Source organism: Bifidobacterium catenulatum PV20-2 (assembly GCF_000800455.1).
Classification (GTDB): domain Bacteria; phylum Actinomycetota; class Actinomycetes; order Actinomycetales; family Bifidobacteriaceae; genus Bifidobacterium; species Bifidobacterium kashiwanohense_A.
The window spans coordinates 575,184-690,526 of sequence record NZ_CP007456.1; the positions used below are offsets into that span (position 1 = coordinate 575,184).

97 protein-coding genes and 4 tRNA genes (2 of these 101 cut by a window edge) are annotated in these 115,343 nt (G+C 55.7%); 90 read left to right on the forward strand and 11 right to left on the reverse strand.

The genetic code is table 11. From position 1 onward, the window contains the following. From AH68_RS02430 to AH68_RS02465, 8 genes are all read left to right on the forward strand, one after another. Positions 1 to 600: the 3' portion of an L-threonylcarbamoyladenylate synthase gene (locus tag AH68_RS02430; RefSeq protein WP_039197336.1), read on the forward strand. 63 nt of this gene lie to the left of the window's left edge; only the last 600 of its 663 coding nucleotides appear in the window; its start codon lies beyond the left edge, outside the window; the stop codon is at positions 598 to 600. Further along, positions 597 to 1,757, forward strand: a complete 1,161-nt coding sequence (locus tag AH68_RS02435; protein WP_039197338.1) for an MraY family glycosyltransferase — start codon at positions 597 to 599, stop codon at positions 1,755 to 1,757. The genes AH68_RS02430 and AH68_RS02435 overlap by 4 nt, the downstream gene beginning before the upstream one ends. A 104-nt stretch (positions 1,758 to 1,861) precedes the next feature. Further along, the gene (gene guaB / locus AH68_RS02440) at positions 1,862 to 3,406 is read left to right on the forward strand and encodes an IMP dehydrogenase (protein WP_003835694.1); all 1,545 of its coding nucleotides are present in this window, start codon (positions 1,862 to 1,864) and stop codon (positions 3,404 to 3,406) included. A 273-nt stretch (positions 3,407 to 3,679) separates the two neighbouring features. Further along, on the forward strand, positions 3,680 to 4,330 hold the full coding sequence (gene orn, locus AH68_RS02445) for an oligoribonuclease (protein WP_039197341.1): 651 nt from the start codon (positions 3,680 to 3,682) through the stop codon (positions 4,328 to 4,330). A gap of 48 nt (positions 4,331 to 4,378) precedes the next feature. After that, entirely contained in the window at positions 4,379 to 5,278 is a 900-nt protein-coding gene (locus AH68_RS02450) for a Cof-type HAD-IIB family hydrolase (protein ID WP_052189126.1), read from the forward strand. A gap of 53 nt (positions 5,279 to 5,331) precedes the next feature. Beyond that, complete coding sequence (locus tag AH68_RS02455) at positions 5,332 to 6,738, forward strand: PIF1 family DEAD/DEAH box helicase (protein ID WP_039197344.1); 1,407 nt, start codon at positions 5,332 to 5,334, stop codon at positions 6,736 to 6,738. 145 nt (positions 6,739 to 6,883) lie between these two features. Next, the gene (locus tag AH68_RS02460) at positions 6,884 to 8,719 is read left to right on the forward strand and encodes a proline--tRNA ligase (RefSeq protein ID WP_039197346.1); all 1,836 of its coding nucleotides are present in this window, start codon (positions 6,884 to 6,886) and stop codon (positions 8,717 to 8,719) included. Positions 8,720 to 9,138: 419 nt separating this feature from the next. Continuing rightward, the gene (locus AH68_RS02465; protein WP_039197348.1) at positions 9,139 to 9,675 is read left to right on the forward strand and encodes a single-stranded DNA-binding protein; all 537 of its coding nucleotides are present in this window, start codon (positions 9,139 to 9,141) and stop codon (positions 9,673 to 9,675) included. Positions 9,676 to 9,730: 55 nt separating this feature from the next. Here the strand turns inward: AH68_RS02465 and AH68_RS02470 are convergent, their stop codons facing one another. Then, positions 9,731 to 11,812, reverse strand: a complete 2,082-nt coding sequence (locus AH68_RS02470; RefSeq protein WP_039197352.1) for a M13 family metallopeptidase — start codon at positions 11,810 to 11,812, stop codon at positions 9,731 to 9,733. 141 nt (positions 11,813 to 11,953) lie between these two features. On the opposite strand from AH68_RS02470, the gene map reads away from it, so the two are divergent. The 25 genes from map to AH68_RS02590 all read left to right on the forward strand — a co-directional run bounded on the left by map (position 11,954) and on the right by AH68_RS02590 (position 42,242). Beyond that, on the forward strand, positions 11,954 to 12,733 hold the full coding sequence (gene map / locus AH68_RS02475; RefSeq protein WP_033500930.1) for a type I methionyl aminopeptidase: 780 nt from the start codon (positions 11,954 to 11,956) through the stop codon (positions 12,731 to 12,733). A 265-nt stretch (positions 12,734 to 12,998) separates the two neighbouring features. Further along, complete coding sequence (locus AH68_RS02480) at positions 12,999 to 14,291, forward strand: citrate synthase (protein ID WP_039197355.1); 1,293 nt, start codon at positions 12,999 to 13,001, stop codon at positions 14,289 to 14,291. A gap of 110 nt (positions 14,292 to 14,401) precedes the next feature. After that, complete coding sequence (dapD, locus tag AH68_RS02485) at positions 14,402 to 15,391, forward strand: 2,3,4,5-tetrahydropyridine-2,6-dicarboxylate N-succinyltransferase (protein ID WP_039197357.1); 990 nt, start codon at positions 14,402 to 14,404, stop codon at positions 15,389 to 15,391. A gap of 10 nt (positions 15,392 to 15,401) precedes the next feature. Beyond that, positions 15,402 to 15,881, forward strand: a complete 480-nt coding sequence (rlmH, locus tag AH68_RS02490; RefSeq protein ID WP_039197359.1) for a 23S rRNA (pseudouridine(1915)-N(3))-methyltransferase RlmH — start codon at positions 15,402 to 15,404, stop codon at positions 15,879 to 15,881. 111 nt (positions 15,882 to 15,992) lie between these two features. Then, positions 15,993 to 16,124: a hypothetical protein gene (locus tag AH68_RS11145; RefSeq protein WP_003835721.1), complete on the forward strand. Its 132-nt coding sequence runs from the start codon at positions 15,993 to 15,995 to the stop codon at positions 16,122 to 16,124. A 182-nt stretch (positions 16,125 to 16,306) separates the two neighbouring features. Then, positions 16,307 to 17,437, forward strand: a complete 1,131-nt coding sequence (gene prfB, locus AH68_RS02495; RefSeq protein ID WP_039197361.1) for a peptide chain release factor 2 — start codon at positions 16,307 to 16,309, stop codon at positions 17,435 to 17,437. Between the two features lie 49 nt (positions 17,438 to 17,486). Continuing rightward, the gene (ftsE, locus tag AH68_RS02500; RefSeq protein WP_039197363.1) at positions 17,487 to 18,800 is read left to right on the forward strand and encodes a cell division ATP-binding protein FtsE; all 1,314 of its coding nucleotides are present in this window, start codon (positions 17,487 to 17,489) and stop codon (positions 18,798 to 18,800) included. Then, the gene (ftsX, locus tag AH68_RS02505; protein WP_039197366.1) at positions 18,800 to 19,723 is read left to right on the forward strand and encodes a permease-like cell division protein FtsX; all 924 of its coding nucleotides are present in this window, start codon (positions 18,800 to 18,802) and stop codon (positions 19,721 to 19,723) included. Before ftsE ends, ftsX begins: the two co-directional genes overlap by 1 nt. Positions 19,724 to 19,816: 93 nt before the next feature. Continuing rightward, the gene (locus AH68_RS02510; protein ID WP_039197368.1) at positions 19,817 to 21,205 is read left to right on the forward strand and encodes a CHAP domain-containing protein; all 1,389 of its coding nucleotides are present in this window, start codon (positions 19,817 to 19,819) and stop codon (positions 21,203 to 21,205) included. 143 nt (positions 21,206 to 21,348) lie between these two features. Continuing rightward, positions 21,349 to 21,828 (forward strand): SsrA-binding protein SmpB, encoded by a 480-nt coding sequence (gene smpB / locus AH68_RS02515; RefSeq protein ID WP_004219704.1) that lies wholly within the window; start codon positions 21,349 to 21,351, stop codon positions 21,826 to 21,828. Positions 21,829 to 21,960: 132 nt separating this feature from the next. Further along, entirely contained in the window at positions 21,961 to 22,908 is a 948-nt protein-coding gene (locus AH68_RS02520) for an ABC transporter substrate-binding protein (RefSeq protein ID WP_039197371.1), read from the forward strand. A 242-nt stretch (positions 22,909 to 23,150) separates the two neighbouring features. Next, a complete protein-coding gene (locus tag AH68_RS02525) occupies positions 23,151 to 24,092 on the forward strand; it encodes an ABC transporter substrate-binding protein (protein ID WP_039197373.1) in 942 nt (313 codons plus the stop codon). A gap of 290 nt (positions 24,093 to 24,382) precedes the next feature. Then, entirely contained in the window at positions 24,383 to 25,312 is a 930-nt protein-coding gene (locus tag AH68_RS02530; protein WP_039199701.1) for an ABC transporter substrate-binding protein, read from the forward strand. A 45-nt stretch (positions 25,313 to 25,357) separates the two neighbouring features. Continuing rightward, entirely contained in the window at positions 25,358 to 26,341 is a 984-nt protein-coding gene (locus tag AH68_RS02535) for an amino acid ABC transporter permease (protein WP_039197375.1), read from the forward strand. A gap of 12 nt (positions 26,342 to 26,353) precedes the next feature. Then, positions 26,354 to 27,148: an amino acid ABC transporter ATP-binding protein gene (locus AH68_RS02540; protein ID WP_039197377.1), complete on the forward strand. Its 795-nt coding sequence runs from the start codon at positions 26,354 to 26,356 to the stop codon at positions 27,146 to 27,148. 192 nt (positions 27,149 to 27,340) lie between these two features. Then, positions 27,341 to 29,233 (forward strand): glutamine--fructose-6-phosphate transaminase (isomerizing), encoded by a 1,893-nt coding sequence (gene glmS, locus AH68_RS02545; protein ID WP_039197382.1) that lies wholly within the window; start codon positions 27,341 to 27,343, stop codon positions 29,231 to 29,233. Positions 29,234 to 29,244: 11 nt separating this feature from the next. Then, entirely contained in the window at positions 29,245 to 29,997 is a 753-nt protein-coding gene (locus tag AH68_RS02550; RefSeq protein ID WP_039197384.1) for a pseudouridine synthase, read from the forward strand. Between the two features lie 214 nt (positions 29,998 to 30,211). Next, positions 30,212 to 31,504: a serine/threonine transporter SstT gene (gene sstT, locus AH68_RS02555; protein ID WP_039197385.1), complete on the forward strand. Its 1,293-nt coding sequence runs from the start codon at positions 30,212 to 30,214 to the stop codon at positions 31,502 to 31,504. Between the two features lie 225 nt (positions 31,505 to 31,729). Next, positions 31,730 to 32,746: a LacI family DNA-binding transcriptional regulator gene (locus tag AH68_RS02560; RefSeq protein ID WP_052189127.1), complete on the forward strand. Its 1,017-nt coding sequence runs from the start codon at positions 31,730 to 31,732 to the stop codon at positions 32,744 to 32,746. Positions 32,747 to 33,085: 339 nt separating this feature from the next. Next, positions 33,086 to 34,342 (forward strand): ABC transporter substrate-binding protein, encoded by a 1,257-nt coding sequence (locus AH68_RS02565; protein ID WP_039197387.1) that lies wholly within the window; start codon positions 33,086 to 33,088, stop codon positions 34,340 to 34,342. 181 nt (positions 34,343 to 34,523) lie between these two features. Then, positions 34,524 to 35,375, forward strand: coding sequence for a carbohydrate ABC transporter permease (locus AH68_RS02570; protein ID WP_395947834.1), 852 nt, complete (start codon positions 34,524 to 34,526; stop codon positions 35,373 to 35,375). Then, a complete protein-coding gene (locus AH68_RS02575; protein ID WP_039197391.1) occupies positions 35,372 to 36,205 on the forward strand; it encodes a carbohydrate ABC transporter permease in 834 nt (277 codons plus the stop codon). Before AH68_RS02570 ends, AH68_RS02575 begins: the two co-directional genes overlap by 4 nt. Positions 36,206 to 36,218: 13 nt before the next feature. Beyond that, positions 36,219 to 38,357, forward strand: a complete 2,139-nt coding sequence (locus AH68_RS02580) for a hypothetical protein (RefSeq protein WP_039197393.1) — start codon at positions 36,219 to 36,221, stop codon at positions 38,355 to 38,357. A gap of 180 nt (positions 38,358 to 38,537) precedes the next feature. After that, complete coding sequence (locus tag AH68_RS02585) at positions 38,538 to 40,607, forward strand: beta-galactosidase (protein ID WP_039197395.1); 2,070 nt, start codon at positions 38,538 to 38,540, stop codon at positions 40,605 to 40,607. Between the two features lie 267 nt (positions 40,608 to 40,874). Then, complete coding sequence (locus AH68_RS02590) at positions 40,875 to 42,242, forward strand: ABC transporter substrate-binding protein (RefSeq protein ID WP_173405870.1); 1,368 nt, start codon at positions 40,875 to 40,877, stop codon at positions 42,240 to 42,242. A gap of 117 nt (positions 42,243 to 42,359) precedes the next feature. On the opposite strand, the gene AH68_RS02595 is transcribed toward AH68_RS02590, so the two are convergent. Continuing rightward, complete coding sequence (locus AH68_RS02595; protein WP_039197398.1) at positions 42,360 to 43,130, reverse strand: type III pantothenate kinase; 771 nt, start codon at positions 43,128 to 43,130, stop codon at positions 42,360 to 42,362. A gap of 67 nt (positions 43,131 to 43,197) precedes the next feature. Next, positions 43,198 to 44,481 (reverse strand): bifunctional phosphopantothenoylcysteine decarboxylase/phosphopantothenate--cysteine ligase CoaBC, encoded by a 1,284-nt coding sequence (gene coaBC, locus AH68_RS02600; protein ID WP_039197399.1) that lies wholly within the window; start codon positions 44,479 to 44,481, stop codon positions 43,198 to 43,200. 215 nt (positions 44,482 to 44,696) lie between these two features. Between coaBC and AH68_RS02605 the strand changes: the two genes are divergently transcribed. From AH68_RS02605 to AH68_RS02625, 5 genes are all read left to right on the forward strand, one after another. After that, the gene (locus tag AH68_RS02605) at positions 44,697 to 46,352 is read left to right on the forward strand and encodes an ABC transporter substrate-binding protein (protein ID WP_039197401.1); all 1,656 of its coding nucleotides are present in this window, start codon (positions 44,697 to 44,699) and stop codon (positions 46,350 to 46,352) included. A gap of 10 nt (positions 46,353 to 46,362) precedes the next feature. Then, positions 46,363 to 47,343 carry an ABC transporter permease gene (locus AH68_RS02610; protein WP_039197403.1) on the forward strand — a complete coding sequence of 327 codons (981 nt, stop codon included), beginning with the start codon at positions 46,363 to 46,365 and terminating at the stop codon, positions 47,341 to 47,343. 143 nt (positions 47,344 to 47,486) lie between these two features. After that, entirely contained in the window at positions 47,487 to 48,284 is a 798-nt protein-coding gene (locus tag AH68_RS02615) for an ABC transporter permease (RefSeq protein ID WP_173405871.1), read from the forward strand. Then, positions 48,281 to 49,063, forward strand: coding sequence for an ATP-binding cassette domain-containing protein (locus AH68_RS02620; protein ID WP_039197405.1), 783 nt, complete (start codon positions 48,281 to 48,283; stop codon positions 49,061 to 49,063). The genes AH68_RS02615 and AH68_RS02620 overlap by 4 nt, the downstream gene beginning before the upstream one ends. Next, positions 49,060 to 49,833, forward strand: a complete 774-nt coding sequence (locus AH68_RS02625) for an ATP-binding cassette domain-containing protein (protein ID WP_039197407.1) — start codon at positions 49,060 to 49,062, stop codon at positions 49,831 to 49,833. Before AH68_RS02620 ends, AH68_RS02625 begins: the two co-directional genes overlap by 4 nt. Positions 49,834 to 49,921: 88 nt before the next feature. Here AH68_RS02625 and AH68_RS10705 read toward each other — a convergent pair whose 3' ends face one another. Then, positions 49,922 to 50,248: a hypothetical protein gene (locus AH68_RS10705; RefSeq protein ID WP_158332976.1), complete on the reverse strand. Its 327-nt coding sequence runs from the start codon at positions 50,246 to 50,248 to the stop codon at positions 49,922 to 49,924. Here AH68_RS10705 and AH68_RS02630 point away from each other — a divergent pair. From AH68_RS02630 to AH68_RS02650, 6 genes are all read left to right on the forward strand, one after another. Continuing rightward, positions 50,237 to 51,247: a cystathionine beta-synthase gene (locus AH68_RS02630; RefSeq protein WP_039199708.1), complete on the forward strand. Its 1,011-nt coding sequence runs from the start codon at positions 50,237 to 50,239 to the stop codon at positions 51,245 to 51,247. The two genes, AH68_RS10705 and AH68_RS02630, sit on opposite strands and share 12 nt — an antisense overlap. A 79-nt stretch (positions 51,248 to 51,326) precedes the next feature. After that, positions 51,327 to 52,508, forward strand: a complete 1,182-nt coding sequence (locus tag AH68_RS02635; RefSeq protein WP_144245681.1) for a cystathionine gamma-synthase — start codon at positions 51,327 to 51,329, stop codon at positions 52,506 to 52,508. A gap of 150 nt (positions 52,509 to 52,658) precedes the next feature. Next, entirely contained in the window at positions 52,659 to 52,787 is a 129-nt protein-coding gene (locus AH68_RS11335; RefSeq protein ID WP_268871201.1) for a hypothetical protein, read from the forward strand. A gap of 27 nt (positions 52,788 to 52,814) precedes the next feature. Beyond that, positions 52,815 to 54,740 carry a DNA helicase RecQ gene (recQ, locus tag AH68_RS02640; protein ID WP_039197411.1) on the forward strand — a complete coding sequence of 642 codons (1,926 nt, stop codon included), beginning with the start codon at positions 52,815 to 52,817 and terminating at the stop codon, positions 54,738 to 54,740. A 166-nt stretch (positions 54,741 to 54,906) separates the two neighbouring features. Then, entirely contained in the window at positions 54,907 to 55,392 is a 486-nt protein-coding gene (locus tag AH68_RS02645; RefSeq protein ID WP_022245363.1) for an S-ribosylhomocysteine lyase, read from the forward strand. A 107-nt stretch (positions 55,393 to 55,499) separates the two neighbouring features. Next, positions 55,500 to 56,036 (forward strand): GNAT family N-acetyltransferase, encoded by a 537-nt coding sequence (locus tag AH68_RS02650; protein WP_039197413.1) that lies wholly within the window; start codon positions 55,500 to 55,502, stop codon positions 56,034 to 56,036. 196 nt (positions 56,037 to 56,232) lie between these two features. Here AH68_RS02650 and AH68_RS02655 read toward each other — a convergent pair whose 3' ends face one another. Continuing rightward, positions 56,233 to 57,660 carry an amino acid permease gene (locus AH68_RS02655; RefSeq protein WP_039197415.1) on the reverse strand — a complete coding sequence of 476 codons (1,428 nt, stop codon included), beginning with the start codon at positions 57,658 to 57,660 and terminating at the stop codon, positions 56,233 to 56,235. A gap of 243 nt (positions 57,661 to 57,903) precedes the next feature. Between AH68_RS02655 and alr the strand changes: the two genes are divergently transcribed. The 5 genes from alr (at position 57,904) to AH68_RS02680 (ending at position 65,360) form a co-directional block, all read left to right on the forward strand. After that, complete coding sequence (gene alr / locus AH68_RS02660; RefSeq protein WP_039199711.1) at positions 57,904 to 59,262, forward strand: alanine racemase; 1,359 nt, start codon at positions 57,904 to 57,906, stop codon at positions 59,260 to 59,262. Between the two features lie 105 nt (positions 59,263 to 59,367). Then, positions 59,368 to 61,452, forward strand: coding sequence for a DNA primase (gene dnaG / locus AH68_RS02665; protein ID WP_039197416.1), 2,085 nt, complete (start codon positions 59,368 to 59,370; stop codon positions 61,450 to 61,452). 384 nt (positions 61,453 to 61,836) lie between these two features. Then, a complete protein-coding gene (locus AH68_RS02670) occupies positions 61,837 to 63,033 on the forward strand; it encodes an anion transporter (protein WP_039197418.1) in 1,197 nt (398 codons plus the stop codon). 147 nt (positions 63,034 to 63,180) lie between these two features. Continuing rightward, a tRNA-Arg gene (locus AH68_RS02675) sits at positions 63,181 to 63,257 on the forward strand. A gap of 87 nt (positions 63,258 to 63,344) precedes the next feature. Next, positions 63,345 to 65,360 carry an elongation factor G gene (locus AH68_RS02680; protein WP_039197420.1) on the forward strand — a complete coding sequence of 672 codons (2,016 nt, stop codon included), beginning with the start codon at positions 63,345 to 63,347 and terminating at the stop codon, positions 65,358 to 65,360. A 64-nt stretch (positions 65,361 to 65,424) separates the two neighbouring features. Here AH68_RS02680 and AH68_RS02685 read toward each other — a convergent pair. The 4 genes from AH68_RS02685 to AH68_RS02700 form a co-directional block, all read right to left on the reverse strand. Continuing rightward, positions 65,425 to 65,500: transfer RNA gene (locus AH68_RS02685), tRNA-Gly, on the reverse strand. 33 nt (positions 65,501 to 65,533) lie between these two features. Further along, positions 65,534 to 65,606, reverse strand: a tRNA-Val gene (locus AH68_RS02690). A gap of 45 nt (positions 65,607 to 65,651) precedes the next feature. Next, positions 65,652 to 65,723: transfer RNA gene (locus tag AH68_RS02695), tRNA-Val, on the reverse strand. Positions 65,724 to 65,808: 85 nt separating this feature from the next. Continuing rightward, positions 65,809 to 66,417, reverse strand: coding sequence for a GNAT family N-acetyltransferase (locus AH68_RS02700; RefSeq protein WP_236682435.1), 609 nt, complete (start codon positions 66,415 to 66,417; stop codon positions 65,809 to 65,811). A gap of 273 nt (positions 66,418 to 66,690) precedes the next feature. Between AH68_RS02700 and AH68_RS02705 the strand changes: the two genes are divergently transcribed. The 21 genes from AH68_RS02705 to AH68_RS02805 all read left to right on the forward strand — a co-directional run bounded on the left by AH68_RS02705 (position 66,691) and on the right by AH68_RS02805 (position 90,140). Beyond that, positions 66,691 to 67,347: an amino acid ABC transporter permease gene (locus AH68_RS02705; protein WP_039197423.1), complete on the forward strand. Its 657-nt coding sequence runs from the start codon at positions 66,691 to 66,693 to the stop codon at positions 67,345 to 67,347. Next, the gene (locus AH68_RS02710) at positions 67,334 to 68,008 is read left to right on the forward strand and encodes an amino acid ABC transporter permease (RefSeq protein ID WP_033501376.1); all 675 of its coding nucleotides are present in this window, start codon (positions 67,334 to 67,336) and stop codon (positions 68,006 to 68,008) included. Before AH68_RS02705 ends, AH68_RS02710 begins: the two co-directional genes overlap by 14 nt. Beyond that, positions 68,001 to 68,837 (forward strand): amino acid ABC transporter ATP-binding protein, encoded by an 837-nt coding sequence (locus tag AH68_RS02715; protein WP_052189128.1) that lies wholly within the window; start codon positions 68,001 to 68,003, stop codon positions 68,835 to 68,837. The genes AH68_RS02710 and AH68_RS02715 overlap by 8 nt, the downstream gene beginning before the upstream one ends. 72 nt (positions 68,838 to 68,909) lie before the next feature. After that, positions 68,910 to 69,815, forward strand: coding sequence for a cysteine ABC transporter substrate-binding protein (locus AH68_RS02720; protein ID WP_039197426.1), 906 nt, complete (start codon positions 68,910 to 68,912; stop codon positions 69,813 to 69,815). 243 nt (positions 69,816 to 70,058) lie between these two features. Beyond that, a complete protein-coding gene (locus tag AH68_RS02725; protein WP_039197428.1) occupies positions 70,059 to 71,069 on the forward strand; it encodes a ketopantoate reductase family protein in 1,011 nt (336 codons plus the stop codon). 88 nt (positions 71,070 to 71,157) lie between these two features. Further along, positions 71,158 to 72,030, forward strand: a complete 873-nt coding sequence (locus AH68_RS02730; RefSeq protein WP_039197429.1) for a MetQ/NlpA family ABC transporter substrate-binding protein — start codon at positions 71,158 to 71,160, stop codon at positions 72,028 to 72,030. A 101-nt stretch (positions 72,031 to 72,131) separates the two neighbouring features. Further along, on the forward strand, positions 72,132 to 73,193 hold the full coding sequence (locus AH68_RS02735; RefSeq protein ID WP_039197431.1) for a methionine ABC transporter ATP-binding protein: 1,062 nt from the start codon (positions 72,132 to 72,134) through the stop codon (positions 73,191 to 73,193). A 5-nt stretch (positions 73,194 to 73,198) separates the two neighbouring features. After that, positions 73,199 to 73,858, forward strand: coding sequence for a methionine ABC transporter permease (locus AH68_RS02740; protein WP_039197434.1), 660 nt, complete (start codon positions 73,199 to 73,201; stop codon positions 73,856 to 73,858). Positions 73,859 to 73,920: 62 nt separating this feature from the next. Next, positions 73,921 to 75,096, forward strand: a complete 1,176-nt coding sequence (locus tag AH68_RS02745; RefSeq protein WP_039197436.1) for a pyridoxal phosphate-dependent aminotransferase — start codon at positions 73,921 to 73,923, stop codon at positions 75,094 to 75,096. Between the two features lie 340 nt (positions 75,097 to 75,436). Then, complete coding sequence (locus AH68_RS02750; protein WP_039197438.1) at positions 75,437 to 76,483, forward strand: uroporphyrinogen decarboxylase family protein; 1,047 nt, start codon at positions 75,437 to 75,439, stop codon at positions 76,481 to 76,483. A 47-nt stretch (positions 76,484 to 76,530) separates the two neighbouring features. After that, complete coding sequence (locus tag AH68_RS02755; protein WP_039197440.1) at positions 76,531 to 77,709, forward strand: ABC transporter substrate-binding protein; 1,179 nt, start codon at positions 76,531 to 76,533, stop codon at positions 77,707 to 77,709. Positions 77,710 to 77,823: 114 nt separating this feature from the next. Then, positions 77,824 to 79,638, forward strand: a complete 1,815-nt coding sequence (locus AH68_RS02760) for an ABC transporter permease (RefSeq protein ID WP_039197442.1) — start codon at positions 77,824 to 77,826, stop codon at positions 79,636 to 79,638. Between the two features lie 3 nt (positions 79,639 to 79,641). Continuing rightward, the gene (locus AH68_RS02765) at positions 79,642 to 81,465 is read left to right on the forward strand and encodes an ATP-binding cassette domain-containing protein (RefSeq protein ID WP_039197444.1); all 1,824 of its coding nucleotides are present in this window, start codon (positions 79,642 to 79,644) and stop codon (positions 81,463 to 81,465) included. A 48-nt stretch (positions 81,466 to 81,513) separates the two neighbouring features. Further along, positions 81,514 to 81,693 carry a hypothetical protein gene (locus tag AH68_RS02770; RefSeq protein ID WP_039197446.1) on the forward strand — a complete coding sequence of 60 codons (180 nt, stop codon included), beginning with the start codon at positions 81,514 to 81,516 and terminating at the stop codon, positions 81,691 to 81,693. A gap of 212 nt (positions 81,694 to 81,905) precedes the next feature. Continuing rightward, positions 81,906 to 83,144: a trans-sulfuration enzyme family protein gene (locus AH68_RS02775; protein WP_039197448.1), complete on the forward strand. Its 1,239-nt coding sequence runs from the start codon at positions 81,906 to 81,908 to the stop codon at positions 83,142 to 83,144. A 96-nt stretch (positions 83,145 to 83,240) separates the two neighbouring features. Then, complete coding sequence (locus tag AH68_RS02780) at positions 83,241 to 84,551, forward strand: O-acetylhomoserine aminocarboxypropyltransferase/cysteine synthase family protein (RefSeq protein ID WP_039197451.1); 1,311 nt, start codon at positions 83,241 to 83,243, stop codon at positions 84,549 to 84,551. Between the two features lie 383 nt (positions 84,552 to 84,934). Next, complete coding sequence (locus tag AH68_RS02785) at positions 84,935 to 85,195, forward strand: mycoredoxin (protein WP_039197453.1); 261 nt, start codon at positions 84,935 to 84,937, stop codon at positions 85,193 to 85,195. 232 nt (positions 85,196 to 85,427) lie between these two features. Further along, entirely contained in the window at positions 85,428 to 86,327 is a 900-nt protein-coding gene (locus AH68_RS02790; protein WP_033501366.1) for an SPFH domain-containing protein, read from the forward strand. Between the two features lie 431 nt (positions 86,328 to 86,758). Beyond that, entirely contained in the window at positions 86,759 to 87,493 is a 735-nt protein-coding gene (locus tag AH68_RS02795) for an ABC transporter ATP-binding protein (protein WP_173405838.1), read from the forward strand. 23 nt (positions 87,494 to 87,516) lie between these two features. After that, positions 87,517 to 88,665, forward strand: coding sequence for a COG1361 S-layer family protein (locus AH68_RS02800; RefSeq protein WP_039197455.1), 1,149 nt, complete (start codon positions 87,517 to 87,519; stop codon positions 88,663 to 88,665). A gap of 2 nt (positions 88,666 to 88,667) precedes the next feature. Beyond that, the gene (locus AH68_RS02805) at positions 88,668 to 90,140 is read left to right on the forward strand and encodes an ABC transporter permease (protein ID WP_039197457.1); all 1,473 of its coding nucleotides are present in this window, start codon (positions 88,668 to 88,670) and stop codon (positions 90,138 to 90,140) included. A gap of 101 nt (positions 90,141 to 90,241) precedes the next feature. Here the strand turns inward: AH68_RS02805 and AH68_RS02810 are convergent, their stop codons facing one another. Next, complete coding sequence (locus AH68_RS02810) at positions 90,242 to 92,158, reverse strand: 1-deoxy-D-xylulose-5-phosphate synthase (RefSeq protein WP_039197460.1); 1,917 nt, start codon at positions 92,156 to 92,158, stop codon at positions 90,242 to 90,244. A 171-nt stretch (positions 92,159 to 92,329) separates the two neighbouring features. Here AH68_RS02810 and AH68_RS02815 point away from each other — a divergent pair, with 171 nt between their 5' ends. The 20 genes from AH68_RS02815 to uriT all read left to right on the forward strand — a co-directional run bounded on the left by AH68_RS02815 (position 92,330) and on the right by uriT (position 114,623). Then, positions 92,330 to 93,319 carry a zinc-binding dehydrogenase gene (locus tag AH68_RS02815; protein ID WP_039197462.1) on the forward strand — a complete coding sequence of 330 codons (990 nt, stop codon included), beginning with the start codon at positions 92,330 to 92,332 and terminating at the stop codon, positions 93,317 to 93,319. Positions 93,320 to 93,382: 63 nt separating this feature from the next. Further along, the gene (gene purE, locus AH68_RS02820) at positions 93,383 to 93,880 is read left to right on the forward strand and encodes a 5-(carboxyamino)imidazole ribonucleotide mutase (protein WP_003836415.1); all 498 of its coding nucleotides are present in this window, start codon (positions 93,383 to 93,385) and stop codon (positions 93,878 to 93,880) included. Beyond that, entirely contained in the window at positions 93,864 to 95,033 is a 1,170-nt protein-coding gene (purK, locus tag AH68_RS02825; protein WP_039197465.1) for a 5-(carboxyamino)imidazole ribonucleotide synthase, read from the forward strand. The genes purE and purK overlap by 17 nt, the downstream gene beginning before the upstream one ends. Before the next feature lie 79 nt (positions 95,034 to 95,112). Further along, on the forward strand, positions 95,113 to 95,514 hold the full coding sequence (locus AH68_RS02830; RefSeq protein WP_039197467.1) for a Fur family transcriptional regulator: 402 nt from the start codon (positions 95,113 to 95,115) through the stop codon (positions 95,512 to 95,514). A gap of 258 nt (positions 95,515 to 95,772) precedes the next feature. Continuing rightward, complete coding sequence (locus AH68_RS02835; RefSeq protein WP_039197469.1) at positions 95,773 to 97,848, forward strand: LTA synthase family protein; 2,076 nt, start codon at positions 95,773 to 95,775, stop codon at positions 97,846 to 97,848. A 151-nt stretch (positions 97,849 to 97,999) separates the two neighbouring features. Next, a complete protein-coding gene (locus AH68_RS10710) occupies positions 98,000 to 98,191 on the forward strand; it encodes a hypothetical protein (protein ID WP_039197471.1) in 192 nt (63 codons plus the stop codon). 181 nt (positions 98,192 to 98,372) lie between these two features. Then, positions 98,373 to 99,047, forward strand: coding sequence for a deoxyribose-phosphate aldolase (gene deoC, locus AH68_RS02845; protein WP_039197473.1), 675 nt, complete (start codon positions 98,373 to 98,375; stop codon positions 99,045 to 99,047). Positions 99,048 to 99,100: 53 nt separating this feature from the next. After that, positions 99,101 to 100,309, forward strand: a complete 1,209-nt coding sequence (locus AH68_RS02850) for a phosphopentomutase (RefSeq protein ID WP_039197475.1) — start codon at positions 99,101 to 99,103, stop codon at positions 100,307 to 100,309. 125 nt (positions 100,310 to 100,434) lie between these two features. Further along, positions 100,435 to 101,148, forward strand: a complete 714-nt coding sequence (gene deoD / locus AH68_RS02855) for a purine-nucleoside phosphorylase (protein ID WP_039197477.1) — start codon at positions 100,435 to 100,437, stop codon at positions 101,146 to 101,148. A gap of 29 nt (positions 101,149 to 101,177) precedes the next feature. Beyond that, on the forward strand, positions 101,178 to 102,128 hold the full coding sequence (locus AH68_RS02860; protein WP_039197481.1) for a sugar-binding transcriptional regulator: 951 nt from the start codon (positions 101,178 to 101,180) through the stop codon (positions 102,126 to 102,128). A gap of 150 nt (positions 102,129 to 102,278) precedes the next feature. Then, positions 102,279 to 103,577, forward strand: a complete 1,299-nt coding sequence (locus tag AH68_RS02865; RefSeq protein ID WP_039197483.1) for a pyrimidine-nucleoside phosphorylase — start codon at positions 102,279 to 102,281, stop codon at positions 103,575 to 103,577. A 66-nt stretch (positions 103,578 to 103,643) separates the two neighbouring features. Beyond that, the gene (locus tag AH68_RS02870) at positions 103,644 to 104,972 is read left to right on the forward strand and encodes a NupC/NupG family nucleoside CNT transporter (protein WP_039197485.1); all 1,329 of its coding nucleotides are present in this window, start codon (positions 103,644 to 103,646) and stop codon (positions 104,970 to 104,972) included. A gap of 176 nt (positions 104,973 to 105,148) precedes the next feature. Next, entirely contained in the window at positions 105,149 to 106,534 is a 1,386-nt protein-coding gene (locus tag AH68_RS02875) for an MFS transporter (protein WP_081995854.1), read from the forward strand. A 118-nt stretch (positions 106,535 to 106,652) separates the two neighbouring features. Beyond that, positions 106,653 to 107,591 carry a nucleoside hydrolase gene (locus AH68_RS10045; RefSeq protein ID WP_052189129.1) on the forward strand — a complete coding sequence of 313 codons (939 nt, stop codon included), beginning with the start codon at positions 106,653 to 106,655 and terminating at the stop codon, positions 107,589 to 107,591. A gap of 308 nt (positions 107,592 to 107,899) precedes the next feature. Next, positions 107,900 to 109,012 carry a PfkB family carbohydrate kinase gene (locus AH68_RS02885; protein ID WP_039197487.1) on the forward strand — a complete coding sequence of 371 codons (1,113 nt, stop codon included), beginning with the start codon at positions 107,900 to 107,902 and terminating at the stop codon, positions 109,010 to 109,012. 194 nt (positions 109,013 to 109,206) lie between these two features. Continuing rightward, positions 109,207 to 110,202 (forward strand): carbohydrate kinase family protein, encoded by a 996-nt coding sequence (locus AH68_RS02890; RefSeq protein ID WP_039197489.1) that lies wholly within the window; start codon positions 109,207 to 109,209, stop codon positions 110,200 to 110,202. A gap of 53 nt (positions 110,203 to 110,255) precedes the next feature. Further along, the gene (locus AH68_RS02895) at positions 110,256 to 110,951 is read left to right on the forward strand and encodes a phosphoribosylanthranilate isomerase (protein ID WP_039197491.1); all 696 of its coding nucleotides are present in this window, start codon (positions 110,256 to 110,258) and stop codon (positions 110,949 to 110,951) included. Between the two features lie 3 nt (positions 110,952 to 110,954). Beyond that, positions 110,955 to 112,118, forward strand: coding sequence for an iron-containing alcohol dehydrogenase (locus AH68_RS02900; protein ID WP_081995855.1), 1,164 nt, complete (start codon positions 110,955 to 110,957; stop codon positions 112,116 to 112,118). 115 nt (positions 112,119 to 112,233) lie between these two features. Next, complete coding sequence (gene uriH / locus AH68_RS02905) at positions 112,234 to 113,175, forward strand: uridine-preferring nucleoside hydrolase UriH (RefSeq protein WP_039197495.1); 942 nt, start codon at positions 112,234 to 112,236, stop codon at positions 113,173 to 113,175. Between the two features lie 32 nt (positions 113,176 to 113,207). Further along, the gene (gene uriT, locus AH68_RS02910) at positions 113,208 to 114,623 is read left to right on the forward strand and encodes a uridine transporter UriT (protein WP_039197497.1); all 1,416 of its coding nucleotides are present in this window, start codon (positions 113,208 to 113,210) and stop codon (positions 114,621 to 114,623) included. 158 nt (positions 114,624 to 114,781) lie between these two features. Here the strand turns inward: uriT and purD are convergent, their stop codons facing one another. Continuing rightward, positions 114,782 to 115,343, reverse strand: partial view of a phosphoribosylamine--glycine ligase gene (gene purD, locus AH68_RS02915; RefSeq protein WP_039197499.1) — the 3' portion only. 701 nt of this gene lie beyond the right edge of the window; 562 of the gene's 1,263 nt are visible here — the last part of the coding sequence; the start codon falls outside the window, past its right edge; it ends in the stop codon at positions 114,782 to 114,784.

Genomic DNA, 115,343 nt, shown 5'->3' on the forward strand with positions numbered 1-115,343 from the left:
GGCGGATTGATTGTGATTCCTACGGACACGGTCTACGGCGTTGCGTGCGATCCGCGCAACATTGAGGCGATCCGCAAGGTGTTCGCGGCAAAGCAACGCCCGAAATATAAGGCGTTGCAAGTGTTGTTGCCGTCTATTGAAAGCCTGGAGAAGCTGCATTTGGATTTGCCGGTGCCGCTGAACCGCCTGTCCGCCATGTTCATGCCGGGTGCGTTTTCTCCGATTGCTGTGGCGGGCGACAACTGTACGCTTGCCACGGTGCGTACGGATCCCGCCACAGGAAAGGCCACGCAAGGCGTCCGTATTCCGAATTCTGCGGCCGCATTGCGTGTTTTGCGTGCGACCGGTCCGTTGGCCGCCACCAGCGCCAACCGTTCCGGCGATGAAAGCGCGCAAACCGTTGACGAGGCCGTTCAGGCGCTCGGTGATGCGGTGGATCTGTATTTGGATGGGGGAGCGACCCCTGGCCATGTGGCTTCCACAGTGGTGGCGGCCGACCCGCATGGGCGTGACGGCATTGCGATTCTTCGAGAGGGAGTGATTCGCGAACCGGTTATCCGAAAGGCCTTGACGTTGAATGGCGGTGCTTTGGGCGTATGAGAATCTATCTGTTCATTGCTGCGATTGCCGGTGGTGTCACCTATCTGATTACGCCGCTGATTCGTCATATCGCCATTGAGATTGGTGCGGTCGGCGAAGTGCGCGCACGTGACGTGCACACCATTCCGACCCCGCGACTGGGCGGTTTGGGCATGTTGATCGGCTTCACTGTGTCGATGCTGTTCGCATCCCGCATTCCGTTCATTCAGGGATTGTTCGCGCAATCGCAGCAGGCGTGGGTGATTCTCTCCGGTGCCGTTATGATCAGTCTGCTGGGCATGGCCGATGATTTGTGGGATCTTGATTGGATGCTCAAGCTTGCCGGCCAGCTGCTGATTTCCGTGTTTGTGGCATGGGGCGGCTTGCAGATCATTTCGCTTCCGCTTGGTTCGTTGGTGACGGCATCGCCGAGCCTGTCGATGGCCATCACCGCGTTTTTGGTTGTCGCGTCCATTAACGCGGTCAATTTCGTGGACGGTCTGGATGGCTTGTCGTCGGGCATTGTGGCGATTGGCGGTATCGCGTTCGCCATTTATTCGTATATCATCGCCCGCAATTCGCCTTCATACGCTTCGATGGCAACGCTAATCGACATTGCCATGGTTGGCATGTGCGTGGGCTTTCTGCTGCATAACTGGCATCCGGCGAAACTGTTCATGGGGGACTCCGGTTCCATGCTGCTTGGTTATCTGATCACCTGCGCTTCGATTGTGATGACCGGTCGCCTTGATCCCGCCAGCATTCATGCCAGCATCTATCTGCCGGTGTTCATGCCAATTCTGCTGCCGATTCTGGTATTGTTCCTGCCGATTCTCGACATGTGTCTTGCGATTGTGCGGCGATTGCGTAAGGGGCAGTCGCCAATGCATCCGGACCGTATGCACCTGCATCATCGCATGTTGCGTATCGGGCATTCCGTGCAGGGTGCTGTGCTGATTCTGTGGGGGTGGGCCGCGCTGATCGCCTTCGGCTCGATTATGACGCTATTTTTCAAGGCACAGTATGTGCTTATCGGATTTCTGATTGCGGCTGTGGCATTGACCGTTGCCACCATGCATCCGTATTTAAAGCATAGAATTCCTGAGATACTGGAAGAGGATGCTGCGGACGGCAGCAGGCACGCCGCGTTGCGGTCATCGAAGTACGGCAAAAAATGATTAAACGCTTTGCCTAGCGGCATTGGTTGACTTTCATGACACTCTTGTTTACCGCTGATTTTGCCGTGTCGCGTTAAGTCAGCCCGCGTTCATATAGTGAGTCTATGGCTACAATTCCTGATATGAATGCAGATTCCACGTACGCTCCGCTTCCTCCGATTTTCGCACAGCTTGGCCTCGCATATGACGATGTGCTGCTGCTGCCGAACGAGACGGATGTCATTCCGTCCGAAGTGGACACGACCACCCATCTGACTCGCAACATCACGATGAAGGTCCCGGCGATTTCCGCCGCAATGGACACCGTCACCGAGTCCGATATGGCCATCGCCATGGCTCGTAATGGCGGCATTGGCGTGCTGCACCGCAATCTTTCCATCGACGACCAGGCCGCTCAGGTCGACATCGTCAAGCGTTCCGAATCCGGTATGATCAACGATCCGTTGACCGTCAGCCCGGATGTGACGCTGGCTGATCTCGACAAGCTGTGCGGTCGTTTCCATATCTCCGGCCTGCCGGTCGTTGACAACGACAACAAGCTCGTCGGCATCATCACCAACCGTGACATGCGTTTCATCGCATCCGAGGATTACGACCGCCTCAAGGTTTCCGAGGTCATGACCCGCGAAAACCTCATCACCGGTCCGTCCAACATCTCCAAGGAAGACGCCCACGACCTGCTGGCCAAGTACAAGGTCGAGAAGCTGCCGCTAGTTGACGATGAAGGCCACCTCACCGGCTTGATCACCGTGAAGGACTTCGTGAAGACCGAGCAGTATCCGGACGCCACCAAGGACGAACAGGGTCGTCTGCGCGTTGCCGCCGGCATCGGCTTCCTGGGTGACGCCTACAACCGTGCTTCCGCTCTGATGGAAGCCGGCGTGGACGTGCTCGTGGTCGACACCGCCAACGGTGAGGCCAAGCTGGCTCTCGACATGATTCGCCGCCTGAAGTCCGATTCCGCGTTCAAGGGTGTTGACATCATCGGCGGTAACGTGGCCACCCGTCAGGGCGCTCAGGCCATGATCGACGCCGGTGTTGACGCAGTCAAGGTCGGCGTTGGCCCAGGCTCCATCTGCACCACCCGCGTGGTGGCCGGTGTCGGTGTGCCGCAGCTCACCGCAGTGTACGAGGCCGCTCAGGCCTGCCGTGCCGCTGGCGTGCCGTGCATCGCCGACGGTGGCATTCACTACTCCGGCGACATCGCCAAGGCTCTGGTTGCCGGTGCCTCCACCGTCATGCTCGGCGGCACCCTCGCAGGCTGCGAGGAAGCTCCGGGCGAGAAGGTGCTGCTGCACGGCAAGCAGTACAAGCTGTACCGTGGCATGGGCTCCCTCGGCGCCATGGCTCCGCGTGGCAAGAAGTCCTACTCCAAGGATCGTTACTTCCAAGCCGACGTCACCTCCAATGACAAGGTCGTTCCGGAAGGCGTTGAAGGCGAAGTGCCGTACCGCGGACCGCTGAACGCAGTGCTGTACCAGATGATCGGCGGCCTGCACCAGTCCATGTTCTACATCGGTGCTCACAACATCGCCGAAATGCCGGAACGTGGCCGTTTCATCCGTATCACCGACGCTGGCTTGCGTGAATCCCATCCGCACGACATCGTCATGACCGCCGAAGCTCCGAACTACTCCGGCCGCCAGTGATTGCTGAATCCCAGTAATCAATAATCGGTAAAAGCCTCTTACTTCTCGGAAAAGACCGAAAGTAAGAGGCTTTACTCATATCTGCAACGTGAATATTTATAACCGAACGTCGTCCTATCGCCAAGTAGCGGCATTGATTACGAAGCAAATCGCGAAAAACAAACGTGACTTCCCAGTGCGTGGGCCTTCCAATCTCCCTACCTCGCGGTATCTTCGAATGTTCAGCTGAAGCGTACCAAGCGGTACGCGCACACGCAAAGGAAACGAGGCAAGATGGTTGACGCACATGACGGTGAAACATACACGGCGAAGGATTCACGCCTGATCTGGATCGACTGCGAAATGACTGGTCTTGACATCTTCCATGACGAACTGTGCGAGATTTCCGTAGTGCCGACGGACTTCGACCTCAACGTGCTTGACGAAGGCATCGATTTCGTGATCAAGCCTTCCGATGCGGCCGTGGCTAATATGAACGATTTCGTGCGCGCCATGCACACCCGTTCCGGACTCATCAACGAATGGGAGAACGGCCTGAGCGTCGAAGAGGCCGAGCGGAAAGTCACCGAATACGTGGCCCGCTTCACCCCGGACGGCGTCAAGCCGCTGCTCGCAGGCAACTCCATCGGATCAGACAAAAAATTCCTCGACCGTTACATGCCGAACCTCATGGAACACCTGCACTACCGTGTAATCGACGTGAGCACGTTCAAAGAGCTTGCCCGCCGCTGGTATCCGGCCGTATACAACAACCGTCCGCCGAAGAACGGCGGACATCGCGCGCTCGCCGACATCATCGAATCCCTGGACGAACTGCGTTACTACCGTAAGGCGTTCATGGCAGCGGCGCCCGGTCCTGACGCAGCCGAAGCCAAGGCGATCGCCGATCAGATCGTGGCAACCAGCATTTTAAACAACAACTGATTCCGCATATCGCACAATCGTTGGAAAATCTGATATTCCAACGAAAACATGGAAAGGACTCCAGTGAGCGCAGCCGATTGGATCAGCATCGAAATCCCGCAAGATATTCGCTTGGTAGTTGCCGATATGGACGGCACCCTGCTTGATGAGCATAGCGAGATTCCGCAAGGTTTCTGGCCGATGCTTGCCCGGCTGCGCTCGCGAGGCGTTGAATTCGTGCCGGCGTCCGGACGCCAGTACGCTACCTTGCGTGCCATGTTCGCCGATAAGGCGGCGCAGGTGCTTGACGGCGGCGAACTTTCGTATATCGCGGAAAACGGCAATGTCGTGGCCATTGACGGTAATATCGTTGAAGTGCACGGCGTCGATACCGATGTGACCCGCTGGACCATCGACACGGTGAACGCTTCTGCCGCAGCTGGCGAATACGATATGGGATTGGTGCTTTGTGGTCTGCGCACGGCATACGTGCAGCGCACGGACAAGCCGTTCCTTGACGAAGTCGGCAAATATTATGCGGCACTGGAGATTGTGGACGATCTGCATAGCGTGCTTGAAGATGTAATCGCATCAAACGGCGAAAGCGACACCATACTCAAACTGGCGATTCTCGATTTCGACGATGCCGAAACAATGGCCGCGGAAAAGTTGACGCCACTGAAAAACGATTATCAGGTGGTGGTTTCCGGCAAACTGTGGGTCGACATCATGAATGCTACAACCAATAAGAAACAGGGCGTCGAAGCGTTGCAGCGCGTGCTTGGCGTCACTGTGGCCCAAACGGCGGTATTTGGCGATTATCTTAACGATTTGCAGATGCTCTCGGCAGGGCAGTGGTCGTTCGCCATGGGCAATGCGCACCCCGCGTTGAAGCAAGCCGCGCATTTCGTGGCTCCCAGCAATGCCGATCACGGGGTGCTTCAGGTTGTCGACAAGCTGATTGCGTAAGGAAGCCGTTTTTTCGAAATTGATGGTCGATTGAACAGGAAAGGCGGTGCGGCATGCGGCAGGCTGAGGCATTGGCGATTCTGCAAAGTGGCGCGAGCGTCTTTCTGACGGGTGCGCCGGGTGCTGGCAAGACTTACGTGCTTAACGAGTTCGTGCGTCAGGCCCGTGCCGAAGGTGCGGCGGTGTCGGTGACGGCGTCCACCGGTATCGCGGCCACGCATATCAACGGGCAGACCATTCATTCATGGAGCGGTGTCGGACTTGCCAACGCGCTCACCGACAATCTGATCAAAACCATACGTACCCGACGCAAACGTAAGCTGCAGGGCGCTGACATTCTCATCATCGACGAGGTTTCCATGCTGCATGCGTGGCTGTTCGACATGGTCGATCAGGTGTGCCGCATCATTCGACGTGACCAACGCCCGTTCGGCGGGCTTCAAGTGGTTCTGTCCGGCGATTTCTTCCAGCTTCCGCCAGTGAGTGTGGGTGGGCGCAACCACGATCTGGTCACACCAAGCCCGGAATTCGTGGCTTCCCGCGAACGATATGCGAAAGCGGGCCTCAATCCAGATGGTTTCGTCACCGAATCATTGGTATGGCGGGAATTGAATCCCGCAATCTGTTACCTGACCGAACAGCATCGTCAGGATGACGGCAGTCTGCTCACCGTTTTGACCGATATTCGCAACGGTTGTGTGAACGACGACGACCGCAATGTGCTACTCACCAGACTGGGCGCAATCCCCGAACCTGGTCAGCAGGCCGTCAATCTGTTTCCCGTCAACAAGCAGGCGGACACGCTCAACGACATGCGCCTGTTCGAAATCAACGAGGAACCGCACGAATATTTCGCCGAGGCCGCAGGACCAGTCAATCTGGTGGAACGTTTGAAGAAGAACATGCTTGCCCCCGAACGCTTGCAGCTCAAAACCGGGGCTGCGGTGATGGCCGTACGCAACGACACTGACCACCAATTCGTGAACGGATCATTGGGTACCGTGCGCGGATTTGCCGCCGAAAACAAGGGCGGATGGCCGATCGTTGAATTTGAAAACGGCAATATCGTTACCATGAAGCCGAATTGCTGGGAAATGATGGACGGTGACACAGTGCTCGCCAGTGTCAACCAAGTGCCGTTGCGCTGCGCGTGGGCGATCACCATCCATAAATCGCAAGGTATGACGCTCGACCGTGCGGTGATGGATTTGCGGCGTACCTTCGCACCCGGCATGGGGTATGTGGCGCTGTCTCGTGTGGAAGGTCTGCAAGGCCTGTATTTGAACGGTGTGAACGAACGCATGTTTTTGGTTTCGCCCGATGCGGTGCGATTGGATGGTGAGTTGCGTCTCGCCTCGGCACAGGCATCCGATATGTTGGCTCATGATGGCATCGCCGCGTTCCAGCAGAACATCGCTGTTCCCGACGGTGACGAGTTCGCTCAGGACGCGCTGTTCTAGTATGGCGATTGCCTTGTTCGACATTTACGATGATTTTCGGGATTCGACGGATATGACTGTTGTGTTCCGTCCGTGCGTTGCCATACGTCGGTGAACGGGTGGTTGAATTAGGCTTACGTCCCCTTGCCTGAGTAGTTTTGGGCGTATGACTAAAGCACTTCGTATGTCCACCATGTTCCTGCGCACTCTGCGTGAGGATCCCGCCGATGCAGATGTCGTATCGGATAAGCTTCTGCAGCGCGCCTGCTACCTGCGCAAGGCCGCTCCGGGTATTTGGACCTGGCTGCCGCTGGGCCTGAATGTTCTGAACAAGATCGAAAACATCATTCGTGAGGAAATGGCTTCGATCGACGCCCAGGAAGTTCACTTCTCCGGTCTGCTGCCGCGTGAACCGTATGAGGCCACCCACCGTTGGGAAGAGTATGGCGATAACATCTTCCGTTTGAAGGATCGCCATGAGGCCGACTACCTGCTGGCGCCGACCCATGAGGAAATGTTCACCCTGCTGGTCAAGGACCTGTACTCCTCCTACAAGGATCTGCCGGTTACCCTCTACCAGATTCAGACCAAGTATCGTGACGAATTCCGTCCGCGTGCAGGCCTGATTCGTGGCCGTGAATTCATCATGAAGGACGCCTACTCCTTCACGCTTGACAAGGAAGGCCTCGTCAAGGCGTATATGGACGAGCGTGGCGCCTACGAGCGTATTTTCAACCGTCTAGATTTGAAGTATGTGCCGGTGCATGCCATGGCCGGCCCGATGGGCGGCTTCGAATCCGAAGAGTTCCTTGCCCCGATGGAAATCGGCGAAGACACCTTCGCACAGTCGCCGAGCGGCAAGGCTTGGAATGTTGAGGCTCTGACCACTCCGGAACCGGAAGCCATCGACTTCAGCAACACTCCGGCCGCTGAAAAGCGTCCGACGCCGAATGCTGAAACCATCGATCAGATGGTTGAATTCGCCAATGCCAACCATCCGCGTTCCGACGGCCGCGCGTGGGAGGCTTCCGACATTCTGAAGAACGTGGTGATCGCCGTGATGCATCCGCAGGATGACGATCATGACGAGCCGTGGCGCGAACTGGTGGTTGTCGGCGTGCCTGGCGATCGTACCGTTGACATGAAGCGTCTTGAAGCGCAGTTCACTCCGGCTGAAATCGAAGAGGCCACCGACGATGATCTGAAGAAGCATCCGGAACTCGTCAAGGGCTATATTGGCCCGATGGCGTTTGGCCCGCAGGCTCGCGGCGGTGAAAAGGCTGAAAACGCCAACGAAACCGGCGAAGCGTTGCGTTACCTCATCGATGCGCATATCGCCCGCGGTTCCGCATGGTTCACCGGTGCCGATGAAGCCGGCGTCGACTACTACGATCTCGTGTACGGCCGCGACTTCGAGGCCGACGGCGTGGTGGAGGCCGTGCAGGTTCGCCACGGAGACATGAGCCCGGACGGTTCCGGCCCGCTGAGCTTCGAACGCGGTGTGGAAATCGGTCAGGTGTTCCAGCTCGGTTTGAAGTATTCCAACGCGCTCGGCCTGAAGGTGCTCGACCAGAATGGCAAGACCGTGCCGGTGTGGATGGGTTCCTACGGCATTGGCGTGTCTCGTGTGATGGCTTGCATCGCCGAAACCCACCATGACGAGAAGGGCTTGGCATGGCCGGCCATCATCGCTCCTGCCCAGGTGCATGTGGTGGCCACCGGCAAGGATGCGGCCGCATTCGAAGCCGCCGAGCAACTGATCGCCGATCTGGAAGCCAAGGGTATCGAAGTGATCTTCGATGACCGTAAGAAGGTTTCCCCGGGCGTCAAGTTCAAGGATGCCGAGCTTATCGGTGTGCCGCTGATCGCCGTCGCAGGCCGCGACACTGTCAACAATGGCACCATTGAAGTGCGTGACCGCAATGGTGAGAACGCCGAAGCCGTGCCTGTTGCCGACGCCGCCCAGATGATCGCCGATCGTGTCGCCGCGCTGCTGAAGTAATAATCGTATTTTTTCTGATTATTTCATCATATAAACGGAAGATTATGGATATTCCATAGTCTTCCGTTTTCTATCTGGAAACAGATAGAAGGAAGCATGATTTTGCGGAAAACATTTATGAGGCAAACAAACTAAAAACCATGCATATATTGACAGTGCATTGCTGTGGATAAGTGAGATTTATCCACCGACTATCCACGACTCGCCCGAAATGGCGTCCTCTATCCACATTTGCAGGTTGCGCTTGTGCCAGTATGGTCGAATCGGGGATAGTGGTTCTACCGCGGAAACGCAAGGAAGCGGAAAGGCGTGCAGAACCCCTCTCTCGCAACCCATTTCTCCGACTGCGCGTTGCTTTCGCACCTTCATCGGTGCTTTCCGCGGCCCCTTTATTACCAAAGCGATAGAAAGGGCCGATCATGGCACAACAGCAAGCTCTCATCACCATCACCGGATATGTGGGCGCCAATCCCACGCAATTCAACAAGGATGGCATGCCTCATGCCAGTTCGTTCAGAATGGCGAGCACCAGACGGTATTTCGACAATCGCACACAGCAATGGAAAGATCTTCCCACCACATGGATCACGGTGAAAGCGTACCGGAATCTATCCGAAAACATCTGCCAATCGTTGAAGAAAGGCGAACCGGTTATTGTAGTAGGTTCGCTTGCCACGGAAACATGGACTGATATGAATGGTAAACCGCAGTCGCGCATTGTGCTGGAAGCCAGCGCCGCAGGGCATGACCTCAACCGTGGCGTCACTGCGTTGCGCAAGTTCGTCAAGCCAAACGACCAAAGCCAACCGGAAACGAAGAGCACGGAACCTCAAGTGGGAGTCGACCCGTTCGCAAGACACGGCGGTGTGGCTCCGGTTGAGATAGTGGTTCCCGAAGATGACGAAGCCGCCGAATTCTCGGGAAACCCCGAAGAATTCGACGGCGACATATATTAGGAGGCACCGATGCCTCGCACGATGGGCGACGATTGCCTATTGATGATGCGGCTCGCTACCAGATGCGCACGCGCTGATCGGGATCAAGCCACATGCCGTCCTCAGGCTTCACATCGAACGCCTTGTAGAACAGGTCAACGTTGCGTGCGATGCCGTTCGTGCGGCATTCAGCGGGGGAATGCGGGTCGATCTGCAGATACTGCTCCGCCAGCTCGTCACGATTCTTGGTGCGCCAGATGGATGCATAGCTGAGGAAGAAACGTTGCAATCCGGTGAAACCGTCGATTTGCGGCGCTTCAGCTAACGAAGCCTCAATTGCGTCCATGGATCCGTTCTTCTCACGGCCGGCTGCCTCGTCAAGGGCGAACGCGTACGCCTTGAGTGCGATGTTCACGCCACTTAAGTCGCCGATGTTCTCGCCAATGGTCAGCGCGCCATTCACATGCGGAGCTTGGGTGGGATCATCGGCGTACTTTTCGGCGAGCTGGGTCGGCACGAATGCGTTGTACTGGTCGATGAGCTTCTGCGTGAGCTGTTCGAAATTGGCTTTGTCTTCTTCGGTCCACCAATCGTTGAGCTTGCCGTCGCCGTCATACTGGGCGCCCTGATCGTCGAAACCGTGGCCGATCTCATGACCGATCACCGCGCCGATACCACCGTAATTCGCGGCGTCTTCGGCATTCGGATCGAAGAATGGCGGCTGCAGAATGGCGGCCGGGAACACGATTACGTTCATGGTCGGCTCATAGTAGGCGTTTACCGTTTGCGGGTTCATCAGCCATTCGTCCTTGTCGACGCTCTTGCCGACCTTGGCCAACTGGTAGCCGGTCTCATACAGGTTGGCGGCACGCATGTTCTCGGCGAAACCGGCATCCTCATGTACGTCAAGCGCGGAATAGTCACGCCAATGGTTCGTGTAACCGATCTTCGGCACGAACTTGGAAAGCTTCTCCAACGCCTTCTGCTTGGTTTCCTCGCCAAGCCAGGCGGAACTGGAAATGGACACGCGGTAGGCGTCGATCAGATTGCCGACCAGCTGTTCCATGCGCTGCTTCGACGACTCGGGGAAATGCCTCTTCACATATTCGCGGCCCACATCCTCGCCGCAAATGCCGTTGACCAGCGAAACGCCGCGCTTCCAGCGCACACGCTGTTGCTTCTGACCAGACAACGTCTTGCCATAGAACTCGAAATTCGTCTCATCGAATTCGTGCGGCAGCTCCAATGTGGATCCGATGATCACATGCACGCGAGCCCACAGCTTGAGATCATCAAGATCCGCGGTCTTCCAGAACGCGTTAAGACCGGTGAGAAAGTTCGGCTCATGCACCACCACACGGTCGAAAACACCGCGGAAATCAAGCGGTTGTACCTGTGCTGCGGAAGTCTGATCATATGCGGACTGCCAGGATTCAATCCATGTGTCGAGATCATAATCGGCGAGCATTCCGCTCAATTCCGCATAATCAGTGGGATTATAGGTCTTCACCGAATCACGAGTGGCTACATTGTCCCAATGGTTCGCGGCGATACGCGTCTCAACATCGAGGAAACGCTTGGCGTCGGCTTCGGCCTGCTCGCTATCGGCGGCAAGCTTCGCGTTCTTGAGCTGCTTGGCCACCATATCGACGTACGCTTCGCGAATCGGCGCATAATGGTCTTCACGGTAATACGCCTCATCGGGCAGACCCAAACCGGCCTGCTCAACATGGATGATGTTGGTTTCGGGAGCACCGGGATCGCCATATACGGCAATGCCAATCAAGTCAGGGCCGCCCGCCGGATTCATCGCGCCCAAAGCGCGGGTGAGCTCGGTTTTGCTGGCAGCGGCATCAATGGCCTCAAGCTGGCGTTCAATGGCGGCGAGCCCGGAAGCGTTGATGGCATCAACGTCCAGGAAGCTTGCATACAGGGCGTGGGACTTCTCGGCAGGGCAGTCGTCGTCTTCAAGAATCTCACGAATCTGGTTTTCGGCGTCTTCGGCGAGCTTGTCGAACGAACCATAGCGGGAACGGTCGTCAGGAAGGCGATACATGTCGATCCACGGGCCATTGACATAGCGGAACAGGTCTTGCGCAGGGCCGGTCACGGCGGAGAACGATGCCGGATCGATGCCCGAATTCAAAGTGGTACTCATGACTTCACACTATCCATCTTTGGTGACAAAACAGTGTATCTGAAACGAATAATCGTCATTATGCAATTTCATATGTAAGACGCGATTGCCTGATCGTAAGAAACGTATGCACTGTAGGGCGTACGAAGTAGGGTTATAAGCATGATTGAACTGAAAACACCGAAAGAGATCGAAGAGATGAAGCCGGCCGGCCGTTTCGTCGGCGGTATTCTGCGTGATCTCAAGGAATTCACCAAAGTTGGTACCAATCTGCTGGAAATCGACGAATTCGTGCACAAGCGCATCGTCGATCGCAAGGGAGCCGAATCCTGCTACGTCGACTACGCTCCGGATTTTGGCACCGGCCCGTTCGCACACTACATTTGCGTTTCCGTGAACGATGCGGTGCTGCATGGCGTTCCGTTTGACTACAACCTGAAAGACGGCGATCTGGTCAGCCTCGATCTGGCGATCAACGTCGACGGTTGGGTTGCTGATTCCGCCATCAGCTTTGTGGTCGGCGAACATAAGGATCCTGAGGATCTGCGCCTGATCAAGTGCACCGAAGAGGCTTTGGAAGCTGGTATCGCCGCTGCACAGCCGGGCAACCGTTTGGGCGATGTTTCCGCAGCCATCGGCGATGTGGCTCGCGAATACGGTTATCCGATCAACCTGGAATTCGGCGGCCACGGCGTCGGCCGTATCATGCACGGCGATCCGCATGTGCCGAACGACGGCCGCGCCCACCACGGCTACAAGCTGCGTCCGGGCTTGGTCATCGCCATCGAACCGTGGTTCCTCAAGACCACCGACGAGATCTACCAGGATCCGAAGGACGGTTGGACACTGAAGAGCTCCGATGGTTCCCGTGGCGCGCACAGCGAGCACACCATCGCCATCACCGATAATGGCCCGGTGATCCTCACCGTTCGCGACAAGTGATCAATGGTTGGCGAAAACGTTGTGATTTCGTAGGTGGACTAACAAAATTCATCAGACGAAGCCGATGTCTGGAATTCTTTTGCAATTCTAGACATCGGCTTTTTATGTGCGTATTTGTACGGGAAAAACTGAATATTCGTTATATGGGAATGAAGAATCGAATGTCAATCGATTGATTTTGAGACGAAACCATGCTTGGAAACGCGGATGCCATATAGTGTTCGATACTTCCGAACGGTTATGGACGGTTAAGGAGCGTGCAAGCATGGCCACAGCCAATCTGAGTGTGGAATCCAAAGACTTCACCCTGCCGGTGGTCGAAGCCACGGCAGGCGCGGACGGCATCGTGGTATCCACGCTGCGTAATGATGGCTGGGTCACGCTTGACCCCGGATTTTTGACGACCGCGCAGTGCGAATCGAAAATCACCTACATCGACGGCAAGAACTCGATTCTGCGCTACCGCGGATACCCGATCGAGCAACTGTGCGAGCAATCTGATTTTCTTGAGGTCGCATGGCTGTTGCGCCACGGCGAACTGCCGAATCAGGAGCAGTACGACCGTTTCATCTCCGACATCAACCATCGCACGATGGTGGGGGAGGATTTCCGCACTTTCATGGGCTCCTTCCCGCGTACCGCGCATCCGATGAGCGTGATGGCGTCCGCGGTCAACGCGCTCGCCACCTTCTACCCGGATACCACGGATATCAACGATTCCGACCAGCTTGACGAAGCCGCGACCATTATCATGGCGAAGGCGCGAACCATCGTCAGCTACATTTTCCGCCGTCGCCGCGATGAGCCGATGCTGTACCCGGATTATTCGCGCGGTTACGTGGACGATTTTCTGCGCATGTGCTTCGCGGTGCCGTACGAGCCGTTCGACTCCGATCCGCTGTACGTGCACGCGCTCGGCCGACTGCTGATCATCCATGCCGATCATGAGCAGAACTGCTCCACGTCCGTGGTGCGTATCGCCGGTTCCGCCCACGCCAACCTGTATTCCGCGGTCGCCGCAGGCATCAACGCGCTTTCGGGCCCATTGCATGGCGGCGCGAATGAGGCGGTGTTGCGCCAGCTCAAAGCCATTCGCGATTCGGGTAAAACCGTCAAGAAATTCGTGGAAGATGCCAAAACCAGAGGTCAGCGCATTTCCGGCCTTGGCCACCGCGTGTACAAATCGTATGATCCTCGTGCGGCGATCGCCAAGACGTATCTGCAGAAGATCATGGAACGCGCGGATACGTTGAAATTGCCTGCCGATGAGCGTGCATTGTTCGACGTCGCCACGGAATTGGAGAAGATCGCGCTGAATGACGAGTATTTCGTGTCTCGTCACCTGTATCCGAATGTCGACTTCTACACGGGATTGATCTACCGTGCGATCGGTTTCGATCCGTCGATGTTCACCACATTGTTCGCATTGGGGCGCATTCCCGGTTGGATTGCGCAATATCGTGAGATGCTTGCCGATCCGAACACCAAGATTGGTCGCCCACGTCAGGTGTACACCGGTTACACCGAACGCGATTACGTTCCAATCGACCGTCGATAGTTGTTTTTTCGCTGTTTCATGGAATCGTGATGTCTTTCGCCAAGCCCTGCGGCTAAAGTATTGCACGGAAACGTGCAAGTAATGCAATCACTATTGTGAAGGAGCAAAGAATGACCGATCAGCGCACTGCGTGGGGTTGGGGTCTGGCCAGCGTGGACGCGGCCGGCAATACTCTGGATGTTTGGTATCCGGAATTGAAGCTTGGCGAGGAGCCGGAGGAAGTGGCTCGCCCGAACCATGATTTCGGCAACCTCGCCCATGAGGGAGCGGACGTGCGTGGCGTACGCCGTATTCCGGTGTTCACCGTATCGAAGCTTGACGAGCCGATCGAAGACGCAGCCGACGCCTACCTGCGTCTGCACTTGCTGAGCATGCGTCTGGCCAAGCCGAACACACTGAACCTGGACGGCATTTTCGCGGCCCTTAACAATGTGGTGTGGACCAACTATGGCCCGTTCGCGGTCGAGGATTTCGCGCTACGCAAGCTCGATGTGATGGCCGCCGCCAACCAGAGCGCTCCGGGCCTGCCGAAGGTCGACGTGAACGTGCTGTCGATCGACAAGTTCCCGCGCATGGTCGACTATGTGGTGCCGACCGGTGTGCGTATCGGCGACGCCGACCGCGTGCGTTTGGGCGCCCACCTTTCCGAAGGCACCACCGTCATGCATGCCGGCTTCGTGAACTTCAACGCCGGCACGCTCGGCGTTTCCATGGTGGAAGGCCGAGTCTCCCAAGGTGTTGTGGTCGGCAACGGTTCCGACATCGGCGGCGGCGCATCCATCATGGGTACCCTGTCCGGCGGCGGCAAGCTCAAGAACTCCATTGGCGAGCATTCTCTGCTCGGCGCGAACGCGGGCATCGGCATCTCCCTCGGCGACAATTGCGTGGTTGAAGCCGGTCTGTATGTGACAGCCGGCACCAAGGTGACCATCTACGACAAGGCCAAGGTCGCAGCGGGAGAACCGCTCGAAACCGTCAAGGGCGCCGACCTTTCCGGCAAAGACAACATTCTGTTCATCCGTAACTCGGTGTCCGGACGTATCGAAGCGCGCTATCGCAAGACCGGTATCGAACTGAACGAAAAACTGCACAAGAACTAAAAAACAAGCCATGAAAATCTCCCTTATCACCGTCGGCAAAGTCAAGGAAAAATATCTGCGCGACGCCATCGCCGAATATTCGAAACGCCTCAGCCGATACTGCAAGCTTGACATCGTCGAAGTGGCCGACGAGAAAACACCCGAGCATGCCAGTGAGGGAGTTGAACGGCAAATCAAAGCCAAGGAAGGCGAACGCATCGCCAAGCATATACGTGACGATGCGTTCGTCATCGCGCTCGCCATCGAAGGCCAGCAGCTGACCAGCGAGGAACTTGCGCGGAAAATCGACGGTCTCGGGCTGCATGGCACAAGCCATATCCAACTCATCATCGGCGGCTCGCTCGGACTCGATCCAACGATTTTAAAACGGGCAGACTACCTGCTGAGCTTCTCCAAAATGACGTTCCCGCATCAGTTAATGCGCGTTATTTTGTTGGAACAGATCTATCGTGCGTACAAAATCAATGCCGGAGAGCCCTACCATAAATGATTCGTTCACGTTTTCGAATGATTCGCGCATGATTTCCGCGCATGAAATACGAGACTGCGTCAAAAATGCCGGAAGTCGATAAGTAGAAGGTGTTGCCTATACTGGTGCCCCATGAGTGACTACAGAAGCGAACGCGAGCAGCGAGAGCGCCGTCGTCGCACTTTGGTGCGAGCGGTGTGCATCGTCATTGCTGCGGCGATGCTGCTGAGTCTGGTGATTCCTGCTATCTACGCAGGTCTTTGACGCCCTTGGCCTGGTATGATCCTCCCCGGGTCTGCATTCCCATACGTAACGAGACTGGTTCGCGGCTCGGCAAGATGGGAGCGAGCATGCGGGCATGTGGAAAAGTTGAGGATTGTGTGAAAGCCGTATGAGGCTCCATGACAGAATATAAAGAACGCATAAAGAAATGTATGGTGTAAACGATGGCAGAATTTGATTTTTCCCAAGCGATCGGCGAAGCGCGCGCCAAATACGAATCGATTTCCAAGGCGCTTGACGTCGACCGACTGACCGCACAGGCCAAGGATCTTGAAGTGCAGGCGGCCGAACCGGGACTGTGGGATGACCCTGAAAACGCGCAGAAGGTGACCAGCAAGCTTTCTGCGGTACAGTCCCAGTTGAAGCGTCTCGCCTCCGCAAGCCAGCGTATCGACGACGTCGAAACGCTCGTGGAATTGGGGCAGGAAGAAGACGACGCCGACACGTTGGCGGAAGCGCAGTCCGAAGTCGAAAGCATTCAGAACGATCTGGCAGACATGGAAATCCAAACCCTGCTTGACGGCGAATACGACGAACGTTCCGCTGTGGTGACCATTCGTTCCGGTGCCGGCGGCGTGGATGCGGCCGACTTCGCGCAGATGCTGTTGCGCATGTACCTGCGTTGGGCGGAACGCAACGGCTACAAGGCCAAGGTCATGGACACTTCCTATGCGGAAGAGGCAGGCATCAAGTCCGCCACCTTCCAGGTGGATGCCCCTTATGCGTATGGTCGCATGAGTGTGGAAGGCGGTACTCACCGTCTGGTGCGCATCTCCCCATTCGACAACCAGGGCCGCCGTCAGACCAGCTTCGCGGCTGTGGAAGTGGTGCCACTTGTCGAAGCGACCGATCATATCGACGTGCCTGATTCCGAAATCCGTATTGATACCTACTGCTCTTCCGGTCCTGGCGGTCAGGGTGTGAACACCACGTATTCCGCGGTGCGCATCACCCACATTCCGACCGGCATTGTGGTGACCATGCAGGATGAGCGCTCGCAGATTCAGAATCGTGCCGCGGCCATGGCCGTGCTGCAGTCCCGACTGCTGGTGCTGCGCCACGAAGAGGAAGCCAAGAAAAAGAAGGAACTCGCCGGCGATATCAAGGCCAGCTGGGGTGATCAGATGCGCTCCTACGTACTGCATCCGTACCAGATGGTCAAGGATCTGCGCACTGGCTATGAGACCTCGCAGACCCAAGCCGTGTTCGACGGTGATATCGACGCGTTCATCGAGGCTGGTATCCGCTGGCGTCATGAACAGCGTCGTGAGGCGGCGGAAGAAGCGGAAGACTAAAGGCCGCGATTACCGTAATCAGAACAGCACATAGTGGAGGGGTACGACGATGGCGCTGATTTCGCTTGAACATGTGAGCAAGGTGTATCCGAAAGGCACCAGGCCTGCGTTGGATGACATCAACCTCGACATCAATCGAGGGGATTTCGTGTTCCTCGTGGGCGCATCGGGTTCCGGCAAAACCACATTGCTGAGCCTGTTGCTGCGTGAAGAGGAGGCCACGGACGGCGAGATCCGCGTCGCAGGCAACGATTTGCGACGCCTGTCCGCACGGCAGGTACCGCATTATCGTCGTTCCATCGGCTTCGTCTTCCAGGATTACAAGCTGTTGAACAACAAAACGGTGTGGGAGAATGTGGCGTTTGCACTTGAAGTGATCGGCACAAGCCGTTCCACCATCAAATCGTTGGTGCCGAAAGTACTGCAGACGGTTGGGCTTACCGGCAAGGAGGACAGCTATCCGCATGAGCTTTCCGGCGGTGAGGCGCAGCGCGTGGCCATCGCGCGAGCGTATGTGAACCATCCGCAGATCCTGTTGGCCGACGAGCCTACCGGAAACCTTGATCCGACCACATCGTTGGGCATTATGGAAGTGCTGGATGCCATCAACCGCACCGGCACCACCGTCGTCATGGCCACGCATAATGAGGAAATCGTCAACTCCATGCGCAAGCGCGTGGTCGAATTGCATACCGGCAAAATCGTGCGTGACGAGCAGCAGGGATCCTACGATTCCGCACTGTACTTCCCGGATGCCGAAGTGGAATCCAAATCGCATCAGGCGCTGAATGGTGGCGATGCTGACGCGAAATACCGTGCGCCAAGCGGTTTGGTCGTGCCTGATGCTTCCGAGGGGACGGTGGATGTGGAAGGTTCGACGCGAGCCGAAACCGCGGCGAATGCGGTTGATGCCGTGGCTGCGGCCATCCACGGCGACAATGAAGATGCGGGCATTGCACGACTTGCCAATTCCGTGCATTCCGGTCGCACAGGCCGTTATGGAGAGGCGTTCGCTTCGGTGGAAACCACGTTGACCTGGGGCAAGGGGCTGAAGCTCGAGGAGCTTGCAGAACAGGAACAAGCTGATTCGTCTGCACGTTCCCAGAGCGAATCCAATGCCGATGCCACTATCGTTTCGCCTGAAACAAGCGCCGAATCAGGCAACGCGGATGAAAACGAACAGCGGGCAGAGCCAACGGTTCCTGCGCCTCCGGCACCGCCGATGCCTCCCGCGCCGCCGGTGCCGCCGACCCCTCCTGCTGTTCCTGCGGCGACCGACGATGACGCGGCGAACTGCGCAGAACAATCCGTCGAGCAATCCTCCGAACAGCATGAAACGTCCGAAAACAAGGAGAACGACTGATGCGTTTGCGTTTCATTCTTTCCGAAACCTGGAGCAGCCTCAAGCGCAACGTACCCATGCTGCTTTCGGTGATGCTCGTTACCTTCATCTCATTCCTGTTCATCGGAGCGTCGGTGCTTACCCAGGCACAGATCACCAAAGCCAAAGGCGATTGGTATTCCAAGGTCGAAGTGGTGGTGTGGATGTGCCCCGACGGCACCAGCCAATCCGTGAACTGCACCGCGGGAACCTCCGCGACGCAGGCACAGATTAACGACTTGCAGCAAACCATCCGCAACGAGCTTGCCGATGATGTTTCGCAGATCACCTTCGTCAGCAAGGAAGATTTCTATAACGACACCTTCCTCAAGCAATATCCGAACGGCGAATATCAGGGGCGTACGCTCACTGCCGATGACATGCAGGATTCATTGTGGCTCAAACTCAAGAATCCTGAAAAATACCAAGTGGTTTCCGAAGTGCTTTCCGGTAAGGAAGGCGTCGATACCGTCAGTGACCAACGGCAGATTTTCGAGCCGGTTTTCGCCGTACTGAACCGCGCTACCATTGCGACCGCCGCGTTGGCTGCGGTGATGGTGGTTGTTGCCATTATGCTGACCGGCACCACGATTCGCATGTCTGCGGCGTCTCGCAAAACCGAAACGGAAATCATGCGTTTGGTGGGTGCTTCGAACTGGACGATTCGATTGCCGTTCATTCTGGAAGGTGCGATCGCGTCGTTGGTGGGTTCGCTGCTGTCTTGCGCTACGCTTTCGGTATTGGTGAAGGTATTCGTCACTGATTGGCTTGCGACTTCCGTAAAATGGATTCCGTATGTGAATCAGATGACAGTGCTTTGGATTTCGCCGATTCTGGTTCTTGGAGCGGTATTGCTGTCCGTGATTGCATCCACGGTATCGCTGCATAGATATCTGAAGGCCTGATAAGTATTACTTAATGGCAAGTGGCATTACGTGTCGCGGATTTTAAGCATGAGATGCTATGGTGTGGAACAATGATGGGAGGCAAGTGACCGAATGATAAGCAAAAAAGCTCTCAAGCCGGCCGCTGCGGTGTTTGCAACGGGGGCTATGTGCGCCACGATGGCGATCGCCCCGTTCTCGCCTGCTGTTCCGCAGGCGCATGCTAATACGTATAGCAATCTGGTGAACGCGCAGAATCGGAAGTCCGACAGCGCACAGCGTGAAGTGCAGTTGCGTTCGCAGCTTTCTGGTGTGAAGTCCGATCTGGCAAACAAGATCGTCGAGCTGGACGAATTGACGAATACGAAGATTCCGGCGGCCCAGGCTCAGGTCGATGAGGCCAATGTTGCTGCTGCTTCGGCGCAAAGCGAGGCGGAGGCTGCCGCTTCCCGTTTGGAAGCGGCGAAGAAAGACAAGGAAAACCTCGAAGAGCAGATTGAGCAAACGGGCAAGGACTACGACGACGCGCATGCGGCCGTGGCACAGATGGCTCGTGAAGACCTGCATGGTTCCGATGCATCCACTGTGATGAGCGTGGTGACAGGTTCCACGAGTACGCAGGAATTTATTAATTCCATGCAGTCTCGTGATGCGTTGAGCCGTACCGAAGCCAATGCGGCCAGCGATGCGGCGAATACGTTGAACACGTCGATGAACCGCAGCGAACGTCTCGCCGCCATCGAAAAGCAGATCGCCAATCTGAAAACCGCAGCTGACGAAAAAGCCGCTTCCGCGCAGCAGGCTGCTGCTTCCGCACAGACCCAGCGCGACTCGCTTGACCAGTTGCGTGCAGAAGGCGAAACCCGCCGTGCCGAATTGGAAAGCCAACAGTCGCAGCTGAACGGCAGCGTGGCCAAACAGGCGGCGCAAACGGTTATGTTGCAGTCGCAGGTCGATTCCTTCAATCGACAGTATGCAGCCGAGCAGGCCGCAGCAGCTAATCAAAACAATGGTGGCAATCAAGGGCAGACCCAGCCAGGCAACAACAATACCAATAGTGGTGGCAACAATGTGACGCCTGCTCCCGCGCCTACTCCTACTCCTACGCCTGCTCCCGCGCCGAGTACTAATAACAATTCCGGTCAGGGAACCTCCAATGGCGATTACGGCAATGGCTACGTGGCCGGCCAGTGTACGTGGTGGGCGTACGAACGTCGTAGACAGATGGGCATCGGAACCCCCTCGTACTTGGGCAACGGTGGTCAGTGGTATCTTACCGCTTCCTCGTATGGTCTGCGAGTGGACCATAATCCGCAGGTGGGAGCGGCTCTCTCTTTCCTTCCCGGACAGGCTGGAGCAGATGGTTTCTACGGTCATGTGGCCGTTGTGGAAGCGGTGAATGGAAGCACCATCACCATTTCCGAGATGAATGCGTCCGGCGGTCCCTACAACGTGTCGTACCGCACGCTATACAACGCGTCACAGTTCTGGTATGTGCACTGATTCATCAAGGAGCGTTTGAGTTTTTCCTTGAGTGTTGTGTCACGGGAGCGCGCCGCCTGAATCGTTGGGCGGCGCGCTTTCGTGATATCGTCGATTGTTGCGTTGCAGAACACTTCTTCGAAGAACCGGAAAGGAGGTCCGACATGGCCAAGGAGCAAGGTGTGAAGCCGATTGCACAGAACAAGAAGGCACGCCATGATTACGCCATCGAAGACAAGTATGAAGCCGGTCTGGTGTTGACCGGCACTGAGGTGAAGTCGCTTCGTGAGGGACGCGCATCGCTGGCTGAATCGTTCATCACCATCGACCGTCGTGGTGAAATGTGGCTTGAGGGGGCCAACATTCCTGAATATCTCAATGGTACGTGGAACAATCATGCCCCTAAACGCAAGCGTAAGCTGCTGCTTCATGCGGCGCAGATCGACAAGCTGGCACGTCAAAGCCAAGCCAAAGGTTTCACCATCATTCCGCTGAGCCTGTATTTCAAGGATGGCCGCGTCAAGGCGGAAATTGCGTTGGCCCGAGGCAAGAAGGAATTCGACAAGCGTCAGGCATTGCGCGAGGAACAAGATAAGCGTGAGGCGTTGCGTGCCATGCGCTATGCCAACAAGCAAGTGCGATAAGTCGAAACCGGAAAATTTCCGGTTTCACATGCTGACATAAAGCGGTGGTCGTAATCTTTTTGTAGCTTGCCCTCTCTAATGTATGGTTCGGATTCGGTCGAATAGACCGAGCGAGATATAGGAGAAAAGGATATGGAAGCGAAGAAAAGTCTGAAGGCGGCTGCCGCGTGTGCGCTGAGCGTTGCGATGCTGTTCGCTGGAGCGGCATGCGGCACCAGTGATGGAAGCGACGATGCGGCTTCGTCCGATAGCGGTTCGAAATCGAGCGAACTGAAGGGTTATGACGTTTCGTCGGTGCAGAAAGACGATGACATCGCCAAACTGTTGCCTGACTATGTGACGAAGGACGGCAAGCTCACCATCGGCATGGACACGTCGTACGCTCCCGCCGAATTCCTTGCGGAGGACGGCAAGACTCCGGTCGGTTTCGATGTCGATATCGCCAAGGCTTTGGCGCAGGTGTTCGGCCTTGAAGCGGATCCGGAAACCGCGAATTTCGATTCGATCATTCCATCGGTCGGATCCAAGTACGATATCGGCATTTCGTCGTTCACCGTGACCAAGGAACGTTTGGAAGCGGTTGATTTCGTAAGCCATTTCGATGCCGGATCGGCATGGGCCGTGAAGAAAGGCAATCCGAACAAGATCGACACGTCCGATCTGTGCGGCAAGAAGGTGGCCGTGCAGACTGCAACCATGCAGGAGACCGAAGCGAACAAGATGGCCAAGCAATGCGAGGCCGACGACAAGGATAAGCTTGAAGTGATCTCCAGCAAGCTGCAGACCGATGTGACCACGAACGTTGTTACCGGCAAGGCTGACGTGTTCTATGCCGATTCGCCGGTTGCGGGCTATGCCATCGCGCAGACCGATGGACAGCTGGAAACATTGGGCAAGGTCGAAGGCGTCGCCCCGGAAGGCATCGTCATCAAAAAAGGCGACAGCCAGATGGATGAGGCCGTGCAGAAGGCCGTGCAGAAGCTCATCGACGACGGTACGTATCTGAAGATCCTCAAGTATTGGGGTGTCGAGGACGGTGCCATCAAAACGTCGGAAATCAATACGCCGGGCGCCGAATGATTCCATGATTGAACCGTCTGCGGGTCAGACGGTTTCAAATCGCCTAGCTGGCGACGTGCCGGGAACAAAGCGGGTTTTGATCATATTGTGATATGGCAAAACCCGCTTTTTCGTAAGGGAAAACGGCATATCGAATAGAGTTTGCGTGCTATTAACGTGGCCGTAGCAATCGTTTTCTATGTTGCCTGCAGAACTTCGGTTCGGCCGTATTCATACGGTTGGTGATGAAGAGAGGATTCGCGATGGCTTTCAATAATCTGAGGAAACTCGCTGTTTTTGCACTAAGCTCCGCCATGATCGTTTCGTTGGGTGCGTGCGGCACATCGGAAAAGTCCGATTCCGCGGCTTCCGGCGATTCTGAGTCGTCGTCGAACACCACCGGTTATGACGTTTCCGGCGTGACGAAGGATGACGATATAGCCGCGATGCTGCCGAAATCAGTCGCCAAGGACGGCAAGCTCACCATCGGCATGGACACGTCGTACGCTCCCGCCGAATTCCTTGCGGAGGACGGCAAGACTCCGGTCGGCTTCGATGTCGATATCGCGAAGGCGCTCGCCAATATGTTCGGTCTTGAGACTGTGCCGCAAACGTCGAATTTCGATTCGATCATTCCATCGATCGGCACCAAGTACGATATCGGCATTTCGTCGTTCACCATCACGCCTGAGCGGATGGAAGCCGTCGATTTCGTGAGCATGTTCAAGGCCGGTTCCACGTGGGTGGTGAAGAAGGGCAATCCGAACAAGGTCGATACTTCCAACCTGTGCGGCTTGAAGATTGCGGTGCAGACGGGTACCACGCAGGAAGAGGAAGTCAACGCGGCCGCCAAACAATGCAAGGCCGACGGCAAGTCCGAAGTGCAGATTCTGTCGAATAAGCTGCAGACCGATGTGACCACGAACGTGGCGACGGGCAAGGCCGACGTATTCTATGCCGATTCGCCGGTTGCCGGCTATGCCATCGCGCAAACCGAAGATACGCTAGAAGCCCTCGGCGAGGATGTCGGCGTGACCAAGGAGGCCGTGGCGATCAAGAAGGGCGATTCCGATACCGCCAAGGCGGTGCAGGCCGCACTGCAGAAGCTCATGGATGACGGCACGTATATGAAGATCCTCAAGCATTGGGGCGTGGAGAACGGAGCGATTGACAAAGCCGAAATCAATCCGACCGACCTCGGCTGAACGATCAAACGTAAGGCAGGCATCGCATACGGCGATACTGTGAAGCTGATATGACGGAAGGCATGCGGATCGAATCCGCGTGTCTTCCATTTTTCGTATATGGATTTTCCGTGATTTGATGGAGCTTCATCGCGCGATTCTTGGCTGATACGTAAGGTTTGCGCAATGTAACGTACATGTAGCATTGCGCTCTTATCGTGCCTATTTGAGATACTGAGGTTCTCTGCAACCGAATGGCGTTGAGATTTTCGGTATGGCAATGAAGAGATAAGAAGAAGGATATGCGTATCATGTCTTTGAAGATCAAGTCCGTTGTGGCGCTTGCGCTGAGTGCGGCGATGTTGTTTTCCACTGCCGCTTGTGGCACCTCCGAGGCGTCCAATTCCGGTGATTCGTCGGATTCATCGAACACTACCACCGGTTACGATGTCAGCACCATTAAAAAAGATGACGAGCTGGCCAAGCTGGTTTCGTCCGGCGATTTGGTGAAGGAAGGCGAGCTTTCCGCCGGTATGGAGCTTTCGTACGCTCCGGCTGAATTCTATGCCGAAGACGGCAAGACTCCGGTCGGCTATGATATCGACATGACCAAGGCCATCGCCAAGACGCTTGGTTTGAAGCCAAACATCGTGTCTTCCATGTTCGACACCATCATTCCTTCCATTGGCTCCAAGTATGATCTGGGCATCACCGCCATGACCATCACCGAAGAGCGTATGCAGTCCGTGGATTTCGTGAGCTACTACCGTGCAGGTTCCACGTGGGCCGTGAAGAAGGGCAATCCGAAGAAGCTTGACACTTCCGACATGTGCGGCGCGAAGATCGCGGTGCAGACCGGCACCGTGCAGGAAGAGGAAGCCAACACCATCGCCAAAGGATGCGAGGCCGATAACAAGGCCGAAGTGATGTCGTACAAGCGTCAGGCCGAAGCGGCCACCGCAGTGGCTACGGGTAAGGCCGATGCGTTCTATGCTGATTCGCCGGTCGCTGGCTATGCCATCTCCCAGACCGACGGACAGCTTGAAGCCTTGGGTGACGTCGAAGGTGTGGCCAAGCAGGGCATCGCTGTCAAGAAGGGCAACACCCAGCTTGCTGAAGCCGTGCAGAAGGCCGTACAGAAGCTGATGGACGATGGCACGTATATGAAGATCCTCAAGCATTGGGGTGTGGAATCCGGCGCTCTCGACAAGGCTGAGATCAACCCGACCGATCTCGACTGATCTCATCCCCACTATTTACATCAACAACGGAGGAACTGAAGCATCATGGCGAAGAAACAGATCGACGGCGACGGCCTCGATATTCCGAATCGCATCAAGGCGCTGCCGGTTAAGCGTACGGGCCCGATTGTGGCGGCGGTCATCGTTGCTCTGCTCGCCGCCATGCTGCTGCAGGGCCTGATCACCAATCCGCGTTTCGAATGGAATGTGGTCTGGAAGTACCTGTTCGACGAGAATGTGCTCGAAGGCATCAAATACACGCTGCTGCTGACGGTCATTTCCATGGTCATCGCCATTATTCTGGCAGTGATCCTGGCCGTGATGCGCAAGTCCATCAATCCGGTGCTGCGTGGCGTGAGCTGGTTCTACATTTGGTTCTTCCGTGGCACCCCTGTGTATACGCAGCTGGTGTTCTGGGGTCTGTTCGCCGTGTTGGTGCCTCGCATCGGCGTGGGCATTCCGTTCACTTCCATTGAATTCTGGAGCATTGACTCGCAGTCCGTCATTACCGCGTTCAACGCGGCATGGCTGGGTCTCGCATTGAACGAAGCGGCATATCTGGCTGAAATCGTGCGTGCGGGTCTTGAAGCCGTCGATCCGGGTCAGACCGAAGCGGCCAAGGCGCTGGGCATGAAGCGTTCCATGATTATGCGTCGCGTGGTGCTTCCTCAGGCCATGCGCATCATCATTCCGCCGACCGGCAACGAGTTCATCGGCATGTTGAAGACCACCTCGCTGGTCAACGCCGTGCCGTTCACGTTGGAACTGCAGTTCGCCACCACCGCAATCGCAACCCGACTGTACAAGCCGATTCCGCTGCTGATCGTGGCCTGCATCTGGTACTTGGTGATCACCTCCATTCTGATGGTGCTGCAGTCTCGCCTGGAGAAGCATTTCGGCAAGGGCTTCGATGCGCGACCGGCCGGCGCGCGCGGCAAGCAGCCGCCGCTGCCGGGCAAAACCGGAGGCGAACCGAAAGACGATATCGCCAAGCAGAACGAGGCAACGTTCGCGGGCATGACCGCGTGAGGGGAGTGAGCAATGACTGAACCAACCACCAACGGTGTTGTTCCCGCAGTGAAGGCCACGCAGGTGCATAAGGCTTTCGGTAGCCTGCACGTGCTCAAGGGCGTCGATATGACGGTTATGCCCGGCTCGGTGACGGTGATTCTGGGACCTTCTGGTTCCGGAAAATCCACGTTCCTGCGCCTGATCAACCAGTTGGAAACGCTGACCGGCGGCGAAATCGACGTCGACGGCGAAATGATCGGCTACAAGTACGTCGACAAGGACGGCAAGCAGGTGCTGCAGACCCTGAACGACAAGGAAGTGGCCGAGCAGCGTTCCAAACTGGGCATGGTATTCCAGAGGTTCAACCTGTTCCCGCACATGACGGCTCTCGAAAATGTGATGGAAGCGCCAGTCCACGTCAAGCACATGGATAAAAAGGAAGCCCGCAAGCTTGCCATCGAAGAGCTGAATCGCGTGGGCATGGGCGATCGCCTCGATCACTATCCGGCACAGCTTTCCGGCGGCCAGCAGCAGCGCGTGGCCATCGCCCGTGCGCTTGCCATGAAGCCGGAAATCATGCTGTTCGACGAGCCGACTTCCGCACTCGATCCGGAATTGGTGGGCGAAGTGCTGAACGTCATGCTGTCTTTGGCGAAAGAAGGCATGACCATGGTGGTTGTCACCCACGAAATAGGCTTCGCGCGCGAAGTCGCCGATCAGATCGTATTCATGGACGGCGGTGTTGTTGTGGAACAGGGCGGTCCTGACATCATCGACAATCCGCAGGAACCACGATTCAAGGACTTCCTGCAGCACGTGCTGTAAATCGCCGTAGGCATAATCGTTAAGGATCAGACATCTCTTCGTCGCAAGAATTGCGATCAAGGGAATAACCGAAGAAAATCCCCATGTTGAAAACTGTCGGCATGGGGATTTTTGTGTTCATATATCAAAGGTTCGGCGCGATGAGCGGTTTCGTTTCGAAAATGACACCATTACCCGATAAGCTGAGGTGTTATGTGTGGAATCGTAGGATATGCAGGAAATGTGGAAACCGCGTGCGGCAAGCCGTTGGAAGTGTGCCTCCAAGGCCTACAGCGTTTGGAATACCGCGGGTATGATTCGGCCGGTGTGGCGCTGACCGCGCCCGGCATGGACCATGTGGAAGTGCGCAAGAAGGCGGGGCGCCTCGCCAATCTGATCGAAGACGTGGAACGCAATCCAATGCCGATGGCCACCGTGGGCATCGGACACACCCGTTGGGCCACCAACGGCGTGCCGAATGACATCAACGCGCATCCGCATACTTCGCGTGACGGCAAGGTCGCCATCATTCATAATGGCATCATCGAAAACGCCTCTCAGCTGCGTCTTGATCTGCAGACGGAAGGTTACCGTTTCTCATCGGAAACCGATACGGAGGTCGCGGCGAAACTGCTAGGCAAAATCAGCGAGAAAATCGTTGAGGAAACCGGCAAGCCCGACCTGTTCAAGGCCGTGCGACGCTTGGCGCGCATGCTGGAAGGCGCGTTCACGATTCTCGCCACCGACTGCCGTCAGCCGGGTATCGTGGTCGGCGCCCGCCATGATTCGCCGCTGGTGGTTGGTCTTGGCGAAGGTGAGAATTTTCTCGGTTCCGATGTGGCCGCGTTCGTCGCCTACACGAAGCGTGCCATGGAAATCAACCAGGATCAGGCCGTGATGGTGTCCGCCGATAAGGTCGTGGTGTCTGATTTCATGGGCAACATCGTGGCCGATCCAAAGACCTACACCGTGGATTGGGATGCTTCCGCGGCCGAAAAGGGCGGTTGGGACTCCTTCATGGACAAGGAGATCCACGAAGGGCCGGCGGCGGTGCAGCGCACGCTGTTGGGACGTCTCGGCAAGGACGGCAATCTCAATCTTGACGAGGTTCGCATCGACGAGCATGATTTCAAGGCGATCGACAAGATTATCGTCATCGCCTGCGGTACCGCCGCCTATGCGGGCATGGTGGCCAAGTACGCCATCGAGCATTGGGTGCGTATTCCGGTGGAAGTGGAACTCGCCCACGAATTCCGCTATCGTGATCCGATTCTCACCCCGCGCACGTTGGTGGTGGCCATTTCGCAGTCCGGTGAAACCATGGATACGCTGATGGCATTGCGTCACGCGCGTGAGCAGGGTTCGAAAGTGCTGGCCATCTGCAACACGCAGGGCGCGTCCATTCCGCGTGAATCCGACGCGGTGCTGTACACGCACGCAGGTCCGGAAGTGGCGGTCGCCTCCACCAAGGCGTTCGTGGCGCAGATTACTGCCGCCTACGTGCTTGGCTTGTATTTGGCGCAGGTCAAGGGTGCAATGTTCCGCGACGAGATCGCGCAGACGTTGGATTCCCTCAAAGACATGCCTCGCAAGATCCAGTGGATTCTTGACACGCAGACCAAGACCGTGCATGATGCGGCCGCGCAGATGATCGATGCGAAGTCCTTCCTGTTCCTGGGCCGTCATGTCGGCTACCCGGTCGCGATGGAAGGCGCGTTGAAATTGAAGGAAATCGCCTACACCTTCACCGAAGGTTTTGCGGCCGGCGAGCTCAAGCACGGTCCGATCGCATTGGTGGACGAAGATGAACCGGTAGTATTCATCGTGCCGCCGGCGCGTGGCCGCAATGTGCTGCACGCCAAGGTCATTTCCGGTATCGAAGAGGTCAAGGCCCGTGGCGCGTACATTATCGCCGTGGCCGAAGAGAATGACCCCGATGTTGAACGCTATGCGGACGTGGTGTTCTGGCGCCCGGCCTGCCCGACGCTGATGAGCCCGCTGGTGGATGTGGTGCCGCTGCAGCTATTCGCCATGGACATGGCCAAGCTGAAGAATTACGACGTTGACAAGCCGCGTAATCTCGCCAAATCCGTCACCGTGGAGTAATCGTTCATACGATGCGTCAACAGCGTCAGCAGAAGAGGCATCGTTACGTTCTTGAAGAGCCTCATATTCCGTTCGAATATGGGGTTCTTTACGAGAACGATGCGATTATCGTGGTTGACAAGCCGCATTTTCTCGCCACCACACCGCGTGGCATGTGGTATCGCGAAACCGCGTTGATCCGACTTCGGGAACAGTATGGCGAACCCGATATTGTTCCCGCACACCGTTTGGACCGACTTACCGCAGGTATCGTCGTATTTGTGCGCAAACCGGAATTGCGTGGCGCTTACCAAATGCTGTTCCAGAATCGCAAAACCATCAAAACCTATGAATGTTTGGCGCCGCTTGCCCCCGAACGTCATCCGCAGTACGGAACAATCGTAAGAATCGACAGGCACCAACCATTTCCGGCAATCCGAGCATCGCATATTTGCAAGGATCGCGGGCGACTTCAGGCGTACGAAATTCCGGAAACCGTCAATGCGCAAACGTTGATTGAGCGGGGGAGCGCGGTACGTTGCGTCGACGGCAAAGCATATGTGAATTATGTGCTGCACCCGAAAACCGGCAAAACGCACCAGTTGCGTGTGCATATGAATTCGTTGGGCTTGCCGATTTTGGGCGATGATTTCTATCCGAATATTGTGCAGCATTCTTACGATGATTTCTCGCAGCCGTTGGAATTAGTGGCTCGTGAATTACGTTTCGACGATCCAGTGACGGGAGAGCCTCGTACATTCGTTTCGAAAGTGCCGCTTGGCTGATTAACAGTCTGATCAGCAGGTATTGCTCGCGGAATAAAGATATATAAAAACTGTCCATCGCTGTACTCATATTTGACCGCATCGCTATGGCGTGTTGAAGTTGCGCGTCCCTATAATTGGACACTTTACATTTCGTGTTATCAAGCGTGATTAGGATGTGCTCTTGTTGTGCTGGCTGGCAAAGGCAAGCCGGCTGGAAAGAACGAGAGAGAATATGAACCATATTTCGAAAGCGCTTCGTGGCGTTGCCGACAAGTATAACGGCGTATCACTGATTATCCGCATTATCGTCGGTCTTATCGCAGGTACCGCACTGGCATTGGTCGTTCCGCATATGACGTGGATCGGCGAATTCGGCACCCTGTTCGTAAGCGCATTGAAGGCCGTCGCTCCGATTCTGGTGTTTGTGCTGGTGGCAAGTGCTTTGGCTCAAGGCAATTCCAAGCTTGACGGCCGTTTCGGCACGGTGCTTTTCCTGTATCTGTTCACCACGTTCCTGTCCGCCGTAGTGGCGGTGCTGACGTCTCGCATGTTCCCGCAGACCATATCGTTGGGCGATGCCGCTGACGCCGATGTGGTACCGCAGGGCTTGAGCGAGGTTGTGCAGACGTTGCTGACCAATATTGTGGCCAATCCGATTCAGGCCATGATCGACGGCAACTACATCTGCATTCTGATGTGGGCTTGCCTGTTTGGTCTTGCCATGAAGGGCATTGCCAATGAAAGCTCCAAGGCGTTCCTTGCCAATGTGGCCGATGGCGTGTCTCAGGTGATTCGTTGGGTCATCAATCTCGCCCCGTTCGGCATTATGGGCTTGGTGTTCACCAGCGTTTCCGAAAACGGTTTGGCGGCCTTCACTGAGTACGGTAGCCTCCTGCTCCTGCTCGTCGGCACCATGCTGCTGATGGTGCTCGTGTTCGGCCCGCTGGTCATTTTCCTGTACCTGCATCGCAACCCGTATCCGCTGGTGTACCGCTGCTTCAAGGAATCCGGCCTGACTGCATTCTTCACCCGTTCCTCCGCGGCGAACATTCCGGTCAACATGCAGCTGTGCGAGAAGCTCGGTCTCGATAAAGACATGTATTCCGTGTCCATTCCGCTGGGCGCAACCATCAACATGAACGGTGCCGCCGTCACCATCACCATCATGGCCATGGCTGCCGCCAATACGATGGGCATTCAGATTTCGCTGCCGGCCGCCATTCTGCTGTCTGTGGTGTCGGCGCTCGGTGCATGTGGCGCTTCCGGCGTGGCCGGCGGATCGCTGCTGCTTATTCCGATGGCCTGCTCGCTGTTCGGCATCAGCAACGATATCGCCATGCAGGTGGTGGGTGTCGGCTTCATCATCGGCGTTATTCAGGATTCCGTGGAGACCTGCCTGAATTCCGCTTCCGACGTGGAGTTTGCGGCGACCGCCGAATATCATGCTTGGCTCAAGCAGGGCCGTCAGCTTCCTGCGTTCATGTATTCCAAGAAAGAACGCCAGCAGCTCGGCATCGAAGCCTGATTTCGGTTTCGGCTTTTCAGTTTCTGAATGCGAAAAGGCGTCTTCTCGATTGTGTTGTGCAACACATTGGGAAGACGCTTTTGTGCATTGGTTCTTATCGTATTGATTTGGCAATGTGCAGGTGCGATATTGGACTCTTGACTGTCTCACCATGCCTCGATGAAGGGCATCGATATACTGGAAGCAGTTGTTGAGTGCAGTTTCGATTGAATGGAGGCTTTTCGCATGGTTACCGCGAAAGATGTCGCGAAACGGGCTGGGGTTTCACAAGCGACGGTATCGTATGTAATGAGCGGTAGCCGTCCCATTTCTGAAGCTACGAAGAAACGCGTGCACCGGGCTATGCAGGATTTGGGGTATGTGCCTAATGCCAACGCGCGTTCGTTGGCTGGGGGACGCAACAATATGATTGCGGTCATGGTGCGAATGGATAAGAATACTCAGATGGCGGAGCTTCATCCATTTTTGACGACCATTGTGAGTGAGGCTGGCAAACGGGAATGCAACGTCATGCTTATGCCTGCCGAAGAGGGTGTTGAGGGCTTAGACCATTTAGTAAGGCAAGGCACTATTGATGGCGTTGTCGTGTTTGATATTGAATGGCATGACAGTCGATTGGCTGACGTGGCTGCGCTGCAAGTGCCGACTGTGCTTATTGGCACTACCGAAGATGCACATGGATTGCCATGCGTGGATGTGGACTACCGCCGCATCGCGCAGCTATGCGTCAACTATCTTGCTCAAGTTGGCTCACAGCGTATGGTGTTGATTGGCGATTCGGAACGAGGCGTGGAAAAGTATGCTTTTGCTAAGTTTTTCGCTGATGAATCTCGTGTGGTCGCTGCGGTGCTGGGAATGCAATATGACTTGTTTGTACCGCCTTACCCGGGATGGCGGGGCATGTGGACTTTTTCTGATACGTTGAAGGAGCTGGCGGCTTGCCATGGCGGTATTGCAGTCAGAACGCCGGAAGTGCTGGGTGAACTGATGCAGCTATGTGCTGAGTTGGATATAGTGCCTGGAAGGGATGTCCAAGTAGTGGCGGTGTATGTGGATGGTCACGCTGAGAGGCTGCGCTACCCCGTGACTAACGTCGATCCGGTGCCGGAACAAGTTTCGGTGGAGACGGTGCGTGAGTTGTTTGAACAGATTGATGGCAAGCCATGCGAAGCTGTGCGTTTGGTGCAACCTCATATCACCGAACGCGATGGAATTGATGACTTGGATGCCGTAGCGATTTAGGATCTTGTATTTAGAAAGATATCGGTTTCCTCTGTTTGTGTTTGTGCTGTTTGGCCCAAGCTCATTGTGATTTACTTCTTCGGTTGACCTCGTTGTGTTGCGTTCGCTTCTCCGGTCTTTTGTTGCTTCTTGTCTGGACTTTCTGCGGCTCTTGACATAGTTCCGTGGTGAATTGCTGCGACACGCCGAGCATCTTATGTTTGAATGCAATTTTTCTTTGGAAATCCAGCGTTCATTTATGCGCTTCAATTGTTTTGACGTGCTCATACTTGATATGATGGTATATTTGTTTATGCGCATCAAAGTTGAAGCGCATAAACGATTGAAAGGACAGTCGAAATGAGAGTTATGAAAAGCAAGATGCTCCATGTGGTGGTGGCTGGTGCGGCTGCAGTAGCGATGATGGCGCCTCTTGCTGCTTGCGGATCAAGTAGTACTGGTGGTGAGAAGACCAAGATCTCCTTCTACTCTTACTTCAAAGAGAATCAGATTGGTGACGTGGTCAAGGGATTCGAAAAGGCTAATCCGAACATTATTCTTGATGTGCAATACGGTCAGGATCCATCTCAGTACATCTCCACGTTGCAGACCCGTCTGGCTGGTGGTAAGCCGCCGACCATCTTCAACATTACGATGGATAACCGTACTGACGTCATGAACTCTGGTGCGGTTGCTAATCTGACTGGTAAAGATTTCCTCAAGGGCGTGGATGATTCTAATTTCCAGCTGTTCCAGCAAGACGGCAAAATCTACGGTCTACCGGTTTCTGCTTGGGTGGGTGTGATGTTCTATAACAAGGATCTCCTTAATCAAGCTGGTTACGATGAGTTTCCCAAGACTTGGGATGAGTTCATTGAAATGGGCAAGAAGATTAACGCTTCCGGAGGCACCGCTTTCCTTGAAGATTTCAACTCGCAACCATCCGGCACGCTGGCCGGACTGGTGGCCTCCAATTGGGCTAAGCGGGGCGTTGATGTTCCTGATCAAGATATCTGGGATGGTAAAACCACCTTCACCGATGCTTGGGGACCAGCGGTTGAGGCTTGGGGTAAAGCTGTTAAGGAGGGTGTCATACCAACCAAGTCCGTTGGCCTATCGGCTGATCAAATCAAGCAGGAGTTTGTCAATGGTTCCTTGGCTGTTATGCGATCCGGCCCATGGGATCTTGAAGATGTAAAGGCTTCTGGTGTTAACTTCGGCGTTGCGGCTATGCCGGCCATCGATGGTGGCGAGCAGTGGATTAACGGTGGCCCGGACCAAGGCTTTGCCATCGCTGAAAAAGCGACCGATAACGAGAAAGTCGCTGCCGAAAAATTCCTCTCATACCTTAACAGTGAGGAGGGCCTTAAGGCTTTCACTTCTGCTGCGGGTACCATGTCTCTGTCTGACAACTATCAGGCTGAGCCTCCGGCGGAACTCAAAGATGTTGTCGACACATATTTTGCAGCAAATAAGTTCTACTGGTACAACTGGTCCAAGTCCCCGGCTGCAATGACTACTGTGATGACTGACCAACAGCAGAAGCTTGTCCAGGGCAAGATCTCTGCTAGTGACATGACCAAGGCGCTTGACAGCAAGTGGAGCAGCCTCAAGTAGGTACGACTTTCTTCTTTTTCTTTCCCTTTCCTGAGACCGTACTGGTGCTCATCCGGTCTGGTGCGGTCTCTTATTGTTCAAAACATCAAAGGAAAATCCTATGACTGCTTCATTTTTAGCGCGGATTCCCCGGCGTAAGAGTGGGTTGTGCTCCTCTGTATGGGCTGAAAACCTCGCTTCAATGTGGTTTTTATTGCCCATCATCGTTGTGTTCGGAGTCCTCACTATCGTTCCGCTGTCGCAATCATTTTTTTATTCGTTAACAGACTACGATGGCTGGTCTTCCACTTTTAACTTCGTGTGGTTTGACAACTATGTCAGAGTATTTCAAGATCCTGACTTGTTGTCAGCTCTTGGTTTCACCCTGCTGTACGCCTTTGCCACCACGTTGTTGGTGACCTGTTTGGCCATCCCGTTGGCTGTTACTCTTAACAAGGCGATGTGGGGTCGTAGTTTCGCCCGTTCTTTGTTCTTCTTTCTGGGTGTGCCTGCACAAGCCATTATTGGTTTGATCTGGTCGTACATTTTCTCCCCGCTGAGTTCCGGCTTGGTGAACAAGATTCTCGCCATTTTTGGTATCCCAGGTGTGGGATGGCTCGCAGACGACAACCTTGCTCGCTTTTGCGTGATTTTCGTTTCGATTTGGATGCAGGTAGGCTGGCATGCTACCCTCTATCTGGCGTTTCTTCAGACCATCCCTGCTGATTTGTACGAATCGGCCCGTGTGGATGGCGCCAATGCAGGTCAGCAGTTTGTTCATATTACGCTTCCTCAGCTTGTTCCCGGCATTGTAGTTTCTATGTTCCTGCTTATGACTGGTGGCCTGAAGATCTATGATCTGCCGTACACGTTAACTAAGGGTGGTCCTGGCTCTGCTACTACCACGTTGTCTCAGGCGATACTTGAAAAGGGTATTGGGCAAAGTGAATACGGCTTGGGTTCTGCACTATCCGTGCTATTTACTGTGGCTTGCATTGTCGTCATCGTCGTTCAAAACGGTGTTGCAAGCGCCGTTGAAAAGAGGTTCCAATGACATACTCTCAACGTGAACTGGTGCATAAGATCATCCGCACGGTTGTGGTTCTCGTTCTCGCTCTGATTTGCGCAATCCCGTTATGGTACGTAATCGTCAGCTCATTCAAAACATCGGTTGACATGTTTAAGAATCCGTTGGGTCCGCCGACCGAGTGGACGTTTTCCAACTATGTCAAGGCGTTTGAAGGTGGCAACATTATTCGCGCTTTCGCCAACACTCTTATCGTCACCGTGATTACGGTGCTGCTGCAAGTGCTCATCGGCTCCATGGCTGCATTCGGTGTGGTGTATAAGAAATCGAAGTTTACTGCCATTGTGGGCGGTGTCCTCATGATTACTTTTGCGATTCCCGCGCAGGCTACCATTCTGCCGCTGTATCGTATGGAATCTGATTTGCAGATCGTCAATACGCTTTTCGGCCTCATCGCTTTGTACATGGGATCGAGCGTGTTCTGCTACTTTCTCATCGTCGGCTATATGAAGTCCCTGCCGCAGGAACTGTTCGAAGCCGCCAAAATTGACGGTGCCGGTCCGTGGCGTATTTATCGTACTATCGTGTTGCCTCTGATTACTCCGATACTCACTACGGTGATTGTGTTCCAGACCATGAGTACATGGAATGACTTCCTGTTGCCGAGTGTTTTTCTGAGTTCCACTGACAAGCAGACTGTGGTATTGCAAGTATATAACGCGGTCCAGCAGTTTGGTACTAACTGGCCACTATTTATGACAATCACTGTGCTCGCGCTGCTTCCGGTGTTTATTTTCTTCTGTTTCTGTCAGAAGTGGATTGTCTCAGGTTTGGTCGCTGGCTCGGTCAAGGGCTGAGGGAGGTTTTGTCATGACCGATTTGCTCACGGAAACTCATGCGACGGCACGATTGGCGACTGTGGAGCAGCCGGAATATGATGCCGGACGTTCTGTGGACTTATCCGCATTGCCGGGGTATCGGTTGCCCATGGCTGGCGGTTATGCAGTGTTGGATCACGCTACAGGTCAGCCGATGGCATTCGTGGATGAGGCCAACTTCAACCGGCATGTGCTACTTGATGATACGGTGGCGTGGCATAGTGCTGACTATTGCTGGGGCTCCGGCTACGTCACTACAGAAGGTGGTTCCTCCCAATGGAATGTTCCCATGTGGCGCGAAGTGCGTAGCCATGCGGTGGTTGCTGACTATGCACTGCAGGGATCGGGATTGGCGTTGACTGTGACACGCACCGGCGGTAATTGCCTCACCGAGCGTTACGAGTGGCGCAATGTCACAGCGAGGCCGGTTGTCATCACTGGTCTGGGTATTTCCACGCCGTTCAACGACCGGTATCCTGATGCAGCGAGGGCACTCGATGAATGTGTGAATGCGCACGTGTTCGCCGGCGGTGCCTGGGCTTGGGTGCTGGCTAAGCCAATGGACGGTCTCGGTAATCGTTTGGGGCTTATCGTGCGTGAAGGCGCTATTAACGCCTATGCAGTCGACACGCGCAACCACGTTACTTATTCTGATGTGCGAGGACACATCATGCTTGAGGTCACTGATCGGGCGCTCAACCCAGGGGCCTTTGGCGGGCAGCAGGACATCACGCTGAGCCCGGGCGAGGTCTACACGCTGGTCTGGGAGATTGGTTGGTATGCCAGCGATGAAGAGTTCCTCGCAGCCACGAAGGCTCCTGCCAAGTTCTCCGCTCTACGTGTTGAGCTTGGCGGTCGCATTGAGGTGTCCACGACTTTGCCGGTGACTGCCTTAGATGGAGGGTTGACGGTGTCTCATACCTCGTCGGGTGCGTTGCTTATCAGTGATGTGCCAGGCGTTCATCAGGTTGCCATCGGCGAAGGAAAACAGCGTTCGCATACTGAGGTTCTGTTTCACAAGTCCTTGCGACAAACGGTCAATGACCGGGTTCGTTATATTCTGAACCATCAGGTGGCGTACGAGCGTAACGGGAAACTGGCTGGGGCTATGGTGGCCACTGACATTCGTACTGGTCGGCATGTTATTGATCCGAGCTGGAATGACTGGTCTGATGGTTCGGAGCGTATCGCGATGCCTGTGCTGGTTCAGCGCTCGCTCAACATGGGATTCCTTGACGCGGATCTAAGTGTGCCAGCGCAGCATGCTGCTGACGCCTGGCGAGATTTTGCCGAGGCTGAGCTTATTGACAGCGCCGGCTCATGTCGTCGTGGTTCTGGTCAGCAGCCTTCGGAATTTGGCGGTCGTTTGTACGACGTATCATGGTTTGTGGATTTCTATACTGAGCACTATCGTGCTAGTGCAGATCGGCACGATCTTGACATGGCGGTTAAAATGATGGACCGTGCAGCCTATCTCGGTGGGGAGAAATTCCTGTGCATCGAGTTTGCTGAGAACACTGCTGCTGTGTCGAAGCTATTGGAGGAGTCTGGAAGATCTGCTGATGCTGAACGCATTCGCTCCCGTGTGATTGCCAGTGCCGATTATTTCCTCGAGGTGGGCCGTGCGTTGCCGTATCACGAGGTGTCTTATGAACAGTCGATGGCAGCGCCGTTGGTGAGCTTGTTGCTACAAGCATACTATTTCACAGGTCGTCGGGAGTACCTCGATGGAGCTAAGGAGCGTCTGCGTTGGTTGTTGTCTTTCGGTGGACCTCAGCCGGATTGCCGTTTGCGAGACATCGGCATCCGGCATTGGGACGGCTACTGGTTTGGCATCAACCGGCAGTTCGGCGATGTGTTCCCTCATTACTGGAGTGTTCTCACAGCCGAGGTGCTGGCTCGTCTGCCTCAGTCGGAGCGTACCGAGGAGACGCAGCGCACAGCGTTAGGCATTTTCAAAGCAAACCTTGCCAACATTAACGCCGACGGTTCGGCTACTTGCGCTTACTTGTTCCCCTCCCATGTGGACGGGAGAGCCATGTCCCAGGCCGATCCATTGGCCAACGATCAAGATTGGGCGCTTAACATCTGGATGCGCATGATTCGTGAGGAGGGTTTCCCCGAAGCCTGATTTCACCCGATTTCGGATTTTCGGTTTCTGAATACGAAAAGGCGTCTTCTCGATTGTGTTGTGCAACACGTTGGGAAGACGCTTTTGTGCTTATTCGTTCTATTTTTGGTTCTGGGCTTGCGGGAATTACGATTGCGGGATAGATTCGTAAGGGTAGTTGACAAAAACAAAGGAGTAAATATGACTCAACGCAGAGCCTATCGTTGGCCGCAGCCGTTGGCCGGGCAGCAGGCCCGTATCTGGTACGGCGGGGACTACAATCCCGACCAGTGGCCGGAAGAGGTGTGGGACGATGACGTTCGTCTGATGAAGAAGGCCGGCGTGAACCTCGTGTCCGTGGGCATCTTCTCATGGGCGAAGATCGAGACGAGCGAGGGCGTGTACGATTTCGACTGGCTCGACCGCATCATCAACAAGCTCGGCGAGGCCGGCATCGCCGTGGACCTCGCGTCCGCGACCGCGTCGCCGCCGATGTGGCTCACCCAGGCGCATCCCGAGGTGCTGTGGAAGGACTACCGCGGCGACGTGTGCCAGCCGGGCGCACGCCAGCATTGGAGGCCGACCAGTCCGGTGTTCCGCGAGTACGCGCTGAAGCTGTGCCGTGCGATGGCCGAGCATTACAAGGGCAACCCGTACGTGGTCGCATGGCATGTGAGCAACGAGTACGGCTGCCACAACCGCTTCGACTATTCCGAGGACGCCGAACGCGCGTTCCGGAAGTGGTGCGAGGAACGCTACGGCACCATCGACGCGGTGAACGACGCGTGGGGCACGGCGTTCTGGGCGCAGCGCATGAACGACTTCACGGAAATCGTGCCGCCGCGTTTCATCGGCGACGGCAACTTCATGAACCCGGGCAAGCTGCTTGACTTCAAGCGCTTCAGCTCCGACGCGCTGAAGGCGTTCTACGTCGCCGAGCGCGACGCGCTCGCCGAGATCACTCCGGACCTGCCGTTGACCACGAACTTCATGGTGTCCGCCGCCGGTTCGGTACTGGACTACGACGATTGGGGCCGTGAGGTCGATTTCGTGTCGAACGACCATTACTTCATTCCGGGCGAGGCCCATCTGGACGAGCTCGCGTTCTCCGCGAGCCTGGTCGACGGCATCGCGCGCAAGGATCCGTGGTTCCTGATGGAGCATTCCACATCGGCGGTGAACTGGCGTCCGGTCAACTACCGCAAGGAGCCGGGCCAGCTGGTGCGCGACTCCTTGGCGCATGTGGCCATGGGCGCGGACGCGGTGTGCTACTTCCAGTGGCGCCAGTCCAAGGCAGGCGCGGAGAAGTTCCATTCCGCGATGGTGCCCCATACCGGCGAGGATTCGGCCGTGTTCCGTGACGTGTGCGAGCTGGGCGCGGATCTGAACGTGCTGGCCGACAACGGACTGCTTGGCACGAAGCTGGCGAAGTCCAAGGTCGCCGTGGTGTTCGACTACGAGTCCGAGTGGGCCAGCGAGCACACCGCCACGCCGACCCAGAAGGTCCACCACGTGGACGAGCCGCTGCAATGGTTCCGCGCGTTGGCCGACCATGGCGTGACCGCCGACGTCGTGCCGGTCAGTTCGAACTGGGACGACTATGAGATGGTCGTATTGCCGAGCGTGTATCTGCTTTCCGAGGAAACGACCCGCAGGGTGCGTGATTACGTTGTGGGTGGCGGTCGCCTGGTCGTGACCTACTACACGGGCATTTCGGATGAGAGGGACCATGTGTGGCTCGGCGGCTATCCGGGATCGATCCGTGACGTGGTCGGCGTGCGCGTGGAGGAATTCATGCCCATGGGTGACGATTTCCCGGGCGTGCCGGATCATCTCGAGCTCAGCAACGGCACGGTCGCGCACGATATCGCCGACGTGATCGGTTCGGTCGACGGGTCGGCCACCGTGCTGGAAACGTTCAAGGACGATCCGTGGACCGGCATGGACGGCGCTCCGGCAATCGTCGCGAACACGTTCGGCGAAGGCCGCAGCGTGTACGTGGGCGCGCGTCTCGGCCGTGATGGCATCGCCAAGAGCCTGCCGGAGATTCTTGAATCGCTCGGCATGACCGAAACCGGCGAAAACGACAGTCGCGTGCTGCGGGTCGAACGTGAGGGATCGGACGGTTCGAGATTCGTGTTCTCGTTCAACCGCACTCACGAAACGGTCCAAATCCCACTCGAAGGCAAGATCGTGGTTTCTTCGTTCGCTGAAGTGAGCGGCGAGAACGTCTCGATCAAACCCAATGGCGTGATCGTCACCAAAAAGTAAGCAGATAATCGCAAGATAATAAATGGGCGTCGGCAGGTTGAATAATCGTCAATCTGCTGATGCCCATATTTGTTGTGAAGCAATTGAAATGCAAGTGGATTGCGTGGCTGAATCGAAGAGATTGGAGGATTGTACGCCGGCTTTCGGGTGACTGACGTACACTCGAATGCGTATGTCTGTACGCACGTTTTCGTGTGGGAACATCAAACGGGAGGAATCGGCTTGAAACTGGTGAAACGAATCATCGCCATCTGCTGTGCGGCCATTATGGCAGTCAGCGCGGCCGCTTGCGGAGCCAACGTCGATTCCCACACCGAAATCACCGTGTGGTCGTGGGAGCCGAGCATGAAGCAAGTCATCGCCAGCTTCGAAAAGGAAAATCCCGACATCCACGTTATTTGGAAGAACACAAGCGGTTACGACAATCTCAACAACGCCATTCAAGACGGCTACGGCATTCCCGACGTGGTGCAATTGGAATACTATGCATTGCGCCAGTACGCGGTAAGCAGCCAGCTGATGGCGATCACCGGGCGCGCGAAAGGCTACGGCGATTTCTACACGCCCGGCACATGGGCTTCGGTACAGCTGAACGGCCGCGTGTACGGCCTGCCTATGGATTCCGGTCCAATGGCGTTCTTCTACGACAAAAGCGTGTTCGAACAGGTCGGCGTTGACGCGTCCAAAATTCGTACATGGGACGACTATTACGAGGCCGCCAAAAAGCTCAAGGAGATCGGCGTGTACATCACCGCCGATTCCGGCGACGCCAGCTTTTACGACACGATGATCTGGCTTGCCGGTGGACGTCCGTTCTCCACGTCGAACGACGGCAAAAACGTGACGATCAACCTCACCGACGATGAGGGTACGAGAACCTTCACCGAATTCTGGCAGAAAATGATCGACGAAGGTTTGGTCGCCACCAATCTGACCACATGGTCCGATGAGTGGAAGGAAGCCGTGGGGGAGGGGAAGGTAGCCTCCGTGTTCTCCGGCGCATGGATGCCGTCGCTGCTCATGTCGAACCTTCCTGGAACCGCGGGTTTGTGGCGCGTGGCGCAGATGCCCACGCAGGATGGCGAATACACCACGTCGGAAAACGGCGGATCCGCACTGGCTGTGCTGCAACGCTCTCGCAAGCCCGAAGCATCATATCGTTTCATTGAATACGCATGCCATAACGCGGAAGGCATCAAAGCCCGCGTGAATGGCGGCGCGTTCCCCGCCGACAACAACACGTTGTCTGATCGGGAATTCCTGCGCAAAACCACCGTGACCGACGAACGTGGTATTGAAATACCGTATTTCGGCGGTCAGGAATACAATCGCGTGCTTTCCGAAGCTGCGGAAAACGTGTCGACCGGTTACCAGTATCTGCCATTCGAAGTGTATGCGCGAAGTGACTTCCGCTCCACCGTGGGCAAAGCCTACAAATGGTCGAGTCTCTTGTGCAGGGAGCAGGACAGGTTGAACATCATCGCGGCCGGCGGCAAAGTGTCCGACAAATCCGCCATCGGCGACTCGCTGAAGGAAACCGATTCCACAGATCGACTCAAATTGAAAAGCGGCATCGCGCTTTGGCAGAAAGATCTGAAGGAATACGGAGCCAATCAGGGCTTTACTATTCAATAAATATTAATTATTTGCAAAATAATACAAAAATAATGATGGCTGTCTTGTGTTCGATTGAAAGCAAGACAGCCATCATTATTATGTAATGAGATTACATATATTTAAATATAAGATTTTCTATCGTACGTTACGTTCGTAAATATGCAGCATGCCTTTGAAAATCAGATCTGGATCGTAAATATCGATCATATCGGTATCATCGGCGAATACTCGGCTTAAACCACCCGTCGCAACCACGCGGAATTCTTCGTCGATTTCGCGATGGAATTGTGTGATCGTACGTTCGATGCCTCCGAGGAAGTTGTAATACAAGCCGGCTTGCATGGCTGGTTTGGTGCTTTTCGCCAGAATCGATGCGGGACGGGTGATTTCCACTTCCGGCAACTGGGCCGTGGCATCCCACAAGGCGGCCGCGCCCGTGCGAATGCCGGTGGTGATCAGTCCGCAAATCACTGAAGCGTCAGCTGTCACGTAATTGAATGTGGTGGCCGTGCCGAAATCCGCCACCAGAATCGGACCGCCATACTCGTAGTAGGCTCCCGCGCAGTCGGCGATGCAGTCGGCACCCATGTTCTGTGGATTGTCCATACGAATGTTAATGCCGGTTTTGACGCCCGGTCCAACGATCATCGGGTCGATATTGAGGAATTTCACAATGCTGGCGCGGAACGAATGCATGACCTTCGGCACCACCGATGAGATGATCACATCATCCACATCGCCCGGCGCGTAGCCGCTCAACCGCAGGAATTGCGTGATCATCAGGCCATATTCGTCTGATGTGTGGTTCGATTTCGTGGTGATGCGGTATGTGCCGGCGATGTGCCCGTCATCGAGGAAGCCGATCACCACATTGGTGTTGCCGATGTCGACTGCGACCAGAAGCATGTCGAATTCTCCTTACGATTACTGTATTGACGCTATTTCTTGCGATTGTGGTTGATATTTACGATATTCACGATTTGGGTGGAATCGTGTTGTCGGTGTTGCGCAATGCCGACAATTCGGTGAGTATGCGTTCCGCCAATTCCTGCTTGCTCATCTTGTTCCAATGTTCGATGATTGGCTCATCGGGGGTTGCGCCGGGCTTCAATACCGTCACCACGTTCGTGTCTACCGCGAAGCCGGCACCGGGGATATTGAGATTGTTGGCCACCAGCATGGAACAATGCTTCGATGCGAGTTTTTTTGCCGCGTTCGCTTCCAGATTCTGCGTTTCCATGGCGAAACCGCACAAGGTCTGGTCAGCTGTTTTATGCTCGCCCGCCCACGCGAGAATATCGGGATTCGATGTGAGCTGCAGATCGATATTGACGCGCCCGTTCTTCTTGATTTTCTCCTGAGCCTGCTCGACGGGTCGGAAATCGCCGACTGCGGCCGCCATAATCGTCAGATCGGCTTGCGTGAACCGTTCCTGTACTGCGTTGAACATGTTCCGTGCGGTGGTGACGTGAATCACATCAACGCCATGCGGCGCGTTCAATGACACAGGGCCTGACACGAGCGTCACATCCGCACCCATGTCGCGTGCCTGTTCGGCGATCGCATAGCCCATTTTTCCGGTGGAATGGTTGGTGAGGTAGCGTACGGGGTCGAGCGGCTCCTGTGTGGGGCCGGCGGTAATGAGCACACGCAATCCGTGCAATGGCAACATTTCGGCAGGTTGGGTCGCGCGCAGCAAATCAGCCACGGCTGCTTCGATTGCGGCAGGCTCCTCCATACGCCCTTTGCCGACATCCCGGCAGGCGAGCATGCCGGAACCCGGTTCCACAATGGTCCACCCGAGTTCACGGCAGATATTGAGATTGCGCTGCGCCACAGCATTCTCGTACATGCGCACATTCATGGCAGGGCATAGGATTTTCGGCCCCTCGCTATAGGCAAGCACGGTACTCGTCAGTTGGTCGTCGGCGATACCGCATGCGATTTTTGCGATGATATCCGCGCTTGCGGGGGCAATAACAAGCATGTCCGCCCATTTCGCATCATCCACGTGATTGATATGTAACGGATCGGAAGGAGTGTGGGCAACATCACAATCGTTGCGCTGCGCGGCGAACATGGATGTGCGTGTTTGCGTGTGCGTAAGCGAGCTGAACGTCAGCGGAGTGACGAACTCCTGTGCGGCTGCGGTCATCACCACGCGAACCTCATGCCCCTGCTTGCTCCAGTCGGAGGCGAGATGGCAGGCCTTGAAAGCGGCGATACTGCCGGTTACGCCAAGAAGAATATGAGCCATAGCCGTGTTGTCCTTCCGTTGACCCTAACAAGACTGATGAAAACTGCGTCAAGTATATATCGAAGATATCGAACCGGCTGAAGCATACGGTATTGCTGTTGGGGGAATCAGCCATTGAAGTATCAGTGGGCATGGCGGATTGTAGAATCAGGCTTCGGTGATCGACCTGTACAGGCGGTCAACCAGAACAAAACCATAATCAAACAGGAGCAATCATGTCGCAATCTTCAGGTGCGTACGGCGAAGCCGACGCAACCGGACAGAAGAACGAATCGAAGGAACAGCCGCACAACACGGCCAGCACCGACACCACGCTGAACGCGCGGGCCAAATCACCGAAAACGCAAGGCCCGAAGAAGTGGGTCTATGTGCTTGTCGCCGTCGTTGCGGTCATCGCCATCATCATTGGTGTTAACGCTTTCCGAAACCATAGTGAATCCAACAACGCGAATGGTACATCGGCCAAAGCCGACACCGTTACTGTGGGTCTGAAACTTTCCCCGGTCAGCCTTGACATTCGTCAACAGTCCGGAGCCGCGCTCGAACAGATCCTCGACGGCAATGTCTACGAGGGACTGGTGTCGCGCGATTCGAACAACAAGGTCCAGCCAAGCATCGCCAAATCCTGGGACATTTCCAAGGACGGTAAGACCTATACGTTCCATCTCAATGACAAGATGAACTTCTCCAACGGCCACAAGCTTGATTCGGCCGACGTGGTATGGTCCATCAACCAGCTCATCGAGAAGCAGTATCTGGATTCCGACGCCATCGAAAGCGTCAGCAAGGTCGAGGCGGTCGACGCCGACACCGTGAAGATGACCCTTTCCGAACCGGATTCGAACCTGCTGTGGAACCTCACCGGACGTCCGGGACTGGTGTTCGACAAGGACGCCAAGTACGACGCGAAAACCCAGGCCGTTGGTTCCGGACCGTACACCGTCGAATCCTTCGACCCGGGCAACAAGATCGTGCTCAAGGCCAATGCGAAGTACTGGGGCACCGCGCACAAGGCGCAGACCAACAAGGTGGTCATCCGCTTCTTCTCCGACGACAACGCCGCAGTTAACGCGCTCAAGAGCGGCGACGTGGATGTGCTCTCGCCGGTGAACGCCACGCTCGCCAAGGGGCTTGACAAGTCGAAGTATCAGGTCTCCGCGGCATCCGGAAGCGACAAGTTCGTGCTCGCCTTCAACTGCACCAATCCGAAGCTGGAAGACAAGCGCGTGCGCCAGGCGATCCGCTACGCCATCAACCACAAGGAGATCATCGCGTCCCGCGGCAACGTCGACCAGACGCTCGGCGGTCCGATCCCATCCGTCGATCCTGGCTACGAGGACCTGACCGGCCTGTACCCGTACAATCCATCCAAGGCCAAGAAATTGCTGGGCGAAGCCGGATACTCTGTCGACAAGCCGCTGAAGCTCACCCTCACCTATGCCAACACGTATGGTCCCGAACTCGGCAACCAGCTTAAGAGCCAGCTCGCCAAGGTCGGCATCAACCTGACCATCAATTATGTGGAATTCTCCACTTGGCTGCAGGACGTGCACGCCAATGGCGACTATGAGCTTTCCTTGGTGGACCACGCGGAAAGCCACGATTTCTATTCGTGGACGAACCCGGAATACTACTTCCACTACAACAGCGAGAAGGTTCAGGAACTGTATGCCAAGTCGCTGGCCTCCACCGATTCCGCGACCAGCGAGAAGTACCTCAAGCAGGCGGCGCGTACCGTCAGCGAGGACGCTCCCGCGGATTGGCTGTTCGGATACCGTGTGACGGTCGCCCGCGACAAGAATCTTCACGGCTTCCCGGGCAAGCTTACGCAGATCCTGCTGCCGCTATGGCAGGTCTACAAGACCAAGTAAGTTACCGGTAATGAAATTTATCATCCAACGGCTGGGGCTGTTCATCGCGGCCCTGGCCGGTCTTTCTCTTTTGGTGTTTCTCGCACTGCGCATCCTTCCCGGCGACGTCGCCGCGGTGATTGCGGGAACGAAGGCGACACCCGAACGCATCGCCGCGTTGCGCTCGCAGCTCGGACTTGACCGTTCTTATCCGGCGCAATACGTGGATTGGATACTTGATCTGCTGCACGGCGATTTCGGAACATCCGTGATCAGTGGGCGTTCCGTCGCATCCCAAGTGACGGAACGTGTCGGTATCACCTTTCCTCTGATCGTTATGAGCCTGGCTATCGCACTGGCCATAGGGCTTCCGCTGGGATGCGCTGCCGTGCTGACCCGCAATCCGCATCTGCGTGGCCTGTTCCATGTGATCGCCATCGTCGCGGGCGCCATCCCCGCGTTGTGGGGCGGACTGCTGCTGATTCTGCTGTTCGCTCGCGGCAGCGGATTGTTCGGATTGTTCCCATCCCAAGGTTTTCCTGATGAAGGATGGTCGGATCCATCATCCGCATTGTCTCCTCTTGTATTGCCGTCAGTTGCTACCGGTATCACTGCGGGGGCATCGGTAATGCGGTACACGCGTGCGGCGGTCGGCGACATGGCCTCGTCGCAGGCGGTCGATATGGCAATGGCATGCGGCATGACCCGCAAGCAGGCGATATTGAAGGTCGCCTTGCGTCTTGCCACGCCGCAGCTCGTATCGGTGATCGGCCTGACCTTCGCGCATATGGTCACCGGCGTGATGGTGGTGGAGAACCTGTTCGCGCTTCCCGGACTTGGCGCCATGCTCGTCACCGATGTCGGCAACCGCGACCTTACCTCCGTGCAAAGCGAGCTGTTCCTGCTTGCGGCGTTGTTCCTGTTGCTGGGGTTTGCAGTCGATTTGGCACACCGTGCGTTGGACCCACGTCTCAAAAGCGCGGGCGTCGGCTCGCAGGAGGTGTCCGCATGACCGATTCGAACAATCGAAAAACATCGCCCAAACCCGTGTCATACGCGACGGTTCCGGACGGAGACAAGCGCACGGCAGCAGGGTCGTCGGCAGCGAAGACGGTCATCGCATCCATCTGGCATACCGGCGGTGGCAAATACGCGATGATCGTCATCGGACTCTGGGTCGCAGTATCGGCCATATCGCTGTTCTGGACGCCGTACCGTCTCTTGGACACCGATGGCTACCATGTCTGGGCGTCACCATCCGGTTCCCATCCGCTGGGTACGGACGGTGTCGGTTCTGATGTGCTGAGTTGGCTGATGGCGGGATCTCGTACCAATCTGGCGATAGCGTTGCTCACTGTATGCGTCGCCGCTGCGGTCGGTCTGCTGCTCGTCGCAGCCATGGTGTCACGCAACAGTGCGTTTGCTTCCACATCGGTGGTCGTCGTGGACGCGCTGATCTCCCTGCCCACCGTACTGATCGCATTGATTCTCACAGTGCCGTTCGGAGCTTCGGCCGCGGTCATCGTCATCTCCTGCGGATTCGCATACGGCATGAATCTGGCAAGGATTCTGCGCCCAGCCGCCATGCTTGCGGTGCGTTCGCCATACGTTGAGGCGTCATTATGGGCCGGGGCCAGTCCGATTCGCGTGTTCTTCACGCATGTCCTGCCGAATACCCTGCCTGTGCTCAGCGTGCAGCTTTCCATCAGCGCCGGCACCTCGTTGCTTGCCGAGGCGGGATTGACCTACCTTGGCGTGGGAGTCGGTTCGGGCGTTCCCAGTTGGGGGCACTCGCTGTCCACGTCGGTCAGATTCATCAGCATCTATCCTATGGCCGTGCTATGGCCGGGTCTGGTGGTCACTGTGGTCGTCATCGCGTTGAACCTTTTCGGAGATGCGCTGCGTGACGCCATCGACCCATTGACGAATTCGTCATTGAGGAACATCTCATGAGCGTGAATATTCGGAATCTCGATATCTCCATCAACGGCAATCCAATCGTGCATGATGTGCAGTTGACCATTGCGGACGGCGAACGCGTGGGGCTGATCGGCTCATCCGGCTCCGGCAAGTCGATGATCGCCAAAGCCATGATGGGACTCCTCCCCAGTATGGCGCAGGTATGCGGCGACATCGACTTGGATGGTACGCATGCCGTCGGCGCCACCGATGAGGTCATGGCCAACTTGCGTGGCCGCTCCGTGGGCATGGTGTTCCAGAACCCATCCGTCGCGTTGAATCCCGTGATGACAGTGGCCCAGCAGGTCGGATTGCCGCTGTACCTCCATTACGACCTAACGCTTGAAGAGCGGGTGAAGCGTGTCAAGACGATGCTGTCGAAAGTCGGTCTTGCCGAGGATACGCTGCTCAAATATCCACATGAGCTGTCGGGCGGCCAGCAGCAGCGCGTCGGCATCGCCACGGCGTTAATCACCTCGCCGAGACTGATCATCGCCGACGAGCCTACTACGGCATTGGATTCGATCACACAGCGGCAGATCGTCGATCTACTGACTTCGCTGGTCGACGATTCCGGCGCGTCCATGCTGTTCATCACCCATGATTTTTCGGTGCTGCGTCGCGCCACCACCCGATGCTACGTGCTATCCGAAGGGCATGTCGTGGAATCCGGCGCGACTTCCATGCTGCTGGAGCGTCCCACGACGCCCGAAGCCACAAATCTGGTCCGGGCTGCGCGCGAACTTTCGCTCGATGTCGAAGGAGGACGATGATGGCCGAACCGACCATTCTGCTCGAAGGACGTGGCATCGACAAGTTCTTCGGCAAAGGCAGGCAACGCAGACAGGTGCTGTTCGGCGTGGATATCACGGTCTACGCGGGGGAGTGCCTTGCCGTGATCGGCGGCTCCGGATCGGGAAAGACCACGCTTACGCGTGTGTTGCTCGGTTTGGAAGATGCCGATGCCGGCGACATACGCTATCGCGGTGAGGTTCTGCGCAAGCAGACCGCGAAATCGTTGCGTAGCCAGTCCGGACTGGTATTCCAGAATCCATTCGATTCGTTGGATCCGCGATGGCGTGTCGCGAAATCCGTCATGGAGCCGTTGCGGTTGCGCCACCACGACTGGTCACCTGAACAGATTTCGGCGCGTGTGGACGACGCTTTCCTCAGGGTAAGCCTCGATCCGACGGTATACCGGAATCGCTTCCCCATGGATCTATCCGGAGGACAGGCACAACGTGCCGCGATCGCCCGCGCCATCGTCGACCATCCGACCGTGTTGCTTGCTGACGAGCCGATGAGCGCCATCGACGTTGCCGCACGCGTGCAGATTCTCGAATCGTTCAAGGCGATCCGTGCCGCCGAACCGGAGATGGCGCTCATCATGGTGTCTCATGATCTGGGTGTTGTCCAACACATAGCCGACCGCATCATGGTGGTCCATGACGGGCATGCCGTCGAAATCGGAACGGCCGCCCAAGTGCTGGAACATCCGAAAAACGACTATACGAAACGGTTGGTTGACGCCGCTTCGATGTGATGGCCTCCCGCAAAAACTAACCCATGTCCGCTATTCGGACATGGGTTAGTTTTTGCCGCCGGAGGATGTGCTATCGTATGGCTCATGTTCAATTTCTCATGTTGTTGCTGTCGCTGACCAACCGCCCGAGGGGCGCGTGGTTCATCGAAGCATAACTTGAGACAGGACATTCTTTCGGCATCCGCATTCTAGTGGGATGCCATTTCGTCGCACAAGAATCATCCCATAGCCAGTGCCTTATGCGGTTGGCATGCTGCGGCTGCATATGCGGATGAACTGCGGTGAAAACACCATCGCAGGTCCCGTTTCCAAAATTGCAAGTGACAAACGCGAGCTTCTCGAAATCAAAAACAACGAAATCATCCATCGGAAGCCAATAAACAATCATTTGCAAGGAAACGCCATGACCATCCACAATTCCCTTTCCGAACTCATCGGCAACACTCCGCTCGTCAAACTCAACCACGTGACCGACGGCATCAAAGCCACCGTCGCCGTCAAAGTCGAATATTTCAATCCGGGAGGTTCCTCTAAAGACCGCATCGCGGAACGTATCATTGACGCGGCCGAACGCAGCGGCGAACTCAAGCCGGGCGGTGTGATTGTAGAGCCGACCTCCGGCAACACCGGCGTCGGACTTGCCCTCGTGGCGCAGCAGCGCGGCTACCGCACCATTTTCACCCTGCCGGACAAGGTTTCCGAAGCCAAGCGCGCGGTACTCCGCGCATACGGTGCAGAAGTGGTCGTAACCCCTACCGATGCTGGTCCGGATGATCCGCGCTCCTACTACCAGGTGGCGGAACGTCTCGCCAAAGCAATTCCGGGAGGGTACCGCCCGAACCAGTACGACAATCCGAACGGGCCGGAAAGCCACTACCACACCACCGGTCCGGAAATCTGGGAAGCCAGCGATCATCAGGTCACACATTTCGTGGCTGGCATTGGCACCGGCGGCACCATTTCCGGCACCGGCCGTTACCTGAAAGAAGCTTCCAACGGCAAAGTACAGGTGATTGGAGCCGATCCGGAAGGCTCCATCTACTCCAATCCGGACGACGTGCACCAGTACAGCATCGAAGGAGTCGGCGAGGATTTCTATCCGAAAGCTTTCGACCGTGAGCTTCCCGACGAAATCGTGCAGGTCAACGATGCCGAAGCGTTCGAAATGACCCGCCGTTTGGCTGCGGAGGAAGGCCTGCTGGTCGGAGGGTCGTCCGGCATGGCCGTTATGGCGGCCCTCAAATACGCTCGCGAGCATGATTTGGATGAAAACCAGCTGGTAGTGGCGCTGCTGCCCGATTCCGGCCGCAGCTATATGGAAAAGATTTTCAACGACGATTGGATGCGTGCCAACGGATTCGCCGACGTTGTGGAACGCACGTCCAAGCCAAGTCTTGCGGAGCGGTATCTGTAAACCGCCGATCAGCTGTTTCACGACCATGTCCATTATTCGTTCAACCCAAACCATTCGCTATTTTCAAGGAGTTCCCATCATGACCATCTCGACCAACACCGAAGCCCTGAACGCCACCGCACTCGCCACCCGCGCCATTCACGCAGGACAGGAACCCGATCCGACCACCGGAGCCGTGGTCACCCCTATTTATATGACATCCACGTTCAAGCAGGATGGTGTCGGCGGCCTGCGCAACGGTTATGATTACAGCCGTTCCATCAATCCGACCCGCAATTCCTTCGACGAGCAGCTCGCCGCGGTCGAAGGCGCGAACTACGCGCTGAGCTTCGCCTCCGGACTGGCCGCCATCGACGTGCTGCTGCGTGCCACGTTGAAGCCGGGCGACAATATTCTGCTTGGCAATGACGTGTATGGCGGAACCTACCGATTGCTTTCCAAGGTGTTCGTGCCGTGGGGCGTCGGCCTTGACGTGGTGGACATCACCGACACGGCTGCCGTTTCCGTGGCGCTCAGCCAGAAGCAGTACCGGTACATTTGGGTGGAAACCCCGTCGAATCCGCTGCTCAGCATCACCGATATCGCGGCCACGTCAGCGGTCGCTCACGCGCATGGCACCAAAGTGGTGGTGGACAACACCTTCGCATCCCCGGTATTGCAGCATCCGTTGTCGGATGGCGCCGACGTGGTCGTATATTCCACCACAAAATACATCGGCGGCCATTCCGACGTGGTCGGCGGAGCGGTGGTGCTCAACGACAGGGAAATCCGCGATGAAGTGGCGTTCCTGCAGAATGCGGCCGGAGCCGTGCCATCTCCGTTCGACTCCTGGCTTGACATTCGTGGCCTCAAAACGTTGGATCTGCGCGTCAAGCAGCACAGCCGTAATGCCATGAAGGTGGCGCAATGGCTGGAAACCCGCCCTGAAGTGGAACGCGTATGGTATCCGGGACTGGAATCCCATCCAGGCCACGAGATTGCCGCACGACAGATGCATGGCGGATTCGGAGGCATGATCTCCGTGCAGATCGCAGCCGGATTCGAAGCAGCCAAGAAGTTCGCCGGTGCCACGGAAGTGTTCACCCTGGCCGAGTCGTTGGGCGGCGTGGAATCCCTGATTGAGCATCCGGGTGCCATGACCCACGCTTCCGTCGCCGGTACCACGCTGGAAGTGCCCGCCAATCTCGTGCGACTTTCCGTCGGTCTTGAAGATGCTGACGATTTGATCGCAGATTTGGAACAGGCTTTTCGCCAGATCTAGTAAAAACAGCTTGTGATAAAGCCATCATGAGAATGTGACAACTTTGTGTAATCTGTCACATTGTTGCGACATGCATAAATCCTCGCCATCGAATGAGCCGGAAGCGTATCTTTTCCTCTCCCACTCAGGCTATGGCGAGGGTTTTACCATGTGAACGATCCGGACATCGTGCTCGCCGACGAACCGACCAGTGCGCTTGATTCCTACACTTCCATGCAGATTATGGTTGGTGCCATCGTGCTGCCGGTCGGTAACGCCACTGCCCTCCGCACCGAGTAGAAGCGGTTTGATACTAGACTGCTGCGTATGACAGAGTTTACGTCGGCGCGTGACGCCCTACGCACCTACTTCGGATATGACGCCTTCCGCCCCGGTCAAGAAGGCATAGTCAATGCGATTATCCAAGGCCATGATGCGCTCGGCGTCATGCCCACCGGTGCTGGCAAGTCGATCTGCTACCAGATTCCCGCCACGCTTCTTCCGGGCATGACCATCGTCATTTCCCCGTTGATCTCGTTGATGCGCGATCAGGTCGACGCGCTCAACGACGTGGGCATTCCAGCCGCGTTCATCAATACCACGCAAAGTCCCGACGAACAGGATCTGATGTTCGCACAGGCGTTGTCGGGACGGATCAGACTGCTGTATGTGGCTCCGGAACGTTTGGAAACCGAACGTTTTCGCACGTTCGCCAGTCGTGTGCCGATTTCTCTGGTCGCCGTTGACGAAGCGCATTGCGTGTCGCAATGGGGTCAGGATTTCCGCTCGTCATATCTTGGTATCGGCGATTTTCTGAAGGCATTGCCGACCCGTCCGACGGTTGCCGCGTTCACTGCGACCGCGACGGAACGGGTGCGCCGCGATATTATCGGAATTCTCGGATTGCGTGATCCGTCCGTCACCGTCACCGGCTTCGACAGGGCCAACCTGTATTTCGACGTGATCAGGATGGAAAGGAAACGTAAGGCTTCGTGGGTGGCTTCATATATTGCGGATCATCCTGACGAATCCGGCATCGTGTATTGCGCGACCCGCAAGGAAGTGGAGTCGCTTGCCGAATCGTTGAATATCGCCGTGCGCGAGCTGCGTGCAGCGAAAGGTGAGGATGCGACGCGACTTGGCATGGTCGCAGTCGCCTATCATGGCGGTATGCCGGCCGAAACGAGGGAGCGGGCGCAACGTGATTTCGTAACCGACCGTGTGCCTGTGGTGGTTGCCACGAATGCGTTCGGCATGGGCATCGACAAGTCGAACGTGCGTTATGTGGTCCACCATAATATGCCGGAATCGATCGAAGCGTACTATCAGGAGGCCGGTCGTGCGGGGCGCGACGGCGAGCCGAGCCGGTGCACGTTGCTGTGGAACGATTCCGATATTGCTACGAGGCGAAGGCTGCTTGATTCGGATTATGAGAACGAGCGTTTGACCGCCGAAGAGCAGGAGGCCGTGCGTGCATCGAAACGGCGTCTGCTCAACGCCATGATCGGTTATTGCCGTACCACGGATTGTCTGCACGAGTACATGACCAGGTATTTCGGTGAGGCCGGGGGAGCGGCCGTCCGTGATGACGGCACATGCGTGGGAGGATGCGCGAGCTGCGGGAATACGTTTGAAACCGTTGACGTCACGGATATCGCGCGGGCCATCAGCCGCTGCGTGCATGACGTGAACCAGAAGGTCGGTTCGGGGAAGATCGTCAAAGTGTTGCGAGGGTCGAAAGCGCAGGATTTGAACTATCTTCATCCTGCCGATCTGCCGACGTACGGCATGTTGAGCGCGACTTCGGAGGCGCAGATTCGCGACGTGCTCAGCCAGATGGCGACGGATGGTTTTCTTTCCATCTCGGAAGGCTCCATGCCGATCGTTCGCTTCGGTGAACGTGCGGCGGAAACGGTTGCGCCGAATTTTCATTATGAAATCAAGAAGATCGAACGGAAGCACGCTGCGAAACGTGCAGAATCGCCGTCCGTGGGCTCTCAGGCCATGGGATCGTATGTGCCGGGCGACGGAGACGAGGAATTGTTCGCCAAACTGCGTGCGTTGCGGCTTGATATCGCCCGCGAACTCGGTAAACCCCCGTATATCGTCTTTTCCGATAAAACGCTGCGCGATATGGTGCGTATCAGGCCGACCACCGGCGAGCAATTCTCGCAAGTCAATGGCGTTGGTGCGCTCAAATTGGAAGCGTATGGCGAACGGTTCATGGAAGTGATCCGCGATTTCGTTGCATGAATCATGTGACGTGTCAGCTTGAGGAATAAGCGTATCGATTATTGCAAAATCATACGTTTTATATGATACGTAACACGTTATCGGCAACATGTATGGCGGTGAGGTTGACGTATGCCGGCAAAACGGCGACAGTAGAGACGAACAGTTGTTGAAGAAAGGATTGATGATGGCAGAAGACAAGCCGGTTGTGGAAAGCTTCCAGCTCGACCACACCAAGGTGAAGGCTCCGTATGTGCGTTATATCGACACGCAGACCGGTCCGAATGGCGATGTGATTTCCAATTATGATTTGCGTTTGGTGCAGCCGAATGAGAATGCGATTCCGACCGGTGGCCTGCACACCATCGAACATACGATTGCGGTGCTGTTGCGTGAACGTATCGATGGTTATATCGATTGTTCCCCGTTCGGCTGCCGTACCGGTTTCCACCTGCTGACGTGGGGTGAGCATTCCACGGAAGAAGTGGCTCGCGCGTTGAAGGAGGCGTTGGAATTCATTGCATACGAGGCCACATGGGATGACGTTCCTGCCACCACCATCGAAAGCTGCGGCAATTACCGCGACCATAGCCTGTTCACGGCGAAGGAATGGTGCAAGGATATTCTCGCCAAGGGCATCAGCTCTGACGCGTTTGAGCGCCGTCTGGTCTGATTCGCGTGCGATTGCACGTCTTTTTTCGGGCATGTTGCGAATACTGTGCCGTGGGCATGGTATTTTTGACGCTCGGAAGAAGACAAGGTGATGCAAAGGTGAACGAGATGGGTGAGGAGAGCGTCATTACCTCTGAACGGCGGTTCCGTCGCGCCACTATGGCCGATTTGCCGACCATGCTGAAGATTTATGAGCATGCCCGCAAGTTGATGGCCTCCAATGGCAATCCCACGCAGTGGGGTGATAAGTTCCCGCGTGAGGAAGTGGTTCGTGACGATGTCGAATCGCAACGCACCGTGTTGCTTGTCGATACGGTTGATGGCAAGGAGCGTGTGCTCGCCCAGTTCGCATTGTGTCCGGGCGTTGACCCGACGTATGTGAATATCGATGGTGCCTGGCTGGATGACGATCCGTATGTGACCATCCACCGGATTGCCTCGTCGGGTCTCGCCAAGGGTGCGGCGAAGGACTGCATCAACTGGTGCATCGAACATTACGGCAATGTGCGCGCGGATACGCATCCCAACAACAAGGCCATGCAGCATGTGCTCGAATCGAATGGTTTCGCGCGCTGCGGCTTGATTCAGTTGATTGACAGGCCGTCCGACACCACGCGTATCGCTTATCAGCGTCATGAATGGTGAGATTTGCGGATTTATATGGATTGATATCAATCAATATAAATTCATCGCAAATAATCGCAAATAATCTTCGATATTGAGAAGCAAAAATCCCGTTGAATATCGTATTTCAGATGTTCAACGGGATTTTTATATCCGATTGTGTTGCTTTCGATATATCTTACGAAAGATATATCGAAAGCAACCGTATTGTCGGTTTTTAGAACAGTCCTGGCTCGTTCAATGCGGAATGCTTGCGGCTGTACACAAAATACACGATCAGACCAAGGGCGAACCAGATTGCGAAACGCACCCAGGTTTCCCAATTCAAACCGCAAATCAGAATGAAGCAGAAAATGATCGCGCAGATCGGCGTGAACGGCACGCCCGGAGCACGGAAGCCGCGGTGTGCGTCCGGCTGGGTCTTACGCATCCACAGAATGCCCGCGGACACGATGATGAATGCCGACAGCGTACCGATGTTCACCAATTCGAACAGCACGTTGATGTTGATGAAACCGCCGGCGATGGCCGTTAGAATACCGAAGAACCATGTACCCTTGAACGGGGTGCGGTACTTCGGGTGCACTTCGCCGAAGAACTTCGGGAACAGGCCGTCGCGGCTCATGGCATAGCAGATGCGGGATTGGCCGTACAGCTGCACCAGCATCACCGTGGTCATGCCGATCAGAGCGCCAAGATTGACAATGAACGCCAGCCAGTTGAGACCGGTTTCGAGAATCACGCCGGCCACCGGAGCATCAATGAAGTTTGCGAACTCCTTGTATGGCACCACACCGGTCATAATCAGCGTCATGATGATGTACAGCACGGTCGACACGGCCAACGAGATAAGAATGCCGCGCGGCAGTGTCTTGTTCGGATTGATGGTCTCCTCGGCGGAGGAGGAGACGGCATCGAAGCCGATGAAGCTGAAGAACACGATCGACGCGGCCGGAACAATGCCGTACGGCTGCGTGGAGCCCGGCTGGAACGTGTAAATGCCGTACGGGGAGAACGGCTTCCAATTAGCAGGATTGATGTACCAGACGGTGCACACGATGAACAGCACGATGATGGCCAGTTTGATCATCACCATAATATCGTTGGTTTTCTTCGTCTGGTTAATGCCGATGGACAGCACCCAAGTGATGATGAGCACGATCACGAAACCAGGCAGATTGAAGTATGTGGTCACGCCTGGCGTGGTGCCGTATGCCGCGGTCAGTTCAACTGGCAGATGTAGGCCGAAACCTTCCAGCAGTTTGTTGAAATATCCGGACCATCCGGCGGACACGGTGGCCGCCTGCAATGCGTATTCCAAAATCAAATCCCAGCCGATCACAAACGCGATCAGCTCGCCGAACGCCAAATACGCGTACGAATATGCGGAACCGGACACTGGTGCCATCGCGGCGAACTCCGCATAGCACAATCCCGCGAAACCGCAGCAGACCGCGGCCAGAAGGAAGGAGACGCACAATGCCGGACCTGCGGTGAGGGCACCCTTGCCGGTGAGCACGAAAATGCCGGTGCCGATGATGGCGCCGATTCCCAGCATGGTAAGGTCAAACGTTTTCAATGTGCGTTTCAGCGGAGTCGACTCGGACACGAGCTGATCCACTGACTTTTTGCGAAAAAGATCCATGGTCTTAATTCCCTAAAAATGGTTTTATATGGGCTGGACCGGACGGATTTCCGGGACTCTGGCACGCCTCAAACGCCAGAAATCAAAGAAGGGCTGAACGCCTCATATACGGGAGGTGTACGCGCCTTATGTAAGGAGAGTGTAAAAACCTGGCGCGGACAAAAACGTGAAAACCCCGTGAATCGTCTCACCATGTGTGTGCGTCTTTCCGAAGCCGTCACGTGGGAGCGCAACAATAGAGCCATGACTTTCAATGCTGCCCGTGAATGGCAATTCTCATCCGAACAAGGCAAGGCCAATTATGAGGCCGCCCAAAAGCAATACCCGGCGCAGGCCATCGTCGATATGGCCGCATTGCGAAACAACATGCGTCATTTGGTGAGCGTGGTTGGCGGCCCGAATTCCGGCACCGCTGTGATGGGTGTGGTCAAAGCCGACGCGTACGGGCATGGTCTTATTCCGGCCGCGCTCGCGGCACTTGCGGGAGGTGCGACCTGGCTGGGCACGGCGCAATCACATGAGGCACTGCTGCTGCGCAAGGCGGGCATCGGGCCGGACCGCTGCCACATTCTGACATGGGTATATAACGGCATGGCTGTGCCTTTTGACGAGCTGATCGACAATGATATCGATATTTCCGTAGGCTCATTGCCGGGCATTGACGGCGTTGCGGCCGCGGCGCGTCGTCTTGGGAAAACCGCGCGTGTGCATGTGAAGGTCGATTCCGGTTTCGGGCGTAATGGGTTCACTCCGGCCACGTTCGACGCGGCGCTCGCCAAGCTGGTGCCTCTCGCTAAGGAGGGTGTGTTGCATATTGTCGGCCAGTGGAGCCACTTGGCGGTGGCCGATGCTCCGGACGTGCCTGAATTCGTGGCGTCCACTGATAAGCAGATCGAGAATTTCAAGGATTTCACCCGTCGTATGGAAGTTGCCGGCATTGCGCCGGAGATTCGTCATCTTGCCAATACGGCGGCCACGCTTTCGCGCCCGGAGATTCATTTTGAGCTTACCCGCCCGGGTATTGGCTTGTATGGTTATGAGGCTGATCCGGCTATGGGCACGCCTGGCACGTATGATTTGACTCCGGCCATGACGTTGCAGGCGCAGCTTGGCACGGTCAAGGATGTGGAGGCAGGCCATGGCATTTCCTATGGCCGCACGTACCTGACTCCTACAGACACGTCCACCGCGATCGTGCCTGTCGGCTATGCGGACGGCATTCACCGTTCCGCTTCCGGTTTCGATATGGAAGGCGCGAAGCATGTGGTCAAGCCTGGCGGTCCGGTGCGTGTGATGACTACGGAAGGTCCGCGCCTGTACCGTGTGTCTGGCCGCGTGTGCATGGATCAGTTCATGCTTGACCTGCACGGTTCCGCGGAAAAGCTTGGCGTGCATGAGGGCGACACCGTGCAGCTGTTCGGTCCGGGCCGCGGCGAGGATTATGCTGAACCGACCGCCGACGATTGGGGCCGTGCCGCAGGCACCATCAGCTATGAGATCTTCACCTGTCTGTGCAACCGCATTCCGCGCCTGTACGAGCACGCCACCGACGTGCTGCCGGCAGAGGATCTCGCCAAACTCAATCCCGCAACCATTCTGTAAGGAAACGGGCGTGGAAAACAAGGCACGCCGTGAAAGTCAATATGGTGGGCGCGGCACGTTCGATGGTTGGTCAACGTGCCGCGCTTGCTGTTAAGGTGGTGAGCTATGCCAGGAATGATTCTGAAGGAAGACATTGAAAAGGTCCGCGCCACCGCCGATCTGTATGACATTGTGTCCGCGACGGTTTCGCTCAAGCCTTCCGGAACTGGCACTTATGTAGGGTTATGCCCTTTCCACGATGAAAAAACGCCAAGTTTTTCCGTGCGCCCGGCGTTGGGCGTATGGCATTGCTTCGGTTGCGGTCTCGGCGGCGACGTGTTCGGCTATATTGAACATCAGGAGAACGTCGACTTCCGCGACGCCGTCGAGCTTTTGGCCGACAAATACCATATCGAATTGCGTTATGACCAGTCGAGTGCCAAGAAGGAGCATACCGGTTCGAAACGTGCCCGCCTGCTGGAAGCCAACGAGGCCGCACAAGAGTTTTTCGTATCGCAGCTGATGACCAAAGACGCGCTCGCCGCACGTAAATTGCTTGACGGTCGTAACTTCAGCCAGGCCGATTGCCAGCGTTTCGGTTGCGGATACGCTCCGCAAGGTTGGGACAATTTGGTGCGCTATCTGGCCGGTAAAGGCTTCACGCAGCAGGAGATGCTGGACGCGGGATTGGCTCGCCAAGGCCAGCACGGGGTGTACGACTATTTTCGAGGCCGAGTAACATGGCCGATTCGCGATTCGACCGGTCGTACGCTGGGCTTCGGAGCGCGCAAATTGTATGAGGACGATTCGATCGGTGCGAAATACATCAACACGCCGGATACGGTGTTGTACCGCAAAAATCAGGTGCTCTATGGCATTGACATGGCGAAGGCTGCGATCGTCAAGAAACGTCAGGTGGTGATCGTCGAAGGCTATACCGACGTGATGGCCATGCATCTGGCCGGAGTTGACACTGCGATCGCCACATGCGGTACCGCGTTCGGTGCTGAACATGCCAAAATCGTACGTCGTCTTATCGCCGACGATTCGTTGGGCGCGGTACAGCTGATTGGTCCGTTGAAGGTTGATGGGCAGCAGTTGAGTTCCCGCATCATATTCACGTTCGATGGCGATGCTGCCGGTCAGAAGGCCGCGATTCACGCGTTCGGATTGGATGCCGCGTTTTCGACGCAGGCGTTCGTCGCCGTGGCCGATGACAATCTCGATCCATGCGATTTGCGCATCAAACGTGGCAATGAGGCAGTTCGCGCGCTTATTGCGAATGCCGAGCCGCTGTATGATTTCGTGATCAAAACCGCTATCGGACGTTTCGACACCACCTATGCCACGGGGCAAATGGGGGCGGTCAAGGCCGTGGCGCCACTGATTGCGCAGATTCGCGACCGTTCGCTGCTTGACTTGTATTCACGCAAGGCGGTACGCCAAATCGGCGTCGATCTTGACATCATGCAGCGCGAAGTGCGTGACGCCCGTCGCAAACTCAATGTGCGGGACGAGGATGCGTATGCACCGAAACGTCGTTTTGCCGCCAATGCCGCAGCAGCGGCGGAACCTCGCATGGATCAGGGCGCGAATCCGTATGCGAATCCTTCCGCGCGCAAGGCGTTGGAACATCGTGACGCTGCGGAGCAATCCTATTACCGTATCGACGATGCCGTGTTCATTTGCGAACAGCAGTTCATGGCGACCCTGATCCAGGTGCCGCTTGCCGTGGATCCGACATTGTTCGCCAGCCTCACGCTGTCGAGCTTCATGACCCCCGTGTTCCGTACGCTGTTCCAAGCCATCGCTGCGGCCGGCGGTCTGCCGTCCACGGATACCCCGCAAGGACTGTGGATGCATAATCTCACCAAAGCAGGCGGACCGATGCTGGAATCCGTGATCAACGAGCTTGCCGTCATGCAGCTGCCGTTGCCGCCGAGTGACGCCGATACGGAACGTGCGTCGCAACAATCGCAAGAAATCAACGTGCAATTGCGCAAACCGACGGACGATGAGCGCAGGTATGCGTCCGAACTCATCATTCGACTGCTTGACACGGGCATCATGCGCAAGATTGGTGCGGACAAGCGTCGCATGGCGCAACTGCCGGACGGTGCCGAGAAAATCGAGCTGCTCGGTCAGATCACCAAACTTGAGACCTTGCGTAAGGATCTGCAGGCGAGGGTGTTTGGCAATAACGTCGCCTGAATATCTGTCGTGTACTTGAGCTTCCGCCGTGCGCCAGAACGTCTGATACCCCCGAACATCTTTGTCTGGCACTTGGATTTGCCTCATATCCGAGTGTCGTATGAACGGCCGGCGAACATGTGGTGAACGAGGCGAGAATACTTGACGAATTCTTAGTTGACATACAGTATCTTCCGGCGTGTTTTGCAATTGCAAAACAGTTTTGCCGGTTTGCAAAGGTAAAGAACAGTAGGGCGTAGTGGCTGAAAAACGTTGGAATGGTCGGAAAAATCGTATGCCAAGGGTATGTGCTATGCGATTTTTCGGGTAAAGTGAATACGGCGTTTCTTGAGAAAATCGCCCGGGTCTGCAAACGGTTTGCAAACTGGATTCACGGAGGAATGAATGCGACGATTGGTCGTTAAAATCCTGAAAAACGAGACCATTCTCGTAGTTGCTTCCATACTTGCTCTTATTTCATGCTTTATCGTGCCTCCTGACAAGGAGTACGGCGGATATATTCATGCGAGCACCATTTCGCAGCTGATCTGCCTGATGCTGGTGGTGTGCGGCTTCCAGCGCATCGGCGTGTTCCGTATCATTGGCTCACGATTGCTGCATCATGTGAGCACCGCACGCGGATTGGTGATCACGCTGATTTCGCTCACGTATTTTTCCGGCATGCTGATTACCAATGATGTGGCGTTGGTTACGTTCATTCCGTTCGCGATCGCGGTGCTTACCATGGCCCATATGGAGGAGCATGCGGTGCTGGTCGGCACGTTGATGACCGTCGGCGCGAACGTGGGCAGTATGTTGACGCCGATCGGCAATGCGCACAACCTGTATTTGAAAGCGTTGACGGGCATGCCGTCCGCTGAAATGATCGGCATTATGGCACCGTATTCCGTTGCCGCGGCGGTATTGCTGGTGATCATCGTCTGTGTGGCGTTCGGCAAGAAACCTGTTTCCGAATTTTCCTCTATCGACGGCAGCGGCATCGAACAGAATGTGCTCGCTCCGAATTCCGACCAGCCGCAGCCGGATGAGATTCGTGTGACCGGCTATGGCGCCGGCTATGGAGGTTGGCGAACAATCGTATATTGCGCATTGTTCATCGTGTGTTTGCTGGCTGTGAGCGATTTCATTCCACTATGGGCCATGTGCGTGATCGTGGTGGTGGCGTTCCTGTTCTGCGATCGCCGCGTGTTCCGCAATATCGACTGGGGATTGCCACTGACCTTCTGCATGTTCTTCATTTTCATCGGCAATATGAAACGAGTGCCGGAATTTTACCAGCTGGCCGAAGCTCTGGTGGGACAGCATCCGCTTGAAGTCGCCGTGGTGTCGAGTCAGTTCATTTCCAACGTGCCGACCACGTTGCTACTGTCGGGCTTCTGCGATCAATGGCGTGCTCTGATCATCGGCACCAACCTTGGTGGCATGGGCACGCTGATCGCATCCATGGCGTCGCTGATCGGCTACAAGAACGTGACGCGCAAGTATCCTGACAGGAAGGGACGCTATCTGGCTGTTTACTCGGCGGTGAACGTGCTGTTCCTCATTGTGCTGGTCGGTTTGAGCTGGATTATCGAACCGTGATCTTTCGCTTCCCTGATCTTGCGGGCTGTCGGCTCGTTTCAAGGTCGGGGAGTCGTAGGTTTTCATGGTTTTGCCTCGGTATGATGGCCTTATTCCGCGCGTTCAAGTTGGCAAGAACGCGCGAACTGACTATACTGAATCAGGTTTGGCCCTGTAGCTCAGCTGGATAGAGCATGTGACTTCTAATCTCAAGGTCGGGAGTTCGAGTCTCCCCGGGGTCACCACCAAGCCCTTACGTCAGCAGGCGTAAGGGCTTTCGCATATCGATAGGCGGCTGCTGCTTCGGCGGTAGCTCGGCAGCGGGAGGACCCATGAAACGAATCGTCACCGGCATTCTGGCGCATGTTGACGCCGGCAAAACCACGCTGTCGGAAGCGTTGCTGTATGCCACGGGCAACGTACGCAAACTCGGCCGTGTCGACCATGGCGACGCGTTTCTCGACACCAACACGATGGAACGGCAGCGAGGCATCACCATCTTCACCGAACCGGCGATCATCACCACGCCGAACCTCACCCTCACCTTGCTTGACACTCCGGGGCACGTCGATTTTTCGGCGGAAATGGAACGAACCCTCGCCGTGCTCGACTATGCGATTTTGGTCATTTCCGGTGCCGATGGCATCCAAGGGCATACCGAAACGTTATGGCGATTGCTGAAACGTTACAACGTGCCCACATTCATCTTCATCAATAAAATGGACGCTCCCGCAGCTGACAAAACGAAACTGCTCAATCAGCTGAAGAAGCGCCTTTCCGACGGCTGCATCGATTTCACCGGAGCGCATGATGGCAATGCGGCGCTTGCCGATGTTATGGAAGATATCGCCATGCAAAGCGAAGCCGCCATGGAATCGTATTTGGAAAGCGGAACTATCCCGGATGAAACCATTCGTAAGATGATCGCTGATCGTGACTTGTTCCCGTGTTTCTTCGGATCCGCGCTGAAAATGGACGGTATTGACGAGTTCATCGCAGGATTTGAGCGGTATGTGCGCGAACCGGAGTATGACAGCGAATTCGGCGCGCATATATATAAGGTATCGCACGATGCGCAAGGCAATCGCCTGACATGGCTCAAGGTAACGGGTGGTGAATTCAAGGCGAAGACGATGCTTTCCGGCACTGCGCGGGTTGGCACCGACCTTGGCGAGTCGAAAATCGACGACGATGGCATGTGGCATGAGAAGGCCGATCAGGTGCGCGTGTATTCCGGCGCGAAATTCACTACGGTCGATTCGGTTGTTGCTGGCACCGTGTGTGCCGTTACGGGCTTGACGCGAACGTTTCCCGGTGCTGGGCTTGGAAAAGAGTCTGACGGCGTGAATCCAGTGCTTCAGCCGGTGCTTACGTACACGTTGCTGCCGGGGAAGTGTGATATTCACGCTTGCTTGGTTGCGTTGCGCGAGCTTGAGGATGAGGATCCGTTGCTGCATGTGGTGTGGCAGTCGCATCTTGAGGAAGTTCATCTGCAATTGATGGGTGCGGTGCAGTTGGAGGTCATCCAGCAGATGATGCACGACCGGTTCGGCTTGGACGTGTCATTCGGCCCGGGCGGCATCTTATATAAGGAGACGATCGCACATCCGGTTGAGGGTGTGGGCCATTTTGAACCGTTGCGCCATTATGCGGAAACGCATGTGCTTCTCGAGCCATTGCCTATCGGCAGCGGCATGAGGTTCGCGAGCGTGTGCAGCGCGGATGTGCTCGACCGCAACTGGCAGAGGCTGATTCTGCAGCATTGCCAGGAACGTGAGCATTTGGGTGTGCTTACCGGCTCTCCAATTACCGATATGAAGATCACATTGCTGATTGGCCGTGCGCATTTGAAGCATACGGAAGGGGGCGATTTCCGTCAGTCCACGTATCGTGCGATTCGGCAAGGCTTGATGGACGCGAAGGAACGCGGCGACTGCCGTCTGCTGGAGCCGTGGTATGGCTTCCGTTTGGAGGTTCCGCAAGATATGGTCGGCCATGCGATGGCCGACATACAGCGTATGAGCGGCTCGTTCGACACGCCTTCCGGCGATGGTGAATATATGGTGCTTGAAGGTGAGGCGCCGGTCGCCCAAATGCGAGATTATGCGATGGATGTGAACGCCTACACGCACGGGCGTGGGCATTTGAGTTGCGTGTTCGCAGGGTACAGGCCATGCCACAACGCCGACGAGGTGATTGAGCAGTCCGCATACGATCCGGAATCCGACTTGGAGAACACACCGGATTCGGTATTCTGCGCGCATGGAGCCGGCTACCCAGTCAAATGGTACAAGGTTCCCGAATTCATGCATCTCGACTACGCTTGGCATGGCACGGGGAAGCAGTGACTGTTCGGGAAAGACCGGATAACGGATAAACGAAGAGCCCCACCAATCCGGTGGGGCTCTCTGATGGAGCGGACAACGGGACTCGAACCCGCGGTCTCAACCTTGGCAAGGTTGCGCTTTACCAACTAAGCTATGTCCGCAAAGAACTTCCGCCGTGAGAAGCGGAAATTCAGTGGGTGATATAGGAATCGAACCTATGACCCCTTCCGTGTGAAGGAAGTGCGCTAGCCGCTGCGCCAATCACCCGTGGGATAATTCTGCCGGTTTCCCAGCTTCGTTACCCGCTTCGCGTGGGCGATACAAGATTCGAACTTGTGACCCCTTCCGTGTCAGGGAAGTGCGCTACCTCTGCGCCAACCGCCCGAAGCGAGTGCTAACTTACGTGGATTCTCGGCGGAATGCAAATCATCGGCGTGTCGCGATGGTGTTGCGAGGGGGCAACACGCTGTCAATTAGCGATCGAAACCACTGGAATTTCCATGGTTTTCGCGTCTGGATCGGACTCAACGAATGATTCTTCAGAAGGGGATTGCGTCAACGTCAAGCGCATCTGATGCCATGCCACATTGCCGTGCGTCGAAGCGGACATGCCTTCGTCCACGAATCCCAGACGGGCGTAAAATCCAACAAGACGTTCCTTGCATGTCAGCACAATGCCTTTGCGCCCGGCAATCGTCGAATCAAGAATCACACGACGCAGCAGATAGCTAGCGCAACCGCGATGCTGGTAGACGGGAGCCACGTCCACGCCGAAAATCATCTGCCAAGCGCCATGCTCGTCGTGCAGGGAAACATCCTCATACATGACGTCAGCCAAATCCTTTTCATTGGTCGTCATGCCGTTGACGAAACCAACCAGCGTGCCATCTTCCACGGAAGCGGGGAAGCAGGTATCGTCGTCATCGTCAGTGTTGATCAAGAGCCAGAAATGATTCGGATACGTGGCGACGCGTGCGGCCAGGCTCTCGTTCGTTGCGGCCTCCGCAGGTGGGAAGCAGGCAGCCTCCACAGCCTCAATCGCGTCCAAATCCTCCATCGTTGCATGTCGAATGAGCATGTGCATACTTTCTCGCAAGGTATACCCAATCTTCACATTTTGGTATGGGCGAACAGAGGAAACGCCAGCGTGCGATACTGTGAAAGGATCGCCGGAAGCATTTTCGGAAGCTGATAAACGCCTATATGAAAAACCGATAACGACGTGGCCTGTTCCGCGATTGTCGTGCGGTACGATGGGGCGCGTCCACGGCGAAAGCCTGAAACGGTCTGAAAAGGTTCCGGGGGATCCGTAGAGCATTCGAAAACCTGAAGAGAAAGATGGGAGGCGCGTGTGTTCGACTGGACATTCGTGACGCATTACGCGCCGTTCTTCGTCAACGGCTCGGTGATGACGCTGTTCATTTCCCTGTTCGGCATCGTGCTTTCGACCGCGGTTGGACTTATTTGCGCAGGCATTGAAATTGCACGCATTCCCGTACTCAAGCAGATTGTGCGCGTCTACATCGAACTCAGCCGTAACACGCCGTTGCTGGTGCAACTGTATTTCCTGTATTTCGGCTTGCCGAAGCTTGGCATCGTATGGTCCGCGGAACAATGCGCGATCGTGGGACTTGGCTTTCTTGGTGGCTCCTACATGGCCGAAGCGATGCGCGGCGGCCTCGAAACCATTCCGAACGTGCAACGTGAATCCGCGTACGTGCTGGGTCTAAGCCAATGGCAGACCTTGAGCCGCGTGGTCATTCCGCAGGCCATCAGTACGTCCATTCCGGGCGTTGTGGCCAACGTGATCTTCCTGATCAAGGAATCATCCGTCGTGTCGGCCATCGCGCTTGCCGACGTGATGTACATGGCCAAGGATCTGATCGGCATGTACTACAGCACGTACGAGTCGCTGCTGATGCTGGTCGTCGCATACTTGGTGATTCTGCTGCCGATCTCATTGTTCGGCACTTGGCTGGAACGGAGGTTCGACTATGAGCGGCGCTGAGATTCTGCTCGAGCCGGGCGTGTTCCCGCGCCTGCTGCAGGGCCTGTGGGTTACGGTGTGGATCGCCGGTGTTTCGGTGGGGCTTTCCGTTCCGGTGGGATTGGTTGTCGGTTGGTTGATGACGATGAAGAATCCCGTCATTCGCGTGTTGACCAGGATTTATTTGGATTTCATTCGCATCATGCCGCAATTGGCGTTGCTGTTCATCGCGTTCTACGGTTTCGCCCGTGCGTGGAATTGGAATTTGGATGCGACTGGCGCATGCGTGTTCGTGTTCGTGCTGTGGGGTGGCGCGGAATTGGGCGATTTGGTGCGTGGCGCGCTTGAGTCGATTCCGAAAGCCCAGTATGAGTCCGCGTATGTGCTTGGGCTGAGTGGCTGGCAGACGTTCGTTAAAGTGATTCTGCCGCAGGCGTTGCGTAGGCTTCTGCCGGCTTCGGTGAATCTGGCGACACGAATCGTGAAAACGACATCGCTGGCCGTGCTTCTCGGCGTGGTCGAGGTCATCAAAGTGGGCCAGCAGATCATCGACGCGAACCGTTTCCAATATCCGACCGGAACCCTGTGGATCTACGGGGTGATTTTCTTCATGTACTTCATCGTGTGCTGGCCGCTGTCCATCGTGGCCCGCCGATTGGAAAAGAGGTGGTCGCATGACTGACACAGTGGGCAAGCAGGATCAGGCAGGCCAGGCAAGTCTTGAGATTGCGCATTTGGTCAAGCAGTACGCCAATGCCGACAAGCCGGTGCTGAACGATATTTCCTTTGACGTGCCGCATGGCAAGGTGTTTGTGATCGTTGGACCTTCCGGTTCCGGCAAATCGACGTTGTTGCGCACCATCGCAGGCCTTGAGCCGATTCAGGGCGGCACCATTTCGCTCAACGGCGAAGTGATCGAAACAGGCAAGCCGGGCACTGAGTCCGCTGGGCGCAGCAAGCGCAGTAGCGAACTGCGTACCCGTGTTGGCATGGTGTTCCAAAGCTACGACCTGTTTCCCAACAAAACCGTGCTCGGCAACATCACATTGGCACCGACCCTGGTGCAGAAGCGAGATAAGGCCGAAGTCGAGCAGGAGGCGATCAAGCTTCTGGAACGCGTCGGCCTTGCCGACCGCAAGGATTCCTGGCCGCATGAGCTGTCCGGCGGCCAACGTCAACGCGTGGCCATCTGCCGTGCGCTGATCCTGCATCCGGAAGTGCTGCTCTTCGACGAAGTCACCGCCGCGCTCGACCCGGAAATGGTGCGCGAAGTGCTCGACGTGATGCTCGAGCTTGCCGATTCCGGCCAAACCATGCTCATCGTGACGCACGAAATGCAATTCGCGCGAGCCATCGCCGACCAGGTGATCCTGCTTGAAGACGGCGGCATTGTGGAACAATCCGACAATGCCGAACAATTCTTCACCAATCCGACCACCGAACGAGCCAAGCGGTTCCTGCGCACGTTTGAATTCGACCGGCATCGCCAGTCCGCCAATCAATCCGAATAAGCAAGACAAATGGCGAGAATCGGCGAAATCCAAGATTTTGATAGCAGTCATCTTTGCAAGAGAGGAGAAACCATGACCGCATCAATCATCAACAAAACATTCAAGAGCATCGTGGCCGCATCGGCCGCGTTGATCATGGCAGCCTCGGTGACTGCTTGCGGCCCGTCCGCGGCCACTCCGAGCGATGAGAGCTCCACTGGCAGCGATTCCAGCTCCAGCAGTAGCGCCACCGCCCGCACTCTGGACGAGATCAAGAAGTCCGGCGAACTCAAGGTTGCCGTCTTCTCCGACAAGGCCCCGTTCGGATACATCGACAAGGAAGGCAAAAACGCCGGCTACGACGTGTACTTCGCCGAGCGTCTCGGCAAGGATCTGGGAGTGAAGGTCAAGTACACTTCCGTCGACCCGGCCGCCCGCGTGGACGTGCTCACCTCCAACAAGGTGGACATCACGCTGGCCAACTTCACCGTCACCGACGAGCGTAAGGAGAAGGTCGATTTTGCCAAGCCGTACATGAAGGTGGCACTCGGCGTGGTCTCCCCGGAAAATGCCGAAATCACTGACGTGAGCCAGCTTAAGGGCAAGACGCTGATCATCGCCAAGGGCACCACCGCCGAAAGCTACTTCGAGAAGAACGAACCCGACGTCAAGCTGCAGAAGTACGACCAGTACGCCGACGCCTACAATGCGCTGCTCGACGGTCGTGGCGACGCTTTCTCCACCGACAATACCGAGGTACTGGCTTGGGCCAAGTCCAACAAGGGCTTCAAGGTCGGCATCACCAAACTCGGCGATGAGGACACCATCGCTCCGGCTGTACAGAAGGGCAACAAGGAGCTGCTCAACTGGCTGAACGACGAAATCGTGAAGCTGGGCAAGGAGAACTTCTTCCACAAGGATTACGAAGAGACCCTGAAGCCGGTGTACGGTTCCGACGTCAATCCGGATGACATCGTGGTCGAGGGCGGCAAGCTCTGACAATCACCTGACCTGACGGCAACCTGCCGTCCGTCAATTCTGTTTCCAAGCCTTCCGTGGCATGTGCCGCGGGAGGCTTTTTCATATCCTGATAACCGTTCATAAAAAAGAATTATTACGATTTGCGCCTTTCATAAAAATCGCATATAGCCACGCCGGCATAGGAAAGGATTTTTACCGATATCTTGTGATTATCGCTTGAAAGAAGCCATACGAAAACACGCATGAGAGAGGGGACAGCGTATGAAGTACGCAGTGATCGGTGCAGGCGGAATGGGCATCCAGTACGGTGTGCTGCTGCAGGAATTCGCACACAAGGATGTCGATTTCATCGATACGTGGAAGCCGAATGTCGAGAAGATCCGCGAGCAAGGTGGCGCCTACGTGTCTCAAGATGGTGAAGACCGCCATCTTGTGCCGATCAACGTGTACTACCCGGAGGAATACGCCGGCCAGCCAGACGTGTGGATCGTGTTCCTCAAGCAGATGCAGCTTGACGGCGTGCTCAAGCGCTGTGCCCACCTGTTCAACGAGAAGCAGATTGTGTTCTCCGCCATGAACGGCTATGGACACTTCGAAAAGCTCAACGAATACTTCCCCAAAGACCGCATTTACGGCGGCACCGCACTGATCGGTGCCTACGTGTACGGCCCCGGCGATTTCAACTTCACCGGCGGAGCACATGCCAAGGCCATGAACCTGTGTGCCTACGCGGACGATGTGACTGACGAGGTGCGCAAACACGAGCAGGCGCTGTACGAGGATTTCGCAACGGCCACGCTCAACCCGACCATCGTGGACAACTTCATCGGCATGTGCATGGCGAAAATCGTATTCAACTCGGTGCTGAACACGTTGTGTACCATGTACCAGATTCGTTTCGGCGAATTCCATGCGCATCCCGACGCGCGTTGGCTCACCGAACAGCTGGTCGATGAAGCTTACAGCGCGGCCGAAGCGGCCGGATACCAACTGTTGGGCACGCGCGAAACGGAAGTCGAAACCATTCTGCATACCGCGGGCGTGGCACATCCGCTGCACTATCCGTCCATGTATCAAGACCTGACCAAGGGGCGTCCAACGGAAGTCGACTACATCAACGGCTATATCGCCAAAGTCGGACGCGAGCATGGCTACGAATGCAAGCTGCACGAATTCCTAACCCGCGAAGTGCATCTCGCCGAACAAGCCTTCGCCATCCACAATCCAGACATCGTGAAACAAGCTGAGGCAGACGCCGAAGCAAGCAAATAAACGGTCAATCATCAATCGCAATGAACGGTAGGTAGCTGCCAATTGCTGCGAAACAAACTTTTCGCACACCAATAAGAGAGGGGAAACCATGACCATCACCATCGCCAAGAAGAGCGGCATCAAACGAATCGCCGCCGCAGTACTCGCCGCTGCAACACTTATTTCCGTTGCGGCATGCGGTTCCGGCAACAGCGCATCCGCATCCGACAGTCTGAATACCACGAAGGGCAAGACCACCACAATCACCGTCGGCGTGTGCGCAGGACCATACGGCGACATGGTCGACAAGGTTATCGCGCCACTGCTGAAAGATGACGGTTTCAAACTGAAAACCAAGCTGTTCAACGATTATGTGCAGCCCAATAAGGCACTTGCATCTGGTTCCATTCAGGCGAATCTTTTCCAGCATGGCAATTATCTGAAGAAGTTCACCGCCGACAACAATCTCGACCTGACCTCCCTTGGACAGACCCCAACCCTTGGCTTGGGCATCTATTCCAACAAGTACAAGTCCATCGATGACATCGAAGACGGAGCTACGGTCGCAATCGCCAACGATGGCTCTAACCTGGCACGTTCTCTCGGCGTGCTCCAGCAGCAGGGTCTGGTGACGCTCAAGGGCGAGGTTGATGCCACCAAGGCCACGGTCAACGATATCGCATCCAATCCGAAGAACCTCAAAATCAAAACGATCGATGCTGCACAGCTGGCCCGTTCCTTGGACACCGTTGATGTGGCTCTGGTGCCGGGCAACTACTCTTGGGCTGCTGATCTGAAGCCTGCCGACGCGCTCGCCTTGGAAAAGCAGGATGATGGTGTGATCGAAGTGTTCGTGGTCCGCACCCAGGACGTCGATTCCGACTTCGGCAAGGCCGTCAAGAAACTGCTTGTCAGCCAGAAATTCAAGGACGCCATCGCCAAGAGCGAGTTCAAGGATTTCGGCAAGCCGAAGAACTGGTGATCCCGTCAGCGAAAGCTTACGACAGGCCCGCATGAGCCATAATCGGTAGCATGCGGGCCTGTCGTTCCGAACGGAACGATTCAAACGAAACGAGGAATGAAATGAGCGTCATCGAACTGGACGACGTGTCGGTTGCTTTCCACGAAGGAGGTCGCACCGTAGAAGCGGTCAAGCATGTGAGCCTCAGCGTGGAAAAAGGCGAGATCTTCGGCATCGTCGGCTTTTCCGGAGCCGGCAAATCGACGTTGGTGCGCACCATCAACCTGCTGGAACGCCCGACCGGCGGTAAAGTGCTTATCGACGGCACCGACATTACGAGATTGAAGGGCGCGACCTTGCGCGAACTGCGCAAAAAGATCGGTTTCATCTTCCAAAGCTTCAATCTGATCGCCAACGTCACCGTCGGCAAGAACATCGAATTCGCGCTGAAGGCGGGCGGATATCCGAAATCGCAATGGTCCGACCGTATCCACGAACTGCTGAGGCTCGTCGGCCTTGAAAGCAAGATTGACAGCTACCCGTCCAGCCTGTCAGGCGGACAGAAGCAGCGCGTGTCCATTGCGCGTGCGCTCGCCAACAAGCCGGAGATTCTCTTGTGTGACGAGGCGACCAGCGCTCTGGACCTCGAAACCACGGAAGGCATTTTGGCGCTCTTGCAGCGCATCAACCGCGAACTGGGCATTACCATCGTGTTCATCACGCATCAGCTTGACGTGGCGAAGCAGATTTTCGACCGAGTGGCCGTTATGGAAAACGGTGTGGTAGTGGAGCAAGGCAACACGTTCGACGTGTTCAGTGCTCCGAAACATCCGACCACCAAAGCGTTGGTGGAACGCTATCTCGGCATTGCCGTGCCACCGCAATTGGTGCCATCGCTGCCGGCCGGCACCATCGTGGAACTGCGATACAAGGGCGATGCGGCACTCGAACCGCTCATCAGCCAGGTTGCGCAGGATTACGGTGTGAGCATCGACGTGCTGCACGCGAATGTGGAATATTTCGGATCGCAGGCCATCGGCATTCTGATTGTGCTTGTTTCCGGCGCGGGGGAGCCTCTGCTGCAGGCGTTGAATACGTTGAGAACGCATGTGTTCAGCTATCGGGAACTTGATCGTGGGCAGCTGGTTGTGGCCGCCGAAGCTGCGGATAATCAGGAGGCGTGAGAACAATGGAAGAAACTCTGGAAATCCTTCAAGACAATCTTGGGCAAGCACTGATCGACACGGCATATATGGTTGTGGTGTCGGCGATTATCGGCGTAGTGCTGGGCACGCTGGTGGCATTGCTGCTGTATTTGACTGAAAACCGCTTGTTTACGCCGAATCATGTGCTGAACGTTATTGTAGGGTTCATCGTAAATGCGATTCGCTCGCTGCCGTTCCTGATTCTCATGGTGGTGCTTATTCCGGTTGCGCAATTGATTTTGGGTGATCCTTACACGCCGACCGGTGGCGCAATCTCCCTGTCGGTCGCCGCGGTGCCGTTCTTCGCGCGAATCGCGGAAAGCGCGTTCTCCGAAGTTGATCCGGGCTTGCTTGAGGCTGCCATCTCCACTGGCGCTACCACACGCCAAATCATTGTGGATGCGGTGTTTCCGCAAGCTTTGCCGTCGTTTATTCGCGGCGTGGTGCTCACCATCATTTCGTTGATTGGCTATTCCGCAATGGTCGGCACCATCGGCGCCGGCGGCATCGGCGATATGGCCATTCAATACGGCTATAACCGTTACGAAACCGGCGTGCTCGTTGTGATTGTTATTATTCTGATCGTCATTGTGCAGATCATTCAATGGATTGGCGATTGGTTCGCACGCAAGGTGACGCACTGATGGTTGCGTATATGCGTGAATGTGCGCATATGCAGTCGCGCGATGATAGGGAGGGTTGATTAATGACTTCGTATGTTTCTCCTGTTGCGTTCACTACGGTGGCGCAGTCGATTCCGCCGAATGTGTTTGCCGATATGGATCGCAAAGTGGCTGCCGCGGTTGCCGGTGGGGCTGATGTGATTGATTTGGCCAAAGGCAATCCAGACGCGTTTCCTGCTGATTTCATTCGAGAAGTAGCCAAAAAAGCGGTTGACGATCCGGCAAATGCCCGGTATTCGCCATTCGATGGCAAGCCAAGTTTTCTGCAGGCTGCCGAACAGTGGTATCGCAATACGTACGGTGTTGAGGTCGATTGGAAAACCCAGCTTTTTGCCGTGGAGGGTGCGGTTGATGGTCTGGCGTCTCTGTTCGCCGTGCTTGTTTCGCCGGGTGACGCCGTGGCATACGCCGATCCGTATTATCCCTCGTACCATTGCATGACGGTTATGAGCCAAGCTGAGGAGGTGCTGCTGCCGTCGCTGCCGGAACGTGGTTTTCTGCCGGACTTGGATGTAGTGCCTGCCGATACGTGGAATCGCGTGAAGGTGCTGGTGCTCAACTATCCGAACAATCCGACGGGCGCGCAGGCGCCGCGCGAGTTTCTTGAGCGGGCCATCGAATTGGCGCACGAATACCATTTCGCCATCGTGCAGGATTTCGCCTACGCCGGTTTGGGTGTGGAATCGCAGCAGATCAGCATTCTGTCATTGCCGGACGCGTTCGACGTGGCCGTCGAAGTGTGTTCGCTGTCGAAAATGTATGCGATGGCCGGCTGGCGTGCCGGTTTCATCGCGGGCAACGACGATATTGTGTCTCATGTGAAGCAGTACCACTATCAAATGGGTTCCATGGTTACGTCCAGCATTCAAGACGCGGGCACTGCGGCGTTGCTGTCGGATCAGAGCTGTGTGGCCGAACTTGCGGAACGGTATGCGTCTCGTCGCGAAATCGTTGCAGGTGGATTGCGTGAAGCCGGACTTGATGTCTTCGATTCAGACGGTGGCATCTACGCTTGGGTACATGCTCCTGAAAATCAGACGGGTGAACAGTTTGCCGACACGCTGCTGGAACGTACGGCCGTCGCCGCGCTGCCGGGCACGTGTTTTGGCAAAGTGGGCAAGGATTACGTACGATTCAGCCTGCTCAAATCCGAAGATCAGTTGCGTGAGGCTGTGCGTAGAATCGCTGAAATACTGTAGTTTTTCCGGTGTTTTCGCATTTTCGTATGCGTGTGAACGATAAAAAGGGCCCTTGCTTTCGTGATGTTTCTCTTTCGATCGTCATGAAAGCAAGGGCCTTTTTGCATGCCTGCTTTGTGATATGCATGTCGCGATTGGTTATTCGTTTTTTTATAGTGCTATACAAAAAAATAATAACTGTTTCAAGAATCGCAATACCGCGCGGTGCTGTCAAAACCCATAAGCAATGCCTATAAGCGAGCCAGCGTTTTGCCTGTTGTCGCGTTGTTCAATGGCGTTAGTTCATGAACGAACAGTTCAACCGCAAGACTTTGCACAAACTTTTTTGGAGGAATTGAACATGTCCATCAACCGTCGCCAGGCATTCCATGACATCGCCCGCCATCGTTCCGCAGACGTTCCTTATTTGACAGCCGCATGGCAGCACCTGATCGGCCACGAGTATGGAGCCGACGATTTCGCCGACGCTTACATCGATTTCGTGAACAAGTGGGATTGGGATTGGGTCAAAATCAACCCGCGTGCCATCTACTACGCCGAGGCATGGGGGTCCAAGTACGATCCCAACGAGTATGACGGCTATGTGATTCCACGTAAGCTAGAAGACGTGGTCAAGACGCCGTCCGACCTTGCGAAGATCGTCGAGCTCGATCCGAAAGCCAACGAAGTGCTCAGCCAGCAATATGCGTCCGCAGCCAAGATTCGCGCGGCCTTCACTGACCGAGCCGTACTGCAGTCCATTTTCAACCCTTTGAGCGTGCTGCTGCAGCTTGCCGATGTGCCGCTGTATCCCAGCGACCAATATGCCACCCCGGTACTCACCCGTGACGAACTCGTGTTCGATCATGCCGACGAAGCCAAGCAGGCACTGACCAACATCGCCAACACTCTGGCTACCTACGCGGTCGCGCTGGTTACTCCGGTCGAACAGGGTGGTGCGGGACTTGACGGCATTTTCTTCGCGCTCACCGGGACCGTGAGCGAAGGTTACTTCACCAAGGAACAGTACGCTGAGTTCGGCGAACCGTACGATCGTATTGTGCTCGACGCCATCAAGAACGCCAATCCCGACGCCGAAGTGTTATTGCACACCTGTCGCGCCTTCTCCAACCCGGACTGGTTCGACGATTACGGCGTCGAAATCGTGCAGTGGGACCAGTACCTCGATGGTAATCCGCAGATCGACGCGGATCTCAAGGTCGTTCCAGTCGGCGGCCCGAGCTTCACGGACTTCGCCACCAATGGTGACGCCAATGTGGTCAAGGCGGACATTGAGAAGGTCATCGCGCTGCGCGGAGGCAAGCCGTTCCTGCTGTCACCAAGCTGCACCGTGCCGACGCCGGCCAGTGAGGAATCGTTGCAGGCGCTCGCCGCGGCACGCGCCTGAGTCCGAGATTTTCCATACGAAAGCAAGAAGAGAGGAACTTGTTGATTATGTCGTTGAAGGTAACTGCGAAGAAAGCATTGGTCGCACTGGCCGCGGTTGGTGTGCTGTCAAGCCTGTCCGCATGTGGTTTGGGTGGAGACAATGCCAACTCCTCGTCCGCATCCAATGATTCCGATACGGTGAACATCGGCGTGCTGTACCCGAAAACAGGCCAGTATGCCGAATACGGCAAGATGTTCCAGCAGGGACTTGATTTGGCCGTCGAAAAAGTGAATGCCGACGGTGGCGTGCAAGGCAAGAAACTCGGTCTAAAATACTACGACACGCAGTCCGATGCCAAACAGGACGCTTCCGTAGCGCCGAAGATCGCCGCCGACCAATCGATTATCGCGGTGGTGGGCGATTATACCTCTCCGGCTTCCTCGGCGGCTTCTCCGACTTTCCAGCAGGCGGGTCTTGTGCACTACGGCTTCAATAATTCCGCGCCGACGTTCACTGACACCGGTGACCATGTGTGGACGCCGCAGATTGGCCAGGACATCCAGCAGAAGGCCAATGCCGACATTGTTGCCAAGCATGCGAAGAAGATTTCCGTGGTCTACATCGAAAACGATTGGGGCAAGCAGGCCTACCAGTATTTCAAGGAGGAAGCGGAGAAGCAGGGTGTTGAAATCGCCTACGAATCTTCCTATCTGCCTGATTCAACTGATCTTTCCCCGATTCTGATTCCCGCACGCGACGCCCAGCCTGATGCCGTCGTCGATATCGGTTACGGTCCGGACGGCGCTCTGGTCATCAACACGTTGCGAGACAAGCTTGGCTTCACGGGCGAGTATTTCGGCGGTCAGGAGACCAGCGAGTTCTTGAACCTTGCGGGCAAGAACGCCGAAGGCGCCATTATCACCGGCTGCTTCTCCGCCGAAGGTACCAAGGATGAGAAGGCGCAACAGTTCGTCAAGGACTTCAACGCTAAGTATGGTAAGAATCCGGGCAACTTCGAAGTGACCGCATACCAGTCGATTATTGATCTGGCGTACGCGGCTAACAAGGAGGGCGCAACCCGCGATGGCATTCAGAAGGGATTGCAGACCATCACTGATTTCCCCCTGTACCAAGGCAACGGCGGCACGTTCAAGTTCAACCAGAAGACGCGCAGGGCCGACGATATCGATCCGATTCTGCTGATTGTCAAGGATGGCAAGTTCGTGCAGTATGACGGCGAATGATGAACTGCCGGGAATGCCGGATTCCATCATGACGTGAATTCGGCATTCCCGGTTTTGCCGTTGAAAAGCGTGCGGAAACGTTGAGGAACGTGGAGTGATCGGAAGAGAAAACAGATGATAGATACGTTATTTTCAGGGCTGATTCACGGCAGCGCCTACGCGCTGGTCGCGGTCGGCATGTCACTGGTGTTCGGTGTAGCGAATGTCACCAACTTCGCCCAAGGATCATTGGTGGCTGTCGGTATGATGATGGCATGGTGGCTGGGTTCATCGCTTGGTTGGGGCATCGTGCCAACGGTCATCGTGGTGGTACTGGTCACCGCATTGCTGGGATTGCTGCTTAATATAGCGGTGATTTCGCCGCTTGAAGGGCGCAAGCCGATTGCCGCGTTGCTGGCGACCATCGGCGTCGGTCAGATTCTTGACAATGGTTTGCAGATTATTTTCGGACCGCAGACACGCCCGTTTCCTAAGCTGCTTGATACCTATAATTTCCAGGCATTCGGTGTGCGTTTCGGCACGTCTGACGTGGTTATGGTCATTTTTGCGATTGCTTCCATGCTTGCGCTATGGGCGTTCCTGAAATTCGGTAAAACCGGTCAGGCCATTCGGGCCACTTCGCAGGATTCAGAAGCCGCGCGGCAGATGGGCATTCCAGTACGTTCCATTCGTAACATTTCATTTGTCATCGGAGCGGTACTTGCAGGTGTTTCCGGTATTTTCGTTGGCTTGTTCAACGGCAACATCAACCCGGCGAACGGTGGAACCATCGGCATGACCGCGTTCGTTGCGGCCACCATTGGCGGTCTTGGATCCATTCCGGGGGCCCTTGCCGGTGGCGTGGTGCTCGGCGTGGTTGAAGCATTGGGTATCTCCTGGCTGGGCGACGGCGCTCATGACCTCATCACTTTCGGCGCGCTGTTGATCATTCTGATTGTGCGTCCGCAGGGCTTACTCGGCAAGAATGTCGATGTTAAATCCGAACCGCTTACCGGCACGTTCCTCGGTGGTGGCCGACCGATCACCTTGCCGTGGTGGGGCAATCTCATCGGCGCGGTGGTGCTGCTCACAACCCCGTTCTTCTTCAACGACTACCTGTCCGGTATCGGTACCCAAGTCGCGATTTATGCGATTGCGGCGGTCGGTCTGACGCTGATTTCCGGTTCCGCGGGCCAAACGATTCTCGGCATGGCCGGTCCGTTCGCGGTTGGCGCTTACGCTTCGGCCATTCTGACCACGCAATTGCACTGGCCGTTCCTGTTGGCTCTGATCGCCGCTGGTCTGATCGCGGCCATCGCCGCCAGCGTCCTCACCTTCCCCGTGTGGAAGCTTGCCGGTCATTATGTGGCCATCGCCACTATCGGCGTCGGCTATGTGATGGTCGCCATTATTCGACTGGCCGAGCCGTTGACCAAGGGTTCTCTTGGCATTCAGGGCATTCCGTTCCCGAACGTGTTAGGACAGCCGCTATACACCCAGCAAATGCAGTACCTGCTTGACATCATTGTGCTGTTGGTCGCATTGGTGGTAGTCAGCCGCATTCGTTCCTCGCATCTGGGGCATGTGTTTGAAGCCATCGGTTCCGATCAGGATGCCGCTGAGGCATTGAGTATCCGAACCGGTGCCTATAAGGCGCTCGCTTACGCGTTGGCGGCGTTCTTCGCAGGATTGGCCGGCTCTCTTCTGGCGCATCAATACACGTACATCGATCCGACGATTTTCAACGTCAACATGTCGTTGCTGATTTTGACGGTGATTGTGATGGGTGGCATGAATTCGCCGCTTGGCGCCGTGCTCGGCTCCGTCATTCTGATTGGCGGCCCGGAATTGCTTCGTTTTGCATCTGACACGCGCGTGCTGCTGTATGGCGTGCTGCTGGTGCTCGTCATTATGTTCCGACCGCAGGGTCTTTTCGCAAAGAAGGTGTGAGCAATGACTTTGCCATTCAATAACGCAAATATCGACGAAGCAGTCAAAAAAGTGCCGATCGATAAAGAGGATCTGCATGGCGAAGGCGATATCGTGGCTTTCGCAGCAGAGCATCGTCGTGCCGTACTTGATGCGCCTGCCGTACTGCAGGTACGTAACTTGAGCAAATCCTTCAATGGTCTGAAAGCAGTCAATAATATTTCGTTCGATTTGCATCAGGGCGAAGTGGTGTCGATTATCGGACCGAACGGATCCGGAAAATCGACGACCATCAATCTGATTTCCGGTTTCATTAAACCTGATTCCGGATTGATTGATATTGATAGCGAAACCGTTGCCGGATTGAGCGTGCCCGATATTTCCGAACGCGGCTTGGCGCGTACGTTCCAGAATGGTCGAGTGTTCGGCGGATTGACGGTTGATGAAAATGTCGCGCTGGGCTTCCACAAGCGGCTCAATGCGCAGCGTCCATTCAAGCAGGTGCAGCGGTATCCGATCATTCGCTGGTTGTCGTTGTTGGGGGAGACGGCGGTCGCGTTGGTGCCGGGGCCGAAGACCAGAAGCGAGAAGCAGGATGTAAACGAACGTGTCGAACGTGAAGTCGACCGTTTCAAGGAGCGTCTTGGTAATCGTCGCAACGACTACACCTACACGTTGTCGTACGCGAATCGTCGACGCACCGAAATCGCACGCGCGCATATCAGCGAACCGAAACTGCTGCTGCTTGACGAACCGACCGCAGGCATGAACCAGTCCGAAACCGCCGAAGTATTGCAGCAGCTGCAGCATCTGAAAGCGCAAGGGCACACCATTCTGCTGGTCGAACACAAAATCGAACTGGTCACGGCATTATCTGACCATGTGATCGCCATGGATGGCGGCAAAATCATCGCATTCGACGAGCCTGATGAGGTACGCAACAATCCGCAGGTGGTTGAAGCATACTTGGGCAAGCGTAATGAAATCCGTAAAACCACGGCTGCAGGCGGTCAGAAAGACATTCTCGCCAAACAGAACGCCATTGAAGCCGCGGATGCTGTGAATGGCGTCGCTTCTGTGAGCGAACTGAGTGCTGATCGAGATGTGAAATCGTCTTATGCTCAGCCGCTGCTCACGCTTGACAATGTCGATATTTTTTACGGTCAGGTGCACGCATTGCAGGGGGTGTCTATTGACATACCGAAAGGTGCCATCGTCTCACTGCTGGGTGGTAACGCTTCCGGCAAATCGACCACGATGAAAACGATTCTTGGCTTGAAGCAGCCGAAGAATGGCACGTTGACATATGAGGGCAACGACATCACCGCGCTGTCCACTCGCCATCGCGTGCAGGCCGGTATTGCCGCGGTGCCTGAGGCAAGGCGCATTTTCCCAGCCATGACGGTAGAGGAGAATCTGCTGACGGGCGCATACACGCGCAAGCGCGGCGGCGATATTGCGGGCGATGTGGAGCAGATGTACGAGCGTTTCCCGCGGTTGAAGGAACGTCGCACGCAGCAGGCGGGAACCATGAGTGGCGGCGAACAGCAGATGCTCGCCTTTGCGCGTGCGCTGATGAGCCATCCGAAAATCATCTGCATGGATGAGCCAACTATGGGCCTGTCTCCAAAACTGGTGGAGTACGTGCTTGAGCAGATCGCCAAGCTGCGCGACGAGCTGGGCGTGTCCGTGCTCATGGTGGAACAGCAGGCCGAACTCGCCTTGTCCATCGCCGACTATGGCTATGTGCTGCAAAACGGCCGTATTCGACTGCGTGGCAAAGCTTCCGATCTGCTGCACAATCCTGCGGTGCAGGAAGCCTACCTGGGTGGCGCATCCGAGACGTGATCGCGGTTTGCTTTTCATCGGATACGGTTTTTGATTCAAGGAGAAATAATGGCGGAACAGCAGCGTGTTGCAGTGGTGACCGGTACGGCCGGAGGCGTTGGCGGGCGATTGGCGTGCACTCTTGCGACAGAAGGATGGCATGTGTTTGCTGCGGTGCCTGCAGACGCGCATCTGACCAATGTGGATTTGCGTCCACGGCAGGAAGTCTCCACCAAATTCAATGTGTGACATTGCCATGTGCATATGGGCAATGATCATTCTCGAGCGTTATGCGAAGAATCGATAGCGCTTTCAAAAACCGCATGATTACGCGGCTTTGTCAAAAGACCATAACCAAAGTCTATAGGCAAAGCCGCGTTTCTTTGCCGCATCCGTTGTTCAATGACGGTTGAGATCGCATGAAAGGCATGCGACTGACCTGACCCGAGGGGGTGCACATCATGACCAGATTCAACACTCAGCTTGTTCACGGACTGCCGGTCAACGACAATAACACCGGAGCCGTGAATCCGCCGATCTACAACTCGTCCACTTATGCTTTCGAATCGGTTGAGACCATGCCCCGTTGGGATTATGCGCGCAGCGGCAATCCGACCCGCGAATTCTTGGAACAGCAGATCGCACAGCTTGAGCATGGCACACGCGGATTCGCCTTCGGGTCCGGCTTGGCCGCCATTCACGCGGTGCTGTCCATCTTCCAGCCGGGCGATCGCATTGTGGTCGGCAAGAATATCTACGGCGGCACCTATTCGCTGCTGAACGAATATTTCGCACATTGGGGCGTGCTTGTGGAAGCGGTGGACACGGCTGATTACGAAGCGCTCGACGAAGCGGTTTCCGGCCGTTCCTCCGAGGGGGCTTCTCATGCACGCCCCGCTAAGGCTGTGTATTACGAGGTGCTCACCAATCCGCTGTTGCAAGTCAACAATGTGACCCGTATTTCCGAAGTGGCTCACCGCTATGGCGCGCTGTCAATCGTCGATAACACGTTCGTGACGCCGTATCTGCAGCAGCCGCTCGATTTGGGTGCTGACATTGTGATTCATTCCGCCACCAAGTATTTGGCCGGACATTCCGAAGTGAACGCCGGACTGGTGGTGGTCAAGAATGACGAACTCGGTCAGAAGATTTATTTCGCTCAGAATCGTCTCGGAGGCGTGCTCGCGCCGGTCGAATGCGATGCGGTGCGTCGTGGCATCCAAACGTTGGCGTTGCGTATGGAACGTCAGCAGGAGAATGCCCGCGCGGTGGCGAACTACCTGTTGCTGCATCCTCTGGTGAAAGCCGTGCACTATCCGGGGCTGCCCGGCCACGAGTATGAGCTTGAATCCAATGGTCTGAAGGGTGCCGGTGGCGTGCTGAGTTTCGAAGTCGTGCCGGGCATGAACCCCGCCGATGTGCTCAACAACCTGAACATCTTCCATCTGGCCGTCTCGCTTGGAGCGGTGGAGAGCCTCGCCGAACTGCCGTGCCGCATGACCCATTTCGAACTGCCTCGCGAGGAGCGCCTGAAAGTCGGCATCACCGATGAACTGGTGCGTTTGGCTGTGGGCATTGAAGACAAACAGGATTTGATCGAGGATCTTGGTCAGGCTTTCGATATCGCCTACGAGCGGTATCTGCAGCGCCACGAGGGCGAAGATCTGTTCGCAGCCGTGGCCCAGCATGTGTATGCATAGGCCGTTATTTCCACCATTCATGCATTGAAGAGCGGCGAAACACGCATTCCTCAACGCCGAGTTGATTGAAAAGCAACAAGGAGAGTATGTACCACCATGACCACTGCAACGGAGACTGGCTGTTTTGAAACCAGAGCGATTCATGCCGGCTATGACCGGCAAACCAATGCGGATGCGGTAAGTGTGCCCATCTACGCTTCGGCTGCATTTGATTTGGAAAACGCCCGCCGCGGCGACGCCTTGGCCGGCGGATCGTTGCCTGGTTTTGAATACTCGCGTGTGGCCAATCCTACGGTGGATGCATTGGAACGGCGGCTCACATCCTTGGAAGGCGGTGTCGGCGCCGTCGCATTGTCTTCCGGTATGGCGGCGGTGAGCTATGCTCTCATGTGTGTGGCCGAGGGCGGCGGCCGGATCGTTGCCCCCGTCAACCTGTATGGGGCTTCCGTTGACGCATTAGGCGATTTTCTGCCGAAATTCGGTATTTACGGTGATTTTGTAAGCGATATCAACGATCTCGCGTCGGTGGAAGCTGTGATTGGTCCAGACACCAAAGCGATTTTCACGGAGTCTGTTGCCAATCCAAGCACCGCCGTTGCCGATATCGAAGGGCTTGCCGATCTTGCGCATAAGCATGGCATTCCGCTGATTGTCGATAATACGGTTCCCACACCGTATTTGCTGCGTCCGATTGAATTTGGAGCCGATATCGTGGTGCACTCCACCACCAAGGGTATTACCGGCCATGGCAATGCCCTTGGCGGAGTGGTCGTGGATGCGGGCCGTTTCGACTGGAACAATGGCAGATTCCCGCAGTTCACGCGTGAGGAATTGGTGATCAGCGACCAGCGTGCCGGCGAATGGCACAGTTTCCACAGCAGGTTCGGCAATCAGGCGTTCATCAAACGTATTCGCATCAAATATCTGCGCACGTTTGGTGCCGTGCAAAGCCCATTCAACGCATACATGCAGTTGATTGGTTTAGAGACGTTGACCGTCCGTGAAAAGCAGGAAGTTGCTTCTGCAACTGCGATTGCCAAGCATCTGACGACATTGTCTCATGTCACGTCCGTGAATTATGCGGCGCTCGAAGATTCCCCGACCTATGATCTGGCGCGCAAATATCTGCCGAACGGTATCGGCACGATTCTGTCATTCACTGTCGAAGGCGACGGAAGCAATGTCGAACGTATTCTCGACGCGACGAAGGTCTTCTCATATGTGCCGAACATCGGTGATTCGCGCTCACTGATTGTCAACCCGACGAAGGTGACGCACCGTGAGGTGCCTGCCGATTATTACGACGCGGCGGGCGTGAGCGACAATCTCATCCGTCTGTCGATTGGTTTGGAAAATGTCGACGATCTGATCGCTGACCTTGACCAGGCGATTGCCGGGGCGTACTGAGTTTTTCAATTGTGTATCTGATGATATTTGCAGATGCATGGCTTTCTGTAGCCGTATTTCGTTATGTTTCGGGATAATGATGTTAGGGGAAAGAGCGACTGGAACAGGTAAGGATAGTTCGGAAGCGCATACGAATTTGCTTGGTAATGGATCCGTTCCCAATGGCGTGGCATCATCGTTGATTTCCTTGGTTATTGGTGTAGTCCTTATATGGGCGTAGTGCATATGGCCGTTCAAGATGTATATGACATGCAGCATGGCCATCTTGTCGAATATGGAGCTGTCGGTTCCGTGTTACGACACCCTAAAGACGCGTATACGAAAATGTTGCTTGAGGCATCGCCTAAATTTGATGGGATTAATGCATCGTAAGGAGTGATTTTATGACTGATAAAACGGCAATCGATTTCTATGGAGCCGACTGGTGCGGCGACTGCCGCCGAGCCAAGGCGGCATTGGACCGTTTCGGGGTCGCCTACAGCCTTCATGATATCGAGCATGAGGATGGTGCTGCAGAGAAGGCCATTGCGATCAGCGGACAGCAGCACATTCCCGTGATTCGGTTCGCTGCCGATGGCTCATGGCTGGTGGAGCCTTCGGCCACACAGTTGCAAGCCAAATGCAAGGAGCTCGGCCTGATCTGATTCAACATTTCGTATGCCATCTCACGAGCCGGACAACGGAATTGTCTCCTGTTCGGCTCGTAGACGTATATGGGCCGGCTTCCGAATGGACTTTGCCCAGCTCGCGGACATTGTCTGCACGTGATTGCATTCTTTGGTAAATTTTTGCTTGGGTTCGGCAATAGTTGCAGAGCCTACGGAAAGCCGTCAATCAACAGGCTTTCGAGAGAAAACCAAAGAAGGGAGTAATGCCATGCCGTTCCTTATTACGCTCCTTGTCATTGCACTTATCATCGCTTTTCTGTTCCTGTCCGCGTTGTTCATCGTGCCGCAGCAGCAGGCCTACATCATCGAACGTTTCGGCAAGTTCAACAAGGTACAGTTTGCCGGCATTCATATACGAATCCCGTTCGTGGATCGCATCGCCATGAAAACCAACATGCGTGTCAACCAGCTCAACGTGCAGTTGGAAACCAAAACGCTCGACAACGTGTTCGTCACCGTGGTGGCCTCTACCCAGTTTCGTGTCGATCCCAGCAATGTGGCGACCGCATACTACGAGCTGCGCGATCCGGCCGGCCAGCTGCGCTCCTATATGGAGGATGCGCTTCGTTCCGCCATTCCTGCGTTGTCTTTGGATGATGCCTTCTCCCGTAAGGACGATGTGGCTTTCGACGTGCAGAAGACTGTCGGCAACGAAATGTCCCGCTTCGGCTTCACCGTGGTCAAAACGCTGATTACCGCCATCGATCCGAGTCCGCAGGTCAAAAACGCCATGGACTCCATCAACGCTGCCCAGCGTGAGAAGGAAGCCACGCGTCAGCGTGCCGAAGCCCAGCGTATTCAGATTGAGACCCAGGCGGCCGCCGAGGCTGAGAAGACGCGCCTTCAGGGTGAGGGCCAGGCTAATTATCGTCGTGAGATCGCCAACGGTATCGTCGACCAGATTAAGAGTCTGCAGGCTGTCGGCATGAATGTGAACGACGTGAACAATGTGGTGCTGTTCAACCAGTATCTCGACACCATGCGTAATCTTGCCTCGTCGCAGAACGCGAAGACGGTAGTGTTGCCTGCTTCGACGCCTGGTGGTTTCAATGAGATGCGCGACCAGATCATCCAGGCCATGATGTCCGCGGACGAAGCTGCGAAATAGTCGCACAATAACCGCAACGTCATATTGAATGGCATTGACACCAAGTGGGGGGCATCCCGTAAAGGACGTCCCCCACTTGCGTGTGATGCTGATATGGTTTTGCTTGCCTCTACAGCAGATGGGCCATGCATAGCGTCAGCTTAATCGTGCGATATGCGAATGGCGCTTCCAATGACATCATCCGAATGTCTTCCTCGTTGTTTTCATTCTATTTTTGCGAGATTCTGTGATTTTGCTATATGGAACGAAATGAAGTGATTTCGGCACGAAACATGAAATCCATCCCTGTTTGGAGTTGTTCACGAGGGTGTTATGCGTGAGCTTGGCTATCTCGGGGTGTTCCCCTAAGGGATGCGAAGAACGAGGAAACAGTATAGACTCGGTTACGGATCAAGCGCGTTAGACGCCGTATGGGGAAGGCAAAGAAGACTATGGCGAATATTGAAGGGCAAGAGTCGGTGATGGGGACGCGCAGACCCATCATCGAAGTGAAGAACCTGCGTAAGGAGTATCCGGTGCTCGACGAGACCGTCGTGGCGTTGGACCGTATCAATCTCACCATTCCGCAAGGTCAGATCTGCTGTATTTATGGCGAATCCGGTTCCGGCAAATCCACTCTGCTCAACCAGCTTGCCGGTATGGAAAAACCAACCAAGGGCGGCGTGCGCATCAGGGGAGTGCCCATCTCCCGTCTAGACGAACGGCAGCTGGCGGAATTCAGACAGAAGCATCTCGGTTTCGTATTCCAGTCATACAATCTGCTGCCCAATCTGACCGCCGTCGAAAACGTGGCAATGCCGTTGATGTTCCAAGGCATGCCAAAAAACAAACGCGAGACAATCGCCAAGAAAATGCTGAAACGAGTAGGGCTCGGCAAACGCATGAACCACTATCCGACGCAAATGTCAGGCGGTCAGCAGCAGCGCGTCGGCATTGCGCGAGCGTTCGCATCGCGGCCGCAAGTCGTATTCGCCGACGAACCGACCGGCAATCTCGATTCCAAAACCAAAAACGACGTGATGGACATGATCTGCGCGTTCGCACGAGACCTGAACCAAACCATCGTGCTCGTCACGCACGATGACAATATGGCGCAATATGCCGATCGTATCGTCACGTTGCTTGACGGGCGCATCATCGATGACCGTCTGGTGAATAACGCATGACAGCAAGAAGAGAAGGGAAAACCATGAATAAAGGCAGCCATTCCGCAAAATTCATCAACATGGTCATCGCACTGGTGGCATCCGCCGTCATCGCGTTAACCTGCATCGTGCCGACGGCGCTCGCCGAAGACGGCGATGGCACGGACGCCGGCAACGGTGGTTCCACCGTGCAGCTGGCGGGTCCGGTACCGAATATCATCATCACCAACTTCACGTATGGTGACGGCTCCGTGGCGGTCGGCACGAGTTTCGATCTGGGCTTCACCTTCCAGAACATGGGTAAGGTCGCGGTCAGCAATATGGTCGTGACTGTTGACGGCGGCGAGAATTTCGCCATTTCCGGCGGTACGAACACGTTCTATTACGATTCGCTATGGGCGGGTTACTCGCTGACGCAGACCGTGCCCATGCAGGTGCTGTCGAGCGCGAAGAACGGTGCGCAGGGCATCGATATCAACTTCAAATACGAGTATGTCGATGGCGACACCCGCAACTCCAACACTTCGGATATTAAGATTTCCATACCGGTTTCACAGCCTGACCGCTTCGAACTGGGTGATCCCGTGCTTCCCAACACCATCAATGCGGGTGAGGAATCCACTATTTCCATGGAATATGTGAACAAGGGCAAGGGGGATGTGTCCAACGTCGAAGCGTCCATCGAGGGCGACGGCATCACCGCCACGCAAGCCACACAGTATATCGGCAATGTGGCATCCGGTGCTTCCGGCTCCATTGGATTCGCTTTCACCGCTGATGCGGCCGGCGAATATGATGCCAAGCTGAAGGTGACGTACGAGGATGCCAATGGCCAGCAGCAGAGCAAGGAATCGCCGGTGAAGATCACTGTGTCTGAGGCACCGGCCCCCGTTGATCCAGGCACGGATGTTGGCCCGCAGGAAAACCAGGGCGTTCCGGCTTGGGTGTGGATTGTCGTTGCTGCGACTGTCGTTGCTGTGATCGCCATTGTGGTCGTAGTGGTTGTGCGTCGCCGCAAGAAGGCGAAGAAGGCAGCCGAAGATGATGATTGGGATTGGGATCCCACCGATTCGCATGCCGGCACTGATGCTGATGACACTGCCGATACGGCTGATACCACGGCTGGCACCACGGCAGGCGCTATTGATGCGCCGACCCAGGTGATTGATTCCGTGCCCTCCGTCAAGGAGTGAGCATGCGTTTTTCGGATATCGCACGTTCGTGCATGCAGAATCTGCTGCGTCGCAAATCACGTACGGTTCTTACGGTGCTCGGTGTGATCGTCGGCTGCTGTTCGATCGTGCTCATGATTTCCATTGGCCAGGGCATCAACGAACAGAACGAGCAGATGCTCAAAAACATGGGCAACCTGAACGACATCACCGTATATGCGGACGGCGGAGGTTCGCATTCCACGGCACCGTCATCCAGCATGAGCGGTGCTGGCAGCGAACAGGCGAAACTCGACGATGACGCCGTGCAGAATTTCCGCAGCATTGCCGGTGTGTCTGGAGTGCTTCCACAGAAAACGATGTCATACAGTGTGGATGCCACGCAAGGAGCTGGTTCCCGGTATGTGTCGCAATATGTCAACGTGGTGGGAGTCGACGCCACGCAATTGGAAGAATCCGGCTATAAATTGGCCAGTGGACGTCTTCCGATGCGTGCCGGCGAAGTATTGGCGGGCAAATCCTTCGTGTATTCGTTCTACGACAAGTATGCGTCAGATCCGAGCAATCATCGTATAGAAGCGGGCGGTTATTACTGTGATGAGCACGGTTGCTCCGAATCCGAAGGCGAAGACCCGTTCTTCGATATGCTGAACTCCAAAATCACACTGATCACCGGAGCCAACTACCAAAGTCCCGACGACTACCGCAAGGTGGGCAGCGGATCCGTGGCGTCATCCGATTCCGGCAGTGGTGAGAATTCCACCATTACCATGCCATACACTGTGGTGGGTGTCATTGATTCCTCCGCCAACAACTATGATGCGTTCACTTCCGGCATTGTGATGAGCATCGACGATATGAAAACGTTGAACACCAAAATATCGGGGGGCACCAAGGCCAACACGTCAAGCAAGGTCGTTTACGATCAGGTACTGGTGCACACCCAAGACATCAAAGACGTTGCCGACGTTGAAGCGCAAATCAAGGGCGCCGGTTATCAGACTTCCTCGTTTGAGCAAACGCGTAAGGAGATCGAAAAGCAGTCGCGGGGCATCCAGTTGGCGTTGGGTGGCATTGGTGCAGTGTCGTTCTTCGTTGCCGCGATTGGCATTGCCAACACCATGATCATGTCGGTGTCGGAACGTACTCGCGAAATCGGCATTATGAAGGCTCTCGGCTGCTATGTGCGCGATATTCGCATGATGTTCCTGTGTGAGGCTGGCGCGATTGGCTTAGTTGGCGGTGTGATCGCCTGCCTGATTTCCGCAATTGGTTCGATAGGCATCAATATGGCGTCTTTGGGTGGATTCAGTGTTGAGAATCTCGGCAAAGCGATTATGGGCGGCGACGATGTGAGTCGTATTTCGGTGATTCCATGGTGGCTTTTTGTGGTGGCCATGCTGTTTTCGATTGCCGTCGGCGTGATCGCAGGTTTCGGCCCTGCCAATAAGGCTGTGAAGATTCCGGCTTTGGATGCCATCAAGAATGATCAGTGATTGCTGATTACGGATTGCCGATTGCGTGACCGATTGCAGATTGGCGGGAATGGTCTTGCGGATATAACGACCGTTCCCGCCAATTCGCTTATGCACATTAATTATTCGTTGAGAATACCGCGAATCCGAGAGACGATGGTTGCTGTGGTCAATCCGTAACGTTCATTAAGCTCGTCAAGTGGCACTCGATCGGTGAACTCTTTGGATGCGCCGAAATTCAGCACACGAACATGAGAAGCTTTGGCATTATTGGAATTGGCATAGAATGCGGTGACCTTTTCACCCCATCCGCCTTCCAACTGGCCATCCTCCAACGTAACGACCAAACGATGCCCATCGGCAAGCATCGTCAGCAACTCGGCATCCATCGTGGAATACTGCAATGCGTCAACAAGCGTCGCAGTGATCGCAGCGTGCGTCGCATCATCTTCAGCAAGCGCCGACGTGACTTTCGCAGCCAACGGCATGGTGTTGCCGAGTCCAAGAATCGCAACATCTTTGCCGGGCTGAACAATCTGATAGCGGGCGAATGGGCATTCCCCGGCAATATTGACGGCTGGATCATGCTCTTCGGCACGCTGCAACGGGTCGAATGCCATATCGGCGGTACGCTCGAGTGAGAGAATCTGCTCGCCGGGCATACGAATCGTCACTACGCCATGGTCGGACGGACCGGTTGCCCAAGCTAGCATGTCAAGCATCTGTTCGCCGCTTGCGGGAGCCAAACAAGTCACGTCGGGAACATTGGCGAACATCGTCATATCGAATGTGCCTGAATGCGTGTTGTCGGCACCGGAAATTCCCGCACCGAAAATCAGCAGTGTGGCGGGAACATGGTTCAGCGCCAACTCTTGTTGCAGTTGGTCGAAGGTGCGCTGGAAGAACGTGGCGGAAGTCGCAAGCACGGGGCGGCCGCCTGCTTTGGCGATGCCCGCGGCGAACGCGGCCGCATGCTCTTCCGTAATGCCGGTATCAACATAATGTGCGCCCGCACGCTCGCGAAAATCTCGTGTGATGCCGTTCGATCCAGGGGTTGCGGGGGAGATGACCACCAATCCCGGTTCGCTGCTGAAACGGCGCTCCAACGCTGCCATGGCCATTTCGCCATAGTATTTACGTGCGTCGAGCGGTTTGCCGAGCGAGGCCTCCGGATCCTGCCAATGATTGGCCTCGCATTTGCCCGCATGAGGTTGAGGATTGGTCTGATTGCAGCCGTCCGAACCATTGTCGGACTCCTCGCCATCGTCGAAGCCCAAGCCTTTGGTGGTGTGAATATGCACTACGATCGGGTGGTCGATGCCTTTGACCTCGTTCAACACCTCCACCAGCGTGTCAACATCATTGCCCTGCTCCACATAGCGGTAATCCAAGCCGAATGCCTTGAACAGGTTCAGTTCCGCCGTGCCATCTGACGCACGTAATTTGGCAAGCTGGCCGTACATGCCGCCGAAATCCTCAGCGATCGACATTTCATTGTCATTGACGATGATAATGAGATTGCCGCCCTGTTCGGCAGCGTTGTTCAGTCCCTCGAAAGCGATTGCTGAACTTAAGGAACCGTCTCCGATAATGGCGATGACATTGCCGATAGCACTTTCGCCTGTTGCGGTGCGCTGCATATCGCGGGTTTTGGCGAGACCGCACGCGAGTGAAATCGAAGTGCCGGTATGGCCAAGTACAAACGAATCATGCTCGCTTTCCAACGGATTGGTGAAACCGGTCACCTCGCCGAAACGTGATTCGTCGAGATACGCTTCGGCACGTCCGGTAAGCATCTTGTGCACGTAGCTTTGGTGCGACACGTCGAAAATAAAACGGTCGTGAGGCGAGTCGAATACGCGATGCAATGCCACGGTGAGTTCCACCACGCCAAGATTCGAGCCTATATGCCCGCCATGCTTCCTGCCGTAATCAAGCAGCGTGGTGCGGATTTCAAAGCATAAGTCGCGTAATTGTTGGGCTGAAAGGGCATGTACATCCGCAGGAGTGTGAATCGAACTCAAAATGCCAGCGGTCATCGTGCGCAATCACCCTTCCCTACGATCAGTGCAACCAAGTGCGAAATCTTATCCCACTGTATGCCCCGACGAGGGTGTTTGCGGGCAAAGGAGCGCAAAGTCTTCTCAACTTGAGGCACAATAGAGGTGTTTGCAATCGTGAAAAGCCGTCATTCGCAAAGGAGCGCGAACATGAAAGCCGTATATGCCAACGGAACGAATTATGATGATCCGCTGTCCATGCTCGAAGTGGGCGATATGCCCGAACCTGAAACCAAGCCATTCTGGTCCACCATTCGTGTGAAATCAGCGAGCGTGAACCATCATGACGTGTGGAGTCTGCAAGGTGTGGGGCTTGCCGACGAGCAGACGCCGATGATCCTCGGCACCGATGCGGCTGGCGTGCTGCAAGAAGACATTCCCGTTCGCAAAGGGCTTAAGGCCGGCTCCGAAGTGGTGCTGTACACGTTCATCGGCACCGATGGGGCCGGAGTCATGCCGGGGGAGCGTCGTTCGATTCTTTCCGAACGATATGCGGGAACCATGGCCGAATGCACACAGGTGCCCAGCGCCAACGTGTTCGCCAAGCCTGAGAATCTCAACTTCGATGAGGCTGCAGCATTGGGTACCAGCTGGCTTACCGCATATTCTTTGCTGTTCACCTCGGCGAATGTGAAGCCGGGAGATACGGTGCTTGTTCAAGGTGCCGGCGGAGGCGTGTCGACCGCTGCGATCCAGCTTGCCCATGCGGCTGGATTGGAAGTGTTTGTCACCTCACGTAGTGAAGGCAAGCGCAATCGTGCACTGGAGATCGGCGCAGACGCGGTGTTCGAATCGGGTGCGCGACTGCCCCGCAAGGTGGATGCCGTCATCGAATCCGTCGGAGCGTCCACTTGGAGCCATTCCGTCAAATCCGTGCGTCCGGGAGGCACCATCGCCATCTGCGGCGCGACCACGGGCGATCAGCCTGGCGCCGAACTTACGAGAATCTTCTTCCAAGATATTCGTGTGCAAGGCAATACCATGGGTTCTCGCGAGGATTTCGCACGCCTGTTGAAATTCGTGGAACATGCCGATCTGCATCCGGTCATCGACTCCGCATATGCGATCGATGATGCGCGACTTGCGTTTTCCAAAATCGTGAATGGTGACGTTTTCGGGAAAATCCTGTTGCACATCTAGCCGATTGCGTAAAGTAAACGGTGTTCAAGAACATGTTCTTTTGGATTCTTTCGGAGGTCTTTGATGGCAGACAACAAGCCTGAAGTCGCAGTGATCATGGGATCGGCGAGCGATTGGGAAACCATGAAGCACGCCTGCGAGATGCTTGACCAGTTCGAAGTGCCGTACATGAAGCAGGTGATTTCCGCGCACCGCACCCCGGAATTGATGGGTGAGTTCGCGCATAATGCCCGTGCCAACGGCCTGAAGGTCATCATCGCCGGCGCTGGCGGCGCGGCACACCTGCCGGGTATGGTGGCGGCCCAAACTACCCTGCCGGTCATCGGTGTGCCGGTGCGTTCCCATGCGTTGTCCGGCTGGGATTCGCTGTTGTCCATCGTGCAGATGCCGGGCGGCATTCCGGTCGCCACCACTGCGGTTGGCAATTCCGGTGCCACAAACGCGGGCCTTTTGGCTGTGAGCATTCTAAGCACCACCGATGAGCGTCTGGCCAATGCCCTGCAGGAATACCGTGACTCGTTGAAGGAAAAGGTGGCTGAATCCAATGCCCAGCTTGTCTGAGGAAACCAACGGCCGTGTTGAAAGGCTGATGCCGGGTGCCACCATCGGCATTATCGGTGGCGGTCAGCTTGGCCGTATGATGGCGTTGTCCGCCCGCTATATGGGCTTCCGCATCGGAGTTCTCGACCCGACACCGGACTGCCCGACCGCGCAGGTGGCTGATTTCCAGGTCACTGCCGAATATGACGACATCACCGCAATCCGCGAACTGGCCGAAAAATCCGACGTACTCACGTACGAATTCGAAAATGTGGACGCGGACGCGATTGACCAGGTGCGTTCCCTTGCGTCGGCTCCGCAGGGCACCGATCTGCTGCGCGTCACGCAGGACCGTGTCAACGAAAAGCAGTTCATCAACGACCACGGCACGCCGACCGCACCGTGGAAGGCCGTCAACAGTGTTGAGGAACTCGACGCGGCGCTTGACGAAATCCACTATCCTGCGGTGCTTAAAACCCGTTCCGGCGGTTATGACGGACATGGACAGACAGTGCTCAAGTCGGACGCCGATCTTGAAAAGGTGCGTGCCCGTGCCGATCGCGGTGGCGGATTCCCACCAAGCATTCTTGAAGGCTTCGTCGACTTCGCATTCGAAGCGAGCATTCTCGTTGCGGGCAACGGCAAGGATTACGTGACTTTCCCGATCGTGCGCAACGAGCATCGCAACAATATCCTGCATATGACCATTGCTCCCGCCGAAGTTAGCGAAGCCGTGGCGAAGGAGGCGCACGAACTCGCGTTGCGCTTGGCGCAGGGCTTCGAATTGGCGGGCATTCTCGCCATCGAACTGTTCGTCACCAAGGATGAGCGGGTCATCGTCAATGAGCTTGCGCCTCGCCCGCATAATTCCGGCCATTACACTATCGAGGCCTGCTCGTTCGACCAGTTCGACGCGCATATCCGGGGTATCGCGGGTTGGCCGCTCGAACAGCCTGAACTGCTCAAACCGGCCGTCATGGTCAACGTGCTCGGCCAGCATGTGGCACCGACCCGTGCGCTGATCGCCGAGCATCCGGAATGGAACATGCACGACTATTGCAAGGCCGAAGTGCGCCACGACCGCAAGATGGGCCATATCACCGTGCTGACCGACGATACGGCCAAGACCGTGGCCGATCTTGAGCGGACTGGCTGTTGGGATGATTTGAAATAAACCTAGACGGTAGGTTTCGCGCGCCGGCCTTTCCTCCAAGGATCGGCTGGCGCGCGAAGTCATCAAGGATGGACATAGATTGGCAGACGGACGCGTGGAGCGCAATACCAAACAAAAAGAACTGATTCATGATGCTCTGAAGGGGAGTGATGAATTCATTTCCGCACAAGATCTGCATCGCAAGCTGGAAGACGAAGGCGTGAAAGTGGGGCTCGCCACCGTATATCGTCAGTTGAACGCGCTGGCCGAGGCTGGGGAGGCCGACACTGTGCGTTTGGAAGGCCAGCAGCTGTTCCGTCTGTGCGGCGATGATGGACATCACCATCATCTCGTATGCACGAACTGCGGCAAAACCGTGGAAATCGAATCGCCATCCGAAACATGGCTGCGTGGCATCAGCGCAAAATATGGTTTTACCATCGAACGGCATACGCTGGAAGTATTCGGACTCTGCTCCGACTGCCAAAACAAGGTGCGCTAGCAATTCCAGCAATCGTAGTGAGAATGTACGCGAATGGCGAAATCATACGAAATGAGATATCGCCAGCCATCCAAACTGCTTGTACCCCCATTATGCTTTTGCGATTTCATTGGTATATCCATAAGAAAATCAGAAGAAACTGTGGATGAAATCGATCATTATATCTTTTTGTCAGATATAGTCGCGAAAATGGTACCTTGGTGTCGCCGTGAGGCGGGAAACGAAGTGAACTGACACGTTACGAGTGGAGAGACGCACTTGACGAACGAATCCGTGAATAACGAGACGATTGAGGAACTGAGGATCTCGACGATCGATCCAAACGCACCCGCCAAGGAACGTAAGGAATTCCCCGGGTGGCTCTACGGAGTGCTGTTCATCCTGTTCGATGCGATAGGAGTGGCTGCGCTGCAAATCGGCGTCAGCGAATCCGCTACCCGTGTTCAACTTTCAAATAATATGTGGCTCACAGGCTGGGGATTCGTCGGGAAGATGTTTACCAGCGCCAATTTCGTAGCGGTGTTGAATCTGCTCCTATGGGGCGTGCTGTACGTGATTCTGCTCATGCTTACCAACCGATTCTGGGTGGCTACACCGATTTTTCTGGCGGTGACATTCATTGTTGCGGTGATTGAGCATTTCAAGGTTTCGATACGATATGAGGCGATTCTGCCGAGCGATTTGAACTTTTTGAAATCCGACGCGGGTAATCTGATGAGCTTCATGCCGGCTGGCGCGCAATGGACCATTCTGATCGCGGTCGTGGCCTTTGTGGCTTTCGTAGCGCTGTTCGTCTTCCTGAACCATCGTGATGCGCGCCACGGCAAGCTGTTCCGAGGCTCGGACAGGCAGTCCCATGCAGTGAATGTGATTGTGCGCCTGTTGCTGATTCTGCTTCCCGGACTGTTCTTCACGCTGTATTCGATGCAGGTGAGCACTGTCGGTTCCTGGGCCAAGAGTTTCGCCACCGTCATGGGAGACAAGCCTTCCATGTGGGATTCCGTCTACGATGCGCAACGCAATGGTCCGCTGGTGGCGTTTACCCGCCAGCTCAATCCGAGAGTCATGGTCAAGCCGGATAATTATTCCGAGGAAACCATGAAGGATGTCGCGGCCCGCTATACGAAGGAAGCGAAGAAGATCAACGCATCGCGTACCGAAAATATGACCGACAGCACGGTGATCTATGTGTTGTCTGAATCGTTCTCCGACCCGTCTCGCGTGCCGGGACTTAAGGTCAACAAGGATTCCATGCCGAAGATCCGTGAGATCAAGAAGAATACGACATCCGGCCTGATGCTGTCGTCAGGATACGGCGGCGGCACCGCCAACTTGGAATACATGGGATTGACGGGTCTTTCCATGGCGAACTTCGATTCCTCTCTGACCAGTCCGTACCAGCAGCTCGTGCCGAGCGAGCATTGGACGCCGACCATCAACCAGCTGTGGGGTGCGACGAAGAATTCCATCGGACTTCATCCGTATGAATCGTCCATGTATTCGCGTGCCACCAACTATAAGAAGTTTGGATTCTCGCACTTCTATACGTTGACCGGTCCGGACGTCATCTCGCATCAAGACAAGATCGACGATTCGCCGTATGTGTCGGATGAGGCCACGTATAAGAGCACCATTGAAGAGGTTGAGAAAACCGACGGCAACCAGTTCCTGCAGGTCATCACCATGCAGAACCACATGCCATACCACGATTGGTATAAGAACAACGATTTCAAGGCGGAATCCACCACGGGCACTCCTTTGGAGGACGATGAGAAGGAGTCCATCGAAACCTATCAGAAGGGTGCGTCTCTGACCGACGAGGCGACCGCCGACTTCCTCGACAAGCTCGACGCCATCGACAAGCCGATCACCGTAGTATTCTACGGCGATCATCTGCCGGGCATTTATTCGTCCGCTTCCGAAGACGACAACAATTCGCTCGCTTTGCACCTGACGGATTATTTCATCTGGTCCAACAAGGCGTCCATCTCGCAAGGCAACGAGATTGGCAACGCCGACTATTCGTCGCCGAACTTCTTCGTGGCGCAGGCCGCCGAGCATATGAACGCCAAGGTGTCCCCATATCTGGCGTTCCTTACGCAAATGCATGAGAAGATCTCTGCCATGGAGCCGCCAGTCGTCAACAATATCCAAGGATGGGACCGTATTCCTGAAGGCCAGAACATTTATCTTGATGCTGACGGCAATCCCATGGCTGAAAGCGATTTCGATACGGAAACCAGGCAGCTGCTGGCTGACTACAAGCTGATCCAGTACGATATTACGACAGGAAAGAATTATCTGAAAGATACGGATTTCATGGATTTGCCGTGATATTTGGCAGTACGTGCGGATGATATGATAACGTCCGAATTCTTGCGCATTTTCGGATTCCGGCCTTGATGGAAAAGGACATGGGCCGTGCCGGGTACGATTTTCAGTCGCCAGACAATGAAAAACCGCGATTGGAAGGAGGCACGGAGCCATGTCCAGGGAAATCATACAGTTCGACCAGGCCATGTTCGAGAGCAAGCTCGACGCCATGGTGCGCGAGAAGGTCGAGCGGATCGTCAACGCGATGCCCGACGCTTCAGGCGGACGAGATCGCCAACGCCGCCACCGGTTACGGTGCCCAGGCCTCGTATGGCACCGCCGCGCAGATTCGGTCGATGTTTAGTTGACATTGTGGATTCCATGGAATGCGGTCTGATGTGTAAGCACCGCATTCCATGGAATTGACATGCTTCAATCTGTTACAAATGTTCTTTTTCTACAATTGACAATTGTAAAAAATGCTGTTATAGTCATAACCGTCCCAGTCAGCCAAAGATGACTGATTCCATTGAGAAAGGCATGACATGAACCTCACCCAAGCCCAACTTGCCAAGTATATGGACCACACGCTGCTCAAGGCTTCTGCCACGGCTGACCAGATTGATGCTGTGGTGGCCGAAGCTATCGAGTACGGCACCGCATCTGTATGCGTTAATCCTTACTGGGTACCGCGCGTCTCGAAGGCTCTCGCTGGTTCCGGTGTGGCCACTTGCACTGTTATTGGCTTCCCCCTGGGTGCCTCCACCACTGAGACTAAGGTGTTCGAAACCCGTGACGCCATTGCCAAGGGCGCCGACGAAATCGACATGGTGATTAACATCGGTGAGCTTAAGGCCGGCAACGATGACGTGGTGCGTAACGATATCCGCGCTGTGGCCGATGCCACCCACGAGGGCGGCAAGCTGCTCAAAGTCATCATCGAAACTGCGCTGCTGACCGACGAGGAGAAAACGCGTGCCAGCAAGCTCACCGTCGAAGGTAACGCCGACTATGTGAAGACCTCCACAGGCTTCTCCACCGCAGGTGCCACCGCCCCTGACGTGGCGCTGATGCGCAAGGCCGTCGGACCTGACTTCGGCGTCAAGGCAGCAGGTGGCATTCATACCTTGGCGGACGCCTATGCGATGATCGAGGCTGGAGCCACGCGCTTGGGCGTCTCCGCATCCGTGGCCATCCTTGAAGAGGCCGCGCGCCAGTAGACTCATCAGTCTCTATGTATACGCTGTAATTTTTCGACGACGAAAGGAATGCAATGACGCATAATTACCGGCGATACAAGCGTGTATTCGCTATCGCGCTCGATTCCATCGGCATCGGCGAGGCTCCGGACGCGGCCAAATTCGACGATGAGGGTGCTGACACCCTGGGGCATATCGGCGAATTCTTCAACGGCGAGCTTCACCTGCCGTATCTAGGCAAACTGGGTCTGAGCAACATCAGGCCCAGTAACCCCATTCAGGGTGTGCCGGTGGCCGAGCATGCCGTTGGCTGCTTTGGCAAGATGACGATTACCTCGCACGGCAACGATTCACTCGATGGGCATTGGGAGATGATGTGCCTGCCTGTGCGCTTCGAGATGGCCACGTTCCCAAACGGGTTCCCACAGTGGATTGTCGACAAGCTTGAAGCATTCTCCGGTCGCAAGGTTATCGTCAATAAGCCATACTCCGGCACCGAAGTCATCCATGACTATGGCGAGCATCAGATGGCCACCGGCGACTTGATTCTGTATACGTCGGGCGATTCCGTACTACAGATCGCCGCGCATGAGGATGTTATCCCGGTGAAGGAGCTGTACCGCATCTGCGAATACGCGCGTACGTTGATTAACGGTCCCGAGGTCGTGATGGGGCGAGTCATTGCCAGACCATATGTGGGTCCGGACAAGGATCATTTCACGCGTACTGCCAATCGCCACGATTATGGCCTGGAGCCTACCGAGAAGACCGCACTCGATTTTCTTCACGAGGCGGGTGTGGATGTGCTCGCTATCGGCAAAACCAACGACATCTTCTCCGGCCATGGTATCGATCGGGGTTGGCGTAATAAGAGCAATATGGACGGCATGGACCATGTAGACGAAGCCATGGGCCTCGATTTCACTGGCTTGTGCTTCGTGAATCTTGTGGATTTCGACGCGATGTACGGTCATCGCCGCAATGCCCAAGGCGACGGTGATGCCCTGATGGCCTTCGACGAGCGGCTGGGGCGTGTGATGGGTGCAATGCACGATGACGATCTTTTGCTCATCACCGCCGACCATGGTAACGATCCAACCTATAAGGGCACTGATCATACGCGAGAATACGTGCCGATCCTGGCATACTCACCGTCCATGGCCAATCCCGGCCAGTCGCTTGGCACACGTGACACGGCATCCGACATGGGCGCCACCATTCTTGACAACTTCGATGTCGAGGGCAATGGCAACGGCGTGAGTTTCTTGAACAGCATCGTCTGAGTCCGCGTATTGCTGAGCCCCGTCCAACATGATGGCGTGAAAGCGCGTCACGTTCGCAACGCATGCGCTTTCACGCGTTCGCAATATCTCATCCGTAAATCCTTTGACCATTGAAAGGAACACTCATGGCCACTCCTCACATCGAAGCCGAACCCGGCGATTACGCCGATGTCGTTCTGCTCCCCGGCGATCCGCTTCGTGCCAAATACATCGCCGAAAACTTCCTCGAAGACGTTGTGCAGGTCAATGCTGTACGCAACTGTCTTGGCTTTACCGGCACGTACAAGGGACATCGCATCTCTACTCAGGCCTCTGGAATGGGCATACCGTCGCTATCGATCTACGTCAATGAACTTGCTAGCATCTACGGTGTCAAGACTATTATCCGCGTCGGATCCTGCGGTGGCATGGCACCAGACGTCAAGTTGCGTGACGTGCTGCTGGCGTCTGGTTCGACTACCGATTCGGCTGTCGTCTCCAACACCTTTGGGCATGGGGTGCATTTCGCGCCATTGGCAGATTTCGGCCTGTTGCATGCCGCCTACCATGTGGCACAGGAGCGCGGCATCGACGTGAAGGTCGGCGATATTCTTGCCGCCGATCGTTTTTATAATGACGAACTCGATGTCAAGAAGCTCGCCGATTACGGCGTGCTCGGTACAGAGATGGAATCCGCCGGCTTGTACCTGCTCGGTGCAAAACTAGGCTTCCGTGCATTATCGGTGCTGACGGTATCCGATTTGCTCTTCTCTGAAGGGAAAACCACTAGTGAGGAGAGAGAGCGCACGTTCAACAATATGATTACCATTGCGTTGGAGACGGCTATCGCCAAGGCGTAGTAAATCCGGAAATGGGGGAGGAGATGGGCATGGCTGCCAAGGATCGTCGTACTGCCGAGGCGCTGAGGGTAGCGAAAATGTACTACCAGCAGGATCGCTCGCAAAGTGAGATATCCAAGGAGTTGTCCATCTCCCGTCCCACTGTCTCCCGATTGTTGCGCTATGCCCTCGATACTGGGCTGGTGCGCATCGAAATCGGTGATCCAGGTGAGACGGCCGAGCAGATGGCAGACGAGTTGTTACAACGTTATAGCCTGCGTCATGTGATTGTCGTGCCTACACGCAACATCGCGCCAGCCGATCGACTTGACACGGTCGGACATGCAGCAGCCAACTATATCGAAAGCATTGTGCGTGACGACGATATCATCGGTATCGGCTGGGGGCGTACGGTGCATAGTGTCGGCGAGCATCTGGCGCCAAAGGACGTGCGCGGCGTGACCGTTGTGCAGATCAAGGGCAGCGCCTCGAACACCGAACACAACAACTATGGCTTCGAAAGTGCTAATGCCTTTGCCAACGCCTTCCATACGTTACCGCAGTATCTTCCGCTGCCGGTGATTTTTGAGCAGGAGCAGACCAAGGCGTTGGTGGAACGCGAGACCTATATCCGTCATATAGCCGATATGGGGCGGCGTGCCAACATAGCCGTATTCACAGTGGGTACGGTGCGCGATTCGGCAATGCTGTTCCGCTTGGGTTACCTGACTCAGCGTGAACAGTCTCATTTGCAGGCCACGGCTGTTGGCGACGTCGTTTCAAGATTCGTCGACATCGATGGGCGTGTGGTGGATGAAGATATCAACCGGCGCACCATCGGAATTGAGCTGGCAGACCTCAAGGCTACGCCGCATTCGATCTTGGTGGTTGCGTCGACGGCCAAAGTGCCGGCGACCCGTGCAGCCGTCGTTGCCGGATACGCCAATACGTTGGTGATTGACGAGGATAGCGCGCAGGATCTTCTGTCGTTCGAGAATTGATACGGCACGCATGATGGTGCGATGCCAGGTGTCTTTGCGCACTTATTCTGAAAAAATGTAAACTATGCAACACGCGCATTTGTAAAAAATGCGAAGATGTTTTAGTCTGTAGAAACAACATTCCGCATAAGACAAAGGAGTCGCAAATTGATGCGAATGCTTGATATTATCGACGCAAAGCGAAACAAAATCACATTGAGTGACGAACAGATCAGGTTCGTTGTCGAAGGCTATACCACTGGTGATATTCCCGACTATCAGATGAGCGCTTTGCTAATGGCAATCTGGTTCAACGGCATGACAGCCGAAGAAACCCGTGAACTGACTATGGCCATGCTCCACTCCGGCGATCAGCTGGATCTGTCGGATATTCCCGGTGTCAAAGTCGATAAGCACTCGACAGGCGGCGTGGGCGATAAGGTCTCCATCCCGTTAGCTCCGCTGGTCGCCGCAGCCGGGCTAATCGTACCTATGATTTCCGGTAGGGGATTGGGACATACGGGTGGCACACTCGATAAGCTCGAAGCCATTCCGGGGTACACTGTGGAGATCAATGAGGATGCGTTCAAACGCCAGCTTAAGGAAGTCGGCTGCATCATCGCCGGTGCCACGGGCAACATCGCCCCTGCGGACAAAAAGATTTATGCCTTGCGTGATGTGACCGATACCGTCGATTCCATTCCGCTGATTGCCGGCTCAATTATGAGCAAGAAAATTGCCAGTGGCACTGACGCGCTCGTCATGGATGTCAAAACCGGCTCGGGTGCCTTCATGAAGAATGAGGAGGACGCCAAGGCTCTGGCTCGTGCTCTTGTCGATATTGGCAAAGGCGTCGGCATGGATATCATGGCGGTTATCTCCGATATGAACCAACCGCTGGGACGTGCCATTGGCAATGCCTTGGAAATCGAAGAGTCAATCGCGCTGCTGAAAGGTGAGGGGCCGGACGACCTGCTTGATCTGGTGCTCACCATCGGCTCGCAGATGCTGCACATGGGTGGTAAAGCTACCACTCTTGAGGAGGGCCGGAGTATTCTCGAGTCCCACATCGCAGACGGATCCGCACTGGAACGCTTCCGTATGATGATCGAGGCACAAGGCGGCGATGACACCGTGATCGACGATCCAACAATCATGCCGCAGGCCCGGTATCATATCCCGATTATTGCGGGGGAAGAGGGTGTGGTCACTGCCATGACCAGCGACAAGCTGGGGTTGGCCTCTATGATGCTTGGTGGAGGGCGTGCCACCAAGGACGATGTGCTTGACTATGCCGTTGGCCTGACTCTGAACAAGAAAGTCGGCGATTCCGTGGCCAAAGGTGAAACATTACTGACTGTGCATTCCAATCGTGATGACATCGCTGATGTTGAACGGTTGATCCGCAACAACATCACTATCGGCAAGGAGGCCCAACCCATCACCCTCATTCACGACATCATCGTCTGATGCGGTCAATGAAGTCCGATATTAGACATCACACAAGAACATAAACCATAAGAAAGGTACCCTCCCATGTATCTTGCCATCAACATCCTCGGCCTGCTGGTCTTCCTTGCCGTAGGTTGGGTATTCTCCAATAATCGTAAGGACATCAAATGGAAGTCGGTTGGCTGCATGGTTGTCCTCAACCTCGTCATTGCCTTCTTGCTGACTAGCTTCGAAGCCGGTCGTGCCGTAGTCAAGGCGGCTGCCGACGGCTTTGCCTGGATCGTCAATATCTCCTATAAGGGCATTAATTTCGCTCTTGCGAACTGGGTTGGGGCCAATGGCGTTGACCCGTCCCCGGTCAATTTCATCGCTTCGGCGTTGTTGCCTATTCTCCTGATTGTCCCGCTGTTCGATATCCTGACTTACATTGGTTTGCTCCCATGGGTCATCAAATGGATCGGCCGTGGTCTGAGCTTCATCACCCGCCGTCCGAAGTTTGAGACCTTCTATGCGGTCGAGATGATGTTCCTGGGCAACACCGAGGCTCTGGCTGTCTCCAAGATTCAGCTTCAGCGCATGAAGGCAGGACGTAATGTAGTGCTCGCCATGATGTCGATGAGCTGCATCACTGCCGCTATTGTCGGTTCCTATATTCAGATGGTCCCTGGCGAATATGTCATCACCGCCATCCCGTTGAACTGCATCAACGCCCTTATCGTTTCTCACATGCTCTATCCTGTGGAGGTCACTCCGGAAGAGGACGTCATCTATGGTCTTGCTGATTCCGAGGCGGATGTCTTCGAAGGCCTGAGCGATGAGGAGCGTGCCAAGAAGGAGGCCGCCATCGCCAAGTACAACGCGATGCCGTGGTATAAGCAGCTCTATCACAAGGATCCTGCAGTTCCGAAGAAGGAGCCGTTCTTCTCCTTCCTCGGCGACTCTATTCTCGGCGCCGGCAAGCTGGTGCTTATTATCACTGCCAATGTCATTGCCTTCGTGGCGCTTGCAGGACTCATCGATGCTTTCCTGGGCATGATTTGGGAGCACCTTTCCCTCGAATCCATCCTTGGCGTAATCATGTACATCCCGGCGCTACTCTTCGGTCTTGACCCGAGTACTGCATGGTCGATGTCTGAGCTCATGGGGCTTAAGCTTGTGACCAATGAATTCGTGGTCATGGGCCAGATCACTGGTGATATCGCCACCTATGCTGAGCACTACAAGGCAGTACTCACCGTGTTCATCACCTCCTTCGCCAACTTCTCCACCTTAGGTATGGTCATCGGCTGCTTCAAGGGCATCGTCGATAAGGAGAAGAATGATGCAATCTCCAAGCAGGTGGGTCGTATGCTCCTTGCCGGCATCCTCGTCTCCTGCCTGTCCGCCGCCATTGTCGGTCTGTTCGTCTGGTAAGACACAAACCGATTGTGCTTGGGATTCCTCCTCCTGAGCATTGTGATTCGGCCGCCGAAATTCCTGATTCCGGTGGCCGGATTCATTTCGCTGCACTCGTGATTCCAATTCATGTCGGTTTCCCGTATTCGTTCTTCCAAGATCCGTACTGATTGGTTTGACGGAAAGGACATCATATGAGCGACATCACTTCCACGGCACACAATGTTCCCGATACCGCTTCCGAAGAGTCTGACACTGCTGTCGATGTTGCCGCAGTCAGTGCCAAAGCTCGTAAGACGCTGTTTCCATTGCTGTTTGTCTATCTTTTGGGCACGCTCGCTATTCACGCGTTCAACTTAGTGTTCCATGAGATTGGTGCCGATTTGGATGCTGGGGCATCCGCTTCACTGATCACGGCCATCCCCGGAGTCGTCTTAGGCATTGTATGTTTTGTGTTCGGTTCACTCGGTGATTTCATTTCCCTGCGCAGGATGACTGTCATTGGCATTATGGTGCTGGCCGCAGGGTCCATAGGCGGGTTTCTCCTTCATGGATCCCTGTGGTGGGTGATTGTGTTCCGCGTGGTGCAGACCGTGGGATTCCAAACCGCTGGCTCTGCATATTTGGTTATCGTGGCTCGATACCTTAAACCGGGGGAGAAACTGCTGTGGTTCGGCCTGTTTACCGCCTCCTATCAGCTGGGAACGGCTGCCGGTGTGCTCATCGGTGGCTGGCTCGGATCGATCGACTGGTCGCTGATGTTCTTAGTGCCGCTGCTGGGATTGTTCACTCTGCCGGTTCTGATGAGGAATCTTCCTGACACGGGAACCGGAGCGCATGTCGATGTGCCAGGGTTCGCGTTATTTGGTGCAGGCATCCTATTTCTCACCTTGTTCTTCTCGCTATCGCAATGGTGGATGGTCGCAGTGTCCGTGGCGTTGTTCATCCTGTTTGCTGTATATATCGCCAAGGCGCGTGAGCCGTTTATGACCACCTCGTTCTTCACGAATAGGCGATGGGCTACTGCCGTGCTCACTATCGTCATCATCTATTTCATCAATTTTGCAATTAGTCCGCTGCTGAATGCACTCGGCGGTGAAGTATACGGCATGGGGGCCTTTCAGGTAGCGCTGGTCATGTTGGTGCCATTGCTGCTGGCCGCCTGCTCCGGTGCGCTGTCAGGGCGCATAGCGGGGCATATCGGCAGATTTGCCGCCATTGTGCTCGGATGCACGCTGATGGCGGTGGGTCTGGTGGCCATGGCATTCGCATCCGGTGTGAGCATGGTTGCTGTAGGTGCTTCCCTCGCGGTGTTTTATATCGGTATGGCCATGCTGTATTCGCCGGTATCGTCCACGGTACTTGATGCGTTGGGTCCGGAAGAATATGGCCGTGGTGTCGGCATGAACGATCTTGCTCTGCAAGGCGGAGGCTCGGTGGGCATTGCTGTGTTCGGCGGATATATTGCCGTGCGTCCTTTCTCTGCTGTAAATGCCACCACGTTATTTCTGGTATTCGCCCTTATCGCTGCGTTTGCAGTGGTATGGACGGTTCTTCATCGTCGCCTGTGGCGGATTTGAGAAAATGCGTGTATACCCGTAGATATTCCGAAACGCCGGTCAATGGCCAATCGATAGTTCTCTACCAACCGTCCTGTTAACTAATTGTCAACCAAATCACTCATCAAAGGAGATCCATATGATTAGTACAACCCCCATCGTCATCGATTGTGATCCAGGCGTCGACGACAGCTATGCCATCGCCATGGCTCATGCTCATCCAGGCTTCGACATTGTGGCCATCACGGCCGTCGAAGGCAATGTGCCTGCTAGGCTTACCCGGCATAACGCATTGTGTCTAGCGGATACATTGGGTATTGACTGTCGTGTGGCGTTCGGCGCAGAAAAACCGTTGCGCAAGGCGTACGATCGTGATGCTTCGTCTATTCATGGGGCTTCCGGTGTAGGCGACGTGGTGTTCGACCCCCCGTCAATTGAGCCTGACCCCAAGCCGGCATGGGATGTGATCTACGAGGAAGCAGTCAAAGCCGAAGGGCGTTTGATTTTGTTCGCCACCGGTCCGCTCACCAATATCGCGCTGACATTGCAGCATCACCCGGATCTGCCGAAGTACATCAACCGTTTCTGCATCATGGGCGGTGGCACATTCGGTAACATCACTAAATTTGCCGAATTCAACGTATTCATCGATCCGACGGCGGCTCGTGAGGTGTTTGCTCAGCTGCCCGTTGAGATGATTGGTTTGAATATCACGCATGCGGCGGCGCTGACCGAAGCTGATTTTCAGGAAATGCTCGCTATTGGTGGCGATTCACGTCCCTCGAAGATGCTCCATGAGTTGGCCACGTTCTCCGAGCGGCAAAGTCATCTGCCTGGCTCGGACAACAGTGTCATTCATGACGCGGTAGCTGTCGCATCAGTGATCAATCCAGACCTGATTGAATACGATGAGCGATACGTGTACGTTGAGGACGGCGATAATGCTGAGAACAGTGGGCAGACTGTTATCGAGCCAGAGGACGATCTTCGTGAGCCGAAGTGCAAGGTCGGCATGAAGGTGGATCGTGACGCCTTTGCTGTCATGCTCAAGGGTGTCTTCCATCATTATGCGGAGTGACTGTTTTTCTTGGGCATAGCTAGGGCTGCTTCCGTATGGGGCGGCCCCTGCTCTATATCAGTTGTAATGCAGTCGGCTATCCACCATATCCAGCATTGCTGGGTGTTAATGAATGAGATTGATGATGACGATTGAGACGACTTTGATTGGCGGACTATTGCCGGTCTTATGGCGGGATATGGATTCAGAGAGACAGTAGTCTTTATAGATTGAACGGATTTGAGGCACTGAATGCCGCAATCTTCGAAGATCGGCAAGCGGCTATATTCCCGATGCCATACACTGAAAGGTGCTGAAAGGGGAATGATATGGCACTTACCGAACGCGAACGACAGATTCTGAAGAAGATCGAGCAGAATCCGATGATCAGCCAAAACGAGTTGGCTGAATGGTGCGGCATCACCCGTTCCGGTGTGGCCGCGCATATCTCCAACCTGATGAAGAAGGGATACATTCAGGGCAAAGGCTATGTGCTCACGCCGCCTCGCTATGTGGCGGTCATCGGCGCGATCAACATGGATGTGTACGGCATTGCCGACAACGACGTGGTGGGGGAGAGCTCCAATGTCGGCAGCATCGTCTCAACGGTCGGCGGCATCGCCCGCAACGTCTCCTTCAACCTGGGGCATCTCGGCGTGCGCAACTACCTGATCTCCGTATATGGCGACGACGAGGATGGCGAGCATGTACGCAGCGACTCCTTCGCCAACGGCATCGACATCACCTACTGCAGGCAGCTTCCGAATGCGTCCACATCGCGCTACCTTTCGGTGGTCGATGCCGATGGGAAGCAGATCGTCGCCCTCGATGATATGAAGATCAGCGAGAGCATCACGCCTGAATTCCTGGAACAGCGGGAACCGGTGATAGTCAATGCCGAGGCGGTGGTGATCGATTCCAGCCTACCGTCGCAAACATTGGCATGGGTGTGCAGCAAGGTGAGTAGGCCCATTTTCGCAAGGGTGGTGTCCGTTAACAAGGCAGAGCGCTTGGTGCCGGTACTGGGGAATGTCGACACATTGGTGCTGAGTGAGGCCGAATCGCAGTTGATTTCGGGAATCGCAGTGCATGACGAGCGGACCGCGCATACCTGCATGGAGGCGCTCGCCAAGGCCGGTGTGAAGCACGCGCTGATGTTTGTGCAGGGGCTTGGCCTGATATATCGCGGCGACGAGGAGACGGTGACCGTGCCGTTGCCCAAGGGCGACTCGCATGCGCTGCAGCTTGAGAACGGTGCCGCCAGCGGTGCAATGAGCGCGCTGCTGTGGGCTCGCATGGAAGGGCGCAACGACGTGGAAAGCGCGCGTTTGGCTGCCGCCGCCGCATCGCTGAGCATGAGACAGGTGCCTGCGGTGTTCCCCGATCTTGATGCGCATGCTCTGTTTGAATGCGTCGGCCTGAGTGTTGCGGACGATAGGTAGGGACGAGCAAGCGTTTTGATGGGTGCCGCGTGTCGTGTGACACGCGGCATTTTTCATGCTTTTTTGCAGTCCGACACAACTTGCTATCAACAAAAGTTGACGTCTATAAACAAATGTTGTATCTTAAAACCAAGATAAAACATTTTATCAACGTATCGAAGTGGATATGTCGAAAATACAGGAGGGAAATATCCATGGCGGATATGTCTTCTACCAATACGCTGACCGATCGCTACGTCGTGGTCATCGGCGGTATGAACATGGACATCTGCGGCAGATCGACGAGCACCGTAGTGGACCGAGACTCGAATCCGGGCGTCGTCAGCATGTCCGCGGGCGGCGTCGGCCAGAACATCGCACAGAACATGGCTCATCTGGGCATGCCGACATACCTGATCACCGTCTACGGCGACGATGAAAACGGCAAGACCCTGGAACGTTCGTGCGCGGCCAACAACATCAATCTTGACTATGCCGCACAGCTGGAAGGACGCCGTTCTTCCACCTACATGTTCATCACCGACGATACGGGCGATCTGCTGGTGGCCGTCAACGACATGGAAATCTGCAAGGAAATCAATCCGGCATTCCTCGAATCTCGCCTTGACTTCATCAACGGTGCCGCCATCTGCCTGCTTGACGCCAATCTTGAACCGGAAACCATGGCATGGATTGGCGAACACGTCACCGCGCCACTGTTCGGAGATACCGTTTCCACAGTCAAAGCGCACCGTTTTGACACGATCCTCAACAAGATGACCGTGCTCAAGCCGAATGATTTGGAAGCATCCGTACTCACCGGCATCGGTATCGCCGACCAGTATTCGGCAGGTGCCGCAGCGAAGACCTTGCTCGACAGGGGCGTGAAGAACGTATTCATTTCATTGGGTGCCAACGGAATCCTGTGCGCGAGACACGAAAACGACGAATACAGCTTCAAGCATGTGCCGCCATACCGCACCGAAATCGCCACGGCAAATGGGGCCGGAGATGCCGGCATGGCAGCCATCACCTGGAGCTTCTTCGATAACCCCGATCGAGATCTTGAAGAAGTCGGCAAAATTGCGCAGGCAGCATCCAGCATCGCGCTCGAATGCACAAAAGCAGTGCCCGATATCACCGTGGAGCGCATACGTAAGAAGATGTCCGGCGAGATCGAGCCGTTGCTCGACGAAGTGCGTACCGCCTGAATTTTGCTACATCACACGTCCATCAACCCATACAAACACAAGGAGAACCGACAATGGTAGTCAAGCAGATCTATTCTCTGATCGAATACGATGAGGCCGTCAAAACCATGGAGGCTGGTGCCGACAACATTGGACTGGTGCCGATGCAGAATGGTGGCGTTCCGGCACATCGCGTGCCAATCGAACGCGTGCACCGCATTTTCGACGAATGCAAGCGTCGTGGCGTCACCTCTGTGGCCATCATGCTGACCAACGATCCCGACGAGATGATCGAGCTTGCCAGAGAGGTGCAGCCTGACATTCTGCATATCGCAGGCGATGGGTACGCCGCAGATGAAGCATTCGCGGCCCGACTTAAGGAAGCCGCTCCGAACACCAAACTCATGCAGGCCGTGCTCGTTGACGATGAATCTGCCGTCGACCGTGCCAAGAAGTACGCCGAATACTGCGATTTCATCCTCACGGACTCCGGTCTGGCCCCCGACACTGGCATCGGCGCCAGCGGTCTGACCCACGACTGGAACATCGACGCCCGCATCGTGGCCGAATGCGGCAAGCCGGTCATCATGGCTGGCGGTCTTGGACCAGACAATGTTGCCGAAGCCATCGAACAGTGCAAGCCGTATGGCGTGGACTCCCTGACGAAGACCAGCATCAAATACGACGGCGGCTACATGGAGAAAGACATCGACAAGGTTCGTCAATTCTGCATCAATGCCGACGCTGCGGCCGCAAAGATCGGACAGTGACCGATGGCTATGGAAGTCAAACTGCTGCAACCCGTCAAAGTGGTCTGCACTGACGATTTAGGGGAAACTCTGGTCGATATCATGCAGACCGCGGGCTATTCTCGTCCGCTGATGGTCACGGATTCCTTCGTCGGAAGCATGCCGCTGGTCGTTGCCGCACGCACCAAGCTCGAACAGGTCGGTGTCGATGTGGCGGTATTCGACCAGGTCAAGCCCGACCCGCTTTGCGAAACCGTGGAATCCGGCGTCGAAGCATTCGAAGCACATAAGGCTGACAGCATCATCGCCATCGGCGGTGGCGGTTCCATGGATGTTGCCCGAGGCATCAACATCGTGCGTGTCAACGGCGGATCCATCATCGAATACACCGATTCAGCCAAGCCGATCGCACCATGCAACGGTATGATCGCAGTTCCGACCACCGCCGGCACCGGCAGCGAAATGTCCAATGCACTGGTGGTCACCGAAGGATCCACCGGTCGTAAACTCGCGGTGCTTGCCGATCCGGCAGTCAGCGAATATGCCGTGCTGAACGCGGATCTCATGCTGACACTGCCCGCAAAAATGACCATCGCTTGCGGACTTGACGCATTCTGCCACGCCGCGGAAGGATACCTTTCCCGAATGGCAAGTCCGGTCACGGATGCCATTTGCGAAAAAGTGATGTTCCTGCTGTACAACTATCTGCCGCGTGCTGTGGCAAACGGTCAGGATCGTGAAGCCAGGGAACGTGTGATGGTCGCGTCGACGCTTGCCGGATGGATGCTGAACAATGCGGGAACCATTGCGGGGCATTCCATCGCACACGTGCTCGGAGCGAAATACCACATCGTGCACGGTGAAGCCGTTGGCTACGCGTTGCCGGCGGTTATGGAGTTCGTTGCTCCCGTACGTGCGCATAAGGTTCGTGAGATCGGTCAGATTCTAGGTGCGGTCTACCCGGAAAATGCGCCGGACGAGCAGGTTGCGATTATCGCAAGCAGAGCGTTCAAGGATTTCCGCGACCGCATGCTCGGTCTGCATCCTGTTGAGGATTACGGCATCAGCGTTGAAGAACTCGTTTCCAATGCGCAGGCCGTAGTTGACGAGCGTTTTGCAGGAAACACACCTCGTGACATCGATCTTCAGGCAGCCGAACAACTGCTCGAAGGTTTCGGAAGTCGCTGATATCAAAGGCCATTGCCGGCCTTGCAACAAGTTGTGTGACCGATGAGCCGGAGTCGGTCAATCGTCGACCACCTCATTATCGGTTCAAAGTTGGAGTACATAAGGAGGAACCATAATGTCCAAGAAAATCATCCTTGATTGCGATCCGGGACATGATGACGCCGTCGCCATCTTGCTTGCCGTGGGCAATCCCAATATCGATCTGCTGGGCGTCACCACGGTAGGTGGCAATCAGAGCCTTGACAAGGTGACCTACAACGCCCGTGCAGTGCTGGAAAAGGCGCATGCCACCGACGTGCCGGTGCATGCCGGATGTGACCGTCCGCTGGTGCGCAAGCAGGAAGTGGCAGCTTCCATTCACGGCGAAACCGGTCTTGACGGCGTTGAACTGCCTGAACCCAGCCGTCCGCTGGAAGCCGGACATGCCGTCAACTGGATTATCGACACCATTATGAGCAACGAGCCAGGCACCATCACTCTGGTGCCGACCGGACCGCTGACCAACATTGCCATGGCCGCCCGCATGGAGCCGCGCATTGTTGAACGTGTCAAGGAAGTCGTGCTTATGGGCGGCGGATACCATGTGGGCAACTGGAGTGCCGTGGCCGAGTTCAACATCAAGGTCGATCCGGAAGCCGCTCACATCGTGTTCAATGAAGCCTGGCCGATCACCATGGTCGGATTGGATCTGACGCATCAGGCGCTATGCACTCCGCAAGTGCAGCAACGCATCGAAGGCGTGGGCACCGATCTCGCCAAGTTCGTGTCCGGACTGATGGATTTCTTCCGCAAAACCTATCAAGACAACCAGGATTTCATCGACCCGCCGGTTCACGATCCATGCACGGTGGCCTACCTCATCGACCCGAGTGTGATGACCACCCGTCGTTGCCCGCTAGATGTCGAAATCCACGGGGATCTCACCTTGGGTATGACCGTCGCCGATTTGCGCGGTCCGGAACCAAGCGCCGAGGAATGCCACACCCAGGTCGCGGTCAAGCTTGACTTCGACAAGTTCTGGGACTTGGTGACCAATGCGATCAAGACCATTGGCTGAATAGCAGAAGAAGAAAACAAAGGGGTTATCTCATGACTGAGACCAAAAACGACAAGATGCTTGACGCTGGAGGCAAGTCCGTCGTCGCGCTGATGGCGGCATTGATGGCGGCCATCTTCGCCTTCCAGATCAACGCGTCGATGCTTTCGCCGGCGCTGACCACCATGCGTGTCGAACTCGACACCACCGATGCGCAGATTGGTCTGACACAGACCGTGTTCTTCACCTCATGCGCGGTGTTCTCGCTGTTCCTGCCTCGACTAGGCGATCTGATCGGACGGAAGAAGGTGCTGCTGGGTATTCTCGTGCTTACCGCAGTCGGTTGCGTGGTTTCCGCGCTCGCGGTCAACGTGCCGATGCTGATGATCGGCCGTGTGATTCAGGGCGTTGCTGGACCAATTGTTCCGATGACGCTGATCATGCTGCATGCTAAGGTCACTGAAGATAAGAAGTACGCCAAGCTTATGGCCATCCTGACATCCGTCAACGGCGGCATCGGTGGCGTCGACGCCATTCTTGGTGGTTGGCTTGCCGGCACGTTTGGCTTCCGTTCCGTGTTCTGGGTGATGGTTGGCGTTGCCGTGCTCGCCATCGTGCTGGTTTTCATTTACGCTGAGGAGTCCACCGCTTCCGAAACTCCGAAGATGGATTGGGCCGGCGTGGTCTTCCTTGCCGCGGCATTCCTAGCCGCATACCTTGCCATCAACGAGATTCAGAAACTCGGCTCCGCCAACTGGGCTTTGGTCGCCATCGAAATTGTGGTCGCCATCGTGTTGTTCGTGGCCTTCTGGAATGTTGAGAAGCGTCAGAAGGCGCCGATGGTCACCACGCACTACCTCAAGCAGCGTCGTACCTGGGGCCTGCTGCTGACCACCCTGCTCACCATGACCGGAGTGTTCGCCATCATGAATGGCATCGTTCCGGCTCTCGCCCAGGATACCGAAGTCGGCGCGGGTATGAGCGCCAGCGTGGTCTCCTTTGCAACCCTGACCCCGTACGCGTTGATCGGCCTCGCCTTCGGCCCTGTCGCAGGCGTGCTCGCCTCCAAATTTGGCTACCGCGCCGTGCTCCGTACTGGCCTGATCGTTTCCGTGGTTGCCATACTGTTCGGCATTTACGTGTGCAATGTGCCGAGTATCTGGGCTCTTGTAGTCATGTCTCTGGTACTGGGCGTCTCCTACGCAGGTACCGCCAACATCATGCTCAACGGTCTTGGCATCGTGCTCTCTCCGGAAGACAACCCTGGCTATCTGCCTGGTTTAAACTCCGGTGCATTCAACTTGGGCGCAGGCCTGAGCTATGCGGTGCTCTACGCCGCTCAGAACGCGTTCGTCGCATCCGGCGGCGCGACCAGCGGCTATATCGCAGCCATGGTTGGCGGTGTGATTCTGCTCGGCCTCGCGTTCTGCGCATCCCTGCTCATTCCGAAGCCGGGAGAGCAGAAGTAATCAATATAAGCTTGCCTGTGTTGTGTGATTAAAAAAACGGCGGTTTTGCAGTCGGACTCCTCTCTGTCCGACCACAAAACCGCCGTCCTTTTTATATATATATGATTGCGATTGTATGGTTACAGAAATTTCTGATGGTATGCAATCGCTGGGTGCATTCAGATGTTCAATGCCTTGGCGCCAATGTCGTGACGGTAGAACATGCCCTTGGTGTCGAGCTTGTCGATAATCGCATACACCTTGTCTTGAGCGGTCTTAATATCGGCGGCAGAAGTCTCGACCAGCAGCACGCGACCGGAATTGGCAACCAGGCCTTCTTCGCTACGAGCCACGCCAGCGTAATACACGTGGGAATCCTCATCGACTGGAATCTCAGGAATCGCAGCGCCCTTGATCACATCGACAGGATAGCCATCGGCGGCGAGCACCACACCAAGCGTGGCATTGTCGTTATCCCAAGTGAATTCCGGAGTCTCGCCATTGAGCAGAGCGCTGATGCCAGCACCGAGATCAGACGTGAGCTTCGGCAGCACGACTTCCGTTTCCGGATCGCCAAAACGAGCATTGAACTCGATGACCTTCGGACCTTCAGCGGTGGCGATCAAGCCAGCGTACAGAATGCCAGTGAACGGCGTTCCCTCGTCAGCCATAGCCTGAACGGTCGGCTTCACAATGGTTTCAATAGCGGTATCAACCACATCCTGACCGATCTGCGGAACC

Bases quoted from the DNA above. Each gene is read 5' to 3' on its own strand.
- AH68_RS02435 (WP_039197338.1), top strand. From the start codon at position 597: ATGAGAATCTATCTGTTCATTGCTGCGATTGCCGGTGGTGTCACCTAT.
- guaB (WP_003835694.1), top strand. From the start codon at position 1,862: ATGGCTACAATTCCTGATATGAATGCAGATTCCACGTACGCTCCGCTT.
- orn (WP_039197341.1), top strand. From the start codon at position 3,680: ATGGTTGACGCACATGACGGTGAAACATACACGGCGAAGGATTCACGC.
- AH68_RS02450 (WP_052189126.1), top strand. From the start codon at position 4,379: ATGGAAAGGACTCCAGTGAGCGCAGCCGATTGGATCAGCATCGAAATC.
- AH68_RS02455 (WP_039197344.1), top strand. From the start codon at position 5,332: ATGCGGCAGGCTGAGGCATTGGCGATTCTGCAAAGTGGCGCGAGCGTC.
- AH68_RS02460 (WP_039197346.1), top strand. From the start codon at position 6,884: ATGACTAAAGCACTTCGTATGTCCACCATGTTCCTGCGCACTCTGCGT.
- AH68_RS02465 (WP_039197348.1), top strand. From the start codon at position 9,139: ATGGCACAACAGCAAGCTCTCATCACCATCACCGGATATGTGGGCGCC.
- AH68_RS02470 (WP_039197352.1), bottom strand. From the start codon at position 11,812: ATGAGTACCACTTTGAATTCGGGCATCGATCCGGCATCGTTCTCCGCC.
- map (WP_033500930.1), top strand. From the start codon at position 11,954: ATGATTGAACTGAAAACACCGAAAGAGATCGAAGAGATGAAGCCGGCC.
- AH68_RS02480 (WP_039197355.1), top strand. From the start codon at position 12,999: ATGGCCACAGCCAATCTGAGTGTGGAATCCAAAGACTTCACCCTGCCG.
- dapD (WP_039197357.1), top strand. From the start codon at position 14,402: ATGACCGATCAGCGCACTGCGTGGGGTTGGGGTCTGGCCAGCGTGGAC.
- rlmH (WP_039197359.1), top strand. From the start codon at position 15,402: ATGAAAATCTCCCTTATCACCGTCGGCAAAGTCAAGGAAAAATATCTG.
- AH68_RS11145 (WP_003835721.1), top strand. From the start codon at position 15,993: ATGAGTGACTACAGAAGCGAACGCGAGCAGCGAGAGCGCCGTCGTCGC.
- prfB (WP_039197361.1), top strand. From the start codon at position 16,307: ATGGCAGAATTTGATTTTTCCCAAGCGATCGGCGAAGCGCGCGCCAAA.
- ftsE (WP_039197363.1), top strand. From the start codon at position 17,487: ATGGCGCTGATTTCGCTTGAACATGTGAGCAAGGTGTATCCGAAAGGC.
- ftsX (WP_039197366.1), top strand. From the start codon at position 18,800: ATGCGTTTGCGTTTCATTCTTTCCGAAACCTGGAGCAGCCTCAAGCGC.
- AH68_RS02510 (WP_039197368.1), top strand. From the start codon at position 19,817: ATGATAAGCAAAAAAGCTCTCAAGCCGGCCGCTGCGGTGTTTGCAACG.
- smpB (WP_004219704.1), top strand. From the start codon at position 21,349: ATGGCCAAGGAGCAAGGTGTGAAGCCGATTGCACAGAACAAGAAGGCA.
- AH68_RS02520 (WP_039197371.1), top strand. From the start codon at position 21,961: ATGGAAGCGAAGAAAAGTCTGAAGGCGGCTGCCGCGTGTGCGCTGAGC.
- AH68_RS02525 (WP_039197373.1), top strand. From the start codon at position 23,151: ATGGCTTTCAATAATCTGAGGAAACTCGCTGTTTTTGCACTAAGCTCC.
- AH68_RS02530 (WP_039199701.1), top strand. From the start codon at position 24,383: ATGTCTTTGAAGATCAAGTCCGTTGTGGCGCTTGCGCTGAGTGCGGCG.
- AH68_RS02535 (WP_039197375.1), top strand. From the start codon at position 25,358: ATGGCGAAGAAACAGATCGACGGCGACGGCCTCGATATTCCGAATCGC.
- AH68_RS02540 (WP_039197377.1), top strand. From the start codon at position 26,354: ATGACTGAACCAACCACCAACGGTGTTGTTCCCGCAGTGAAGGCCACG.
- glmS (WP_039197382.1), top strand. From the start codon at position 27,341: ATGTGTGGAATCGTAGGATATGCAGGAAATGTGGAAACCGCGTGCGGC.
- AH68_RS02550 (WP_039197384.1), top strand. From the start codon at position 29,245: ATGCGTCAACAGCGTCAGCAGAAGAGGCATCGTTACGTTCTTGAAGAG.
- sstT (WP_039197385.1), top strand. From the start codon at position 30,212: ATGAACCATATTTCGAAAGCGCTTCGTGGCGTTGCCGACAAGTATAAC.
- AH68_RS02560 (WP_052189127.1), top strand. From the start codon at position 31,730: ATGGTTACCGCGAAAGATGTCGCGAAACGGGCTGGGGTTTCACAAGCG.
- AH68_RS02565 (WP_039197387.1), top strand. From the start codon at position 33,086: ATGAGAGTTATGAAAAGCAAGATGCTCCATGTGGTGGTGGCTGGTGCG.
- AH68_RS02570 (WP_395947834.1), top strand. From the start codon at position 34,524: ATGTGGTTTTTATTGCCCATCATCGTTGTGTTCGGAGTCCTCACTATC.
- AH68_RS02575 (WP_039197391.1), top strand. From the start codon at position 35,372: ATGACATACTCTCAACGTGAACTGGTGCATAAGATCATCCGCACGGTT.
- AH68_RS02580 (WP_039197393.1), top strand. From the start codon at position 36,219: ATGACCGATTTGCTCACGGAAACTCATGCGACGGCACGATTGGCGACT.
- AH68_RS02585 (WP_039197395.1), top strand. From the start codon at position 38,538: ATGACTCAACGCAGAGCCTATCGTTGGCCGCAGCCGTTGGCCGGGCAG.
- AH68_RS02590 (WP_173405870.1), top strand. From the start codon at position 40,875: ATGGCAGTCAGCGCGGCCGCTTGCGGAGCCAACGTCGATTCCCACACC.
- AH68_RS02595 (WP_039197398.1), bottom strand. From the start codon at position 43,130: ATGCTTCTGGTCGCAGTCGACATCGGCAACACCAATGTGGTGATCGGC.
- coaBC (WP_039197399.1), bottom strand. From the start codon at position 44,481: ATGGCTCATATTCTTCTTGGCGTAACCGGCAGTATCGCCGCTTTCAAG.
- AH68_RS02605 (WP_039197401.1), top strand. From the start codon at position 44,697: ATGTCGCAATCTTCAGGTGCGTACGGCGAAGCCGACGCAACCGGACAG.
- AH68_RS02610 (WP_039197403.1), top strand. From the start codon at position 46,363: ATGAAATTTATCATCCAACGGCTGGGGCTGTTCATCGCGGCCCTGGCC.
- AH68_RS02615 (WP_173405871.1), top strand. From the start codon at position 47,487: ATGATCGTCATCGGACTCTGGGTCGCAGTATCGGCCATATCGCTGTTC.
- AH68_RS02620 (WP_039197405.1), top strand. From the start codon at position 48,281: ATGAGCGTGAATATTCGGAATCTCGATATCTCCATCAACGGCAATCCA.
- AH68_RS02625 (WP_039197407.1), top strand. From the start codon at position 49,060: ATGATGGCCGAACCGACCATTCTGCTCGAAGGACGTGGCATCGACAAG.
- AH68_RS02630 (WP_039199708.1), top strand. From the start codon at position 50,237: ATGACCATCCACAATTCCCTTTCCGAACTCATCGGCAACACTCCGCTC.
- AH68_RS02635 (WP_144245681.1), top strand. From the start codon at position 51,327: ATGACCATCTCGACCAACACCGAAGCCCTGAACGCCACCGCACTCGCC.
- recQ (WP_039197411.1), top strand. From the start codon at position 52,815: ATGACAGAGTTTACGTCGGCGCGTGACGCCCTACGCACCTACTTCGGA.
- AH68_RS02645 (WP_022245363.1), top strand. From the start codon at position 54,907: ATGGCAGAAGACAAGCCGGTTGTGGAAAGCTTCCAGCTCGACCACACC.
- AH68_RS02650 (WP_039197413.1), top strand. From the start codon at position 55,500: ATGGGTGAGGAGAGCGTCATTACCTCTGAACGGCGGTTCCGTCGCGCC.
- AH68_RS02655 (WP_039197415.1), bottom strand. From the start codon at position 57,660: ATGGATCTTTTTCGCAAAAAGTCAGTGGATCAGCTCGTGTCCGAGTCG.
- alr (WP_039199711.1), top strand. From the start codon at position 57,904: ATGACTTTCAATGCTGCCCGTGAATGGCAATTCTCATCCGAACAAGGC.
- dnaG (WP_039197416.1), top strand. From the start codon at position 59,368: ATGCCAGGAATGATTCTGAAGGAAGACATTGAAAAGGTCCGCGCCACC.
- AH68_RS02670 (WP_039197418.1), top strand. From the start codon at position 61,837: ATGCGACGATTGGTCGTTAAAATCCTGAAAAACGAGACCATTCTCGTA.
- AH68_RS02680 (WP_039197420.1), top strand. From the start codon at position 63,345: ATGAAACGAATCGTCACCGGCATTCTGGCGCATGTTGACGCCGGCAAA.
- AH68_RS02700 (WP_236682435.1), bottom strand. From the start codon at position 66,417: ATGCTCATTCGACATGCAACGATGGAGGATTTGGACGCGATTGAGGCT.
- AH68_RS02710 (WP_033501376.1), top strand. From the start codon at position 67,334: ATGAGCGGCGCTGAGATTCTGCTCGAGCCGGGCGTGTTCCCGCGCCTG.
- AH68_RS02715 (WP_052189128.1), top strand. From the start codon at position 68,001: ATGACTGACACAGTGGGCAAGCAGGATCAGGCAGGCCAGGCAAGTCTT.
- AH68_RS02720 (WP_039197426.1), top strand. From the start codon at position 68,910: ATGACCGCATCAATCATCAACAAAACATTCAAGAGCATCGTGGCCGCA.
- AH68_RS02725 (WP_039197428.1), top strand. From the start codon at position 70,059: ATGAAGTACGCAGTGATCGGTGCAGGCGGAATGGGCATCCAGTACGGT.
- AH68_RS02730 (WP_039197429.1), top strand. From the start codon at position 71,158: ATGACCATCACCATCGCCAAGAAGAGCGGCATCAAACGAATCGCCGCC.
- AH68_RS02735 (WP_039197431.1), top strand. From the start codon at position 72,132: ATGAGCGTCATCGAACTGGACGACGTGTCGGTTGCTTTCCACGAAGGA.
- AH68_RS02740 (WP_039197434.1), top strand. From the start codon at position 73,199: ATGGAAGAAACTCTGGAAATCCTTCAAGACAATCTTGGGCAAGCACTG.
- AH68_RS02745 (WP_039197436.1), top strand. From the start codon at position 73,921: ATGACTTCGTATGTTTCTCCTGTTGCGTTCACTACGGTGGCGCAGTCG.
- AH68_RS02750 (WP_039197438.1), top strand. From the start codon at position 75,437: ATGTCCATCAACCGTCGCCAGGCATTCCATGACATCGCCCGCCATCGT.
- AH68_RS02755 (WP_039197440.1), top strand. From the start codon at position 76,531: ATGTCGTTGAAGGTAACTGCGAAGAAAGCATTGGTCGCACTGGCCGCG.
- AH68_RS02760 (WP_039197442.1), top strand. From the start codon at position 77,824: ATGATAGATACGTTATTTTCAGGGCTGATTCACGGCAGCGCCTACGCG.
- AH68_RS02765 (WP_039197444.1), top strand. From the start codon at position 79,642: ATGACTTTGCCATTCAATAACGCAAATATCGACGAAGCAGTCAAAAAA.
- AH68_RS02770 (WP_039197446.1), top strand. From the start codon at position 81,514: ATGGCGGAACAGCAGCGTGTTGCAGTGGTGACCGGTACGGCCGGAGGC.
- AH68_RS02775 (WP_039197448.1), top strand. From the start codon at position 81,906: ATGACCAGATTCAACACTCAGCTTGTTCACGGACTGCCGGTCAACGAC.
- AH68_RS02780 (WP_039197451.1), top strand. From the start codon at position 83,241: ATGACCACTGCAACGGAGACTGGCTGTTTTGAAACCAGAGCGATTCAT.
- AH68_RS02785 (WP_039197453.1), top strand. From the start codon at position 84,935: ATGACTGATAAAACGGCAATCGATTTCTATGGAGCCGACTGGTGCGGC.
- AH68_RS02790 (WP_033501366.1), top strand. From the start codon at position 85,428: ATGCCGTTCCTTATTACGCTCCTTGTCATTGCACTTATCATCGCTTTT.
- AH68_RS02795 (WP_173405838.1), top strand. From the start codon at position 86,759: ATGGCGAATATTGAAGGGCAAGAGTCGGTGATGGGGACGCGCAGACCC.
- AH68_RS02800 (WP_039197455.1), top strand. From the start codon at position 87,517: ATGAATAAAGGCAGCCATTCCGCAAAATTCATCAACATGGTCATCGCA.
- AH68_RS02805 (WP_039197457.1), top strand. From the start codon at position 88,668: ATGCGTTTTTCGGATATCGCACGTTCGTGCATGCAGAATCTGCTGCGT.
- AH68_RS02810 (WP_039197460.1), bottom strand. From the start codon at position 92,158: ATGACCGCTGGCATTTTGAGTTCGATTCACACTCCTGCGGATGTACAT.
- AH68_RS02815 (WP_039197462.1), top strand. From the start codon at position 92,330: ATGAAAGCCGTATATGCCAACGGAACGAATTATGATGATCCGCTGTCC.
- purE (WP_003836415.1), top strand. From the start codon at position 93,383: ATGGCAGACAACAAGCCTGAAGTCGCAGTGATCATGGGATCGGCGAGC.
- purK (WP_039197465.1), top strand. From the start codon at position 93,864: ATGCCCAGCTTGTCTGAGGAAACCAACGGCCGTGTTGAAAGGCTGATG.
- AH68_RS10710 (WP_039197471.1), top strand. From the start codon at position 98,000: ATGTCCAGGGAAATCATACAGTTCGACCAGGCCATGTTCGAGAGCAAG.
- deoC (WP_039197473.1), top strand. From the start codon at position 98,373: ATGAACCTCACCCAAGCCCAACTTGCCAAGTATATGGACCACACGCTG.
- AH68_RS02850 (WP_039197475.1), top strand. From the start codon at position 99,101: ATGACGCATAATTACCGGCGATACAAGCGTGTATTCGCTATCGCGCTC.
- deoD (WP_039197477.1), top strand. From the start codon at position 100,435: ATGGCCACTCCTCACATCGAAGCCGAACCCGGCGATTACGCCGATGTC.
- AH68_RS02860 (WP_039197481.1), top strand. From the start codon at position 101,178: ATGGCTGCCAAGGATCGTCGTACTGCCGAGGCGCTGAGGGTAGCGAAA.
- AH68_RS02865 (WP_039197483.1), top strand. From the start codon at position 102,279: ATGCGAATGCTTGATATTATCGACGCAAAGCGAAACAAAATCACATTG.
- AH68_RS02870 (WP_039197485.1), top strand. From the start codon at position 103,644: ATGTATCTTGCCATCAACATCCTCGGCCTGCTGGTCTTCCTTGCCGTA.
- AH68_RS02875 (WP_081995854.1), top strand. From the start codon at position 105,149: ATGAGCGACATCACTTCCACGGCACACAATGTTCCCGATACCGCTTCC.
- AH68_RS10045 (WP_052189129.1), top strand. From the start codon at position 106,653: ATGATTAGTACAACCCCCATCGTCATCGATTGTGATCCAGGCGTCGAC.
- AH68_RS02885 (WP_039197487.1), top strand. From the start codon at position 107,900: ATGGCACTTACCGAACGCGAACGACAGATTCTGAAGAAGATCGAGCAG.
- AH68_RS02890 (WP_039197489.1), top strand. From the start codon at position 109,207: ATGGCGGATATGTCTTCTACCAATACGCTGACCGATCGCTACGTCGTG.
- AH68_RS02895 (WP_039197491.1), top strand. From the start codon at position 110,256: ATGGTAGTCAAGCAGATCTATTCTCTGATCGAATACGATGAGGCCGTC.
- AH68_RS02900 (WP_081995855.1), top strand. From the start codon at position 110,955: ATGGCTATGGAAGTCAAACTGCTGCAACCCGTCAAAGTGGTCTGCACT.
- uriH (WP_039197495.1), top strand. From the start codon at position 112,234: ATGTCCAAGAAAATCATCCTTGATTGCGATCCGGGACATGATGACGCC.
- uriT (WP_039197497.1), top strand. From the start codon at position 113,208: ATGACTGAGACCAAAAACGACAAGATGCTTGACGCTGGAGGCAAGTCC.